At 68.9% G+C, this 115,343-nt stretch carries 72 protein-coding genes and 1 pseudogene (1 of these 73 running past the window's edge); 36 read left to right on the top strand and 37 right to left on the bottom strand.

Annotated features, from left to right (window positions below; genetic code table 11):
* Positions 1 to 421: the 5' end (the start) of a PAS domain-containing protein gene (locus D187_RS50520; RefSeq protein ID WP_002623705.1), read on the bottom strand. It extends 3,647 nt beyond the left edge of the window; 421 of the gene's 4,068 nt are visible here — the first part of the coding sequence; its start codon is at positions 419 to 421; its stop codon lies off the left edge, out of view.
* 87 nt (positions 422 to 508) lie between these two features.
* The gene (locus tag D187_RS28845) at positions 509 to 1,150 is read right to left on the bottom strand and encodes a TetR/AcrR family transcriptional regulator (protein ID WP_002623703.1); all 642 of its coding nucleotides are present in this window, start codon (positions 1,148 to 1,150) and stop codon (positions 509 to 511) included.
* A gap of 228 nt (positions 1,151 to 1,378) precedes the next feature.
* On the opposite strand from D187_RS28845, the gene D187_RS28840 reads away from it, so the two are divergent.
* Positions 1,379 to 2,812, top strand: a complete 1,434-nt coding sequence (locus tag D187_RS28840) for a carotenoid oxygenase family protein (RefSeq protein ID WP_002623700.1) — start codon at positions 1,379 to 1,381, stop codon at positions 2,810 to 2,812.
* 52 nt (positions 2,813 to 2,864) lie between these two features.
* Positions 2,865 to 4,052 (top strand): acyl-CoA dehydrogenase family protein, encoded by a 1,188-nt coding sequence (locus D187_RS28835; protein WP_002623699.1) that lies wholly within the window; start codon positions 2,865 to 2,867, stop codon positions 4,050 to 4,052.
* Between the two features lie 10 nt (positions 4,053 to 4,062).
* On the opposite strand, the gene D187_RS28830 is transcribed toward D187_RS28835, so the two are convergent.
* Positions 4,063 to 5,325: a type 2 periplasmic-binding domain-containing protein gene (locus D187_RS28830; RefSeq protein WP_002623697.1), complete on the bottom strand. Its 1,263-nt coding sequence runs from the start codon at positions 5,323 to 5,325 to the stop codon at positions 4,063 to 4,065.
* Positions 5,326 to 5,515: 190 nt separating this feature from the next.
* Positions 5,516 to 6,787: a hypothetical protein gene (locus D187_RS28825; RefSeq protein WP_002623696.1), complete on the bottom strand. Its 1,272-nt coding sequence runs from the start codon at positions 6,785 to 6,787 to the stop codon at positions 5,516 to 5,518.
* Between the two features lie 72 nt (positions 6,788 to 6,859).
* On the opposite strand from D187_RS28825, the gene D187_RS28820 reads away from it, so the two are divergent.
* Genes D187_RS28820 through D187_RS28810 form a run of 3 tightly spaced genes read left to right on the top strand, consistent with a single transcriptional unit; the run spans position 6,860 to position 12,686 of the window.
* Positions 6,860 to 7,927, top strand: coding sequence for a hypothetical protein (locus D187_RS28820; RefSeq protein ID WP_155893651.1), 1,068 nt, complete (start codon positions 6,860 to 6,862; stop codon positions 7,925 to 7,927).
* On the top strand, positions 7,914 to 11,528 hold the full coding sequence (locus tag D187_RS28815; RefSeq protein ID WP_002623694.1) for a P-loop domain-containing protein: 3,615 nt from the start codon (positions 7,914 to 7,916) through the stop codon (positions 11,526 to 11,528). Before D187_RS28820 ends, D187_RS28815 begins: the two co-directional genes overlap by 14 nt.
* A 33-nt stretch (positions 11,529 to 11,561) precedes the next feature.
* Positions 11,562 to 12,686: a trypsin-like peptidase domain-containing protein gene (locus D187_RS28810; RefSeq protein ID WP_043431820.1), complete on the top strand. Its 1,125-nt coding sequence runs from the start codon at positions 11,562 to 11,564 to the stop codon at positions 12,684 to 12,686.
* A gap of 55 nt (positions 12,687 to 12,741) precedes the next feature.
* Here D187_RS28810 and D187_RS28805 read toward each other — a convergent pair whose 3' ends face one another.
* The 3 genes from D187_RS28805 to D187_RS28795 form a co-directional block, all read right to left on the bottom strand.
* A complete protein-coding gene (locus D187_RS28805; protein WP_002623692.1) occupies positions 12,742 to 13,212 on the bottom strand; it encodes an FBP domain-containing protein in 471 nt (156 codons plus the stop codon).
* Positions 13,213 to 13,332: 120 nt separating this feature from the next.
* Positions 13,333 to 14,070: a 2OG-Fe dioxygenase family protein gene (locus tag D187_RS28800; protein WP_043431818.1), complete on the bottom strand. Its 738-nt coding sequence runs from the start codon at positions 14,068 to 14,070 to the stop codon at positions 13,333 to 13,335.
* A gap of 102 nt (positions 14,071 to 14,172) precedes the next feature.
* Positions 14,173 to 14,679, bottom strand: coding sequence for an Hsp20/alpha crystallin family protein (locus D187_RS28795; RefSeq protein ID WP_002623690.1), 507 nt, complete (start codon positions 14,677 to 14,679; stop codon positions 14,173 to 14,175).
* Between the two features lie 532 nt (positions 14,680 to 15,211).
* Between D187_RS28795 and D187_RS28790 the strand changes: the two genes are divergently transcribed.
* The 6 genes from D187_RS28790 (at position 15,212) to D187_RS28765 (ending at position 30,373) form a co-directional block, all read left to right on the top strand.
* Positions 15,212 to 18,703, top strand: a complete 3,492-nt coding sequence (locus D187_RS28790; RefSeq protein ID WP_002623688.1) for a squalene/phytoene synthase family protein — start codon at positions 15,212 to 15,214, stop codon at positions 18,701 to 18,703.
* 17 nt (positions 18,704 to 18,720) lie between these two features.
* Complete coding sequence (locus D187_RS28785; protein WP_002623687.1) at positions 18,721 to 20,682, top strand: terpene cyclase/mutase family protein; 1,962 nt, start codon at positions 18,721 to 18,723, stop codon at positions 20,680 to 20,682.
* 11 nt (positions 20,683 to 20,693) lie between these two features.
* Entirely contained in the window at positions 20,694 to 22,958 is a 2,265-nt protein-coding gene (locus D187_RS28780; protein ID WP_002623686.1) for an MMPL family transporter, read from the top strand.
* A gap of 8 nt (positions 22,959 to 22,966) precedes the next feature.
* Complete coding sequence (gene uvrA / locus D187_RS28775; protein WP_002623685.1) at positions 22,967 to 25,525, top strand: excinuclease ABC subunit UvrA; 2,559 nt, start codon at positions 22,967 to 22,969, stop codon at positions 25,523 to 25,525.
* A 232-nt stretch (positions 25,526 to 25,757) separates the two neighbouring features.
* Positions 25,758 to 27,596: an OmpA family protein gene (locus D187_RS28770; RefSeq protein ID WP_020918354.1), complete on the top strand. Its 1,839-nt coding sequence runs from the start codon at positions 25,758 to 25,760 to the stop codon at positions 27,594 to 27,596.
* Positions 27,597 to 27,604: 8 nt separating this feature from the next.
* The gene (locus D187_RS28765) at positions 27,605 to 30,373 is read left to right on the top strand and encodes a DUF4215 domain-containing protein (protein ID WP_002623682.1); all 2,769 of its coding nucleotides are present in this window, start codon (positions 27,605 to 27,607) and stop codon (positions 30,371 to 30,373) included.
* Here the strand turns inward: D187_RS28765 and D187_RS28760 are convergent.
* Complete coding sequence (locus D187_RS28760; protein ID WP_002623681.1) at positions 30,347 to 30,994, bottom strand: tetratricopeptide repeat protein; 648 nt, start codon at positions 30,992 to 30,994, stop codon at positions 30,347 to 30,349. The genes D187_RS28765 and D187_RS28760 overlap by 27 nt on opposite strands.
* Before the next feature lie 247 nt (positions 30,995 to 31,241).
* On the opposite strand from D187_RS28760, the gene D187_RS55550 reads away from it, so the two are divergent.
* Together D187_RS55550 and D187_RS28755 are read left to right on the top strand one after the other, a co-directional pair.
* Positions 31,242 to 31,505, top strand: a complete 264-nt coding sequence (locus D187_RS55550; RefSeq protein ID WP_155893647.1) for a hypothetical protein — start codon at positions 31,242 to 31,244, stop codon at positions 31,503 to 31,505.
* 57 nt (positions 31,506 to 31,562) lie between these two features.
* On the top strand, positions 31,563 to 32,768 hold the full coding sequence (locus tag D187_RS28755) for a hypothetical protein (RefSeq protein WP_002623679.1): 1,206 nt from the start codon (positions 31,563 to 31,565) through the stop codon (positions 32,766 to 32,768).
* Between the two features lie 138 nt (positions 32,769 to 32,906).
* Here D187_RS28755 and D187_RS28750 read toward each other — a convergent pair whose 3' ends face one another.
* The gene (locus tag D187_RS28750; protein ID WP_043431809.1) at positions 32,907 to 33,953 is read right to left on the bottom strand and encodes a hypothetical protein; all 1,047 of its coding nucleotides are present in this window, start codon (positions 33,951 to 33,953) and stop codon (positions 32,907 to 32,909) included.
* Positions 33,954 to 34,255: 302 nt separating this feature from the next.
* On the opposite strand from D187_RS28750, the gene D187_RS28745 reads away from it, so the two are divergent.
* The 4 genes from D187_RS28745 to D187_RS28730 all read left to right on the top strand — a co-directional run bounded on the left by D187_RS28745 (position 34,256) and on the right by D187_RS28730 (position 47,792).
* Positions 34,256 to 37,804: an AAA-like domain-containing protein gene (locus tag D187_RS28745; RefSeq protein WP_245591856.1), complete on the top strand. Its 3,549-nt coding sequence runs from the start codon at positions 34,256 to 34,258 to the stop codon at positions 37,802 to 37,804.
* Positions 37,805 to 37,943: 139 nt separating this feature from the next.
* Complete coding sequence (locus tag D187_RS28740; RefSeq protein ID WP_051256595.1) at positions 37,944 to 41,498, top strand: WD40 domain-containing protein; 3,555 nt, start codon at positions 37,944 to 37,946, stop codon at positions 41,496 to 41,498.
* Between the two features lie 48 nt (positions 41,499 to 41,546).
* Positions 41,547 to 43,088, top strand: coding sequence for an AAA-like domain-containing protein (locus D187_RS28735; RefSeq protein ID WP_002632718.1), 1,542 nt, complete (start codon positions 41,547 to 41,549; stop codon positions 43,086 to 43,088).
* A 3-nt stretch (positions 43,089 to 43,091) separates the two neighbouring features.
* Positions 43,092 to 47,792, top strand: a complete 4,701-nt coding sequence (locus tag D187_RS28730) for an nSTAND1 domain-containing NTPase (protein WP_020918350.1) — start codon at positions 43,092 to 43,094, stop codon at positions 47,790 to 47,792.
* 112 nt (positions 47,793 to 47,904) lie between these two features.
* Here D187_RS28730 and D187_RS59305 read toward each other — a convergent pair.
* The 3 genes and pseudogenes from D187_RS59305 to D187_RS50510 form a co-directional block, all read right to left on the bottom strand.
* A pseudogene (locus D187_RS59305) lies at positions 47,905 to 52,194 on the bottom strand (Kelch repeat-containing protein); the annotation flags it as partial.
* 52 nt (positions 52,195 to 52,246) lie between these two features.
* Positions 52,247 to 53,221: a hypothetical protein gene (locus D187_RS28725; RefSeq protein WP_002632732.1), complete on the bottom strand. Its 975-nt coding sequence runs from the start codon at positions 53,219 to 53,221 to the stop codon at positions 52,247 to 52,249.
* Positions 53,222 to 53,525: 304 nt separating this feature from the next.
* The gene (locus D187_RS50510; RefSeq protein WP_020918349.1) at positions 53,526 to 57,110 is read right to left on the bottom strand and encodes a Kelch repeat-containing protein; all 3,585 of its coding nucleotides are present in this window, start codon (positions 57,108 to 57,110) and stop codon (positions 53,526 to 53,528) included.
* A 230-nt stretch (positions 57,111 to 57,340) separates the two neighbouring features.
* Here D187_RS50510 and D187_RS28715 point away from each other — a divergent pair, with 230 nt between their 5' ends.
* Positions 57,341 to 58,081 carry a pentapeptide repeat-containing protein gene (locus D187_RS28715; protein ID WP_002632053.1) on the top strand — a complete coding sequence of 247 codons (741 nt, stop codon included), beginning with the start codon at positions 57,341 to 57,343 and terminating at the stop codon, positions 58,079 to 58,081.
* Positions 58,082 to 58,106: 25 nt separating this feature from the next.
* Here D187_RS28715 and D187_RS50505 read toward each other — a convergent pair whose 3' ends face one another.
* The gene (locus D187_RS50505; protein ID WP_002632054.1) at positions 58,107 to 59,924 is read right to left on the bottom strand and encodes a lipase family protein; all 1,818 of its coding nucleotides are present in this window, start codon (positions 59,922 to 59,924) and stop codon (positions 58,107 to 58,109) included.
* Between the two features lie 45 nt (positions 59,925 to 59,969).
* On the bottom strand, positions 59,970 to 60,848 hold the full coding sequence (locus D187_RS28705) for a L,D-transpeptidase family protein (RefSeq protein WP_002632055.1): 879 nt from the start codon (positions 60,846 to 60,848) through the stop codon (positions 59,970 to 59,972).
* A gap of 227 nt (positions 60,849 to 61,075) precedes the next feature.
* Here D187_RS28705 and D187_RS28700 point away from each other — a divergent pair, with 227 nt between their 5' ends.
* Positions 61,076 to 61,540: a PaaI family thioesterase gene (locus D187_RS28700; protein ID WP_002632056.1), complete on the top strand. Its 465-nt coding sequence runs from the start codon at positions 61,076 to 61,078 to the stop codon at positions 61,538 to 61,540.
* A gap of 3 nt (positions 61,541 to 61,543) precedes the next feature.
* Here D187_RS28700 and D187_RS28695 read toward each other — a convergent pair whose 3' ends face one another.
* Positions 61,544 to 66,820 (bottom strand): trifunctional serine/threonine-protein kinase/ATP-binding protein/sensor histidine kinase, encoded by a 5,277-nt coding sequence (locus D187_RS28695; protein ID WP_002632057.1) that lies wholly within the window; start codon positions 66,818 to 66,820, stop codon positions 61,544 to 61,546.
* 219 nt (positions 66,821 to 67,039) lie between these two features.
* On the opposite strand from D187_RS28695, the gene D187_RS28690 reads away from it, so the two are divergent.
* From D187_RS28690 to D187_RS28680, 3 genes are read left to right on the top strand one after another with little or no spacing between them, the layout of a single operon-like run.
* Entirely contained in the window at positions 67,040 to 67,888 is an 849-nt protein-coding gene (locus tag D187_RS28690) for an FAD binding domain-containing protein (protein WP_043431807.1), read from the top strand.
* Entirely contained in the window at positions 67,881 to 68,381 is a 501-nt protein-coding gene (locus D187_RS28685) for a (2Fe-2S)-binding protein (RefSeq protein ID WP_002632059.1), read from the top strand. The genes D187_RS28690 and D187_RS28685 overlap by 8 nt, the downstream gene beginning before the upstream one ends.
* On the top strand, positions 68,378 to 70,714 hold the full coding sequence (locus tag D187_RS28680) for a xanthine dehydrogenase family protein molybdopterin-binding subunit (protein WP_002632060.1): 2,337 nt from the start codon (positions 68,378 to 68,380) through the stop codon (positions 70,712 to 70,714). The genes D187_RS28685 and D187_RS28680 overlap by 4 nt, the downstream gene beginning before the upstream one ends.
* 266 nt (positions 70,715 to 70,980) lie before the next feature.
* On the opposite strand, the gene D187_RS28675 is transcribed toward D187_RS28680, so the two are convergent.
* Entirely contained in the window at positions 70,981 to 73,587 is a 2,607-nt protein-coding gene (locus tag D187_RS28675; protein WP_155893642.1) for a carboxypeptidase-like regulatory domain-containing protein, read from the bottom strand.
* Positions 73,588 to 73,631: 44 nt separating this feature from the next.
* Positions 73,632 to 75,155 carry an OmpA family protein gene (locus D187_RS28670; protein WP_002632062.1) on the bottom strand — a complete coding sequence of 508 codons (1,524 nt, stop codon included), beginning with the start codon at positions 75,153 to 75,155 and terminating at the stop codon, positions 73,632 to 73,634.
* A 563-nt stretch (positions 75,156 to 75,718) separates the two neighbouring features.
* Between D187_RS28670 and D187_RS28665 the strand changes: the two genes are divergently transcribed.
* Positions 75,719 to 79,054: a DUF4082 domain-containing protein gene (locus D187_RS28665; protein ID WP_002632064.1), complete on the top strand. Its 3,336-nt coding sequence runs from the start codon at positions 75,719 to 75,721 to the stop codon at positions 79,052 to 79,054.
* 81 nt (positions 79,055 to 79,135) lie between these two features.
* Here the strand turns inward: D187_RS28665 and D187_RS28660 are convergent, their stop codons facing one another.
* Positions 79,136 to 80,071 carry a LysR family transcriptional regulator gene (locus D187_RS28660; RefSeq protein ID WP_051256592.1) on the bottom strand — a complete coding sequence of 312 codons (936 nt, stop codon included), beginning with the start codon at positions 80,069 to 80,071 and terminating at the stop codon, positions 79,136 to 79,138.
* Positions 80,072 to 80,232: 161 nt separating this feature from the next.
* Here D187_RS28660 and D187_RS28655 point away from each other — a divergent pair, with 161 nt between their 5' ends.
* The gene (locus D187_RS28655) at positions 80,233 to 80,850 is read left to right on the top strand and encodes an FMN-dependent NADH-azoreductase (RefSeq protein WP_002632066.1); all 618 of its coding nucleotides are present in this window, start codon (positions 80,233 to 80,235) and stop codon (positions 80,848 to 80,850) included.
* A gap of 140 nt (positions 80,851 to 80,990) precedes the next feature.
* Here D187_RS28655 and D187_RS28650 read toward each other — a convergent pair whose 3' ends face one another.
* On the bottom strand, positions 80,991 to 81,890 hold the full coding sequence (locus D187_RS28650) for a dioxygenase family protein (protein WP_002632067.1): 900 nt from the start codon (positions 81,888 to 81,890) through the stop codon (positions 80,991 to 80,993).
* A gap of 14 nt (positions 81,891 to 81,904) precedes the next feature.
* Here D187_RS28650 and D187_RS28645 point away from each other — a divergent pair, with 14 nt between their 5' ends.
* Positions 81,905 to 82,882 (top strand): LysR family transcriptional regulator, encoded by a 978-nt coding sequence (locus D187_RS28645; RefSeq protein WP_306413579.1) that lies wholly within the window; start codon positions 81,905 to 81,907, stop codon positions 82,880 to 82,882.
* Here D187_RS28645 and D187_RS28640 read toward each other — a convergent pair.
* On the bottom strand, positions 82,873 to 83,712 hold the full coding sequence (locus D187_RS28640; RefSeq protein ID WP_020918348.1) for a helix-turn-helix domain-containing protein: 840 nt from the start codon (positions 83,710 to 83,712) through the stop codon (positions 82,873 to 82,875). The genes D187_RS28645 and D187_RS28640 overlap by 10 nt on opposite strands.
* A 74-nt stretch (positions 83,713 to 83,786) precedes the next feature.
* Between D187_RS28640 and D187_RS28635 the strand changes: the two genes are divergently transcribed.
* Positions 83,787 to 84,734 carry an aldo/keto reductase gene (locus D187_RS28635; protein WP_051256590.1) on the top strand — a complete coding sequence of 316 codons (948 nt, stop codon included), beginning with the start codon at positions 83,787 to 83,789 and terminating at the stop codon, positions 84,732 to 84,734.
* A gap of 190 nt (positions 84,735 to 84,924) precedes the next feature.
* Here D187_RS28635 and D187_RS28630 read toward each other — a convergent pair whose 3' ends face one another.
* The 8 genes from D187_RS28630 to D187_RS28595 all read right to left on the bottom strand — a co-directional run bounded on the left by D187_RS28630 (position 84,925) and on the right by D187_RS28595 (position 92,243).
* Positions 84,925 to 85,566 carry a hypothetical protein gene (locus tag D187_RS28630; RefSeq protein ID WP_245591855.1) on the bottom strand — a complete coding sequence of 214 codons (642 nt, stop codon included), beginning with the start codon at positions 85,564 to 85,566 and terminating at the stop codon, positions 84,925 to 84,927.
* A gap of 242 nt (positions 85,567 to 85,808) precedes the next feature.
* Positions 85,809 to 86,372 (bottom strand): hypothetical protein, encoded by a 564-nt coding sequence (locus tag D187_RS28625; RefSeq protein WP_002632072.1) that lies wholly within the window; start codon positions 86,370 to 86,372, stop codon positions 85,809 to 85,811.
* Positions 86,369 to 87,445 carry an AAA family ATPase gene (locus D187_RS28620; protein WP_002632073.1) on the bottom strand — a complete coding sequence of 359 codons (1,077 nt, stop codon included), beginning with the start codon at positions 87,443 to 87,445 and terminating at the stop codon, positions 86,369 to 86,371. The genes D187_RS28625 and D187_RS28620 overlap by 4 nt, the downstream gene beginning before the upstream one ends.
* Before the next feature lie 130 nt (positions 87,446 to 87,575).
* Positions 87,576 to 89,756 (bottom strand): D-alanine--D-alanine ligase family protein, encoded by a 2,181-nt coding sequence (locus tag D187_RS28615; RefSeq protein WP_002632074.1) that lies wholly within the window; start codon positions 89,754 to 89,756, stop codon positions 87,576 to 87,578.
* Entirely contained in the window at positions 89,741 to 90,373 is a 633-nt protein-coding gene (locus D187_RS28610) for an RDD family protein (RefSeq protein ID WP_002632075.1), read from the bottom strand. The genes D187_RS28615 and D187_RS28610 overlap by 16 nt, the downstream gene beginning before the upstream one ends.
* On the bottom strand, positions 90,370 to 90,912 hold the full coding sequence (gene sglS / locus D187_RS28605) for a type IV pili motility protein SglS (RefSeq protein ID WP_063725035.1): 543 nt from the start codon (positions 90,910 to 90,912) through the stop codon (positions 90,370 to 90,372). The genes D187_RS28610 and sglS overlap by 4 nt, the downstream gene beginning before the upstream one ends.
* A gap of 74 nt (positions 90,913 to 90,986) precedes the next feature.
* On the bottom strand, positions 90,987 to 91,958 hold the full coding sequence (gene hemB / locus D187_RS28600) for a porphobilinogen synthase (protein WP_043431805.1): 972 nt from the start codon (positions 91,956 to 91,958) through the stop codon (positions 90,987 to 90,989).
* A gap of 69 nt (positions 91,959 to 92,027) precedes the next feature.
* Positions 92,028 to 92,243, bottom strand: a complete 216-nt coding sequence (locus D187_RS28595; protein ID WP_002632078.1) for a hypothetical protein — start codon at positions 92,241 to 92,243, stop codon at positions 92,028 to 92,030.
* Positions 92,244 to 92,493: 250 nt separating this feature from the next.
* On the opposite strand from D187_RS28595, the gene D187_RS28590 reads away from it, so the two are divergent.
* The 5 genes from D187_RS28590 to D187_RS28570 all read left to right on the top strand — a co-directional run bounded on the left by D187_RS28590 (position 92,494) and on the right by D187_RS28570 (position 98,467).
* Complete coding sequence (locus D187_RS28590) at positions 92,494 to 93,402, top strand: ABC transporter ATP-binding protein (RefSeq protein WP_002632079.1); 909 nt, start codon at positions 92,494 to 92,496, stop codon at positions 93,400 to 93,402.
* On the top strand, positions 93,399 to 94,235 hold the full coding sequence (locus D187_RS28585; protein WP_002632080.1) for a hypothetical protein: 837 nt from the start codon (positions 93,399 to 93,401) through the stop codon (positions 94,233 to 94,235). Before D187_RS28590 ends, D187_RS28585 begins: the two co-directional genes overlap by 4 nt.
* Positions 94,235 to 95,395, top strand: coding sequence for a hypothetical protein (locus tag D187_RS28580; RefSeq protein WP_043431803.1), 1,161 nt, complete (start codon positions 94,235 to 94,237; stop codon positions 95,393 to 95,395). Before D187_RS28585 ends, D187_RS28580 begins: the two co-directional genes overlap by 1 nt.
* A gap of 513 nt (positions 95,396 to 95,908) precedes the next feature.
* Positions 95,909 to 96,346, top strand: a complete 438-nt coding sequence (locus D187_RS28575) for a hypothetical protein (protein WP_051256588.1) — start codon at positions 95,909 to 95,911, stop codon at positions 96,344 to 96,346.
* A gap of 63 nt (positions 96,347 to 96,409) precedes the next feature.
* Entirely contained in the window at positions 96,410 to 98,467 is a 2,058-nt protein-coding gene (locus D187_RS28570) for an ATP-binding protein (protein WP_162159702.1), read from the top strand.
* A gap of 10 nt (positions 98,468 to 98,477) precedes the next feature.
* Here D187_RS28570 and D187_RS28565 read toward each other — a convergent pair whose 3' ends face one another.
* Both D187_RS28565 and D187_RS28560 read right to left on the bottom strand, forming a co-directional pair.
* A complete protein-coding gene (locus D187_RS28565; RefSeq protein WP_002632084.1) occupies positions 98,478 to 100,346 on the bottom strand; it encodes a hypothetical protein in 1,869 nt (622 codons plus the stop codon).
* The gene (locus tag D187_RS28560; protein WP_245591854.1) at positions 100,343 to 101,365 is read right to left on the bottom strand and encodes a hypothetical protein; all 1,023 of its coding nucleotides are present in this window, start codon (positions 101,363 to 101,365) and stop codon (positions 100,343 to 100,345) included. The genes D187_RS28565 and D187_RS28560 overlap by 4 nt, the downstream gene beginning before the upstream one ends.
* A 117-nt stretch (positions 101,366 to 101,482) precedes the next feature.
* On the opposite strand from D187_RS28560, the gene D187_RS28555 reads away from it, so the two are divergent.
* The 3 genes from D187_RS28555 (at position 101,483) to D187_RS28545 (ending at position 105,655) form a co-directional block, all read left to right on the top strand.
* Positions 101,483 to 103,324, top strand: a complete 1,842-nt coding sequence (locus D187_RS28555) for a serine/threonine-protein kinase (protein WP_002632086.1) — start codon at positions 101,483 to 101,485, stop codon at positions 103,322 to 103,324.
* Positions 103,325 to 103,511: 187 nt separating this feature from the next.
* Positions 103,512 to 104,333, top strand: coding sequence for an aldo/keto reductase (locus D187_RS28550; RefSeq protein WP_002632087.1), 822 nt, complete (start codon positions 103,512 to 103,514; stop codon positions 104,331 to 104,333).
* A gap of 65 nt (positions 104,334 to 104,398) precedes the next feature.
* Positions 104,399 to 105,655, top strand: a complete 1,257-nt coding sequence (locus tag D187_RS28545) for a glycosyl hydrolase (protein ID WP_002632088.1) — start codon at positions 104,399 to 104,401, stop codon at positions 105,653 to 105,655.
* Positions 105,656 to 105,695: 40 nt separating this feature from the next.
* On the opposite strand, the gene D187_RS28540 is transcribed toward D187_RS28545, so the two are convergent.
* Positions 105,696 to 106,841: a DUF1015 family protein gene (locus tag D187_RS28540; protein WP_002632089.1), complete on the bottom strand. Its 1,146-nt coding sequence runs from the start codon at positions 106,839 to 106,841 to the stop codon at positions 105,696 to 105,698.
* A gap of 194 nt (positions 106,842 to 107,035) precedes the next feature.
* Between D187_RS28540 and D187_RS28535 the strand changes: the two genes are divergently transcribed.
* Positions 107,036 to 107,356 (top strand): polyhydroxyalkanoic acid system family protein, encoded by a 321-nt coding sequence (locus D187_RS28535; RefSeq protein ID WP_002632091.1) that lies wholly within the window; start codon positions 107,036 to 107,038, stop codon positions 107,354 to 107,356.
* Positions 107,357 to 107,366: 10 nt separating this feature from the next.
* Here the strand turns inward: D187_RS28535 and D187_RS28530 are convergent, their stop codons facing one another.
* From D187_RS28530 to D187_RS28505, 6 genes are all read right to left on the bottom strand, one after another.
* Positions 107,367 to 108,986, bottom strand: a complete 1,620-nt coding sequence (locus D187_RS28530) for a CheR family methyltransferase (RefSeq protein ID WP_043431801.1) — start codon at positions 108,984 to 108,986, stop codon at positions 107,367 to 107,369.
* On the bottom strand, positions 108,980 to 109,987 hold the full coding sequence (locus tag D187_RS28525) for a chemotaxis protein CheB (protein ID WP_002632093.1): 1,008 nt from the start codon (positions 109,985 to 109,987) through the stop codon (positions 108,980 to 108,982). The genes D187_RS28530 and D187_RS28525 overlap by 7 nt, the downstream gene beginning before the upstream one ends.
* Before the next feature lie 19 nt (positions 109,988 to 110,006).
* Positions 110,007 to 112,286, bottom strand: a complete 2,280-nt coding sequence (locus tag D187_RS28520) for a hybrid sensor histidine kinase/response regulator (protein ID WP_002632094.1) — start codon at positions 112,284 to 112,286, stop codon at positions 110,007 to 110,009.
* A 62-nt stretch (positions 112,287 to 112,348) separates the two neighbouring features.
* Positions 112,349 to 113,569, bottom strand: coding sequence for a methyl-accepting chemotaxis protein (locus tag D187_RS28515; protein WP_002632095.1), 1,221 nt, complete (start codon positions 113,567 to 113,569; stop codon positions 112,349 to 112,351).
* Positions 113,556 to 113,948, bottom strand: a complete 393-nt coding sequence (locus D187_RS28510) for a hypothetical protein (protein ID WP_002632096.1) — start codon at positions 113,946 to 113,948, stop codon at positions 113,556 to 113,558. Before D187_RS28510 ends, D187_RS28515 begins: the two co-directional genes overlap by 14 nt.
* Entirely contained in the window at positions 113,945 to 114,427 is a 483-nt protein-coding gene (locus D187_RS28505; RefSeq protein ID WP_002632097.1) for a chemotaxis protein CheW, read from the bottom strand. Before D187_RS28505 ends, D187_RS28510 begins: the two co-directional genes overlap by 4 nt.
* Positions 114,428 to 114,568: 141 nt before the next feature.
* Here D187_RS28505 and D187_RS58220 point away from each other — a divergent pair.
* A partial coding sequence (locus D187_RS58220) for a response regulator (protein WP_245591853.1) occupies positions 114,569 to 115,343 on the top strand: 775 nt, incomplete at its 3' end.

Below are 115,343 nucleotides of genomic sequence, written 5' to 3'. Positions count from 1 at the left end.
CGATGGGCGTGCCCCGCTCGTCCTTGAGCGGCATCATCTCGCCGCTCGCCCAGAACCGGGAGCCGTCCTCCCGCTGGTGCCAGCGCTCGTCGATGGCGCGGCCTCCCGCCAGCGCCTTGCCCATCTCCAACTCCGGGATGCCCCGCGACCGATCCTCCTCGGTGAAGAACACGGCGGCCGGCTCGCCGCGGATGCGCTCCAGCGGCCACCCGAGGATGCGCCGGGCGCCCTCGTTCCAGTGCGTGACCCGCCCCTCGAGGTCCAGGGCGATCACCGCGAAGTCGATCGCGCTCTCCACGATCCGCCGGTAGCTCGCCTCCTGGGAAGCGTTGGGGTCGATTCCCCCCCGATGCAGCAACCCGCGCAGGCGCTCGACTTCCGCACGCAGGAGCCGCAGCTCATCGGCCTGGGAAGAACTCATCGAAAGCTCGGAGCATGGGGGTGAATCCAAGAGACATGCCCATTTGTCGCCGCGCACGCAATGGAGAAATGGGCGGCGCGGGGCGCCTCACCCGGCCGGGGTGAGCGCCAGACCCCTCATCAACATCCGCGTCTGCTCCCAGGCCAGCGCCTCGACCCCCGTGCTCAACCCCGTGTGCTCCAACTGGCGATCCACCCACAGTGAGGCCAGGCCATGCACCAGGGACCAGCACGTGAGCGCGAGCGCATGGGGCTCGCCCGCGCGCACCTCTCCGGCCCGCTGGGCCTCGAGGATGGCGTCCACCAGCAACTGGAACGAGTTGCCCTCCTCCTGGGACTCGCTCGGCGTCAGGGGCCGGGTGAAGTGGGGGCCGAACATCACCCGGAAGTGCGCGGCGTTCTCCACGGCGAAGAGGACATAGGCCACCCCACAGGCCATCAGGCGCTCCATGGGTGTGGGCTCCCGGGCCATGTCCTGGCGCATGCGCGCCGTCATCGCGCGAAAGCCCTCCTCGGCCACCGCCGCCAGCAGCGCCTCCTTGTCCGCGAAGTGCCGGTAGGGCGCCGCGTGCGTCACCCCGGCCCGCCGGGCCACCTCCCGAAGGGACAGGGCGCCGAAGCCCTCCTTGGAGATGAGCTCCAGGGACGCGTCCAACAGCGCCCGGCGCAGGTCACCATGGTGATAGTGCTCCTTGTCCGCCACCTTCTTCCGAGCACCCCGCACCGCCATGCCTTCTCCTCTCCCCGTGGGCCCACCACGCTCGGGCGGCATGCCGGAGCACGGGGAAGGGGGCCCCGGCACCCTACATGTTGACACCGTCAGCACCAACGGAAGACTCCGCGCGGATGCCCTGGGGCCCGGGGGCACCTGCCTTCCCATCCCCCAGCCATGGGAAGGCCACGATCGCGACGGGGGGAGCGGTTATAAGAAGGGCTTCCCCTCTTGCCCGGAGACCCCATGACGAGCGCCGCCTCCGCCCTCCGTTCCGCCGAGTCCCCCTCCTGGCTCAAGGCCTACCGGGAGCTGTCTCGGACCCATGGCTTCGAGCCGATGCGCGTGGAGGGCCGACTGCCCGAGGAGTTGAATGGGACCCTGGTGCGCGTGGGGCCGGTGGCGTTCGGCGTGGGGGGGCAGCGCTACGGCCATTTGTTCGACGGGGATGGCGGCGTGCTGGCGGTGCGCTTCGCGGGCGGCCAGGCCCAGGGGGCGGCGCGCGCCATCGACACCCCGAGCATCCGCGCCGAGCGCGATGCGGGCCAGGTGCTCTACAGCAACTATGGCACCCGTGCGCCCTCGCTGTGGCGGCGGCTGTTCGGCGGGGTGAAGAACGCGGCCAACACCTCCCCCCTGGTGTGGAACGGACGGCTCTTCGCCCTGGTGGAGTCCACCCTGCCCACGGAGCTGTCCCTGGAGGACCTGAGCACCCTGGGGGAGACGGACCTCGGAGGCGTGGTGGGACCGACCTTCTCCGCCCACCCGCATGCCGTGGTGTCGCGGCGGGCGTCCTACAACTTCGGGCTGCGCTACGGGCGTGTCACCCAGTTGGATCTGTACGAACTGCCCGACGCCGGACGTGTGCGCCGCCTGGGCAGCGTGCCCCTGCCCGGCCCGACCCTGGTCCACGACTTCATCGCCACCGACCACCACCTGGTCTTCTTCGTGTCGCCGGTGCGCCTGAACCTCTTCCGGGTGCTGCTCGGCCAGGGCAGCGTGTCGGACAACCTCGAGTGGCGTCCGAAGCTGGGAACGGAAGTCCTCGTCGTCCCCATCGATGCGCCCGCCCAGGTGGCGCGCTTTCCGGCCGAGCCCTTCCATACGTGGCACTTCGGCAATGCGTTCGAGGATGGCAGACGCCTCCAGGTGGACTACGTGCGCTATCCGGACTTCGGCACCAACCAGTGGCTGGCCGAGCTGCCCCACGGCTGGACCCGCACGGACGCCCAGGGCCGGCTGCACCGGGCGACGTTGGACGTGCAGGCGGGCTGGTTGCTCTCCGAGCAGGTCTCGGACCGGAGCTGCGAGTTTCCCAGTGCCACGCCGCTGCGGGCCGGGGCGCGCCACCGCTACACGTACGCGGCGGCGCACTCGGGCCCCGACACCTGGCGAGGACCCCATGACGTGCTGGTGAAGGTGGACATGGAGACGGGCGCGGAGACGGTGGTGACGCTGGGCGCCGGGCACCATCCCTCCGAGCCCAGCTTCGTCCCGCGGGCCGGGGGCTCGAGCGAGGACGATGGCTGGCTGCTGGTGCAGACCTACGATGCCACGAGCGACCAGACGTACGTGGCGGTGCTGGACGCGAAGGCGCCCGAGGCGGGAGCGGTGGGCCGGGCCTGGTTGGATCACGCCTTCCCCTTCACCTTCCATGGCACCTGGGTGAAGGCGCGCTGAGGCCGGACCCCGTCGCTGGCTCCTTCCGGGCCGCGCCCCGTAGACTCCCGGGATGACGACCGCATCCCCGCCCGCCGTGAAGACCTCCTCCGAGCATCCCCTGCTGGCCGAAGCCCGGCGCCTCGCGCCCGAGCTGTCCGCCCGTTCCGAGGAGATCGAAGCCGCCCGCCGGCTGCCCGCGGCGCTCGCGCGGGAGCTGGCCGATGCCGGGTTCTTCCGCATGGTGCTGCCCGAGGCCTATGGCGGCCTGGAGCTGCACCCCGCGCGGATCATCGAGATCGTGGAGGAGCTGTCCCGGGCGGATGGCTCGGTGGGCTGGAACGTGATGATCGGCGCGTGTACCGCGATGGTCGCCGCCTGGGTGCCCGAGTCCGCGGCGCGCACCATCTTCAGTTCGCCGGACGTCATCATCGGAGGCGTGGCCGCGCCGACGGGACGCGCCGAGCTCGTCGAGGGGGGCTACCGCCTCACGGGCCGCTGGTCCTGGGCGAGCGGGAGCCAGAACTGCCGCTGGCTGACGGGTGGCGCGGTGGTGACGAAGGACGGAGCGCCCCGCATGGTGCGCGAGGGCATGCCCGAGATCCGCACGTTCTGCTTTCCCGCCTCGGACGCGACCCTGCACGACACCTGGAACGCCATGGGCCTGAGCGGCACGGGCAGCGGAGACATCTCGGTCCAGGACATCTTCGTGCCCGCCGAGCGCGCCTTCTCCCTCATCACCGAGCGCCCGCGCCTGGACCGACCCCTCTATGCCTTTCCGGCGCTGGGGCTGTTGGGGGTGGGCCTGCCGGCGGTGGGGCTGGGCATCGCCCGCCGGGCGCTCGACGAGCTGGCGGCGCTGGCGCAGACCAAGAAGCTCATGCCCACGGGGCGCCTGCTGGCCACGCGCGGCGTGGTGCAGCACTCCTTCGCCGAGGCCGAGGCCACGCTGCGCGCCGCGCGGGCCCTGCTGATGGAGACGGTGAACGCCACCTTCGAGGCGGGTGCACGTCGGGAGCTGACGGTGCGCCACCGGGCGGAGCTGCGGCTGTCCTATGCCCATGCCATGCGCAGCGCGGCGCGCGTGGTGGATGCCATGTACGAGGCGGGCGGAGGCGTGTCCGTCCACCACTCCTCCCCGCTGCAGCGCTGCATGCGCGACATCCACGTGGCCACGCAGCACGCCATGGTGAGCTCGGTGGTCCTCGAGTCCATTGGCGGCGTGCTGCTGGGGGTGGATCCGCTCGCGCCCCTGCTGTGAGCCGCGGCCGCTACTGGAGCGCGCCGAGGATGGCGTCGCGCATGGACTTGCGGATGTTCAGCAGGCCCGCGTTGGGAAAGGGCGCGCCGGTGGCGGTGGCGGCCCTGATGACGGGGTAGAAGGGATCGGCCTTCACGCCGGGCAGCTCATACACGTCCAGGTTGGCGGGCATGAGGTAGCGCGGCACCCGGCCCTCTGCGGGCGCGTCCTCGCCGAGGACGATCCACTGGTAGGTGCTCGTGCGGGTCATGTACGCGACGAAGGCCTGGGCGGCCTGCTCGCACGCACCGGTGCAGCGCTCGCCCAGGAAGAACGAGTCGGTGAAGAGCAGGGGTTGATTGCCCAGGCCCAGGGGCGCGGGGGAGATGCGCAGCGCGGCGCGGCTCTCCGCCGAGGGCAGCTTCTTGAGGATGCCGTGCAGCCGCTCGGAGAAGCCCAGGGTGGCGTCGGCGCGGCCCTCGGCGAGGAGCACATCGGGCACGTCGAGGTTCGCCTCGGCGTCGTACGTGCCGTCGATGCAGGGGTTGCCCTCGGCGGTGGCGCAGGCGCTGGCGAGCTTCTTCATGCCGGCGAGCACGTCCGTGTCGTAGTGCTCGGTGGTCACGGCGGACTGCACGTGGTCGGGGCCGTTGGTGTCCGCCCAGGCATCGAGGTAGAGCGAGGGCAGGTTCCAGCTCCCCAGGAGGTTGGCCGAGAGATCCATGGCGGGGGTGTTGAGCGCCGCGAGGGCCTGGACCAGCTCATCCACCGTATGCGCGCGGCTCACGGCCTCGTCGCGGGAGATGATGTAGTGGGAGCATTGCCAGTGCGGCACGCCGTAGAGCTTGCCCTCGAACGTGGAGGCGGACACGCCCGCGGAGTGCCAGCGAGGGCCCTCGGGGAGCGCGGACCAGGGCCGCACGGCGCCGGTGCCCACGAGCTCGCCGAGCAGGGATGTGTCCACCTCGACGACGTCATAGGGGCACTCCCCTTCTCCCCGGAGCGAGCGCGCGAGCTCGGAGGGCTCATAGAGGTCATCCTTGAAGCAGGAGGGATTGACGTCCAGGTCCACCTCCGGGTGCTCGGCCTCGAACTCGGCCTCGATGCGCGCGGACAGGGCCTGGAACTTGTCCCCCGCGGCGTCGGGAATCCACGAGTAGAGCGGGACGCGCAGCACGACCCGCTCCTGCTCCGGCGGAACGGGCGTGGCCGGTGGCTTCCCACCGCAGCCGGGCACGGAACCCGCGACCACGCCCCACAACACCCACCACTGCATGTTCTTCGTGACGTTCATGGAGTCTCTCCGACAGTCGATGCGACGGCCGTCGTTTACAACGAACCCCTGACGCCGTTGCGAGGCGCGCATGCGCATAGCGTATAGGTGAACGATGAACCCGCGGGTCCCCGCGGATGCCCAGCGCGGCGGGTCTGCCGTGCCTTGCCTCCGAGCATGGTCCTCTCCGTGTGCGCGGACGCGGACTTCATCAGTTCGCCGCCCCGTTCACGAGCGGCGCTTGCGAGACCTGCAGGACGCTGTCCGTGAGCTTGCGGTTGAAGATGCTCACGAGGTTGCTTCCCTCCTCTCGAGCGACGACGAGGGAGAGGGCTCCTGATGCCAGATCGACGTCCTTCTCGAGCTTCAACTCACCTGTCGAGACGGTGGAACCGAGAACGAGGCGGGTCTGAGCCAGCACGTGCGGTGCGTTCTTGCCTTCTCGCGAGACCTCGAGCACGTAGGTTCTGGGTGCGGCGAGGTTGGTCACCGCGAGGCCGAGCCGCAGCTTGCCATTCTCGAGGCTGTAGGTGACCTGCTCCGCGATGGAGGGGGCGGGGATTTCGAGCGCGGTGAGCTGCTCATCCTCCATCTTCCCATCGTGCGACCTCCAGCTCTTCATCGCCAGTGGGCGGACCTGGTCCCCGCGGTCCAGCGTGAGGTTGAGCTGGGCCTCACCCGAGGCTCCCGCGGCCGAGCGCCCGCGGGCCACCACCGCGTTCGGGTCATTCCGAGCGAAGATCTGGAGTTCGATCACCTCGAATGGATCGAGTCCCGACGCGTTCAAGGTGGCGGTCAGGCGATTCGAGTCATACGCGTAGCCGGCCTGGAGCCGCGGGTGCTTGCTCTCCTGGGTCATCAGGTTCAAGGCGGGGATGAGCCCCAACACGAGGATCGCTCCCGCGAAGAACAACGTGGCCAGCCAGAGCTGCGAGCCCTGCTTGCCGCGGCGCTCGACGACATGCGCCATGAGGGCCTTGAGGTTGTTCGGATTGATCTTCTTGGCGGTCAGGGTCGAGGCGCTCGCGGCGGCAAGCAGGCACGCGACCATCAAGACGATGGAGATCGTGAGGAGGACCTTGCCCGCGGGGGTGAAGGGGATGACGCTGTTGAAGAGAGCCAGGAGCGTGCTCAGGGTCCCCGCGCCGCCGAAGAGCCAGGACACGTACTTGTCGATCCGTTCTCCGGTCTCCTTGGGGGTCACGTAGGTCCGCAGCTGCGTGTACGTCTGGCTTTCTTCCTCATCCAGGATTCGGCCAAGAACCGTGTCGTTGGCGTCCTTCGCCGCGATCTCGAAGGCGTTGAGCCTGCCGCAGTTGGGCGTGTTGGTACATTTGAAGCTCACGCTCTGGAACTTCGGAGCGGGTGTCGGCTCGCTCGCGCCTGGCGTGAACCCCTCGAAGACCATGATGCCCTCCTCGGTCTGCTTCTCCGTCACGAGATGGGTGAGGTCGGTCCTGCAGCTTCCACAGACGTAGGGCATGGGTCGAGGCCTGGGTGATGGAGCGGGTAGCCCCATCCTCCCCCGACACGCTGGGGGTCCGCTAGCTCGCGCATGGCGGACGCGGTATGGTCGCACGAGGCCCAGATGCTCCTCTCCTCGGCTCAGACCAGCGCTCTGTTCTCGCGGCTCGACCAACTCCTCAGTGGCCAGCATGCCGCGGACACCATCGGAATCTGGCTGGGACTGACGGTGCGCAGCAGGATCGGCATCAAGAACTCGGTCCACGAATACATCCACGCGCTGCTTCGGTTCTTCGACGAGGAAGGTCTCGCACCGCGAGAGCCCGCCATCCTGCGGTTGTTGCGGCTGCCCGACTTCTCCGTCTACCCCGAGCTGCAACAGATCCGGGCCGAGCTGGAGGCCCGCAAGGCGGAGCAGACGGCGGACGATCCCTATGCCAGGTGCCAACTGCACGTCGGGCCCTTCCTTGATCGGGCACGGCTCCGCGTCGTGCTGCGCCAGTTCGTGGAGCGTGTGGCCGGGCCGAGGGTGTTGGTGGTGAACGGCCCCGCGCAGAGCGGCAAGTCCTACTCGAGCTGGTTCGTCAGCCACCTCAATGACACCATGCCCTCCTTCGTCACGTTCGCGTACGCGGCCGAGAAGGGGCTCGCGGAGACCTACACGCTGGGCGACGTGGCGCGGGATCTCGTCCAGCTCGCCAAGGGACAGTTGTCCACCATGCCGCCACAGCGGTCCCAGGAGAAGCGCTGGGCTCAGGAGCTGTGCATCTGGATCCTCTCCACGCTCAACCGCCCGGGACTGCCGTTCTGGCTGGTGCTCGACGGGTTCCGGGACGCACCTCCAGGCACTCAGGCCCTCATCCAGAATCTGGCGCACCACATCTCGCAGGCGCTCAACCAGACAGATGGCCGTCTCCTCCTGTTCGACTACGATCCACGGCTGCTGGCACCTTGTCCCGTGGTCACCGAGGAACTGCTCGCCATCGAGCCGCTGCACATCACGGAGTACTTCCAGCGACTCCTGCCCGGGCAGGACGCCGTCATCATCCAGCGCGCGGTGACGGAAGTGCTTCAGCGCGTGACGCTGCTGCCCACGGAGCCAGGCTGGCTGTCCCAGGTTTTCATCGCGGTCCGGGAGGTCTCCGATGCACTCCGCTGATCGCAAGCTCACCCTGGAGGAAGTGGAGCAGCGGCTCGCGAAGCTGAAGCCTCCCACCGCCCTGGTCCAGGCGGAGGAGGTGGAACCCCTGCGCTGGGAGTACCGCATGGCGGCCTGCGTCCTCTCGACGTTCGAGCCCACCACGCTCCGGCCACTCCGCGCCCAGGAGGTCCGGGAGGAGGCGCTGCGGCACCTCATGGCCGACTGCGAGGCGGTGACGACTCCCGGTGGCAGGACGCGGTGGACGCTGCGCCAGGGCGTTCGCCAGGTGGCCATCGCGCGTCTCGGCTCGCGCTCGGAGCTGTTGCGCGCACTCGCGGTGAATCCGCCCAGGGAGCCAGATCTCCTCCAGCGGATGATCTCGGACTGGCTGAAGGGCACGGCCCGGCCTCTCGAGCAGCAGGGACTGGAGGAACTGGGCTGCACGCTTCAAGTGGTGCACTGGTTCCGGGCGCTGGTGCCAGAGCTGCCCGGCCCCGAGCAGGTCCAGCGTCGCCTGGAGTGGCTCCAGTTCATGGCGCCATTCCAGTATCTCGCGGGGCAGCGATTTTGTGGCCGCGGTGCCGAGTTGCAGAAGCTCCGGGATTACGTGGGGGTCGTTGATGTCTCCGCGTCGGAAACAGTCCGGCGGTCCCTGCTGGAGGCGTTCGGCGCTTTTTCCCGCAAGCCGCTCCTCATCCATGGCCCGGGGGGAATGGGCAAATCCACCCTCCTGGCCCGCTTCATTCTCGAGCACGCTGAAGCCGAGGAGCCGATCCCATTCGTCTATCTCGATTTCGATGATCCGACGCTCTTGACCGATAATCCGGCCACGTTGCTCGTGGAAATCGCTCGGCAGCTGCGTCTCCAGCGTCCGGAGATGAAGGAGTTCGCGCGGTTTCGTCGTCTCTGTGAGGGCGTCACCTCGGGGCGGGCGTATCAATGGCGGCGCCTGGCGGAGGAGGAGCGCACGCCAACAGCCAGGTCGCTGTCCGCCCTGCTGGATCGTCTGGAGTCGCCGGGGGATGAAGCCCCCCCACTGCCCCACCCGGATGCGGTGCAACCCGGAACCACGCTCTGGCCACATTGGCAGGTCCTGACCGAGACCCTGAGCGTCATTCTGGCGACGATGCTTCGGAGCCAATCCCCCAGGAGATTGCCTCGCGTCCTGCTCGTGCTCGACACGTACGAGGAGGTGCAGTTCAAGGGCATCGGTCATGTCGAGACCTTGTCGCTCTTCCTGCTGTTGCTCCAGCAGAGCTGCCCCGAGCTGCGCACGGTGATCTGCGGCCGGGCTCCGACAGAAACCCTGCGAGTCGACGAACTGCCGTTGACGGAGCTCGATCCTCAAGCATCCCGGGAGCTGCTGCGCTTGAGTGGCGTGGAGGATGCGGAGGCAATCGACGATCTCGTGAAGCAGCTCGGTGGGAATCCGCTGACGCTCAAGTTGGCGGCGGATGTGGTGAAGCGGGAGGGCGCCGGCCGCGGTGGTATCGAGGGCCTCAAGACGCGCAGGCTCTTCTTCTTCAGCGCGCGAGAGGCAGTGATTCAAGGACAGCTCTACCAGCGCATCCTGGGGCACATCCATGATCCGAGGATACGGAAGCTCGCCCATCCTGGCCTGGTGGTACGGCGCGTCACCCCGGAGATCATCTCCAGGGTCCTCGCCGGCCCCTGCGAGCTACGCGTGGACGGGAGCGGAGATGCGGAGGGGCTCTTCGAGGAGTTCAAGCGGGAGGTGTCGCTCGTCTTCGTCGCGGCGGATCAATCACTGCACCACCGGACCGACGTCCGGCGGGTGATGCTGGAGGCGCTCAAGGCCGAGAAACCCGTTCAGGTCCAGCAAATCCACGAGGCGGCGGTTCGCTACTACGAAGGCAACACGGATCCGCTCAGCCGGGCGGAGGAAATCTACCACCGCCTCTCGATGGGAGCGCCGCCCCACGAGGTGGAGGAGCGCTGGATGCCAGGGGTCGAACCGTACCTGGGCAATGCGTTGGAGGAACTGCCGCCAACAGCCAGACCGTTCCTGGCCTCGCGTTTGGGGTTGGAGCTGCCGTCACGCATGTGGAAGGAGGCGGAGCTGGCGGATTGGGAGCGCAATGCGGCGTCGCGCGTGCGGGGGATGCTGGAACGCGGCGAGGCCCATCTGGCGCTCCGGGTGCTGGGAGCTCGCGAGGAGCGCACTTCCGGGAGTCCGCTCTACGAGCTGGAAGCCCAGGTGCTTCAACGGCTCGGGAAGGTGGCTGAGGCGCTCGAGGTGGTGGAGAAGGGATTGGCCGCCGCGACCCCGATGGCGGGAGCCTCTTCGCTACCGTTGCTCCTGCTCCGTGCCGAGCTGGCCACCACTCTGCGGCAGCACGAGTCCGCGAATGAAAGCCTGGATCATGCCGAGCAGATCGCGCGGAGGAGCGGGCGGGAGGAGCTCGTACTGCGGGCGCTCGTCGCGCGCGTGTGGAGCGGCGCGGTGAGCCCAGAACAGTGGCGCGAACGGGCAGGTGCCCTGCAAGCCTTCCTCACGAGTACATCACACGAACTCCTGGTCCGACACGATCGGCTCGCGAGGTTGGCCTTCGGTCTGGTGGCGGGCAGTCAACTCGAACTGCTGGTTCGAGGCCTCGAGGTCGTGGGATTCGGCGAGGTTCAGTCCTCGGCTCCCGATGTACGAGATGTGCTCAGCCTGCTGCGCCGTACAGGGTGGCCCTTGGCGCCGAGCGCGTTCGAGGCGGGTGCGGTCGAGGATTTCTTGGTGGAAGTCCTCCAGGCGAGGCACTGCCCTTCGGAGCTCGGAGCCTGGGTCGCACGGATCTTCGTGCTCGAGGGGCTTCCCGAGGATCCTGAACGCACTGCTCGCGCGAGGCGCTCGGCGAGGGTGATCGAGGAGACCTCGGAGCGGGATGAGGGGGTGCCCGGCTGGATTGCCCAAGCCTACGAACCCTTCCAAAAGACGAACGGTGAAGGGACGATCTTCCAGAGAGCACTCGAGGGCAGGTCTCCCGGACGCGTGGCGATGGAGGCGATCGAGGCGGCCCTGGGAGGAACGGGGGAGTCGGACGATGCCGGCATGAGAACCCCGATGCTTCTGATTCGCGCGGAACTGGCCAGCCGCATGGGCGACATCGGGCTCGCGGAGACGAGTCTTCTTCAGGTCGCTCGGCTCGCACAGCGCACGAGACAATTCGGCGGATGGCTGCAGGCGCTCACCCGCCGCGCCCAGCTCGATGCCACGACTCCGGAACAATGGTACGAGCGAAGGGACTCACTTGCCGCGCTGCTGGCCGCGAACCCTGACGAGGTCGCCTATCGGCATCCGCGGCTCGCGCGGCTGGGAATCGGGCTGGTGGCCTCGGCTCATCCCGAGTTGTTGAGGTGGGGGCTCAAGAACTTGGGGTTCGGAGATGACGGCTTCATGCTCTCGCGCATCGGCGATGACATCGCACGGCATCTCAGGCACGCGGGATGGCCCCACGTACAGGCCGTTTGGTACCGCCCGGCTGAAGCCGAACGATTCCTGGCCGAAATCTTGGAGTCCCAGGACTGCCCAGCCGATCTACCCGCGATGCTCACCTTGGCCTTCGTCGAGCGTGGGAGCCTCGAGCTGGGCACAGCCCCCTTTTCGTGAGACATCGTCGAAGTGAGCCTCTCTGGGGGACGCGTGGAATTCAGATACCTGAAGCAGGACGAGCTCCTCGAGCTCACGACCGTGGCCCTCCGGATGGGGCTCGGCAACCCGATGACCCAGATGACACTGCTGAGCAGCCTCAACCCCCAGTTCGCGGGGAGCATCCAGACACTAGGCCTTTCGCCTTCGACGATGCTGCTCAATACCCTCAACCGGCTCAATCACACCGAGCGCCTGACGGATGGCTCCGTGCCACTCGCGGCCTGGTTGAAGAGCGCGCTGGCCGTAGCGGGGCCGGTAGAGGACGCAAAGGTCTTCGCCCAAGCGCTCTCCGTCGTATCGCAGCGCTCATCGGGTGCTCCGCCCATCGAGCTGGAGAATGTCCCGGAGCGCAAGGAGCGGATCATCCACCAGGACGACATGGTGTCGTTCGGTTTCTTCACGGGAGCGGTTGCGGCTGGCGCGGCCGTGACCCTGGTGACGGTGCCCCGCTACGACGGAGGCGCCCGCCGCATGCTCGCCAGTGGAGGAGAGTACCTCTCCCAGGGGACCGCCTGGCTGCTCACTCCCGAGCTGGCCATCACCAACCACCACGTCATCAACGCGCGGCAGGAGGGGGAAGCCGCCGCGGCACGCGCTGACCTCGAGCTGCAGGCGGCGAACGCGAGACTTGGGTTCGACTTTGACTCCAAGACCCAGGTGCCGGAGTCGGTCGCGGTCGCGAAGCTGGAGAGCTGCGATCCAGGTCTCGATTACGCGGTGCTGAGGCTCGCGCGGAGGCAATCCCGCCGGCCGCTCGCGGTGAAGGCGGGCCTGGTGGCAGTGGGAACGCCGGTGAACATCATCCAACACCCGCTCGGGCAGGAGAAGAAGATCGCCTGTAGGAACAACCTCGTCACCGCGAACTCCCCCACCGAGCTTCGCTACTTCACGGACACGCAGCAGGGCTCCTCTGGCGCTCCCGTGCTCGACGACACGTGGCGGGTCGTGGCCCTGCATCGGTCATCGGTCAACGTGGAGAACGTCAACTTCCAGGGGAAGAGCACGGCCTGGGTCAATGTGGGCGTCCCTATCGGGCGCGTGCTCGAGCACATCCGGCAGAACGCGCCCGAGGCGCTGTGGCGGGAAATCCGTCAGACGCAAGCTGAACTCGGTTGAACCACCAGCCGCCGTCACGGGCTCGCCGCGGGAGTACGCTGCTGAAGTGCGGGGCTCACTGCTCCGGCACGGACTCGATGCGCAGCGCCTCGCGGGCGAAGCGCTGCATGCGCTCCATCAGCGGGGGCATGACGTCGCGGAAGTGACGGCCGGACAGGTCCGCCGCCGACTCCAGCTTCTCCTTGCAGCGCAGGTCCTGGCAGAGGTTGACGCCCACCCGGCGCTTGGAATTGACGTCCGTGGTGAGCAGCCCGATCTCGTTGGACGAGCCGTAGGAGTGGCACCAGTCGCACATCTGCGAGGGCGCGGGGCCTCCGTGCGAGTCGCGGCGGAAGGCGATACCCATGGGGCGCTTGCCCTGCGGCGAGGGGCACACCAGGAAGACCCGGGTCCCCGCGGGCTCCACCCACGCGAAGTAGTCCCGCACGAACAGCGGGAAGCGGAGGTCCTTGGGCAGCTCGACCTTCTCCCGGTCACGGGGGCGGAAGGCCTGCAACAAGTCTTTCTCGGTCTCGATGAGGAACATGGTCGATCTCCTCACGGGGGCCTGGGCGCACCCGTGCACCGCCTACATAAGAGCATGGGGGTTCAGCCGCTCGTTTCTCGCGGGACGCGAGCGCTCGCCCGGCGCCTCGCTTCGCGGGCGCTACGGCGCGGAGGGGCCCTGGAAGCCGTTGGCGCGGAAGGTCAGCACCAGCGTGTCGCGGTGCCCCTGCCCGGACAGCGGTTGGATGGGCGTGCTCTCGTGGATGACGCGCTCGTCATCCAGCAGGAGCACCGACCAGGGCTCGGTCAGCGTGAAGCGGATGCCGTGGGGGCCCTGGGCCTCGAACACCCGCGTCTCGCCGCCCTTGATGCCCTCGCGCCCGATGAGCATCACGGCGACGAAGTCCACGCCATCCCGATGCGCCCCCTCGGGCGTCGGCCGGCCAATGCCATCCGTCGTGTCGATGCGGAATTGGTGCGCCTCGATGAACCAGGGCCGCGCCCCCCGCAGCTCGGAGCAATACACGGCGAGCCGGCTCAACAGGCGAGGCCAGACGGGCTGCGCGACCACGGCCGGCGTCATCGGCTCGAACCAGCGCTCCAGCCCGCCGTGCAGCGCGTTGTATTCGACCGGCTGCCAGTGCGCGCGGTGGGGCACCTGGGTGACGGCCTCGCCCTCGACGACGAAGCACGAATGCCGGCGCGAGCGATAGCGCCCCCCGTCGCGCAGGTAGGCGTCGGGCGGCAGATCGTTCCAGGTCGGACGCAGGGCCTCGAGCACGGCGGCCGAAGTTCCCACGTGTTCACACAGGCCGGCCCGGTCGAGCACGGCATAGCCAAGCTCACGCAGGGCGGGGATAACGTGGGAAGGGGTGGTGACAGGCGGAGAGAGGCTCATGGAGGGGGCCCGGAGAGTGTCCGGGCTCTATCCACGAGCCAGGAAGAAGTCCAGCGGCGATACCGGGAGGCGGGAAGCGTGGACCCGCCTCCCCTCGCGGCTTCAGGCCTTCACGTGGCCCTTGTCCTTCGAACCGCTGCTCACCTCGATGCGCTTGGGCTGCACCTCGGGCACCTTGGGCAGCCGCAGGTTGAGCACGCCGTCCTTCAGGTCCGCGATGCAGTGCTCCGCGTCCACCCCTTCCGGCAGGGTGAACGAACGGCTGAAGGAGCCGAAGCTGCGCTCATAGGCGTAGAAACGGTCGGATTCCTCCTTCTTCTCGTTCTCTCGCTTGCCGCTGATGGTGAGCCGGTCTCCGGTGAGGGAGATCTCCAGGTCCTCATCCCTGATTCCGGGAAGATCCGCCTTGAAGATGTACGAGTCCTTCGTCTCCTTCACCTCGAAGGCTGGGTTGAAGCTCCACGACCGGTCGGTCCCCAGCAGGCGCTCCACCTGGTCGAACGGATCGAATCCCATCAATTCCTTCATCTGCTCGAAGGGATCGGCCGTCCGGGGCCATCGGCCGAGGGACGAAGTCCCACTGCCTCGACGCACGGGAAGATCAGACATGATGTTTCTCCTTTCCGAACAGGGTCGCGCGACGCTGCGCCACGGCCCTCCCAATTCAGGGTAGAGCGTCGAGAGGTGCTGGCAAGGCGCGCCCACGCGAGGCCCCCGCCCTCCTGCTCCGCCGGGAGGCACGCGGGCCCGCGGGGCTGACGCGGAAGTCAACGGACTGACCGCGAAGAGCCCGGGTGACAGGCGTGCATCACCCCTCGGGTCTCCTCGTTTCTCGGGAACTTGGACGGCTGTCGATGGCCTCGCGATCCACCACGCGGTTTGCTACAGGACGCGACCTGGAGTCCTTTCGCCCGTTCAGGAGCCTGTCCATGAGGCCAGTCATGAGTGCGAGTGCCGGTTCGGCCGGGTCGGCATTCGCCATGGCTCGGGTCTCGGCTCCTGGCCTCGCGAGTGGTGCCAGCGTCCTCCCGACACGTGAGCGCCCGACGCCTCGTGGGTCCGCCCCCCGGCTGAGCCGACTCGCCTCGGCTTCTCCCCTCTTGATGACGCCGCCACGCGCGGCATGGAACGGATTGCGACGATGAGATTCACACGAAAGCACTACGACGTGGCGGTCATCGGCGGAGGGCCCGCGGGGCTGGTCTCCGCCATCGCCTTCGCCCACCGGGGCGCGCGGGTGCTCGTGCTCGAGGCCAATCCGCAAGCGTGCCGACGCTTCGCGGGCGAGTTCATCCACCCCCCGGGGGTCGGCGTGCTCGACTCGCTGCGCATCCGCCGCTCGGACTGGGCCCACGCCCGCACGAGCTTCGGCTTCAAGATCTTCCCGGACGATGGCAGCGCGCCCATCGAGATGGCCTACCCCCAGGGCGTGGCGCTCACGTGTGCCCATGACACCCTGGTCGAGGGCCTGCGCGAGGAGGCCGCGGGCCTGGCGGGCGTGGAGCTGGTGCCGTACGCGCGGCTGGCGGGCCTGGAAGGGCACGTGCTGCGCGTGGATGACCGGGAGCGGGGCGCCCAGGTGGAGCTCACCGCGGCGCGCATCATCGGGGCGGACGGACGGGCGTCCGTGGTGCGCCGGCAGCTCGGCCTGGAGGAGAACAGCACGCTGCTCTCCTACATGGCCTCGGTGGAGCTGCGCGGACTGGAGCTGCCCTTCGAGGGCTTCGGGCACGTGCTGCTCGGCGGTCCCGGACCGGCGCTCCTCTACCGGATCGGCCCCGACCGGGTGCGGGGCTGCCTGGACGTGCCCCTGCGCTACGGCGCGGCCCAGCGCAACCCCACCTTCCTCTGGGATGCCTTCAGCCCGGTGTTGCCTCCCGCGCTGCTGCCCGCCTTCCGGCGCGCGCTCGCCGAGGGCCCCGTCACCTGGGCCGCCAACCGCTTCCGCCCGCGCTCGGAGTTCGGCCGGGGCCACGTCGCGCTCGTGGGCGACGCGCTCGGCCACGTGCACCCGATGACCGCCATCGGCCTGAGCATGGGCTTCCTCGACGCGCGCAGCGTGGCGGCGCACGAGGACCTCGAGCGCTACGCCGAGGAGCGCCGCGGCTATGTGCCGGAGTTGCTCGCCAGCGCGCTCTACCACTGCTTCCGGCGCGAGGATCCGAGCGCCACCGGCGTGCGCGAGGCCATGTTCGACGTGCTGCGCGAGAACGCCGAGGCGCGCGGCCAGACGATGCGCATCCTCTGCGGCCAGGAGGAGCGCACGTCGAGCTTCGGCGGCATCTTCATGCGCATCGCCGCGGAGGCCATGAACAGCACGGCGCGCTCGGCGCTGCGCCGGGGCGGGCTCAAGAGCGTGTCCGCCGAGCTGGCCGCGTATGGCGAGTGGATGCAGTGGCCCGCCGCCAGCCTCGTGCCGGGCGGGTTGCATCAGCGCTACCGCGGACGTGGCACCCCGACCCACCCCATTCCCCTGCTCAAGGAGTTCATCCCCGTGCGGGACGTGCCTCGGAGCGAGACGGAGGAGGGCGAGTCCTCCCGGCGCCGCCAGGCCACGCCTCCGCCGCTCGCACCGGTCATGGAGCAGGCGACGGACTTCCTCCTCCGGGAGCTGGAGTCGTTCGCCACGCAGCTCAAGCAGCGGCCGGATGACGTGCTGCGCACGGGGGCGATCCGCATCATGCGCGCCATCACCCGCACCGACATGCGCGCGGGCATCGCGGCGCGCATGAGCCTGTGGCGCCGCCACCTCGCGCACGAGGGCCTGCGACGCCTGCTCGAGCTCGAGGAGCACGAGGCTCCGGGCGCCCGGCCTCCCTCCCTCGCCACGGCGGACCTCGCCGGACTCTTCCACCTGCTGCTGGGCGGCTCCACCTGGGTGCAGGAGCCCATCGTGGGCATCTCCGAGGGCGTGGATGCGTTGCTCGGGTGCCAGACGGTGGCCGGTGGCTTCGCGGCCCGGGCCTTCGACAGGACGCGCGCGGGCGGCCGGGGTGTGGGGGATCTGCGCGCCACCGCCCTGGCCTGCGAGGCGTTGAAGATCATCCAGCGCCGCCAGCCCGGAATGTTCGACGCGCGCATCACTCCCGCGCTCGAGCGCGCGGCCCGCTGGCTGAGCGAGACGCAGTCGCCCGACGGCTCCTGGGCCCCCCTCGGGTCCGAGGGCCGCATCGCCGCCACGGCGTGGGCCATGGAGGCCCTGCTCGCCGCCAAGGGGCCCACCACCCACTCCCGGCTGCGCCGCGCGGCGCGCTGGCTCGTCGAGCGGCAGGCGGAGGACGGTGCCTTCACGGAAGGCATCCCCGTCCAGGGGGACGCCGAGCGCCGGTGGCTCACGGCGATCGCGCTCCAGGCCCTGATCTCCGTGCGCGCCCCCTACCCCGAGGCGATGGAGGCCGCGGAGGCCCTGCTGGCGACGGCGCTCGCCGAGGGCCTCCACGACGAGGCGCGCGGCCCGTCCCAGGTCGCGCCCTGGGAGGAGTGCGCGGAGAGCCTCGATGCGCTCGCGCTCCACGAAGTCCTGCGGCGCGAGCGGCCCGAGCCCCTGCGCCGCGCGGCCTCCGCTCCGTCGGTGCCCTCCGGCCGCTCCGAGGCGGATTGGATCTTCTGCAAGGAGAGCCTCGGCGAGGTGTCGCGCACCTTCGCGCGGCCCATCGCGCTGCTGCCCGGCAACCTCGAGGTGGCCATGACGCTGGGCTACCTGCTGTGCCGCGTCGCCGACACCATCGAGGACCACCCGTCCGTGCCGCTCGCCGCCAAGGAGCCGCTCTTCGCGTGCTTCCTGGACGTGCTGCGCGGCCACAAGGAGCCGGAGGCCTTCACCGAGGCGTTCAAGCCCATTCCAGGCCAGGACGCCGAGCTGGCCCTGTCGCGCGCCCTGCCCACCGTCATGCGCGTCTTCCACACGCTGCCGGAGAACATCCAGGCGAGCCTGGCGCGCTGGACGTCGGAGATGGCGCGCGGCATGGCCATCTACGCCCACCGGGAGCGCGGCGCCGACGGCCTCGTGGCGCTGCACACGGTGTCCGACCTGGAGCGCTACTGCTACTTCGTGGCGGGCACCGTGGGCCATCTGACGACGGAGCTGTTCCTGGAGGAGCTGGGCAGCGAGGTGACGCCGGAGCAGGCCCAGACGATGCGCCTGCACGCGGAGGCTTTCGGCACCGGGCTCCAGCTCGTCAACATCCTCAAGGACGTGACGGATGACCGCGAGGAGCGGGGCTGGTCCTTCATCCCCCGCGCCCTGTGCGCCGCGGGCGGCATGGGCGTGGCGGAGCTGACGGACCCCGCGCAGCGCACCCGGGCACATGCCACCGTCGCGCCGCTCTTCGAGCTCGCCCGGAGGAACCTCGACGACGGGCTGCGCTACGCGCTCGCCATCCCCGCCACCGCGCCCCAGCTGCGGCTCTTCTGCCTGCTGCCGCTGTGGATGGCGGCGCGCTCGCTCGTGCTCGCCCGGGGCAACGACGCCATGTTCGTCGCGGGCCAACCGGTGAAGATTCCCCGCGCGGAGGTGGAGACGCTCATCACCGATTGCATGAACCACCACGCCGATGACACCACGCTCCAGGCCCACTACGCGGAGCTCTGGCGCCAGGCACCGAACCACCACCAACGCCTCTCGGCCGGGTAACCCGAAGGAACACGCACATGCGCAACATGGCTCCTGAATCCAATGCCGGCGCGCGGCGCACGGTCGACTCCGCCCTCTCCGCCGCCATGACGCACCTCTCGGGGCTGCTCTCCCCGGAGGGCTCGCTCAAGGGCGACTACGGCGGCCCCCTCTTCATGTTGCCCATGTACGTGGGCACCGCGCACGCCGTGGGACTCGAGCTCGACGCCGCCACGCGCGAGGGCATGGTGCGCTACCTCAAGAGCGTGCAGAACAAGGACGGCGGCTTCGGCCTGCACGTGGAGGCGTCCAGCTACGTCTTCACCTCCACGCTCTGCTACGTGGCCCTGCGCCTGCTCGGCGTGAGCGCGGAGGACCCGGCCGCCACGTCCGCGCGTCAGTGGATCCTCGCGCACGGAGGCGCGCTCACCTCGGCGCCCTGGGGCAAGTTCTTCCTCTCGGTGCTCCGCCTGCACGAGTACGAGGGGTTGGATCCGCTCCTGCCCGAGCTGTGGCTGCTGCCCGAGGCGCTTCCCATGCACCCTTCGCGCTTCTGGTGCCACTGCCGCATGGTCTACCTGCCCATGAGCTGGCTCTACGGCAAGAAGGCGCGCATCCCCGACTCGCCCCTGCTCCAGCAGCTGCGCCGGGAGCTGTACCCGACACCCTATGAGCAGATCGACTGGCCGGCCCACCGCACGCGCGTGTCGCCCACCGACTCGCAGGTGCCGCGCTCGGCGCTCGTGCTCGCGGCCAACCATCTCATGGGCCTCTACGAGTCCCAGGCGTCCACGCGGCTGCGCGAGCGCGCCCTGTCCTTCGTGTTGGATCACATCCGTCAGGAGGACGAGAACACGCGCTACATCTGCATCGGCCCGGTGAACAAGCTCTTGCACGTGCTGGTGTGGCACTTCGAGCGTCCCGGCGGCGCCGAGCTGCGGGCCCACCTCGCCCAGCTCCCCGACTACCTGTGGAAGGGGCCGGACGGCGTGAAGATGAATGGCTACAACTCCTCGGAGCTCTGGGACACGGCGTTCGCCGCCCAGGCGGTGGTCGCCAGCGGCCGCATCCAGGAGAACCTGCCCTTCCTGCGCTCGGCCTTCGACTTCATCGACCGCAGCCAGGTGCGTGAGGACACGCCCAACGCCGAGCGCTACTACCGCCACCGCTCCAAGGGCGGCTGGCCCTTCTCCACGCGCGACCACGGCTGGCCCATCAGCGACTGCACCGCCGAGGGCCTCAAGGCGGCGCTCGCGCTCGAGCCCTTCGTCGACTCGCCCCTGTCCCAGGAGCGGCTCACGGACGCGGTGGACCTGCTCCTCTCCATGCAGAACGAGGACGGCGGCTGGGCCACGTACGAGCTCACGCGCGGTCCCAAGTGGCTCGAGCTGCTCAACCCGTCCGACTGCTTCTCGGACATCATGATCGATCCGTCCTACGTCGAGTGCACATCGTCCTGCATGCAGGCGCTGGCGCGCTTCCGGGAGCGCTTGCCGGGGGTGCGCGCGAAGGAGATCGACACGGCGATGAAGCGCGGGGCGCGCTACGTGGAGCGGGCCCAGCGGCCGGACGGCTCGTGGGAGGGAAGCTGGGGCATCTGCTTCACGTATGGGGCGTGGTTCGGCGTCTGGGGCCTCGTCGCCGCGGGGTACTCGCCGAGCCATCCGGCCCTCCAGCGCGCCTGCGACTTCCTGATCTCCAAGCAGAACGCGGACGGGAGCTGGGGCGAGACGCCCGAGAGCTGCCGGCAGCGGCGCTACGTGCAGGCCGAGCAGGGCCAGGCGGTGATGACGTCGTGGGCGGTGCTCGCGTTGAGCAAGGCGGGCCGGCGCGACTCGCCCGAGGTCCAGCGCGCCCTGGGCTTCCTCGTGCAGCGGCAGCGTCCGGACGGCAGCTACCCCGAGGAGCACATCGCGGGGATGTTCAATAAGACGAGCGGCATCCACTACGATCACTACCTCGACGTGTTTCCGCTCTGGGCCCTGTCGCCAGTGCGGTAGACAGCGCGTCCATGACGCCCTCGGAACCCTCCGTCTTCGCCTGGCTCGGCCGGGCGGTTCACCGCCACCGCGGCGTGGTCTTCCTCCTCACCGCGGGGGTGCTCATCCTCGCGGTGCTCGGCATCCTGCGCGGCGGACAGCTGAGCACCGGCACGATCCAGGGGACCGAAGCGGCACACGCGGCGGAGCTGTCACGGGGCATCTCCGCGGCGTCCAACGACACCACGCTCGCCGTCATCTTCCACTCGGACGAGTGGAAGACGGACGATGCGCGCTTCACCCAGGCGCTGGAGGAAGTGCTCGGCCCCGTGGGCAAGCTGCCCGAGGTGAGCGCCGTGGTGTCCCCCCAGGGCGCACCCGAGCAGCTCGCCAGCCGGCTCATCTCCTCCAGCGGCCATGACGTGCTGGCGCTCGTGCGGCTCAAGGGCGACGAGCGCGAGGCGGCGCGTGCCTTCCCCACCGTGCGCCGGGCGCTCACCAGCGACAAGCTCGGCGTGGTGGTAACGGGCAAGGTCGCCTTCGTGGAGGCGTTGGATCGGCTGCTCGAGCACGATCTGCTCAAGGCGGAGCTCATCTCCTTCCCCCTGGCGCTGATCGTGCTGCTGCGCGTGTTCCGCACCCTGGGCGCGGCGCTCCTGCCCATCGCCGTGGGCGGGCTCGCGGTGATGACGGGTGTGTCGGGCGTGATGCTGCTCGCGCACGTGACGGACATGGCGCAGTACACCATCAACGTCGTGACGCTCATCGGCCTGGGCGTGGCGATCGACTATTCGCTCTTCATCGTGAGCCGCTTCCGTGACGAGCTCGAGCACGGCGCCACGGTGGAGGCCGCGGTGGTGAAGACGGTGGACACGGCGGGCCGCGCGGTGGCGTTCTCCGGCCTCGCGGTGGCGGTGGGCCTGTCGGGGCTGCTCTTCTACCCAGGCTCGTACCTGAGCGCCATGGGCCTGGGCGGGGCCGTCGTGGTGGCGTTCGCGGTGCTCTACTCCCTCACGTTCCTTCCCGCGCTCCTGTCGGTGCTCGGCCCCCGGGTGGACTGGGGCCGCCTGCCCATTCCGCGCTTCGGCGAGAGCAAGGGACTGTGGCACCGGCTGGCCATGTGGGTGATGAAGCACCCCTGGCTCGTGCTGCTGCCCACGCTCACCGTCCTGGTGGCCATCGGCCTTCCCTTCCAGCGGCTCCAGCTCGCCGCCACGGACATCACCGCCCTGCCCGCCGAGACGGAGGCCCGGCGCGGCGCCGAGGCCCTCAAGCAGCTGTTCCCCTCGCAGGCCGCCACGCGCATCCTGGTGACGGTCCAGTTCCCCTCGGGCGAGGCCTTCACCCCGGAGCGCGCCCGCGCCCTGTACGCCACGAGCCGCCGCCTGGCCAAACTCCCCGGCGTCGAGGGCGTGGAGAGCATCGTCGACCTGGAGCCGGGCATCAGCGCCAACCGCTACGCGGCGCTGGCCGAGGAGCCCTCCGCCCGGCCGCCCGAGTTCGATCTCGCGCTCGAGGCCTTCACCAAGGGCAGCATCGCGGTGATGCAGGTGCTCACGCCCCATGCGGCCGCGAGCGCCGAGGCCCGTGAAGTCGTCCGCGCCATCCGCCAGGAGCGCGTGGTGGGAGACGGGCGGTTGCTCGTAGGGGGCCAGACGGCGGCGGACGTGGACGGAGCGGCCTTCATCGTCGGGCACTCGCCCCACGCGGTGCTCTTCGTCATGGGGCTCACCTACGTGGTGCTGTTCGTGCTGCTGCGCTCGGTGATCCTCCCGCTCAAGGCGCTCTTGATGAACCTGCTGTCCATCGCGGGCTCGTTCGGCGCGCTGGTGTGGATCTTCCAGGAGGGCCACCTGAGCGGCCTGCTCGCGTTCGAGCCGCGCGCCATCGAGCCCTCGCTGCCCATCCTCCTGTTCTGCGCGCTCTTCGGCCTGTCCATGGACTACGAGGTCCTCCTGCTCACGCGCATGCGCGAGGAGTGGCTGCGCACGCACGACAACGCGCACGCGGTGGCCGAGGGCCTGGAGCGCACGGGCGGCCTCATCACCAGCGCCGCCGCCATCATGGTCGCGGTGTTCGCGGCGTTCTCGCTCGCCCAGGCGGTGGTGGTGAAGGCCATGGGCGTGGGCATGGCCATCGCCGTGGCCCTGGACGCCACGCTCGTGCGGGTGCTCATCGTCCCCGCGATGATGCGGCTCATGGGTGAGTTCAACTGGTGGGCTCCCGCGCCGCTCGTGCGCCTGCTCGGCGGCGCCCATGCCCCCGAGGACTCGCGGCCCGAAGCCCCGAAACAGTGAGTGACAGCATGTCGGATGGCGGTGGAGTGAAGGGCGTCGTCCGGGTCCGTGGCGCCCGGGAGAACAACCTCAAGAGCGTCGACGTCGACATCCCGCGCGATGCGCTGGTCGTCTTCACGGGCGTGTCGGGCTCGGGCAAGTCGTCGCTCGCGTTCGGCACGCTCTACGCGGAGGCCCAGCGGCGCTACTTCGAGTCCGTGGCCCCCTATGCGCGGCGGCTGATGGATCAGGTGGGCGTGCCCGAGGTCGACTCCATCGAGGGCCTGCCCCCGGCGGTGGCGCTCCAGCAGCAGCGGGGCTCGTCCACGACGCGCTCGTCCGTGGGCAGTGTCACCACGCTGTCCAACTCGCTGCGCCTGCTCTACTCGCGCGCCGGACACTACCCGCCCCACCAGGAGCATCTCGCCGCGGAGGCGTTCTCGCCCAACACGCCGGCGGGGGCCTGTCCGCGCTGCCATGGGCTCGGGCGCATCTACGAGGCCACCGAGCGCTCCATGGTGCCGGATGACTCGCTCACCATCCGCGAGCGGGCGATCGCCGCGTGGCCCCCCGCCTGGCACGGCCAGAACCTGCGCGACATCCTGGTGTCGCTCGGCTACGACGTGGACCGGCCCTGGCGCGAACTGCCCCAGAAGGAGCGCGAGTGGATCCTCTTCACGGAGGAGCAGCCCACCGTCCCGGTGTACGCCGGCTTCACCCCGGCGGAGACGCGTCGGGCGCTCAAGCGCAAGGAGCCGCCCAGCTACATGGGCACGTTCACGAGCGCCCGCCGCTATGTGTTGCAGACCTTCGCCACCACGGAGAGCGCGTCCATCAAGAAGCGGGTGGCGCGCTACCTCTTGAGCACCGAGTGCCCCGAGTGCGAGGGCAAGCGGCTGCGGCGCGAGGCGCTCTCCGTCACCTTCGCGGGCCTGGACATCGGCGAACTGTCGCGGCTGCCGCTCACCCGTGTCGCCGAGGTGCTGCGTCCGACGGTGGAGGGCACGGCACCGGGGACGGCGAAGCTGCGGCGGGAACACCCGGAGAAGGCGCTCGTCGCCGAGCGGTTCGCCCGGGATCTCCTGGGGCGCATCCAGGTGCTGACCGAGCTCGGGCTCGGCTACCTGTCGCTCGATCGCAGCACCCCCACCCTCTCGCCTGGGGAACTCCAGCGGCTGCGGCTCGCCACGCAGATCCGCTCCCAGTTGTTCGGTGTGGTGTACGTGCTCGACGAGCCCTCCGCGGGCCTTCATCCGGCGGACACCCAGGCGCTGCTCAAGGCGCTCGGACAACTGAAGAGCGCCGGCAACTCCCTCTTCGTGGTCGAGCACGAGGTGGATGTGATTCGCGAGGCGGACTGGATCGTCGACGTCGGACCGGCGGCGGGCGAACAGGGCGGCCACGTGCTCTACAGCGGTCCGCCCGAGGGGCTCGAGCGTGTCGAGCAATCCCAGACGCGCCGCTATCTCCTCGGACATGACGAGACGCCGGGACGCGAACCCCGCTCGCCCCGGGGCTGGCTGCGCCTGGAAGGAGTCCGCCGCAACAACCTGCGCGGGCTCGACGTGGACTTCCCGCTGGGCGTGTTCACGACGGTGACGGGGATCTCCGGCTCGGGCAAGTCGAGCCTCGTGAGCCAGGTGCTGGTGGAGTTGGTCTCGGCGCAACTGGGCCACGCGCCGCCCCCGGAGGAGGAGGAAGGCGAGGAGCTGGAGCGGACCCCCGTCGAGCCGGTGGACGGCCGGATCTCCTCGGGAATGGAAGGCGTCACGCGCCTGGTGCGGGTGGATCAGAAGCCCATCGGCCGCACCCCGCGCTCCAACCTGGCGACGTACACGGGGCTCTTCGACACCATCCGCAAGCTCTTCGCCGCGACACCGGCCGCCCGCTCCCGCCGCTATGACGCGGGACGCTTCTCCTTCAACGTCCCCAAGGGCCGCTGCGAGACGTGCGAGGGCGAGGGCTTCGTCAGCGTGGAGCTGATCTTCCTGCCCGATGTGTTCGCCCCCTGCCCCACCTGCCACGGCGCCCGCTACAACGCGAAGACGCTGGAAATCAAATACAAGGACCAGAGCATCGCCGACGTGTTGGGCATGACGGTGGACGGAGCGCACGCGTTCTTCGCCGACGAGCCCCACGTGCAACGCGCCTTGAGTGTCCTGCGGGACGTGGGCCTCGGCTACCTGCGCCTGGGCCAGCCCGCGACCGAGCTGTCCGGGGGCGAGGCCCAGCGGATCAAACTCGCGACGGAGCTCCAACGGGTGCAGCGTGGCAACACGCTCTATGTCCTGGATGAGCCCACCACGGGACTGCACCCCGCGGACGTCGAGAAGCTGCTCACCCAGCTCAATGGGCTCGTCGAGCAGGGCAACACCGTCATCCTCGTGGAGCACGACATGCGCGTGGTGGCGCAGAGCGACTGGGTCATCGACATCGGCCCGGGCGCCGGTGACGAGGGAGGGCGGGTGGTCGTCGCCGGAACCCCCGCGCAGGTGGCGCGCATGGTGAAGAGCCGCACCGCGCCCTTCCTCGCGCGCGCCCTCGCCGGGCGCAAGCCCTCCGCCACGACGGGCAAGGGGCGCGCGTGATGCGCCATCGCGCGCCTTCCACCGAGTGATTGACATGGCCCTGACGTGTCAGGACCTTCCACCGACACGTCCGCGGCCCGTTTGAAGCGAGGCCTGGGCTCGGCAAGCCTCGATTCTCCAGCCGGCCCCGCTCCGTGAATCAGCCAACAGAGCTGGTATGGCGCGTGTATTGTACCCCCCTCTCGGGAGCACCAACTCCCGTGGTCCATTGAGAGTCGTGGAGGAGGGGGCCTTGTTCATTCGTGTGTTGCAACGCTGTATCACTGGCGTCGTCATGCTCGGGACCTGGAGCGCACTGGCCCAGGACTCGAGCATTCCTGGATTCGAGCTCGAGCGGCTCCAACTCAACCCTGGTGCGAGAGACAGCCTGGTGCTGTCCACGGGAGATCAGCTGCGGCAGGGCCGCTACCGCCTCGCGCTGACGGGACACTGGGAACTCAACCCCCTGGTGCTGGTGGAGAACGGCAAGCGCAGCGCCGTCATCGTCAGCGACCGTGTGACGGGGCACCTGAGCGGCGCGTATGCGCTCCATGACTGGCTCGAGCTCGGCGCGCAGGTGCCCGTCGTGGGCCAGTGGGCCGGCAACCCGGGCTCCGTGGGACTCTCGGCCCCCTCCTCGTTCGCGCTGGGCACCCCCTGGGTGCAGGGCCGCGCGCGGCTCCTGTCCGAGGCGAACGCGGACGCGCTGGACCTCGGCCTGCACCTGGGCGTCGCGCTCCCGCTGGGCAGCGCGGAGGCCCTGACGCGGGATGAAGGCTTCACCTTCACGCCCCGCGTGGGCCTGGGCAAGCAGTTGGGCGCGGGGTGGCGCGTGGGCGCCGACGTGGGCGCGCTGGTGCGCACGAAGACGTACGTGCTCACCTCCGGGACGAGCCAGCCCCGGGATGAGCTGGGCGTGGAGCTCAACGGCGGCGTCAACGTCACCGGCCCGCTGGTGAAGAAGGTGAAGGGCGAACTGCTCCTGCGGGGCACGGCGCCCCTGGCGCGCTCCCCCCTGTCGATGGAGGCCCTGCTCGGCGTGCGCGCCCCGGTGGGCCCCGTGGAGCTGTACGCCATGGGCGGCCCGGGCTTCGGCACCACGGTGGGCACGCCCGCCGTCCGCGTGCTCGCGGGGGTGGCCTTCGCGCCGGAGGACAAGCCCGTGTGCGTGGAGGGCCAGTCGTACCCGGTGGCGCTCTGCCCCGAGCTGGACGCGGATGGCGATGGCGTGAAGAACCGCGCGGACCAGTGCCCCCGGGACGCGGGCCTCGAGCAGCTGGGTGGCTGCCCGGACAAGGACGACGATGGCGATGGTCTGCTCAACCTGGTGGATCGCTGCCCGCGGCAGGCGGAGAACGTCAACGGCTTCGAGGACGGCGACGGCTGCCCGGATGAGCCGGACTCGGACGGTGACGGCATCACCGACTCGAAGGATCGCTGCCCCCAGCAGACCGAGGACAAGGACGGCTTCCAGGACGAGGACGGCTGCCCGGATCCCGACAACGACGGGGACGGCGTGGCCGACGCACGGGACGCCTGCCCGAACGAGGCCGGAGTGGCGGCGAACAAGGGCTGCCCGGACAAGGATCGCGATGGGGACAGCATCGTCGACCGGCTGGACAACTGCCCGGACGAGCCCGGCACCCAGAAGAACAACGGCTGCAAGCAGAAGCAGCGCGTGCGCCTGGAGACGGGACGCCTCGACATCCTCGAGTCCGTCTACTTCGAGGTGAACAAGGACGTCATCGACAGGCGCAGCTACAAGCTGCTGGATGACGTGGCCTCCATTCTCCGCGAGCACCCGGAGATCGAGCGGATGCGCGTGGAGGGCCACTCCGACAACCAGGGCAACGCGCAGTACAACACCGAGCTGTCGCGGCGTCGCGCCGAGTCCGTCGTGAAGTACCTCGAGGGCAAGGGCATCCCGCGCGAGCGGCTCCAGGCGAGGGGCTTCGGCCCGGCGAAGCCCCTCGCGGACAACACCACCAAGGATGGCCGCGCGAAGAACCGCCGCGTGGAGTTCCACATCGTCGGCGACGCCGAGGGCGTGGAAACCCAGCAGGGCACACCCAACTCCGACACCGCCAGGTGAAACCAACCATGAACATGCATCCCAAGACAGCATGGACGCGCCCGGCGCTTGTCGGGCTCACCCTCCTCTTCACCTCGGTGGGCTGCCAGACGCAGCAGGAGCCGCCCTCCGCCTCCCCTGCCCTGCTCACGCGGGTCAGCCAGGCCCTCGTCGCGGACGGCAAGCTGCAGCCCGGCGAGCAATGTGACGACGGCAACACCCAGGACGGTGACGGCTGTAGCGCCACCGGCACGCTGGAGGCCGGCTTCCTCTGTCACATCCCCGGCAAGCCGTGTTCCGTGGCGAGCCTGTGCGGCAACGGCGTGGTCAACTCGGGCGAGCTGTGCGACGACGGCAACACCGTGGACAACGGCAACGGCTGCTCCGCGACGTGCGACCTGTCCTCGTGCGGCAATGGCACGCTCGACAACCGCTCCTACCCGAACTACGCGCAGGAGATCTGCGACGACGGCAACCGCTTCGACGGCGACGGCTGCAACCGCCTGTGCGAGGTGGAGCCGGGCCAGGCGTGCGCGGGCTCTCCGAGCCGGTGCGTGCGCGCGGGCGTGACGCTGTTCAACACGGGCGTGGACGCGAACAACCGCCGCCTGGAGGGAACCGTGGCGGATCCGCACTGGTTCTACCGGGGCACCACCACGGGCGCCACCACGGGCGAGCGCACGGCGAGCGACTGGCCGCAGGAAGTCCAGACGGCGCGCTTCATGGCCCCTCTGGGAGCGAGCACCTGCGTGTACCAGGACTTCATCATCCCCTCGACCACCACGCTCTCGCGCTTCCGCATGCGCGTGGCGACCTTCAACGACAACGAGTTCGAGGCCGCGTCGGTGAACGGCGTGGGTTTCACCCCCACCGTCATCAGCCAACCGGCGGGCCAGCCCTGGCAGAAGAACACCATCCGCGAGCTGGGCACCACGGCGCCCTGGCGCACCGGCCTCAACCGGCTGGAGCTGTGCAACGAAAACGACAGCGGTCCGCCCAACGCCTTCCGCTACCTGTTCGTGGATGCGTACGACGACAGGTGTGGGGACGGAGTCATCTCTCCCCGCGAGGAGTGCGATGACGGCAACAGCACCTCCAACGACGGCTGCAGCGCCACCTGCGGCATCGAGCCGGCCTACGGCTGTACGGGCGAGCCCAGCCGGTGCGCGCGGACGTGTGGAAATGGCGCGCTCAACCCGGGCGAGCAGTGCGACGACGGCAACCAGACCACGGGCGATGGCTGTGATGCGCGCTGCCGGGTGGAGGCAGGGTACGCGTGCCCGACCGCGGGCAGCGCCTGTGTCCAGAAGTGCGGAGATGGCGTCATCAACCCGGGTGAGCTGTGCGATGACGGCAACACCTTCAACTCCGATGGCTGCTCCGCCGCGTGCCGTGTGGAGAATGGCTATGAGTGCCACGGGGCGCCGTCCGTGTGCGGCACCGTGTGTGGCAATGGCCGGATGGATCCGGGCGAGCTGTGCGACGACGGCAACGTCTCCCTGGGAGATGGGTGCTCGCCGGCCTGCACCCTCGAGCTGGGCTATGTGTGCCCCACCGCGGGAGCGCCGTGCGTGAAGAGCTGTGGCAATGGCACGCACGAGCCGGGCGAGCAGTGCGATGACGGCAACCTGAGCTCGGGGGATGGATGCGCCACCGAGTGCCGGGTGGAGCCGGGCTACGCCTGCTCCGTGCCCCAGAGCGCTCCGTCCGTGTGCGCCGAGACGTGTGGCAATGGCGTGCTGGAGGCGAACGAGACCTGCGACGATGGCAACAAGAGCGCGGGCGATGGCTGCTCGCCGGGCTGCCGCGTGGATCCGGGTTATTCCTGCAGCGGTACGCCGAGCACCTGTGCGACCCTCTGCGGTGACGGCATCGTGGCGGGCGCCGAGCAGTGCGATCACGGCAACACGAAGTCGGGCGATGGCTGCTCCAGCACGTGCCAGATCGAAGCGGGCTGGACCTGCCCCTCGCCGGGGACGGAGTGCACCCAGGTGTGCGGCAACGGCGTGCCGGACATCGGCGAGCAGTGCGATGACGACAACACCCAGGCGGGCGATGGCTGCGGTGCCACCTGCCAGCAGGAGACGGGCTACTACTGCAGCGGGGCACCCAGCGTGTGCGTCACCTCGTGCGGTGACGGCCAGGTGGCGGGCACCGAGGCGTGCGACGACGGCAACCTGGAGGACGGTGATGCATGTTCGCCCCGCTGCCGCCTGAGCCTGGGCCAGGCGTGCACCTCATCCAACGCCTGTGAGGGCGTGTGCAGCCCGGCCACCCACACCTGCGTGGTCGCCAATGTCTGCGGCAACGGCCTCACCGAGCAGGGCGAGGCGTGTGACGACGCGAACACGGCCTCGGGCGACGGCTGCGGCGCGGCGTGCGCCATCGAGCCGGGCTATCGCTGCCAGGGCCAGCCCTCCGTCTGTACCTCGGAGCCGCCCGACACCACGCTCGTCCGGGGCCCGCCCGCCATTGGCCCCAACCCCAACGCCGGGTTCGAGTTCTCCTCGAACGATCCGGATGCCCGCTTCGAGTGCAGCCTGGATGACGGGCCCTACCAGCCCTGTGAGGACACCTACGTCGTCACTCCGGGCCAGCACACGCTGCGCGCTCGCGCGGTGGACGCCGCGGGCAACGTGGATCCCACGCCCGTCGAGCACACCTGGCGGGTGCTGGATGACAACCGCTCGCTCGCGGGTGGAGGCTGCAGCGCCGTGCCCACGCCCTCGGTGCTGGGCCTGTTGGCGCTGCTGGCCCTGCGCCGGCGCGACTCAGCGCCCCGACAGCGCGGCCCGTAGCCACGACCACGCGTTGCCGAACCCGGGAGCGATGCACAGCTGCGTCCACCGCACCTGACGGAGCTGTGCGCCCGTCAGGTGCAGCATCGGCTCGATCAACGCCTGGGCCTCGGCCGGCTGCTTCTGCCGGGCGAGCAGCCGCGCCAGATCCAACCTCGGCGCGAAGAGCGAGGGATCCAGCTTCAAGGCTTCCCTCAACAGGATGATGGCCTGGGGGCGCTCGTGCTTGCGCTGGAGGGCGAAGCGGCCGCGCAGGAGCATCCGCACCGCGTCGGCCTGACGCCCCTTCTCCAGGTGCATCCGCGACACCTGCTGCCACAGGGCCACCTGGGCCGGGAACGTCTCGGCCGCCTGGGTATAGACGGCCAGCGCCTTGTCGGCGAAGCCCTTGTCCAGGTGGACCTGGGCCGCCTCCCGGAAGAGCTTGAGCGAGGCCTCGGTTTCATTCGTCCGGGCGAGCAGCGGCGCCAGCTTGCCGAGCACCGCGGGATCCTTCGGTTCCAACTCCAGCGCCTTGCGGTAACCACTAATGGCCCGCTTGAGTTTGCCTTTGGAGCGGGCGCGATCCGCCGCGACGATGAGCTCCGAGCGAGAAGGGGGGGTTTTCCGTCCGAAGAGCATGTGGCCGCATGCTAGCCCAGCAGGGTGGCGGATGTGTGGACCGAGTGCTTCGCCTCGGTGCCCCGTCGCGTGTCGCCACAAACTTCCACCCGCCTACAGCGACAGGCAGGGCGGCTGCGGAGTCCAAGACAAGACAACCCATACAGGCCGATGCCACCCCCTGGCTGGCTCGCTTCAGCGAGCAGGGCATGACGGCGGGCTTCTTCAATGTTGGACCCTCGTTTCTCGAGAGTCGGGAGAACACGCCATGTGCGTCAAGGAACGAGTAGCCCCGCCATCAGCCGCTCCAGAAAAATCTAGCGCCAGCCGATTGTTGGGATATGGCCAGATCCGTATAATTCGGTTCATGGCGAAAATCAGCACGCCACAAAGGCCGTTCGACCCCGGTGCGCACAGGTTGAACAATAACCTGGCCAAGGAGGTAAATCCCAATGAACCGAAACCCAATGTGACGGTCGACTCGCTGTTCGAGAAGGAGCTCAATACCAAGGTCAGGGATTCGTGGGTCTAGGATAATAAGCCGGGCCCTCTCAAGCAGCAGGTGATACCGGAAGGCGCACAACCGCCAATGTCGAAGCAGGATCTGGTCGCACGCCAGAAAAAGGTCGCCAGGAATTACAGCTATCAGACGGATTTGCGCAATCACCTCAACACCCAAAATGCGGCCACCACGAAGGGACCAAAACCCCCCGTCCCGGTGGTGGCGCAACCACTGGCTGCGACAGTCGATCCCTCTTCCAGCGAAGCCCGGATCATCCCCGATGCGAAGATCAAAGAGAAGTTGGAGCAGGCTGGTTTGATCGGCTCACCGTCGAACAAACCCCAATCCATCGCACAGGGCGCCTACATGAGTGGCGATCGCAATGCCATCTGCGCCTCTCTCCTCCTCAATGATCGGGCGACAGTCGATGTCCTGTACACCAAGGGTGATGCCAAGGAGTCGCGGGATGCCAATGAACTCAAGAAATTCTACGTTGACTCCCTCAAGGCCAATGGAGTCGATGAAGCCACTGCATCTGGCCGGGTGAAGTTGGAGGCGGTGGATAACTCGCATGAGACTTTCAAGAAAATGACAGAAGCGGGTGAAAAAGGGCCGAATAACGAGTTCGCGCTGGCCCAAATCACCAAAACAGCCGAGGATCTCGGTAAGAAGACATACCTCGTGGGCGACCCGATCGGCCAGGAGACCGCCGACAAGAATCAGCTCATGAGTTTCTGGGACAAGATGCCGGAGGGCCTCCAGGGTCGCACGCATCAGCTCTACGCCATGACGAAGCTGAGGGACAAGGGCTGTATCATGGTCGGAATGCGCAGCGGAGCACTCGAGCCGCAGCGGCCGCTGGAGACGCTCTCCGATCTCGGCGAGGGCGCCGGTCCCATGAGAGCGACCCGTGATGATCGCCGCCAACTCAAGGCACACATCAATAGCTCAATCGATCAAAAAAATTCGAGCGGGGAAATACCTGATAAAATAGAGCTCCAGCTCAAGACCGCGCTTGCAAACCATGACGAGCCGAGCGACGCCCTCAAGGAAGTGAACAGGGCGGACAATACGGGCGAGAAGGTGAATGGGAAGAAGGTGGTGAACAATATTTACAACCAGGAGACGAGGACCCTCGTAGGAAATACCGCCGAAGCGATCAAGGTCAGCAACGCGATGAAGAGCGAGATCGAACAGCGCCAGTTCCAGAAGGAGGAGCTGGACCACCTCCAGGGTAGCCTGAGGCAGTTCTTTGGGATGCCGCAGACGGTGCAGCCGCCTCGGTCGGAATAGCGCGTCGTGGCGCGGAGCGACCGGGCCGTCGACCTCGGCCCAGGCTCCGGTGACGAGGGGCGCCGGGTGAGCGCGTCCACCGCACCTGGCGGAGCTGACCACCCTTCAGGTGCGGTATCGGCTCGAGCAGCACCAGGGCTACGGCCAGAATCCCTGCCAGGTGGTGTAGAACGAAGCGCTCTCGATGACGCACGAGTGCGGAGACGTGCCGCAGTGATCGGCGGTGCTCGTGGTCGTCTTCCCATGGGCCCCGGCGTTCAACCGGCTGGCGTCCCAGTGGATGGTCGACGCCGTCACGAAGCTGTCCTTGCCATGAACCAGGCCCCGGTAGTTGCCGCCGCCCGCGGGAGTCGCCAGTCCGCTCGAAGCCAGCGTGTAGCTGGGAACCGTCTGCTCGGGAGTGCGGTCGGTCGGGCCGGCGAGCATGACGACCGTGTCCACCAGGTGATCCTTGCCGATGACGGCGGCATGCCCCGCGCCCTGGGAGTGTCCCGCGACGATGAGCTTGTTCCAGACAATGCCGCAGGGGATGGCCGTGTTCCGGGTGCCCGTGCAGTTGGAGGGCGTGAGGTAGGCCCCCCACCCGCCGGACGGGTCCTGACCATCGCGCAGGGTCACGAGCAGGCGGATGAGGCGGGCCTCGATGCCATCGTAGTAGCCCATGTCCGTCACGGCGGAGCCCGGCTGCACGACGCCGGTGATGAAGGTGCGGCGCGTGGGCAGGTGGCAGTCCACGTTGGTGCCGCACACCTCCCGGATGTTCGGGGAGTTGCGGTGCGTGATTCCAAGCACGCGATAGCCCTTGTTCACGGCGCTCGCGAAGAAGCTGGTCGTCGCGGTGGCGTAGGCGGTGCTGTGATAGAAGTTGCCGGCGCTCGAGCCCACTCCGTGCAGCATCACCACCAAGCTGCTCTTGCTCGGGCTGTTGGGCCGCAGGGCGTAGTGCGCGGCGTTCCAGGCCGTGGTCCTTCCGCCGAAGTTGGTGTCCGTGGGCAGCAACTTCCAGCACTGTGCCTCGGTGGGCGCCACGCAGGAGGAGATCGCTTCCTGCTCCTGGATGGCCAGCGCGTCACCGGGGAACGGACCCTCGTCCTCGAGGGGACCGCACGCCGCGAGGGACAGCAACGCACACAGTGACAAAGTGGGCTTCAAGGTGGGCTTCAAGGCAGGCTTCAGCCAATTCATCCGGTCGTCCTTCCGAGCAGAGCAGTGCATGCCATCACGCTCGCAGGACCTGTCGGCCACGAACCGGGAACTCCCGTCCGCCGTGAGGCTCGACAGTGGAGGATACACAGTTACCTTGGCCTTCAACATATTTTCTGGATTTACAAGTTTCGAAAGGGAAAGGACAGAAGTGCCCTGTCCTCCGGTGTGCCGTGCGATGACTTGGAGTGTGTCGATTCCGCCCGCCACGTTCGAGAGGCAGTCAGAGGAGCGCTCTGAAATAAAGAGGGACGCGTAGGTGGCGACTGCCTGATACTCGCGGCGTGAGCGACACGCACCTGTATACAGTGGGCGGGACGGTGCAGGCGGGCGGGGGGGTGTACCTGGCCCGGAGAGCGGACTCGGAGATGGTGGCACTGTGCCGGGCGGGCACCTTTGCCTTCGTCCTGACCGCGCGGCAGATGGGCAAGTCGAGCCTGATGGTGCGCACCGCCGAGCAGCTCTACGAGGAGGACATCCGCTCGGTCATCATCGACCTGACGCGCATTGGCAAGCAGGTGACGGCGGACCAGTGGTACGTGGGATTGCTCGTCGTCCTCCAGGAGCAGCTCGAGCTGAGCACGGACGCGGCCGAGTGGTGGAGCCGCCACCGCGAGCAGGGGCCCGTGCAGCGTCTGACGCGCTTCCTGGAGGAGGTGGTGCTCGCGGAGGTGCAACAGCGCGTGGTGGTGTTCGTGGACGAGATCGACACCACCCTGGGCATGGGCTTCACCGACGACTTCTACGCCGCCATCCGCTACCTCTACAACACGCGGGCGAGCAACCCGGAGCTGGCGCGGCTCTCCTTCGTGCTCGTGGGCGTGGCCACGCCGGGAGATCTCATCCAGGACGAGAAGCGCACCCCCTTCAACCTGGGGCAGCGGGTGGAGCTGACGGACTTCACCCTGGAAGAGGCGGCGCCGCTGGCCGAGGGCCTCGCGGAGTCGGCCGCGGACGGACAGCGGACCCTGGAGTGGGTGCTGGAGTGGACGGGAGGACACCCCTACCTGACGCAGCGGCTGTGCCAGGCCCTGGTGGACGAACAGCAGCGCACCGGCGGCGGCGCCTGGACACGCCAGGGCGTGTGGCAGGTGGTGGAGCGGACCTTCTTCGCGGAGAAGAGCTTCCAGGACAACAACCTGGTGTTCGTGCGCGACATGCTGACGCGGCGGGCGCCGGACCCGGAGCGGGTGCTGCGGACCTACCAGGACATCCGCCGCGGCCGGCGGGTGCTCGACGAGGAGCGGGCGCTGGTGAAGGCGCACCTCAAGCTCTCGGGGGTGGTGCGCCGCGAGGGCGAGGTGTTGCGGGTGCGCAACGCCATCTATGAGCGTGTCTTCACCGTGGCCTGGGCCCGAAGCCTGCTCCCGGTGGATTGGCAGGTGGTCCGGCGGGTCTCTCTGACCACCCTCGGGCTGGTAATCGTGGTCGTCAGCGTGCTCCTGCCTGCCTTCGTGCTTTTGTCCATAGAACTCCGGGAGACGCAAAGCGCCCGGCAGCAAGCGGAAAGCGCTCGCCTGGCGACCACCCAGGAATTGGACGAGGCGCGGAAGGTCGGAGAAGCGGCCAGGGCCGCCCTGCAACAGGCGGTGGAGAAGGCTCAGAAAATCCAAACCGAGGCTCAAAGACTCCAGCAAGAGACGAAAAGGCTCCAGGAAGACGCCAGCCACGCCAAGAGAGAGGCCGACCGATTCCGCAAGGACGCGCAGCGGCTGCAGGAGGAGGCGAGCCAGGCCCAGGAGAACAAAATTCTGGCGGAGCAGGAAACCACCCGCGCCAGGCTCCAGGTCGATCAGCAGCGGCGCGAGGCCGCCTCCTATGTGTTCCTCAACCAGGCGGATGCCACGCTGCGCGCCGCTTCCTCGGACCTGTCCCTCAGCACCGCTCTCTTCATGGAAGCCGCTCGGATCCATGCCTCCTCCGAGGCCATGGACTTGCTCGTGCGCGCGCTCGTTCAGCTCCGCGGGGCCCGGACACGTCTGGCGCATGGGGGCAATGTCCTGGCGGTGGCCTTCAGCCCCGATGGCAGATGGGTCCTCTCCGCCGGAGAGGACAAGACGGCGCGGCTCTGGGATGCCTCCACGGGGAGCCAGCGCCTGGTGTTGCGCCATGCCGACGCCGTCACCGCCGTGGCCTTCAGCCCGGATGGACAGAGCGTGGCCACCGCCAGTGATGATGGCACCGCGCGCCTGTGGAGCACGGCCACGGGCCAACCCCTGGGCAAGCCCCGCCCCCACGCGGGCTCCGTCAACGCCGTGGCCTTCAGCCCGGATGGCCAGAGCGTGGCCACCGCCAGTGATGATGGCACCGCGCGCCTGTGGAGCACGGCCACGGGCCAACCCCTGGCCAGGCCCCTGAAGCATCTGCGTCGCGTCACCGCCGTGGCCTTCAGCCCCGATGGCAAGCTCCTCGCCACCGCCAGCACGGACAACACCGTGCGCCTGTGGAACACGGCCACCGGAGAATCCCAGTCCGTGCCCCTGCTCCATCAACTCCCCGTCAACGCCGTGGCCTTCAGCCCGGATGGCAAGTTCATGGCGACCGCCTGCGACGACAAGACCACGCGTCTGTGGGAGGTGGCCACCCGCGAGCCCAGCGTGGTGCTGCTCCCCGGCCAGATCCTCACCCATGACAAGGCCGTCACGTCCGTGGCCTTCAGCCCGGATGGCAGGAGCGTGGCCACCGCCAGCGGCGACAAGACCGCGCGCCTGTGGGAAGTCGACACCGGACGGCAGCTGGTGCTCCTGCCCCATGGGCAATCCGTCAACGCCGTCGCGTTCAGCCCGGATGGCCAGAGTGTGGCCGCCGCCAGCGACGACAAGCACGCCTGGCTGTGGCGGGTCACCCCCTCCTCTCCGCCCGTGCTCCCGCCACGTGACAAGGCCGTGACCGCCCTGGCCTTCGGTCCCGATGGCCAGACCGTGGTCATGGCCAGTGAAGACAACGCCGCGCGCCTCTGGCGTGTGGACAAGGGCGAGCTGCTGCACGAGCCCCTCCGGCACGACGCCCGCCTCCGGGCGGTGGCCTTCAGCCCGGATGGCCAGGGCGTGGCCACCGCCAGTGAGGACAAGACCGCGCGGCTCTGGGAGACCGCCACGGGGCGCCAGCGCGCACGGTTGCTCCATGACGACGCCATCAACGCCGTGACCTTCAGCCCGGATGGCCAGAGCGTGGCCACCGCCAGCGACGACAGCACGGCCCGCCTGTGGAGCACGGCCACCGGCCAACTCCTGGCGGGACCCTTCCCCCACGAAGGACCTGTCACCGCTGTAGCCTTCAGCCCGGATGGGAAGCTCCTGGCCACCGCCAGTCATTACACCGTGCGACTGTGGAGCACGGCGACCGGCGAGCCCCTGGGCAGGCCCCTGCGGCACGACACCCTCGTCACCGCGCTGGCCTTCAGCCCGGACGGCCAGCGACTGGCCACCGCGAGCGACGACAATGCCGTGCGCGTATGGGACATGGCCACAGGAAGCCAGCGCTCACTGCTGAGCCATCCCAACACCGTCAACGCCGTGGCCTTCAGCCCGGATGGCAGGAGCGTGGCCACCGGCAGTGAAGACGACTCGGCACGGTTGTGGGATGTCGCGACCGGCCACCGGCTCTCCCGCCTGCCCCACGAGGGCCGCGTCCTGGCCGTGGCCTTCAGCCCGGATGGCCGGAGCCTGATCACCGCCAGTGAGGATGGCACCACGCGTTCGTGGCCCGTGCGGCTCGAGGACTGGTTCGTGCTCGCGTGCTCCTTGTTGCCCCGCAACGTGAAGCCCGAGGAGTGGCCCGTGGATGTCGGCGAGGTCGTTCCTTATCGCAAGACGTGCCCCGACCTGCCCTGATTGAACTGGCGACAGGAGACAACACGTCAAGGGGCAACCCGCCCACACCTCCGCCGAGCACGCGGGACACGAGGCAGGCGAAGGAGCGCTCTGAAATTAAAGAGGGACGCGTGGGTAGCGCCTGACTGATACTCGAGGCGTGAGCGACACACGCCTGTATACGGTGGGCGGGACGGTGCAGGCGGGCGGGGGGGTGTACCTGGCCCGGCGAGCGGACGCGGAGATGGTGGCACTGTGCCGGGCGGGCACCTTTGCCTTCGTCCTGACCGCGCGGCAGATGGGCAAGTCGAGCCTGATGGTGCGCACCGCCGAGCAGCTCTACGAGGAGGACATCCGCTCGGTCATCATCGACCTGACGCGCATTGGCAAGCAGGTGACGGCGGACCAGTGGTACGTGGGATTGCTCGTCGTCCTCCAGGAGCAGCTCGAGCTGAGCACGGACGCGGCCGAGTGGTGGAGCCGCCACCGCGAGCAGGGGCCCGTGCAGCGTCTGACGCGCTTCCTGGAGGAGGTGGTGCTCGCGGAGGTGCAACAGCGCGTGGTGGTGTTCGTGGACGAGATCGACACCACCCTGGGCATGGGCTTCACCGACGACTTCTACGCCGCCATCCGCTACCTCTACAACGCGCGGGCGAGCAACCCGGAGCTGGCGCGGCTCTCCTTCGTGCTCGTGGGCGTGGCCACGCCGGGAGATCTCATCCAGGACGAGAAGCGCACCCCCTTCAACCTGGGGCAGCGGGTGGAGCTGACGGACTTCACCCTGGAGGAGGCGGCGCCGCTGGCCGAGGGGCTCGCGGAGTCGGCCGCGGACGGACAGCGGACCCTGGAGTGGGTGCTGGAGTGGACGGGAGGACACCCCTACCTGACGCAGCGGTTGTGCCAGGCCCTGGTCGACGAACAGCCACGCACCGGCGGCGGCGCCTGGACACGCCAGGGCGTGTGGCAGGTGGTGGAGCGGACCTTCTTCGCGGAGAAGAGCTTCCAGGACAACAACCTGGTGTTCGTGCGCGACATGCTGACGCGGCGGGCGCCGGACCCGGAGCGGGTGCTGCGGACCTACCAGGACATCCGCCGCGGCCGGCGGGTGCTCGACGAGGAGCGGGCGCTGGTCAAGGCGCACCTCAAGCTCTCGGGGGTGGTGCGCCGCAAGGGCGAGGTGTTGCGGGTGCGCAACGCCATCTATGAGCGCGTCTTCACCGTGGCCTGGGCCCGAAGCCAGCTCCCGGTGGACTGGCGCGTGGTCCGGCTGGCCGCCCTGGGGCTGGTGATCGCGGGCTTCATCGTGCTCCTGCCCGCCTCCGTGCTGTTGTTCATGCGGCTCCGGGACGCGCAAAGCGCTCGCCTGGCGACCACCAGGGAGCTGGCCGAGGCGCAGAAAACCAATGCCGACGCCGAGGCCGCCAAGCGCCAGGCGATCGAGGAGGCCCAGAAGATCCAAACCGAAGCCCAACGGGAGGCGAAAAGGCTCCAGCAGGAGACGAAAAGGCTCCAGCAGGAGACGAGAAGGCTCCAGCAGGACGCCAGCCAGGCCAAGGACGAGGCCGACAGAGTCCGCGAGGACGCGCGGCGGCTGCGGGAGGAGGCGAGCCAGGCCCAGGAGAACAAGCTCCTGGCGGAGCAGGAAATCACCCGCGCCAGGCTCCAGGTCGATCAGCAGCGGCGCGAGGCCGCCTCCTATGTGTTCCTCAACCAGGCGGATGCCACGCTGCGCGCCGCCTCGTCGAACCTGACCCTCGGCACCGCGCTCTTCACGGAAGCCGCTCGGATCCATGACTCCCCCGAGGCCATGGACTCGCTCGTGCGCGCACTCGTTCAGCTCCGCCGGGCCCGGACACGTCTGGCGCATGGGGGCAATGTCCTGGCGGTGGCTTTCAGCCCCGATGGCAGATGGGTCGTCACCGCCGGAGAGGACAAGACGGCACGGCTCTGGGATGCCTCCACGGGGCGCCAGCTCCTGCCGCTGCGCCATGCCGACGCCGTCACCGCCGTGGCCTTCAGCCCGGATGGCCGGAGCGTGGCCACCGCCAGTGATGATGGCACCGCGCGCCTGTGGAGCACGGCCACGGGCCAATCCCTGGGCAAGCCCCTCTCCCATGAGGGCTCCGTCAACGCCGTGGCCTTCAGCCCGGATGGCCAGAGCGTGGCCACCGCCAGTGATGATGGCACCGCGCGCCTGTGGAGCGCGGCCACCGGCAAACCCCTGGCCAGTCCCCTGAAGCATCTGCGTCGCGTCACCGCCGTGGCCTTCAGCCCCGATGGCAAGCTCCTCGCCACCGCCAGCACGGACAACACCGCGCGCCTGTGGAACACGGCCACCGGAGAATCCCAGTCCGTGCCCCTGCTGCATCAACTCCCCGTCAACGCCGTGGCCTTCAGCCCGGATGGCAAGTTCATGGCGACCGCCTGCGACGACAAGACCACGCGTCTGTGGGAGGTGGCCACCCGCGAGCCCAGCGTGGTGCTGCTGCCCGGCCAGATCCTCACCCATGACAAGGCCGTCACGTCCGTGGCCTTCAGCCCGGATGGCAGGAGCGTGGCCACCACCAGCGGCGACAAGACCGCGCGCCTGTGGGAAGTCGACACCGGACGGCAGCTCGTGCTCCTGCCCCATGAGAACTCCGTCAACGCCGTGGCCTTCAGCCCGGATGGCAAGGCGCTGGTCACCGCCAGCGACGACAAGAGCGCCTGGCTGTGGCGGGTCGCTCCCTCCTCTCCGCTCGTGCTCCTGCGGCATGACAAGGCCGTGACCGCCCTGGCCTTCGGTCCCGATGGCCAGACCGTGATCACGGCCAGTGAAGACAACGCCGCGCGCCTCTGGCGTCTGGACAAGGGCGAGCTGCTGTACAAGCCCCTCCGGCATGACGCCCACATCCGGTCCGTGGCCTTCAGCCCGGATGGCACGCGCGTGGCCACCGCCAGTGAGGACAAGACCGCGCGGCTCTGGGATGCCGCCACGGGGCGCCAGCTCCTGCCGCTGCGCCATGCCGACGCCGTCAACGCCGTGGCCTTCAGCCCGGATGGCCGGAGCGTGGCCACCGCCAGTGAGGATGGCACCGCGCGCCTGTGGAGCGTGGCCACCGGCGAGCCCCTGGGCAAGCCCTTCTCCCATGAGCGGCCTGTCACCGCCGTGGCCTTCAGCCCGGAGGGCAAGAGCCTCGCCACCGCCAGCACGGACAACACCGCGCGCCTGTGGAACACGGCCACCGGAGAGCCCCTGGGCAGCCCCCTGCGGCACGATGCCCTCATCACCTCGCTGGCCTTCAGCCCCGACGGCCAGAGCCTGGCCACCGCCAGCGACGACGGCTCCGTGCGCTTGTGGGACGTGGCCACGGGCAGCGAGCGCTCGCGGCTGCACCATCCCAACGCCGTCACGTCCGTGGCCTTCAGCCCGGATGGCAAGAGCCTGGCCACCGGCAGTGAAGACGACTCGGCACGGTTGTGGGATGTCGCCACCGGCCACCGGCTCTCCCGCCTGCCCCACGAGGGCCGCGTCCTGGCCGTGGCCTTCAGCCCGGATGGCCGGAGCGTGGCCACCGCCAGCGAGGATGGCACCGCGCGCTCGTGGCCCGTACGGTCCGAGGACTGGATCTCGCTCGCGTGCTCCTTGTTGCCTCGCAACGTGAAGCCCGAGGAGTGGCCCCCGGATGAGAGCGGGGTCGCGCCCTATCGCAAGACGTGCCCCGAGCTGCCCTGATTCCCAAGACGAACCGGCTACGCTAGAGAGTCCACACGAAAGAGACCCATGGCCCGTGTCTTCATCAGCTACAAGCGCGATGTCACGCCGGATCAGGACCTCGCCCAGGCCCTCTACAAGGCGCTCAAGGCCACCCACGAGGTCTTCATCGACACCTCCATGCTGGTGGGCGAGAAGTGGGTGGAGCGCATCGATTCCAAGATCCGCCAATCGGACTACTTCATCGCGCTGCTCTCGCCCTTCTCCGTCAACAGCGAGATAGCCCAGACGGAGATCGAGCTGGCGCACCGGCTCCAGGGGCAGCGGGGCCTGCCGAAGCTGCTCCCCGTCCGGGTCGCGTACCACGAGCGCCTCCCCCCACCCCTCAATGGCTACCTCAGCCCCATCAACTGGGCGCTGTGGGAGGGACCGGAGGACACGCCGCGGCTGCTCGAACAGTTCGCCAAGGTCATGAGCGGCGCCCCGTTGGCCGCGACCGCCCCGGCGGCCTCGAGTTCCCCCCGCGCCAGTGCGCCGCCCGAAACCACCTCCTCCGGCTTCTCTCCTCCCCTGCCGTCGGCACCGCTCGAGCTGGATGAAACCCTCGAGGGGGCCATGGACACGCAGTCGGCCTTCTATGTGGTGCGTGACGCCGATGCCACGGTGTCACGGGCCGTCTCGCAGAAGCAGGGCGCCACCGTCACCATCAAGGGCGCGCGGCAGATGGGCAAGAGCTCGCTGCTCATGCGGGGCATGGCCGCCGCCCTCGAGGCAGGCAAGCGCGTGGCCTACCTGTCGTTCCAGGAGTTCGACACCCAGACCTTCTCCGACCCGGATCTCTTCTTCCAGCGCTTCTGCAACTCCCTGAGTGATCAGCTCGAGCTGGACAACCAGGTGGAGGCCTACTGGAAGAAGCCCATCGGCAGCAGCCAGCGCTGCGGGCAGTACATGAGCGGCCATGTCCTGCGGGGACTGGACGCGCCCCTGGTGCTGGGGCTCGACGAGGTGGAGACGCTCTTCGAGCTGCCCTTCGGCACGGACTTCTTCGGCATGCTGCGCAGCTGGCACAACAACCGCGCGCTGCCCACCACGCCCGTCTGGAAGAAGCTCAGCATCGTCCTGGTGACCTCGACCGAGCCCTTCCTCTTCATCAAGAACCTGACCCAGTCCCCCTTCAACGTGGGGCAGACCGTGGAGCTGGGCGACTTCACCCCGGAACAGGTGGCGGAGCTCAACCGGCGGCATGGCGCGCCCCTGGGACCCAAGCAGGAGCAGGAGCTGTTCGCCCTGCTCGGAGGCCACCCCTACCTGATCCGCAAGGCGCTGTACCTCGTGGCCAGCCGCGGCTTGCGCGTGGAGGACCTGTTCACCCAGGCGGCGGAGGACCGGGGACCGTTCGGAGACCACCTGCGCCACCTGCTCTTCCGCCTGGGCAGCCAGCCGCAGCTCAAGGCGGGACTGCGCGAGGTGCTCCAGCGCAACGCCTGCCCGGATGAGGGCGTGTTCATCCGCCTGCGGAGCGCGGGACTGGTGAAGCAGGAGGCGGCCTCCGTGCTGCCGCGCTGCGAGCTGTACCGGCGCTACTTCCGTGAGCGGCTGCACGTGAGCTGAGCCGTGATCGCCTACCCCGTGGCCACCAGCCCGCTGGAGCTCACGCTCCACCTCGTCTCCGGCGAGCGCGCGCGCGACGCCGACCGCTTCCTCTTCCAGCCGCGGGACTACCTGCGCCTGCGCGAGGAGGGCACCTCCGCGCGCGCCTCGTTTCCCTGGGAGCACGCCCTGGAGGACCTGGCCAGCCTGGGCACGAGCCGCCCGAGCCCCAACGCCGCCCAGCGGCTCGGGGAGCTGCTGCGCGCCTTCCTCGTGCCCCTGGGGTGGGCCGAGGACGAGCAACGGCTGCGGTGGGCGCTGGAGGCGGGCCAGCCGGTGCGGCTCACCCTGCGGCTGGAGCCCGCCGAGCTGTGCGTGCTCCCGTGGGAGCTGCTCACGCTGGAGTCCACCGGCCAGGCGCTGAGCGACCTCGAGGGCTGCACCCTGTGCTACGAGCGGCCCGGGACGCGCACCGCGCCCCCGCCCTCCTCTCCTCCGCCCGAGGGAGGCCGCATCCTCTTCGCCTGGGCCGGGGACGTGCCCGCCGCGGCGCACCAGCGCGCCCTCGCCGAGGCCTGTGCCCACGCCGGCTATGACTTCGACCCGCGCCGGGACGTGCTCCCCCAGGTGAGCCTCGCCTCGCTCGAGCGGGCCCTGCGCGAGCGGGAGGAGCCCCTCGCCGCGCTCCACCTGCTGTGCCACGGCGTGCCCTCCGAGCCCGGGGCGTATGGCCTCGCCTGGAACTCCTCGTGGCGGGAGGGAGAGTCACACGTGGTGGACGCCGCCGCGCTCCGGGCCGCGCTCGAGCCGCACGCCGGGCGCATCCGCATGGTGGTGCTGAGTGCCTGCCGGGGGGGCGACGCGGGGCTTCCGGGCAACCACCTGGGCAGCCCCGCCCGCGAGCTTCACCGCGCGGGCCTCGCCGCGGTGGTCGCCTCCCGGCTGCCGCTCTCCACCCCGGGCTCCGTCACCTTCACCCGCGCGCTCTATGGCTCGCTGCTCGGGCACCACGCCTCGCTGGAGCAGGCGCTGGCCGAGTCGCGCAAGGCGCTGCGGCTCGAGGGGGCCCGGATGGATGGGGTCTCGCTCCAGCTCTACGCCCGCGCGGGCGACGGGCCGGACCTGCGCCCCTTCGTCTTCCCCCCCTATTGCGGCCTGCGGCCCTTCGAGCCCAAGGATCACCGGCGCTTCTTCGGCCGCGAGCCGCTCCGCCAGACGCTGCTGCAGCGGATGGAGGCCGCCGCCGAAGGGCGGTTCCCCTCCTTCCAGGTGCTCGCCGGCGCCTCCGGGAGTGGCAAGTCCTCGCTGCTCCGGGCGGGGCTGCTGCCGGTGCTGTCCTCCAAGCACTGGGAGCTCACGTGGGTGCGCGCGGGCGAGGCCGGGGCGCTGGAGGGGGTGCGCTCGGCGCGGGCCTCCCCGGGCAAGCGGCGGCTGCTGGTGGTGGATCCGTTGGACGAGGCCTTCACCCGGCTGGGCGAGGGCGAGCGCCAGGAGCTGCTGAGCGCGCTGTGGGAGTCCTCGCGGGAGTCCGAGCGGGGCACGGTGGTGCTCGCCACGCTGCGGGTGGACTACCTGGGGCGCTGCGCGGAGGTGCGGCTGGGGGAGAGCGGGCCGCGACTGGACGCGGTGCTCTTCGAGGGCGAGCGGCTGCTGCTGGTGCCGGAGATGACGGCGGGAGAGCTGCGCGAGGCCATCGAGCACCCCGCGCGGCGGCAGGGCCTGCGGCTGGAGGAAGGACTGACGGAGCGGCTGCTGCAGGAGGTGGAGCGCCAGCCGGGCGCCCTGCCCCTGCTGGCCCACACGCTGGAGCGGCTGTGGCGGCTGCGCGAGGGCAGATGGCTCAAGCACGGCGCCTATCAGGCCCTGGGCGGAGTGGCCGGGGCGCTCGCGCAGGAGCTGGACCGGCTGTACCAGGGGCTGGACGAGGAGGAGCGGCAGCAGATGCGCCGGCTTCTGGTGGAGCTGGTGGACGTGCGGCAAGACGCGGCCCCTTTCACCTGCCAGCGCGTGGAGCGGGAGCAGGTGCGTCCTCTCGAGGAGCCGGCGCGCCGCGCCTTCGACACCGTGCTGGGGCGGCTCGTGGAGGGCCGGGTGCTGGTGCTGGGCGGTGGCGCGGAAGGGGGCGGAGTCTCCATCGAGGTGGCCCACGAGGCGCTGTTGCGCCACTGGCTGCCCCTGGCCGAGTGGATCCGGGATGGACAGGAGCGCCGGCGCAGGAAGCTCGAGCTGCGCGCGGCGGCGGAGTCCTGGCGTGCCCACGGGGAGTCGGCGCACGCGGAGGACTACCTCCTGCGCGGCCGGCGCCTGGAGGAGGCCCTGGAATTCCAGCAGGCCCACCCGGACGAGCTGGACGAGCGGATGCACCTGTTCCTCGGTGCGAGCTGGGAGCGGGCGGAGCGCCTGGCGTGGGAGGAGCGCGCGCACCAGGAGCGGCTGCGGGACTTCGCCCGGCTGATCGTGGCGGACAAGCTGCGCGGGGAGGATCCCACGGCGGCGCTGCTGGTGCTGCTGGAGGTGCGCGAGCCCGAGCAACACCTGGCGTGGACGCAGACGGCGTTGGAGGTGCTCCAGCAGCCGCTCGCCTCGGCGGTGCTGCGGGGCCACCGGGGGCCGGTGCGCGCGGCGGCGCTCACCGCGGATGGCCGGTGGGTGGTAACGGCCTCCCGGGACGGGACGGCACGGCTGTGGCGCGCGGATGGCACGGGCGTGCCGCGGGTGCTCGAGGGACACGGCGGCGAGGTGCTGACCGCGGCCTTCAGCCCGGATGGGCGGCGGGTGGTAACGGCCTCGGCGGATCGCACCGCCCGGGTGTGGTGGGTGGAGGGGGACGCGGGCCCGGAGCTGCTCGCGGGGCACATGGGCGAGGTGATGGCGGCGGCCTTCAGCCCGGACGGGCAGCGGGTGGTGACGGCCTCTGTGGATAAGACGGCGCGGGTGTGGCGAGCGGACGGAAGGGGGATGCCGGTGGTGCTCCGGGGCCACGAGCAGGCCGTGGTGAGCGCGGCCTTCAGTCCGGACGGCGAGCGGGTGGTGACGGCGTCACGGGACTGGACGGCGCGGGTGTGGCACGCGGATGGGAGGGGCGAGCTGGCCGTGCTCCCCCACCCCGGCGACGTGCGGGCCGCGGTGTTCAGCCCGGATGGGGAGCGGGTGGCCACGGCCTCGGTGGATGGAGCGGTGCGGGTGTGGCGCGCGGATGGGCGGGGGGAACCCAGCGAACAGCACAGTGACTCCGGCTTCGTGCACGCGGTGGCCTTCAGCCCGGATGGAGGGCTGGTGGCGAGCGCGCATGCGGACGGGTCGGTCCGCCTGTGGCGGGCGGACGGGAAAGGCGGGGGGATGAGGCTGGCGGGAGACACCGGGGAGTCGCTCTCGGTGGCCTTCAGCCCGGATGGCCGGTGGGTGGTGACGGCGTCGCGGGACGGCCGGGCGCGGGTGCGGCGCACGGACGGGACGGGCACGGCGGTGGAGCTGCTGGGGCACACGGACGAGGTGCTGTCCGCGAGCTTCAGCGCGGACGGGGAGCGGGTGGTGACGGCCTCCCGGGATGGCAGTGCGCGAGTGTGGCGCTGGCGAGCCCAGCCGCGTGCGCTCACGCTGCCTCGCCGTGCGGGCACGGTGCGGGCCCTGGCCTTCAGCCCTCGCGGAGAGTGGCTGGCAACCGCGCATGCGGATGGCACGGCGGGGGTGTGGCGGCTGGGCGGCGACCTGGAGCCGGTGCTGCTCAAGGGGCACGGGGCGGAGCTCCGGACGGTGGCCTTCAGCCCGGACGGGCAGCGGGTGGTGACGGCCTCTGAGGATAAGACGGCGCGGGTGTGGCGAGTGGACGGGAAGGGGGAGCCGGTGGTGCTGCGCGGCCATGAGGGAGGGGTGGTGTCGGCCGCCTTCAGCCCGGACGGGCAGCGGGTGGTGACGGCCTCTTGGGATAAGACGGCGCGGGTGTGGCGAGTGGACGGGAAGGGGGAGCCGGTGGTGCTCCACGGGCACACGAAGTACCTCCGGAGCGCGGCCTTCAGCCCGAGGGGGGAGCGCGTGGTGACGGCCTCGGATGACGGGACGGCCCGGGTGTGGCGCGCGGACGGGCACGGCGAGCCGGTGGTGCTCCACGGGCACACGGCCCGGGTGGTGGCGGCGGCCTTCAGCCCGGACGGAGCGCGGGTGGTGACGGCCTCGGATGATGGGACGGCGCGGCTCTGGCGCGCGGACGGGCACGGCGAGTCGGTGGTGCTCCGGGGGCATGACCAGGCGGTGGTGAGCGCGGAGTTCAGCCCGCACGGAGGGAGGGTGTTGACCGCCTCCCTGGACAAGACGGTGCGGGTGTGGTCCGCCGAGGCGTTGGAGGAGACGGTGGTGCTCCGAGGGCACACCGCCCGGTTCGATCCCCGAGGCACGCGGGTGGTGACGGCCTGGGGGGACGGAACGGTGCGGGTGTGGCCCGCGGATGGGAGCGGCGAGCCCCTGGTGCTCGCCGGTCACGGAGAGCAGGTAGCGGTGACGGCCTTCAGTCCTGGGGGGGACGTGTTGGCGATCGCCTTGAACGATGGCTCCGTGCGGGTGTGGGGGTTGGGGGTGGAGGCGCTGCGCGAGCGCCTGCGCCAGTTGACCAGCGCGAGCCTGGAGGTACGGCAGCGCCAGCGCTACCTGGGCGAGCGCCCCGAGGAAGCGCGAGAGGCGCATGCCCGTGACGAGCAGGAGCGGGGGCGCCCTGCCCCAGGGGAGACCTGAGACGGCGCCTGCTGAGAGAACAAGCCAGTGCCAGAAAGGCCCAGGTGGCGGGGGCGGCGGATGTGGTGGTGCAACCCCAGCCGTAATGACTTCTTTGGATGGAAAAGGAGTACTCGGCAGAGGGCGGGCTGGTGTTACCTGCCGCATCCGTCGCGGTGGCGGAAATGAGATGAGGACCGAACCCTAGTGCGGTGGCCGGCGTGAATCTCCAGACCCCCGCTGCGTCGGCCAGGACTGGCTCTTCTACCCCAATCCCATCCAGCCACACCGTCACCTTGCTGTTTGGCTCCGCGCTGCCGCCAATGACTGGCATTGAGGTGCTAGCGGAGGACCCAGGCGAGTTCACCTCGGGCGCACTCGGCGCTCTGGAGTCGATCGTGAAGACGCTGAAGTTGGACGTAGCGCTGACATTGCCCACGGAGTCCGTGGCGGTGGCGCTGACGGGGTTGAGCCCCTCGGGCAGAGCGGTGGCTGGGACGAAGCTCCAGGCGCCCGTGGTGTCTGCTGTGAAACGACCTACCTCTTTTTCGCCCAGAAGCACGATGACTGTACTGCCCGGCTCCGCCGTGCCGCGAATGACTGGCTGAGGGTTGTTGACGAGGGATCCACCCTCAGGCTCAATCACCCTGGGCGCATTCGGCGCCACGGAGTCGATCGTGAAAATACAAGACTCGGATTGAACGCTGACGATGCCCACCGCATTCGTGGCGGAGGTCTCGAGTCGGTGGTTGCCCTGAACCAGCGAAGTACTTGGGACGAATTCCCACGGTCCATGCTCCGCCTTGGTTGTACCCGCCACTGCCCCATCCAGCCACACCGTCACCATGTTACCGGCCTCCGCCGTGCCGCGAATCGTTGGCCGCGTGGTGTTGACGAGCGCACCAGCCCCAGGCGCGCTCACCTTGGGAGCTTCCAGCGGAGGCCCGTTCACGAGCACCAACTGCCCACCGTGTATGGCATTGGTCATCACAGAAAGGATGTAATAGCCGTCCCGCACGCTCGGCGTCCCCACGACCACTTCCGTATCGGAGACCGAGGCCAGGTGTGTTACACGTGTCAGGGCGCCTCCCTCCAGCGCCAACAAGCTGACCAGGGGAAGGTTCGTGGCGGAACTCTGGGCGTTACCACTGCTTGCCTCCGATAGACCTCGCAAGCGGCTCCCAGTAATGTGGAGTACTTTACCCCGTCGTTGCTCGGCTGGTGGGGTGATGACGGGGCGCCACTCCTGGCGAATGCCTGTATCTTCGTACATATCCACGCTGGGGCTATAGCCTCCTGTGATCAGCACCTTGCCCGAGGGCAACAGCGTCGCCGTGTGGCCCTCGCGGGCCTCAGTCATAGCCCCCGTGGAACTCCACGCCCCCGTGGCCGGGTCGTACTCCTCCGTGCTGGCAGTAGAGTTGCTTGCGCCATAGCCTCCAGTGACCAGCACTATGCCTGAGGGCAACAGCGTCGCCGTGTGGCCCTCGCGAGCCGTGGCCAGAGCCCCCGTGGAACTCCACGCCCCCGTGGCTGGGTCATACACCTCCGCGCTGGCGAGGGAAGCGTAGTCTGCCCCCCGGCCACCGGAGACCAGGACCTTGCCCGAGGGCAACAGCGTCGCCGTATGGCCCACGCGGGCCGTAACCAGAGCCCCCGTGGGACTCCACGCCCCCGTGGCCGGGTCGTACTCCTCCGCGCTGTCGAGAAAGCCATTTGATTCCCAGCCACCGGAAACCAGCACCTTGCCCGACGGCAACAGCGTCGCCGTGTGTCTGGAGCGGGCCGTAACCAGAACCCCCGTGGAACTCCACGCCCCCGTGGCCGGGTCATACACCTCCGCGCTGGCGAGGGAAGCGTAGTCTGCCCCCAGGCCACCGGAGACCAGGACCTTGCCCGAGGGCAACAGCGTCGCCGTATGGCCCCTGCGAGCCTCAGTCAGAGCCCCCGTGAAACTCCACTCCTCCGTGACCGGGTCATACACCTCCACACTGGCGAGGGGGACACTCAAGTTCCAGCCGCCGGTGACCAGCACCTTGCCCGACGGCAACAGCGTCGCCGTGTGGCCATTGCGGGCCGTGGCCAAAGCACCCGTGGGGCTCCACTCCCCCGTGGCCGGGTCGTACACCTCTACGCTGGCGATAGAGCCACTCCAGTGCAAACCTCCGGAGACCAGGACCTTGCCCGAGGGCAACAGCGTCGCCGTGAGGCCCATCCTGCGAGCCTCAGTCAGAGCACCCGTGGAACTCCACACCCCTAAGTCCAGGTCGTACACCTCCGCGGTGGCGAGAGAGCCACTTGGACTATCTCCTCCGGAGACCAGGACCTTGCCCGAGGGCAACAGCGTCGCCGTGTGATAGTAGCGGGGCATGGTCAGGGAGTCCGTGGAACTCCAGCGCTCCGTATCCGGGTCATACACTTCCACACTGGGGAGATAGCTAATTGAGCCCCTGCCTCCGGTGACCAACACCTTCCCCGAAGGAGACAGCGTGGCCGTGTGGCCCCTGCGCGCCATGGCCAGAACGCTCGTGAGGCGCCACGCTCCCGTGACCGGGTCATACACCTCCGCACTGGTGAGGGAGCCACGTGAACCATAACCTCCGGTGACCAGCACCTTGCCTGAGGGCAACAGCGTCGCCGTGTGGCTGGAGCGGGCCATGGCCAGAACTCCCGTGGGTCTCCACGCCCTCGTAGCCGGGTCGTACTCCTCCGTGCTGGCGAGAGAGCCGCTTGGGCCACGGCCTCCGGAGACCAGCACCTTGCCCGAGGGCAACAGCGTCGCCGTGTGGCCCCTTCGAGTCTCAGTCAGAGCACCCGTGGAACTCCACACCTCCGTGGCCGGGTCGTACTCCTCTGTGCTGGCGAGACGGCCATGTGGGCCATTACCTCCGGAGACCAGCACCTTGCCCGAGGGCAACAACGTCGCCGTGTGGCCTACTCGGGCCTCAGTCAGAGCGGCCGTGGGGCGCCACTTCCCCGTGGTCGGGTCGTACACCTCCGCGCTGGCGAGAGAACCACTTGGACTATCTCCTCCGGTGACCAGCACTATGCCCGAGGGCAACAGCGTCGCCGTGTGGTTATAGCGAGCCGTAGCCAGAGCACCCGTGGGGCGCCACTCCCCCGTGGCCGGGTCGTACTCCTCCGTGCTGGCGAGGTGACCTCTTGGGCCACAGCCGCCGGTGACCAGCACCTTGCCCGAGGGCAACAAAGTCGCCGTGTGGCCATAGCGGGCCGAGACCATCTCACCCGAGGAACTCCACCCCGCCCCTGGGTCATACATCTCCGCGCTGGCGAGAGGGCCACTCCAACCCTCGCCGCCGGTGACCAGCACCTTGCCCGAAAGCAACAGCGTCGCCATGTGTCCATAGCGGGCCGTGCCCAGAACCCCCGTGGAACTCCACACCCCCGTGGCCGGGTCGTACACCTCCACGCTGTCGAGGGAACCACTTGGGCCATAGCCACCGGTGACCAGCACTATGCCCGAGGGCAACAGCGTCGCCATGTGGCCCCTGCGAGCCTCAGTCAGAACCCCCGTGGAACTCCACTCCTCCGTGACCGGGTCATACACCTCCACACTGGCGAGGAGGACACTCAAGTTCCGGCCGCCGGAGACCAGCACCTTGCCGGAGGGCAACAGCGTCGCCGTGTGGCCCTCGCGAGCCGTGGCCAAAGCACCCGTGAAGCTCCACTCCTCCGTGACTGGGTCATACACCTCCGCGCTGGCGAGGGAGCCACTTGAGCCCCAGCCACCGGTGACCAGCACTATGCCCGAGGACAATAGCGTCGCCGTGTGGCCATAGCGGGCCTCAGTCAGATCACCCGTGGGGCGCCACTCCCCCGTGGCCGGGTCGTACATCTCCGCACTTGCGAGGGAGCCACTTGAGCCCCAGCCGCCGGTGACCAGCACCTTGCCCGAAGGCAACAGCGTCGCCGTATGGCCCACGCGGGCCATGGCCAGAGTGCCCGTGGAACTCCAGTCCTCAATGACCGGGTCACGCACCTCCACGCTGGCGAGAGGGCCACTCCACCCCTCGCCGCCGGTGACCAGCACCTTGCCCGAAGGCAACAGCGTCGCCGTGTGGCCCCATCGAGCAGTGGCCAGAACACCCGTGGGGCTCCATTCCCCCGTCCCCGGGTCGTACACCTCCGCGCTGTCGAGGGAGGCGTCTTCTGCGTCCTGCCCTCCGGTGACCAGCACCTTGCCCGAGGACAACAGCGTCGCCGTGTGGCCACTGCGAGCCGTGGCTAGAGCGCCCGAGGGGCTCCACTGCCCACCGGGCGTCGCCTGAAGACCCTTGGGCTCGAACTGCTCCCGGTGCAAAGCTCTGTCCCGCGACACCTCACCGCAAGCCAGCCACAGCAGCGCCGAGGCAAGAGCCAGCCGCGCAACAACCTCCACCCCTGTTCTTGGCGAAGATGGCATGAATGTTTCCTTCCGCTGTTATGTGTTTTCTCAGCTTGAGGCCTGCCAGGGCTCAGGGAAACAGGCCCACGCCCACCGAGACCAGCACCGACTGCGACGTGTACGGACTCCTCCCGGTGAAGAAGCGCTCGTAGGCCACATCCGCGAAGGCGAACATGCGGGAGTTCCACTGCACGTCCACGCCGAGGGCCCCTCGTCCACTCACTCCCCCCATGAAGTGGGGCACCTCTTGCTCATCCTTTTCTCCAAAGCACACCGTGGTGCCCACCCTCGCATAGGGCCGCACCCACCCCAGCGTGAGTGGGTGGAATTGCCCCTCGACCCTGAGCCCCGGCGAGTTCTGCACCAGCGCCGTCAGCACGCCTCCCAACTTCTCGCGGGTGTACCCCACGCTCACGGCGGGAGCGAAGGGATAGACGGAGGGGATGAGCTCGAGCCCAAGCAAATCCGCCTCGCCGCGCACGCCCACGCTCCATCCATACCGCCGCGGTGGGGGGCGAGGCACCACGGGCCCCCGAGGGCCAGAACTCTGCTCCAACTCCTTGGCCAGCAACTCCTTGTCCGCGGGCAGCCCCAGGGTGTTGCGGGCCTGCTCGAAGAGCTTGCGCAAGCGCCTGGAGCCCTGCACGGGCAGCTGTGCCTCCTTGTTCAGCGTCAGGGCCTCCTTGAAGGACTCCAGCGCATTGCCCTGGGCCAGTTCCGCCTGGAGCACGCCCTGCATGAGCTTGAGCCAGAGCACCTCCTGGGTCCCATTGGACTTCCACTCCAGGGCCTTCTCCAGCTTGGACTGGGCCTCCTCGTACTTCGCCTTCTTGTAGAGCTCGGCGATCGTGGAGATGTAGGGGTTCTTGGTGGGCGGAACCTGGATCGTCGAGGACTCCTGCGCGTGGGCGGCGGGGACCGCCAGGCACGTGAGCGCCCCTGTCACCAGGGACAAGGCACGCACTCGCGGCAGCGAGGGAGCCCCATGCCAGGACTTCAACACCGCCGCCCACAGCAACAATGCACTTCGGGAGAAAGAATTCATGGGGTCCATTCTCAAGACAGTGTTCAAACCAGACATCATCCGTTTCCATCGACTCCCGAGGGCGAGTGTGGATGGCCAGGGCCCCCGTGCTCCCGGGAAAGCCCTCTGGCTTCCCGTGAGAGACCAAGTTCCCACGTGAGCCAGATGAGCGCGGTGACGCGCTTCACACTCGGACGGTGAATCGCCGCACAGCGTCCACCCCGGCCACCTCGAGGGCAGGAGGCCCGCCTCCACCGTGTTCACAGGGAGGCCGCCGGCCCGGCGAACCGCCGCCGCACGGCTGGAAGCCTCCACGCACCGAGTCCTACGGCGCGGTGGGTCCACGCCTGCTCGGCTGCTGAGGAGACTTGAGCCGACGCCTGCCAAGAGACCAGGCGAGCACCAACAAGGTCCAGGAGGCAGGAGCGGCGGAGGAGGTGGTGCAACCCCAGCCATAATGACTCCTCTGGACGGCGAACCGGTGCTTGGACGGAGTGCTGGAATTGCCCACGGCATCCGTGGCGAGGGCGGAGACGGAGTGGTACCCAAGTTTTAGCGCCGTAGGGGGGCTGAAGCGCCATTTTCCCGCCGCGTCCACCGTGATCGTCGTGGCATTTTCCTCCTCATCATCCAGCCACACCTTCACCTTGCTCTCCACCTCCGCCGTGCCACTGATGATGGGCGTGGTCGTGTTGACGCTGTCTCCAGGAGTGGTCATGACGGGCGCCGCTGGCGGCACGGAATCGACCATGAAAATGCGCGTCTCCGAGTAAAGACTGACATTACCCACCTTGTCCGCGGCTGTGGCCTTGACCTGGCGGTTGCCTTGCTCCAACAGTGTCTCCGGGATGAACTTCCAGGTCCCCGCCTCACTGGCCACAGCGCGCCCTGCTTCTACCCCATCCAACCACACCGTCACCTCGCTATTCGCCTCCGCCGTGCCACTAATGATGGGTGTGGCCGTGTTGACGCTGTCCCCAGGGGTGAGCATGACGGGCGCTGCTGGCGGCACCGAGTCGACCATGAAGCCGCGTGTCTCGGAGGCAGGACTGACATTGCCTGCCTTGTCCGTGGCGGTGGCCTTGACCCGGCGGTAGCCTTGCTCCAACAGGGTCTCAGGCATGAAAGCCCAGACCCCTGCCCTGTTGGCCAAAGTGCTCCCTGCTTCTGTCCCATCCAGCCACACCGTCACCTTGCTCTCTACCTCCGCCTTTCCACTAATGAGGGGTGTGGCCGTGTTGACGCTATCCCCAGGGGAGGTCATGACGGGCGCATCTGGCCGCGCCGAGTCGACCATGAAGCCGCGTGTCTCGGAGGCAGGACTGACATTACCTATTTTGTCCGTAGCGGTGGTATGGAATTCGTGGGGTCCCTCAGCCAATGCAGTGGCCGGCTTGAAGAACCATTGTCCCTCCTTGTTTGTATCGACTGTCCCTTCCTTTTTACCATCCAGCCACAGCGCCACCGTGACCTCCGCACCCGCCGTGCCTTCGATGGTGGGCCGCGTGTTGTTGACGAACGATCCCTCCAGTGGTGCGGTCACAGCGGGTGCTGCCAGAGGAGGCCCCTCCACGAGCACCAACTGCCCACCATGGATGGCGTTAGTCATCACGGAAAGGATATAGTAGCCGTTCGGCACGCTCGGCATCCGCACGGCCACATCCGTATCGAAGACCGAGTCCAGGAGTGTTACACGTGTCAGCGCTCCTCCCTCCAATGCCAAGAGACTGACGAGGGGAAGATTCGTGGCGGAACTCTGCGTGTTGCCGCTGCTTGCCTCCGAGGGAGCTCGTAAACGGCTCCCGGTGATGTGGAACAGCTCACCCGGTTGTTGCTGGGCGGGCGAGGTAATGATGGGACGCCACTCCTCGCGAACTCCCGTGTCCTCGTACACCTCCGCGCTGGCGAGGTAGTAGCCTGGGCTATCCCCTCCGGAGACCAGCACCTTGCCGGAGGGCAACAGCGTCGCCGTGTGGCTGGAGCGAGCCGTGGCCAGGGCGCCCGTGGGGCTCCATTCCCCCGTCCCCGGGTCGTACACCTCCGCGCTGTCGAGACGGCCACTCGAGTCCTCCCCTCCGGAGACCAGCACCTTGCCGGAGGGCAACAGCGTCGCCGTGTGGTTGTCGCGGGCCGTGGCCAGGGCGCCCGTGGGGCTCCATTCCCCCGTCCCCGGGTCGTACACCTCCGCGCTGTCGAGACGGCCACTCCAGCCCACTCCTCCGGAGACCAGCACCTTGCCGGAGGGCAACAGCGTCGCCGTGTGGCCATAGCGAGCCGTGTCCAGGGCGCCCGTGGGGCTCCATTTTCCCGTCCCCGGGTCGTACACCTCCGCGCTGGAGAGGAGAGGGCTACTCCAGTCCCCCCCTCCGGAGACCAGCACCTTGCCGGAGGGCAACAGCGTCGCCGTGTGGTTTATGCGAGCCGTGTCCAGGGCGCCCGTGGGGCTCCATTCCCCCGTCCCCGGGTCGTACACCTCCGCGCTGGCGAGAGTGCCGTCATCTGAGTCCCCCCCCCCTCCGGAGACCAGCACCTTGCCGGAGGGCAACAGCGTCGCCGTGTGCCAACGGCGAGCCGTGGCCAGGACGCCCGTGGAGCTCCATTCCCCCGTCCCCGGGTCGTACACCTCCGCGCTGGCGAGATCGCCACTCCAGTCGTACCCGCCCCCTCCGGAGACCAGCACCTTGCCGGAGGGCAACAACGTCGCCGTGTGCGAACCGCGAGCCGTGGCCAGGGCGCCCGTGGGGCTCCATTTTCCCGTCCCCGGGTCGTACACCTCCGCGCTGGCGAGCAAGCCATTTGAACCCCGACCTCCGGAGACCAGCACCTTGCCGGAGGGCAACAGCGTCGCCGCGTGCGAACCGCGAGCAGTGGCCAGGGCGACCGTGGGGCTCCATTCCCCCGTCCCCGGGTCGTACACCTCCGCATTTGAACCCAGACCTCCGGAGACCAGCACCTTGCCGGAGGGCAACAGCGTCGCCGTGTGCCCACGGTGAGCCGTGGCCAGGGCGACCGTGGGGCTCCATTCCCCCGTCTCCGGGTCGTACACCTCCGCGCTGGCGAGAGGGCCACTCGAGTCCTCCCCTCCGGAGACCAGCACCTTGCCGGAGGGCAACAGCGTCGCCGTGTGCCAACGGCGAGCCTTGGCCAGGGCGCCCGTGGGGCTCCATTTTCCCGTCCCCGGGTCGTACACCTCCGCGCTGGAGAGGAAGCCGACGCCTGAGCCGAAGCTGATGAACTCTCTCCCTCCGGAGACCAGCACCTTGCCGGAGGGCAACAGCGTCGCCGTGTGGCCATAGCGAGCCGTGGCCAGGGCGCCCGTGGGGCTCCATTCCTTCGTCCCCGGGTCGTACACCTCCGCGCTGGAGAGGGAGTCACCATCCCAGCCCTCTCCTCCGGAGACCAGCACCTTGCCGGAGGGCAACAGCGTCGCCGTGTGGCTGTTGCGAGCCGTGTCCAGGGCGACCGTGGGGCTCCATTTTCCCGTCCCCGGGTCGTACACCTCCGCGCTGGAGAGGGAGACGTACCCTCCTTCCCCTCCGGAGACCAGCACCTTGCCGGAGGGCAACAGCGTCGCCGTGTGGCCCGTGCGATCCGTGTCCAGAGCGCCCGTGAGGCTCCATTCCCCCGTCCCCGGGTCATACACCTCCGCGCTGGCGAGACGGTCACTGGAGCCCCAGCCTCCGGAGACCAGCACCTTGCCGGAGGGCAACAGCGTCGCCGTGTGGCCCTCGCGAGCCGTGGCTAGAGATTTCGTAGGGCGCCACTGCCCACCGGGCGTCGCCTGAAGACCCAACTGCTCCCAGTGCAGTGCGCCGTCCCGCGACACCTCACCGCAAGCCAACCACAGCAACGCCGAGGCCAGGACCAACCGCGCAACCACGTCCACCCCAGGTCTTGGTGTGGATGCCATGACTGTCTCCTTTGAGTGGATGGCCAAGGGTCCCGTTCCCCGGGACTACCCGCTGGCTTTCCATGAGTGACCACGTTGCCACGTGAATCGCTTGGGCTCGGTGACGCGCTTCACACCTGGAAAGTGAGATGCATCACTGCATCCTCCCAGGCCGCCTCGGAGCTGATAGCGCGAGGTGGCCTGACAACGCTAACGGCCACTTCTTCCGTGTCAGGGTAGACTCCGGGGCCATGCTCCGCCACCCTGCCCCTGGCTCCGTCCTCCTCCTGCTCCTGCTGTCCAGCCCCGGGCTGTCGGGGTGTCTCAGCGAGCAGGAGAAGAACGTCCGGCGACTCCTGGAGACGCGGGAGTGCGAGGGCTGCACGCTCACGGGCGCCATGCTCGAGGGGGCGGACCTCGAAGGGGTGCGCCTCGCCAATGCCAGGTTGGAGGATGCGAAGCTGGCCCGGGCTCGCCTGCGCAACGCCGATCTGCGCGGCGCCATCCTGACGCGCGCCCAGGCCCAGGGGGCCGACCTGCGGGGCGCTCGGCTCGACGACATCTACCTGGAGAACGCGCAGCTCCAAGGGGCCAACCTGGAGGGCGCCGACCTGCGCACCGCGCGCGCGTTGGAGTCCGTCAACTTCGAGCGGGCCAACCTCCGGGGCCTCAACCTCGAGGAGCACAGCCTGCATGGCCCCCTGGGGCTCCACCGCCGCTCCGAGCGGTTCCACGCCTACGACGTCTCGAGCGGAGGCGCGCTCCTCATGGGCGCGGATCTCTCGGGGGCGAAGCTCCGAGCCACCACCCTCGTGCGCTGCAACCTCGAAGGGGCCATCCTCCGAGGCGCCGATCTGCGCGATGCCAACCTGGAAGGAGCCAACCTGCGGGGGGTGGATCTGACGGAGGCCAGGCTGTCGGGCGCCACCTGGGAGGATGGCGGCGAGTGTGGCCGCAACGCCGTGGGGAGTTGCCGCCCCGCGCCGCGTTGAGGCGGACCCCAGCCCGGCCAGGCACCTAGCGCTTCAGGGTATTGAACTGCGCCTCCAAGGCCTGCTGCACTTCCAGATACAGCGCCTGCCGGCTGGTGGAGTGCGCGACGACCGCCAGGTAGCCCAGGCTGCCCATGGGGGGTGGAGGCGGAGGCACGGGTGGCTTCGACTCGCCTGCCTTCGCGGCCGGAGTCTTCTGTTTGCACGTACAGTCGAGCTCGGCCTTCTGTTCGGGTTTGCTCGCCGTCTTGGCGGGTGCCACGGTCGGCACCTCCAGCTGCCCGCAGTCCCGCTCCTTGATGATGAGGGCGTAGTTCTCCAGCACCTGCACGAACTTCAAGAAGAGATCATTGGCCGCGGAGCCGCCTCCCAGCTTCTTGTTCAGCCAGTTCGTGTTCCGCAACAGGCCTTCATACCAGTCCACCAGCGAGGCCCATTCGGTCGCCTTGGCGCGCATGGGCTCCACGTGCGCCAGGAGCGTGAAGAGCAGGTCCCTCAGCTCGTACACGGAGTTCGTCTGTGCGTAGCGTGCCTCGATGCCTTCCAGCCGCTTGATGAACTTGTTGAACGCGACGTCCTTTCCCTTCGTGCTGTAGGGATCCTTGATGGAGATGTCCAGCGGGACGATGCGGGACGCGAACGGCGTGTTGCGCAGCTGGGCGTCCGGGACGGCGCTCGTGTTGTCGAACTTGAACATCTGCTCGCGGAGGAGCTGAACCACCAGGTTCCACAGGGGCCCCTGCAAGGTCTTGCGATCCACCGAGATGAATTTGACCAGCGGCTCGAGGAAGTCGACGACGTGCAGGTCGTCGAAGACCTTCATCAGGGGGAACTGGCCGCTGGCCAGGCGCGTCTTGAAGGCCGCCTCCATCTTCTTGAGTCCCCCCTGCAGCTTGTTCAGCTCGGCGCGGAACTGCGCGGCGAGCGGGGCACTCATCACCTGGCGATGGACCTTCCCCGACGGATCCAGCTCCTTGGGCACCGGGAAGTCGAGGCCCACGTTGAGCTTGTTGACGAGCTGCTGCAACGCGACGAACACCTCGTTGAGACGCCCCAGCAGGCGCAGGACCGCGCCGTAGAACCAGGTGCCCTTGTCCTTGTCGAGCATCAACGTGAGGTCGATCTTCCAACTGGGATCCATGTCCTTCACGCTCACCGACTTGATGAGCGACTCGAAGTGCTGACGATCGAACCCCAGGCCATTGGTCAGGCACTGAAGCTTGCAGGTGAGCTGATCGACACCCGCCAGCTTCAGCACGTTCGTCATCGGTTCCAGCGAGAAGTCGGCGATGACCCGTTGGGTGAGATCGTATCTGCAGAAGACATTGAGGATGCGGCAGTCCTTGTCGAAGGCGCCGGTGTCCACCGGATGCAGCTGCGTGAAGAAGGGCGTGGACAGGTAGGTGATGCTGCGAATCTTCCAGTGCTTCGGCCAGGCTTTGGAGTGCGCGGCTTCGCGCGTGAGCTCGTTGATGACGTTGCCGCCGTGCGAGTGACCGATGAGGTGGAAGGAGACCTCGCTGTTGAGCAGTGCCTTGTAGTAGGCCTTCTGGCCAGCGCCCCCGCACAGGCGGTTGGCGAGGTAGGCCCCGGCGACCTTCCGGTTGGCCGCCGCGTTGTCCCCGGTCCACCCGTGCGCGGTGAAGAGGTGCAGGTTGGTGTACTTCTTCTGGAGCAGCTTGAGCGCCTTGAGCAGCTCCGGGTTGTCCCGCCAGTACCAGTCCGGGTCCTTCTCGAGCGCGGTGTTCTGGTAGCTGGCGGAGCGTGACTGGAGAGCCGTATTGCCGGGATCCGTCGTGCCCCCCACCATGACCACGATATTGGGGACGTCCTTGTGGGCCATAAGGACAGTCTACCACCGAACACTCGTGGGATGGCCAGGGAGGGGCTACTTGCGCGAGGCCACCGCGCCGGAGAGGTCGGGCGGCGTGACGGGCGGCGGGGTTCCCAGGTTCGGATCGGTGATGCTGTCGACGACGGCCACCATGTCACCCACCTTCAGCGCGTCGGCGAGGACGATGATGTCGGCGTTGTCGTGGCGGACGCACCCATGCGAGACATCCTCCCCGAGGTCGGCGGGAGCGCTGGTGCCATGCAGCTCCTCGCCCGAGCGCGAGCCATCGGCCCACGACAGGTCGATGATGCGCGGCCCGAAGACGGGGCCGCCCCACAGCTTCTTGCCGAGCTCGCGCGACTGCGCCTCGTTGAGCTTGCCCGTCACCTTCTTCAGACCAGGGTCCGTGCGGGTGGTGCCCGTGCCCACGGCGTTGCCGAAGATGGACTGGAGCCGGCCCAGGACGTCGAAGAGGAAGGTGCGGTGCTCGTCCTTCACCACCACCACGCGCACGGGCGTGCCCTTGTACTGGGGCGGGGGCAGGCGCTGCGTCTGGCCGCGCTGACCCGGAGCCGGGGCGAGCGCATCGAGGGCGCGCAGGGTGGCGACGTCCACGGTGCCGGTGGGCTGCACCCCGGGAAAGGCCGAGCGGGCATGCACCTGGAAGTTGCGCACGGCCTTGGCCGACTGCGCGCCAAAGATGCCATCCGCGCCACCCCCGGGGACGCTGAAGCCCATGTCGAGGAGGGCCTGCTGCACGGCGCGCACACCCGCTCCCTTCGAGCCCTTGGCGAGCGGCGACTGGCCGGCGAGCACCCCCGCCAACTCCGGCACGGGGGCGAAGCGCGCGTTGAGCAAGGGGGGCTGACCGCCAGCACCGGCCGCGGGCGCGGCGGCGGGGGGCGTCGAGGAACCAGCGGAATCCGTGGGCATGGAGCACCTCGTTCAGAAGAGAGTGGACGCCCCCGAGCCTAGATCAGCTGAGCCCTCTTCTCCTCCTCGCGCGCTCCGGATAGCTGAAAGCTCCTGGGCGAAGCCGGACGGTAGAGCCCACGAGGAAGTGGGGCGGGACGTCGATTCCCTGGTACGGGTGACCCATTTCGTATTATGCTCGTAATCTCAAAAAAGAAGGGTCCGCCCAGACACGCCGAGGAGAAGTCATGACCAATCCCATCCCCTCCCCCAAGACCACGCGGCACCTCCAGGACATGGAGAAGATGCTCCGGGGAGAACTGCCCCCTCCTCCGATCGCTCGACTCCTGGGGCTGCTGCTCACCAGCGTCGAGCCGAGCCGTGTCGTCATGGAGCTGGACGCCTCGGCGCGCCATGCCAATCCCATGGGGACGCTGCACGGGGGAGTGATCTGCGACCTGGCCGATCTGGCGATGGGCGCGGCCATGTCCACGACGCTCGAGGACGAGGAGAGCTTCACCACGCTCGATCTCACGACGAAGTTCCTCAAGCCCATCTGGAACGCGCGCCTGCGCGCGACCGGACGTGTGGTCAAGCGGACGCGAACGCTCGGGCTGATCGAGTGCGAGGTCGAGGACGACAAGGGCAGCCTCGTGGCCAAGGTGTTCAGCTCGTGCATGGTCCTGCGTGGAGACGAGGCCCGCGGGCGCTGACGGCTACGAGCGCGCCGGGTCGAGCGGAAGCTCCAGCGTGGTCACGGCGCCCCGGCCGGGACCCTCGCTCTCGATCAACAGGCGGCCCTTGAGCAGTTGTGCCGCCAACGCGCTGGAGTGCAGACCGAAGCCGTGGCCGTCCTTGCGCGTGGTGAAGCCGTGGGAGAACAGCTTGTCCTTCACCTCGGGGGCAATGCCCACGCCATCATCCACCACCTGGATGCGGACCACCGGCCCCTCCGTCTTCATCCTCACCCACAGGTTGCGCTGGCCCTCGGGCATCGGCTCCAGCGCCTGTTTGGCGTTGCTGATGAGGTTGATGAGGATTTGCAGCACCTTGTGCTTGTCCGCCCTCACCCGCGGCACCGCCGACAGCTCCCGGTGCAGGGTGATTCCATGGCGCTGCAAGCCCTCCAGTTGGATGCGCAGCGCGTCGTCGATGAGCCGCGGCAGCTCGCACTCCTCCGTCATCAGCGACCGCTTCGCATACGTCTGTTGCACCTGGACGATGGCGCGGATGTGCTCGATGTGCCGGTTCATCGCATCCAGGTCCTCCATCAGGCGCGTCTGCTCCTTCACCAACTCCTCGCCCAGCGCCCCCAGGTAGTCCGGCAGGTGTCTGCCCTGGGGGCTGCTCGTCAGGAAGTCCACCAGGTTCTCTCGCTGCTCCAGCAGGAGCGCCGCCGCCTGCTTCACGCGGCCCACGCGCAGCGAGCCCACCGCCTTGCGCATCACCTCGAGGTTGACGACGGCGCTGGTGAGCACGTTGCCCACGTTGTGCAGCACGTTGGCGGCGACCTCCGCCATGCCCACCTCGCGCGCCGTGTCCACCAGCCGGGCCTGGGCCTGCTTGAGCTCGCGGGTGCGCGCCTCTACCCGCTGCTCCAGCTCTTCATTCGCCCGGTGCAGCTCCATCCTGGCGCGTTGGACATCCTCGTAGAGCCGGGCGTTCTCGATGGAGATGGCCGCCTGGGAGGCCAGGTGTCCCAGCAGCACCAGGCGCACCGGGCTGAAGGCATTGGTCGCCAGGTTGTTCTCCAGGTACAGCACTCCGCAGAACTGCTCCTGCCGCAACAGGGGCAGACACAGCACCGAGCGCGCGCCGCTGTGCGTCAGGTAGGTGTCCGAATAGAAGGGATGAGGCTTGGAGGCATCGCCGATGAGCACGTGCTCCCTCGTGCGCCGCACGTAGGAGAGCAGCGACCAGGGCAGCGCGGGGGCCGTCCCCTTCGCCGGAGCATCCGAGGTGGCCGCCACCGAGAGCGAGTCCCCTTCGGGCAGCAACAGGGCGCCGCGCTGGGCCCCCGCGTTCTCGATGGCCGCGTGCAGCAGCGTCTTCACCAGACGCTCCAGCTCGATCTCACTGGAGACGGCCTGCTGGGCCTTGACGAGCGTGAGCGCGTCGATCCGGGTCGACTCCGTGCTGCTGGTGGTCAGCGCCTCCTCGGTGTTCGCCAGGGCGGAGAGGTGGGGCCAGAGCGACTCCAGGTGCTGCACCTTGCCCTGGGCGCCCCACTGCCGGTAGGCCGCCCGGGCCTCGCGGGCGAAGGCATGGGAGACGATGGGGGCCCGCCGCGTGCGCCAGAAATTCGCGGCCAGCTCGCTGGCCAGTGCCACGTACTGGGTGGCCCCGTTCTCTCGCGCCGATTGGATGGCATCTTCGTAGGCGCATGTCGCCTCATCCGGCCGTCCCGCGAGACGGGCCAGCTCCGCGGACACCAGCCGCTCGAGCGCGTGGAAGTTCTCGGGGCAATTCTCCGCCCACTCCGCGAGCCGCCGGTGGTGGCCCTGGATGCTCTCGAGCAACCGCTGCTGCTCCTCGGGGGGGGCGCCCTCGCAGCACGCGGCCAGGGTCAGGGCGCGGTAGAGGTGGAACTCGCGGAAGTAGAGAATGCCGTTGTTGGCCCGCAGGAGCTCGGCCGCCTTGTCCGCGGCCCTGCGGGCTTCCGCGTAGTCGCCGCACATGAAGCGCGACTGGAGCCTGGTGATCCAGAAGACACGCGTGCTTCTCCTGGGAATGGTCGGCAGTTGGGCCTCGAAGGCCCGCTCATCGAAGTCCTCCCCGTTCAGCGTGCCGAACGAGAGGGTGATTCCGCGCAGTTGCTGCACGTAGCGCTGATTGAGAAGGAGCGACTCCTGGGGATCCAGGAAGCCCGTCTTGCGCAAGAACTCGCCGCGCACGAGCGACTCCTGGTGGACCTCCTCCAGGTTGTGCCCCATGGCCAGGCGGTTGAGGACGATATCCAGGCTGCAATAGGCGGCGGCGGAGACGTTCCCCACCTGAAGCGCGTGATGGAGGCCGCTGAGGGCGAGTTCCTGCGCCTTGGGAAGGGGCTGGTTCCAGTAGCTGATGAACTGCGAGCTGAGGAGGACATCCGGCCGAACGAAGGCCAGATTGTACCGCTCGACGAATTCTTGGGCGAGCCGCGCGAAGGCAAGGCCATCCCGGTAGCGATTGAAGAACGAACCGGTGATGACGCCAAACCAGCCGAATCCGAGCGCGGCGGCATCCACCACGCCGTGGCGGAGGGAGAGGCAGACCATCCGGCTCAAGAGGACGACGAGCAGGTGGGGGTTGGTGGAGAACGCGGAATTGAAGAGCTTGAAGAGGGCGCCGATGACCAGCTTCATGTCCGGATCGGTCATGGGGGGCAGCTCGACGAGGCTCGCGATGGGACGCTCCCCCAGCAGGACCCACACCTCCTCATGAGCGGCCACCGCCTCCTCCCAGGTGGGGTCCCGCGGCAACGGCATGCCCAGCAACGCCAGGCATTCCAACATGCAGGCGATGCCTTCCTGGCGCTCGACCGCGGCGAAGTGGACGTCGTGCTTCAAGCCGTAGCAGGCCTCGATGTCCGAACGGGTGCGTGCCCGGGGAAGGAGCTTCTCCACCAGACGGCGCGCCTCGAGGATGTTGCCGCTCATGTACTCACAGCGCGCCTGGGTCAGCTTCAGCTTGAAGGCCAGTGCGGGGTCCGTCTCCCAGGGGTCTCCCGGAATGAGCGGGAAGGCCGTCGCGAAATAGGTGATGGCGGGGCGGAGTGCGACCGCGGCCATGGCCCTGGCACCCGCCTCGGCGTTCAGCCGCGCGAGCTGGTGGCGCTCCGTGGCCTCCTCGATCAGGTTCACCCCGGCGTTGAGCTGGCTGACCACGTCGAAGAGCGACTCGCGCGTCTCGTCCTGGGGCAGGCGCTCGAGCAGCAGGCGGCCGATGCGCAGGTGGATGGCCTCGCGCTCCGCTTCGGAGAGGAGGCGATGGGCCGCCTGCTGGATGCGGTCGTGCAGGAAGCGGTACTTCTCCGGGCCCGCGCGCATCAACATGCCTTCCTGGAACGCGGGCTCGAGTCCTTGCTCCACGTCTCCCTGGTCGGCGAGAAAGCCCAGCATCCGGGGTGAGAAGACATTGCCCACGCACGCCGCCAGGCGCAGCAGGTGCTGCGTGTCCGGGGGGAACTGGCGCAGCTTGTCCACCATGAAGTCGACGATGTTCTCCGAGTAGTCGCGGGTCCGCACCTCCTCCGCGTCCCAATGCCAGCCCGCGCCGGGCACCCGTACCAGCAGGCCATCCTGGTGGAGCGACACCAGCAACTGGAGCAGGAAGAAGGGGTTGCCCCCCGTCTTCTCGTGCACCATCGCCGAGAGGGGGGCGACCACGTCCCTCCCCGCTCCCGGCAGCGTGTCGGCCACCAGGTGCTCCACCTGCGCCACGCTCAGTGGCTCCAGGCGGAGGTTCGTCATCCTCGCCCCCTCCTTGCGAATCCCCTCCAACGCCTGCATCAGCGGGTGCGAGGGGCTCACCTCGTTGTCCCGGTAGGCGCCCATCCACAGCACCGGGGGACTGTCCGGATGGGACAGCAATTGAGCAAGCAATTGCAGACTGGAGAGGTCCGCCCACTGCAGGTCATCCAGGAACACCACCAGGGGCTGCGCCCGGGAGGCGAACACGGCGAAGAACCGGCGGACCACCTGATAGAAGCGGCGCTGGGCCTCGCGCGGGGGCACCTGCTGGAGCGCGGGCTGGGGGCCCACCAGCACCTCCAGCTGGGGCACCAGCTCCACGAGCATCTGGCCGTGGCCCTCCCAGGTGTCGTTCACCTGCTGGCGCCACCGGGTGATGTCCTCCTCGCTCCCCGCGAGCAATTGCTGCACCAGCCCGCGAAGGATCTGCGCCAGGGTGGCGTAGGGAATGTCCCGCTGGAACTGGTCGAACTTGCCACTCAGGAAGAAGCCGCGGCACTGCACCACGGGTTTGTGCAACTCGTTCACCACGGAGGACTTGCCAATGCCCGAGTACCCGCTGACCAGGAACAGCTCCGGCCTTCCCGTGCGCGTCACCCGCTCGAAGCCCTCGAGCAAGGTGGCCACCTGGGCCTCGCGCCCGTAGAGCCGTTGTGGCAGTTGGAACCGGTCGGGCCGGTCCTGGGTGCCCAGCGCGAATACCTCCCGCGTGTCCTCGTTCAACGCCTCGCGGCAGCGCTCCAGGTCCGCCCGCAGGCCCTCGGTGCTCTGGTAGCGCTCCTCGGCCGTCTTCGCCAGCAGCTTGAGGACGAGGGCGGACAGGGCCGGGGGCACCTGGGGGTTGAGCTCGTGCGGAGGCGTGGGCCGCTGCGCCATATGGGCGTGAAACCACTCGAGCGCATCCTTGCCCTGGAAGGGACGACGCCCCGTGAGCAGCTCGTAGAAGGTGACGCCCAGGGAGTAGAAGTCGGTGCGGTAGTCCACCACCCGGTTCATCCGCCCCGTCTGCTCCGGCGACATGTACGCCAGCGTGCCTTCAATCAGGTGCGTCGGCGCCGCGTCCAGGTATTCCACCTTCTGCAGCGTGGCCACGCCGAAGTCGATGAGCCGCGCTTCTCCCGACGGCTCCAGGATGATGTTGGAGGGTTTGATGTCCTTGTGGATGACGTTGCGGCAGTGCACCTCCCCCAGGGTGGACACCAGCGACAGGGCCAGGTTCAAGAAGGAGGACAGCTCCAGGGGCTGTCCCTTCGACATGGCCTCGGACAGGGTCTGCCCCTGCACCCGCTCCAGCAGCAGCACGGGCCGCTCGCCGAGCCGCTCGCAGGCGTAGGGTCTGGCCACGCCCCGCACGTCCCGCAGCCGTTGCAGGATGCCGAACTCCCGCCGGTAACGCTCGCTCTCCATGCGACCTGGAGAGGCCGCCATGGGCGTCTTGAGGATGACGGGCAGGCCATCGGCCTCGCGCACCGCCTGGAACAGCGCGTTCGAGCCCATGGCCCGGAGGATGCCAAGAACCCTGTACCCTGGAATATCCAGCATGAATGCGCACACCCGTTGGCGAGGACCCGGTCCCCATGACGTCGTCGCGCCAGCAAGCCAACCCAACTTACAAGCCTTCGGGTGGAAACAGGGTGCTCGTCCCGCTTATTCGGCGCGCCTGGATTCCAAGCGCCCGAGGCGTTCATCCCACGCGACCAACGAGGGGCTTGTAGAATCGGCGTCCTCTGCCAGTGAAGCGCGGGAGCCCGAGGTGGTGAGATGAGATACGCGGAGCCAGAGACCGTGGAGGAAGGCGTCTCCCTGCTGACGGCCACGGAGGGGGCGCGCTGTCTGGCGGGAGGGGCCTCGTTGGTGGCGATGATGCACGCGGGCCAGCTCTCACCCGTGATGCTCGTGAGCCTGCACCGGATTCAAGAGCTGTCGGCCATCACGCGGACCGAGGACGGCCTCTGGCTGGGTGCCATGGTACGTCACCGGGCCGTGGCGGCCAACGCGCACCTGGATGGCGCCCTGGAGGTGGTGCGAAGCGCGGCGGAGCAGCTCGCGCATCCGGCCATCCGCAACATGGCCACCCTCGGGGGCTCGGTGGCGCTCGCCGATCCCTGCACGGATCTCCCCGGGGCCCTCGTCGCGGCCTCGGCCCGGGTCGAGATCGCCGGACCCGGTGGCCGGCGGCTCATTCCCGTCGAGCAGCTCTTCGTGGATCGCTTCCGGACCTCCCTGGCCCGCGGCGAGCTCGTCACGCGGCTCTTCCTTCCCCGGGGCACCCCAGGCGCCGTGGGGCACCATCTGCGCTTCAGCCGGGTCTCGGGCGACTACCCCACCGTGTCCATCTCGCTGGTCCTCGCCATGAGGGGCGACACGTGCCTGGAGGCGCGCGTGGCCGTGGGCTCGTGTGGGCCCGTTCCGCTCCACCTGGCCGAGGCCGATCAACGGCTCGTGGGGACCCGGCTCGGCGAGCGGGAGGTGGCCGAGGCGGGGCGGCTGTTGGCCCAGGCCGCCGCGCCCCTCGATGACGTCCGGGGTTCGGCCGAGTACCGGCGCCTGCTCATCCCCCGCCTGCTCGGCCGCGCCCTGTCCCTTGCCCGGGAGCACACCCATGGCTGACGAGCTTCCCCTCTTCCTCTCCATCAACGGGACGACCCGCGTGCTCTCCGTCGCCCCGGAGCGGACCCTGCTGGACGTGCTGCGCGAGGATCTTCGCGCGACCGGGACCCGGCGCGGCTGCGATCAGGGCAGCTGCGGGGCCTGCATGGTCCTGGTGGATGGCGAACCCGTGTTCTCCTGCCTGTCCCTGGCCGTGACACTTCGCGGCCGGGAGATCACCACGATCGAGGGGGTGGAGACCGGCGGCGAACTCCATCCGGTCCAGCGGGCCCTGGTCGAGCAGGGCGCGGTGCAGTGTGGCTTCTGCATGTCGGGCATCGTCCTCACCGCCAAGGCGCTGCTCGATCGCAACCCCCACCCCACCGTCGAGGAGATCCGCCACGCGCTCGGCAGCAACGTCTGCCGGTGCTCGGGATACGTCAAGGTCGTGGAGGCGATCGCCTCGCTGAGCAAGGGACCGGGCGAGAAGGCTTCCTCGGAGGGACGGTCATGAGCACTCAGGACAAGCCCGTGGGGGAGATCCTCGGCCGGTCCGTGCCAAGGCTGGAGGCGCGCGAGAAGGTCACCGGACGCGCCGTCTACACCGACGACATGACCCTGCCGGGCATGCTGCATGGCGCCCTGCTCGGCAGCCCTCATGCGCATGCCCGGATCCTCGCCTACGACACCTCGCGGGCCCGGGCGATGCCCGGGGTCAGGGCCGTGCTCACGGCCGAGGATCTGCCCGACCACCGCATCGGCGCCGTCATCAAGGATCAGCCGCTGCTCGCGCGCGGCAAGGTCCTCTACGCGGGCGAGCCCGTCGCCGCCGTCGCCGCGGTCGATCTCGAGACGGCGCGCAGGGCGCTGCGGGCGATCGACATCCAATACGAGCCCCTGCCCGAGGTGCTCGATCCCGAGGAGGCACTGAGGCCGGAGGCACCCGTGCTCCACGAGCGGCGTGAGGCGCTGGCGAGGACGCCCAATGCCGCGGCGCACATCCGGCTCATCGAGGGCGAGCCCGACAGCGTGTGGACGCAGTGCGAGGTGATCGTCGAGGACGTGTTCGAGACGCCCGCGCAGCAGCACATCTACCTGGAGCCCTGCTCCACCCTGGCCTCGGTGGATCGCGACAGCGGCAAGGTGACCGTCTACACCTCGACGCAGTCCGCCTTTCGCGCCCAGGCGATCATCGCCGAGGCGCTGGGCCTTCCCATGTCGAAGGTCCGGGTCATCGTGCCCCGGGTGGGTGGTGGCTTCGGCGGCAAGACCGAGTCGACCAACCAGCCCATCACCGTGGCGCTGGCGAAGGCCGCCGGCGCGCCGGTGAAGCTGACGTTCTCGCGCACCGACGACATGGTGATGATGAGATCTCGCCACGCGTGCCGCATCCACATGCGTACGGGTGCGACCCGGGACGGCCGCATCCTCGCCCGTCAGGTGAAGCTGCACTACGACACGGGCGCCTATGCCGATGACGGACCGTTCGTCGCGGGAGTGGGCGCCTGGTTCGCGCGCGGGCCGTACCGCATCCCCCACTTCGATATCGAGTGCTGGTGCGTGTACACCAACCGGCTCCGGGCCTCGGCGTTCCGCGGGTTCGGCAACCCGCAGATCCACTTCGCCAGCGAGGTGCAGATCGACCGGCTCGCCGAGAAGCTGGGCATGGATCCCATCGAGCTGCGGCTGCGCAACGCGCTCGAGACCGGAGAGAAGTGGATTGGAGGCGCGCCCGTCGAGAGCGGCACGCTCAAGGCCTGCCTGGAGCGGGCGCGCGAGGCGTCCGACTGGAGCCGGCGGCGGAGTGCTCGTGCGGCGACGCCCGGCAAGCGGCGGGGCATCGGGGTGGCGGCGGTCGGACATGTCTCGGCGCTGCTGGGCTCGAGCGCCACGGTCCGGCTCAATGAGGATGGGACCGCCACGGTGAGCACCGGCGCGGTGGACATCGGTCAGGGCTCGGATACGGCGCTCGCCCAGGTGGCGGCCGCGGCGCTGGGGCTGTCGCTCGAGCAGATCAACTTCACCGGTCCGGACACGGACGGCTCGCCGTATGACTGGTGCACGGGAGGCACGCGTACCACCTTCACCGTGGGCCGGGTCCTCACCCAGGCCTGTGCGCAAATCCAACAACAGCTCTTCGAGCAGGCCAGCGAGATGCTGGAGCGTCCGGAGCAGGAGCTGGAGCTGAGACCCGGTGGCATCGTCGGAGTGAAGGGCAGGCCCGAGGCCTCGGTCACGTTCGGAGCCATCGCCGCCCGCGCCCTCTACTTCAAGGGCGGCCCGATCATCGCGTCCTCCCGCTGGCTGTTCCCGGCGGTGCCCATCGATCCCCAACGCACCTCCGCCCAGGGACTGTCCTCGATGGGCAATGGCTATTTCGTCTTTGGCGCGCAGGTGGTGGAAGTCGAGGTGGACGAGCTGACCGGCCACGTCCAGGTGCTCGAGGCCTGGAGCGTCCATGACGTGGGCCGGGTGATCAACCCCGCCGCGGCGGAGGGACAGATCCACGGTGGGTTCGTGCAGGGGCTCGGCTTCGCGCTGACGGAAGAGCTGGTGTGGAAGGACGGCCACCTGACCAATCCCTCCATGAGTGGGTACAAGGTCCTCGGCGCGCCGGATGTCCCCGTGGCCATCCACCCCATCCTCCTCGAGCACCCGCATGGCGAGGGCCCTTTCGGGGCCAAGGGGGTCGCCGAGGCGAGCCTGGTGGGAGTGGCCGCCGCCGTCAGCAACGCGATCCGGCATGCGACTGGCGCGCATGTCACCCGGATCCCCGCCACGGCGGAGCGCGTGCTGCGCGCGTGGCTGGATACGGCTCCATCCAAAGACTCGCACCAGACACGTTGAAGACAGCCAGGCTTCGAAGAGAGTGAAGGTCGAGCCTCTCGAATCCTGGCACCGCGTCTGACCTGTCTGCCCATTCCTTTCGCGCCGACGTGTCACCGACAAGTCACTGACATGTCAGCCCCCACCCTCCACTCCGACGTGTCATTGACATGTCAGCCCCTGCCTTCTGACATGTCAGTCATGCGGCGGCATGAAAAAAGGCGGGAGGGGCCTGGTGCCCGCTCCCGCCTGGACTACGTCATGGGATGACCTTGCCGGACCGTCGCCTACGTGCGGCGGCGGCGAAGCACCGCGAGCCCACCCAGGACCAGCATCACCACCAGCGCCGACTGGGCGCCTCCGGCCGCGGTGCAGCCACTGCCCTGGAACCAGGCTTCATCGTCCTCGGCCGGCGGAGGGGGCTGTGCGGGCTGGTTGTTCGTGACGGTGATGTCCACATGGGAGGTCTGGTTCACCGCGGTGGTGACGGCGTTGGAGACCACCGTGCCGTTGGTAGGGGTGGTCATGCCACTGCCGCCCGCGGTCACGTTCATGAAGGCCGGGAGGTAGCTGTCGGTCCCGCTCATCTTGAGCGTGTAGTCCCCCGCCCAGACCGGGAATTCGAGGCTGCCGTCAGCCGCCGACACCGCGGAGGCTGGCTGGCCGTTCGCATCCAGGATGGGGTTGCCCGCGCCGTCGAGCAGGAACACCTTGGCCCCGGCGACGGGGCTGCCGTCGGACAGCGACACCACCTTGGCGGTCAGACGGGTGCCGCAGGTGTCGAAGCTGGCCGTGGCGACGTTGGTGCGCACGTCCTGGTTCGTATAGGGCGTGGTGGTACCGGTGTTGGTGAGCGAGCCCTTGGCGGTGACGGTGGCCTCCCGAGGGGGAGAGGCGGTGGTGCTGGCCAGCTTGGGTCCGATCGGACAGGCAGCGGAGGGCGGCGACGCGAGGTCCCAGCACAGCTGCGGGGGAGCGCCCGTGGTGACGCGGATCTCGCTGGCGGGCACCACGTTGGCGTTGGTGATGTCAGCGGAGATGTCGAAGCTCGGCGTGAGCCCCGTCTCGAGCGTCGAGAGCGAGGTCAAATCCACGACGGGATTGGCGCGATCGATCGGCAGCTTGCTCCACGCGGCCAGGGGCTGGCCGTTGGAGTCCCTCACCGTCAGGGTGGCCGTGGTGTACAGCGAGGGGTCGGGCGAGGTGAGCTTGAAGGACTTGTACTGGTAGACGCGCGACGCAGGGTCGCAGCTCAGCCGCGGCACGCTCACCGGCGTCTTGAAGGAGATGCGGGTCGAAGCGCCAGTGCAGCCCTGGTTGCCGGTCCTGACATCATAGTTCCTGATGACGCCGTTGTCCGTGTTGGTCCACAGGCATTCCGGCTGCTCGGGATCGAAGATGGTCGTGTAGAGGACCGGCACATTGATGGGAAACTTGTCCGCGCACTTGGCGTCGGTGGCCATGTCCCAGCACATCGCCCAGGTGCTCTTGGTGGTGGAGATGATGCTGTAGGGCCAGGCGACCTTGGTGCCGGAGCTGCTGCCACCGCCGTACTGGAAGATCGGGTTCGCATTTCCCATCACGGGATGCGCCTGGATCTCGGCGAGGAATCTCGGCGGCAGGCTGTGCGCGGCGCCTTCCAGCGTGAAGCAGACGTTGTTCGCGCAGATGTGCTGGATCTCACCGTTGGCACCCGGCAGGGCCCACACGGGACTGCCATTCACGAACTTGCCCGCCTGGTCCTTCACGGGCTGGGGCCAGGTCCCAGGGCACCGCGCCCAGGTGGTGCTGTCGTAGCAGTCCAGGTTCTTGCCGAAGCCGGGGACCACGTAGAGCTTGTTCCCCACCGCGGTGAGGCCGGATTCGTCGGCACTGCCGTTCTCTGGCAGCTCCACCCCGGGGCACTCGGTGCCGGTGGCCATGTCCAGGCAGGTGATGCGGGCCTTCCCGCCGCTGACGAAGCCGATCGTGTACATCTTCCGGCCGATCACCACCGGATCGGTGTGGTCGTTGTAGTTGTTCCTCTTGATGTCGGTGTTGTCGTTGGTCCTCTTGATGTTGGCCGAGGTGAACTCGGAGACGACCACCGGCCTGGCGCAGCGCGTGGCGTTGGTGAGGTCCACGCAGTCCCAAGCCAGCTTGGAGGGCTGGCCCTCCGCGGCGGGCAGGGTGACGGTGGGCTGCCAGAAGTTGTTGGACGCCGCGTCGATGCGGCCCGTGGAGCGGACGCTGGTCTGGGTGAGCTTCATGGGGAAGCCCGGGCACGTGGTGCCGGTCACCAGATCGCGGCACATGATCTCGTTGAGGTTGTTGTGGTGGTGGACGTTGAAGATCCGGGTGTAGCCGGGATCGAAGAAGACGTCCCAGCCGTCACCCACGACGCCGCCCGAGAACACGGGCCTCACCACCACTCGAGGCGCGGTGGACCTGGAGACGATCGCCTGCCGCTCGCCTTCCACACCCTCCACCTCGAGGCCTCCTCGGGCGATCACACCCGAGACCTCCGCCCATTCGCTGGCGGTGGTCGGCACCTTCGCCAGCTTCTCGCCCCCCGCGTAATACTCGATGCTCCAGCCCTGCGGGTAGACGGGGGGATAGTTGAGGCTTTGGAGGCTGGGATCCCAGCTCGCCTCCAGGGTCTGGGTGATGGAGGCCGTCACCTGGGCCGGCGGCAGTGTGGCGATGTACGAGGAGAAGGTGGGGCTCGTGGTGGTGGTGGTGGCGGTCAGGTCCGTCTGGACCGCCTTCTGCGCGGCGCTCCGCGGCGCGACCGGGCGCGCGTCAGCCGAGTCGGGCCTGGCGCTGTCGCCACAGGCGAGAGCCGAGAGGAGGACCCAGAGGCTGGCAACCCGCGCCGCGCCTGGGAGCGCGCGGCGTGGGACTTCGGTGTTCATGTGCATGGCTTTTCGGGGGTGCGAAGAGAAGAAAAGGAGTGGGGTTACTTCTTCTTGCTGTTGGAGATGAACTCGGTGCGGCGGTTCCTCTGGCGGCCCTCGGCGGTATCGTTGGTGGCGATGGGCTGGTCCGGTCCGTAGCCCTTCGCCTCGAGGCGCGTCGGCGCCACGCCACGATCAACGAGGTAGCGGCGCACCGCCTCCGCGCGATCCTGAGAGAGCTTGATGTTGAACTCGCGCGTGCCGCGGTTGTCGGTGTGGCCGCCGATCTGCAGCCGGACGAGCTCCGGGTGCTCCTTGAGGATCTTGGCCACCTCATCGAGGAGGGGGAAGGACTCGGGCAGGATGTCGGACTTGCCGGTGGCGAAGCGGACCTGATCCTTGATGGAGATGCGGGCCTCCTCGTACTCGGCGTACGGGGGCTTCGGCGGCTCGGGCGGCGGGCAGCCCTCGTGGGCGGGGACACCGGGCTTGAGCGGGCAGGCGTCGTCCACGTCGGGGATGCCGTCCTTGTCGGAGTCCGCGGGCGCGGGCGGGGCCGGAGGAGGAGGAGCCGGGCACGGGGTCGGCTCCGGCGCTGGCGTGGGGGCCGGGCAGACGGGGCAGGCGGGGCAGACGACGGGCGTGGGCTCGCGCGGCTCTTCCTTCGGCTTGGAGGGGAAGGGACGGAAGGCGAGGCCCGCGAAGGCGCGGAACGCCGGGTTGCCCGGCATCTTGCCGATGCCTGGACCCGCCAGCGCGAACACCTCCAGGTTCAGGGGCAGCGGGTAGCGGGCTCCGACGAGCACCTCTCCCGCGCTCATGGTCTGCGTGAGCGCCAGGAGCGCGCGGGCCGTCACCTCGCCGCGCAGCCCATCTCCCAGCGTGGAGACGGTGGCACCCAGGGTGGCGTAGCTGCCCACCTGGTCGATGATCCGATTGGCGTAGTTCGAGAGCCTCTCGCTCTGGCGGATCACCGCGCCCACCTCCACGCCCACCCGGAGGAGAGACCCGAAGTTGTGGCCGAACCCGATCCCGGGGTTGAAGGCGAGCCCAGCACCCGGGTCTTGCGTGAGCCCGGAGCTGCTCCCGATGGGCAGCGACAGGCCCAGGTTGAGGCCGATGTCGCCCAGGGCCGATGCGGACTGGCGTGCGAGCACGAAGCGGCCCTGCAGCACGGGCGCGCCGAGCACCGTGCCGGAGACCGGCGCGATGCCCAGGGCGGACAGATCATCGCCCCCCTGCGAGAGAATCACGGGCAGTTGCAGCGCCAGTTCCACGCTGTCGGTGAGGCCGTACGCGACGCCGAGGTGGGCGCTCCAGCGACGGCCGACGACCGAGCCCTGGATCTCGTCGTTGCGCACGAACACCAGGGGCTTGTGCTGGTACTGGCCGGCGAGCAGGAGGCGGAGTTGACCTTGCTCCAGGACGTCACCGGTGGTGAGCACGAGCGAGTGCTGACCTCCCGGGCTGAGCGTCACCTGCTCGAGGTCGAAGGTCTTGACGGGGGTCTGTGCGAGCGCCGGGGCTGTGACGAGCGCGCCGAACAGGAGGGCACTTCGAGGGTTCAGGGGAAACTTTGGGTTCATAAGGAGTACGCGGAGCGACGTTCAATCAAATGGACGGATCCAGTGAATGTTCCCACTTAGATCGGCCTACATACAACCCCAAGCCAGTTCAGCGGACAGGTGAGGCAACCCTAGCCTTGGACTCAAGGCCCTGGGACTGATGACCTCGAGACGTAGCAAACGACGGGCCACAACCCAGCTACAGGCCACGACAGGGGTGATGCCCGAGCGCGCCCCGAGAGGTGCTCGGCTCGCCCGGCCGCGGCTGGCGGCTTGGGCGGAAACAAGACACGCATCAGGCGGATGCTGCCTGGCGTGTGTTCGCCAGATGCACGCACGGATGAGGGATGTGATTGTCTGTCTTTCTTTGGATCGCGCGCGGCAACAGCTCGTGCGCGAGTAGCTTCCCTCTGAAAATGGGGCGTCCATTGTGTCGTTGTGGATGAAGCAACAAGCCAGGAAGATGGGGTCGCGCGGTTGCCTACCGCGTCGCGGCACGACTCCACCCCCATCAGGAACGTCCCCATGACACAACCTCCCCAACGGCCCCCCGGACCGTCCAGCACCTGCTCCGGTGCACGACCATGGCGCTCGCGTTGGCCCTCCTGGCCCTCCCCCCCGGGAGCGCGCACGCGCAGACGGCCTTCTCCCTCTTCGCGCCCAACAGCACGCCCGCCGTGCCCTCGGTGACGAATGACTCCACCGCGGTGGAGCTGGGCGTGAAGTTCAAGTCCGACGTGGCGGGCGACATCGTCGGCATCCGCTTCTACAAGGGCGGGGGCAACACCGGCCCCCACATGGGCCACCTGTGGAGCGCCACCGGGCAGTTGCTCGCCTCGGCCACCTTCGTCGACGAGACGGCCACCGGCTGGCAGCAGGTGACGTTCTCCACCCCGGTGCCCATCGCCGCCAACACGACGTACGTGGCCTCGTACCACGCGCCCAACGGGGCCTATGGCTTCACGGACTCGGGCCTCATCGCGGGTGTGGACAGCCCTCCCCTGCATGCGCTGCCGGGCAGCACCACCAGCGGCGGCAACGGCGTCTTCAAGTACGGCCCCTCCGGCACCTTCCCTACCGACAGCTTCCGCAACTCCAACTACTGGGTGGACGTGGTCTTCCAGCCCGCGGCGCCGGTGAGCATCTGGCCGTCCACCGCCACACCGGACATCGCCTCGGTGAGCAATGACTCCCGCCCCGTCGAAGTGGGCGTGAAGTTCCGGACCTCCGTGACGGGCAACGTGGTGGGCGTGCGCTTCTACAAGGGCGGGGGCAACACCGGCCCCCACGTGGGCCACCTGTGGAGCGCCACCGGGCAGTTGCTCGCCTCGGCCACCTTCGTCGACGAGACGGCCACCGGCTGGCAGCAGGTGACGTTCTCCACCCCGGTGCCCATCGCCGCCGACACGACGTACGTGGCCTCGTACCACGCGCCCACCGGCGCCTATGCCTTCGACGACGCGGGCCTCGTCAACGGCGTGAATGCCCCGCCCGTGTCCGCGCTTCCCGGCCCCACCAGCGGCGGCAACGGCGTCTACGCGTATGGGCCCTCGGGCACCTTCCCCACCGGCAGCTACCGTGACTCCAACTACTGGGTGGACGTCCTGTTCCAGGCCACGGGCGCGCCGCCGCCGGAGCCCCCCCCGCCGGGCAACACCTTCAGCCTCTTCCCCGTGAGCGCGACGCCCGCCACCCCCACGGCCCAAGACACGTCCTCCATCGAGGTGGGCGTGAAGTTCCGCTCGGACGTGGACGGCCGGGTGAAGGGCATCCGCTTCTACAAGGGTGGGGGCAACACCGGCACCCACGTGGGCCACCTCTGGAGCGCCTCCGGCCAGCTCCTGGCCAGCGCCACCTTCATGAACGAGACGGCCACGGGCTGGCAGCAGGTGACGTTCGCCTCGCCGGTGTCCATCACCGCCGGCACCACATACGTGGCCTCGTATTTCGCGCCGGTCGGCGGCTATTCCGCCGACCTGGGCGGGCTGGCCAACGGCGTGGACGCGCCGCCCCTGCACGCGCTGCCGGGCAGCACCACCAGCGGCGGCAACGGCGTGTATGCCTACGGAGCGGTATCCAGCTTCCCCACCAGCAGCTACCAGAACGCCAACTACTGGGTGGACGTCCTCTTCGAGTCGAACGGCCCGCCGCCGCGCCCGGGTGTCACCGGCTCCGGCCCGGTGCTGCTGGCCACCGATCCGGTCAACCCCTTCACCGACTATCTGAAGGAGATTCTCGAGGCCGAGGGCATCGCCTCGTTCGCCACCACCGACGCCGGCAACATCGGCGCGTCGGTGTCGCTCGAGGACTACCGGGTGCTCATCCTCGGCGAGACGACGCTGAGCGCCGCCCAGGTGACGCTCGTCACCCAGTGGGTGAACGCGGGCGGCAGCCTCATCGCCCTGCGACCCTCCGCCAACCTCGACGCGCTGCTCGGCATCAACCCGTCCACGGGCACGCTGTCGGAGGGCTACCTCCTGCTCGACACGACCCAGGCGCCGGGCGCGGGCCTCACCGCGGAGACGATGCAGTACCACGGCACCGCGGACCTGCACACGCTGGCCGCCGGCACACGCGCCATCGCCACGCTCTACTCGAGCGCCACCACGCCCACGTCCTACGCCGCGGTCAGCTTGCGTCCGGTGGGCAGCGGCACGGCCATCACCTTCGCATATGACCTGGCGAAGTCCGTCATCCTCACGCGCCAGGGCAACCCGGCGTGGCAGGGCCAGAACCGTGACGGCTCCAGCATCGGCCCGGGGGCGCGTTCCAACGACATGTTCTACGGCAACGCGTCCTTCGACCCGAAGCCGGACTGGGTGGACATGGGCAAGGTGCAGATTCCCCAGGCGGACGAGCAGCAGCGCCTGCTGGCGAACATGCTCCATCTGACCAGCGCCGTCCCGCTGCCGCGTCTCTGGTACTTCCCCAGCGCGAAGAAGGCCGTGGTGGTGATGACGGGTGACGGGCACCCGGGTGGCGCCACCGTGCAGCGCTGGCAGCAGTACCTCGACGCCAGCCCCGCCAGCTGCAACGTGGACAATTGGGAGTGCGTGCGCGGCACCGTCTATGACTTCATCGGCGGGCTGACGGCGACGCAGGCCGCGGCATACGAGGCGCAGGGCTTCGAGTACGCCCTCCACGTCAACACCGGCTGCGCGGACTACACGGCCGCTACGCTGGATCCGAACTTCTTCACGCCGCAGCTGGCGAATTTCGCCGCGTCGTACCCGGGCATCCCCGCGCCCACCACCAACCGCACGCACTGCATCGCCTTCAGCGATTGGGCCACGCAGCCGAAGGTGTCGCTGCGCCACGGCATCCGGCTGGACACGAACTACTACTACTGGCCGGACTACTGGGTGCAGGACCGTCCGGGCCTGTTCACCGGCTCGGGAATGGCCATGCGCTTCGCGGACGTGGACGGCACGCCTCTCGACGTCTACCAACTGGCCACGCAGATGACGGACGAGTCCGGCCAGTCGTACCCGCTGCACATCGACACGCTGCTGGCCAACGCGCTCGGCCCCAAGGGGTACTACGGCGCGTTCAACGCCAACATGCACGTGGACACGGATCCGTCGGCGGGATCCTCGGGCTCGGCGGCCATCATCGCCTCGGCCCGCCGGGAGGGCGTGTCCGTCATCACCGCGAAGCAGCTGCTCGCCTGGCTCAATGCGCGCGAGGCCACCCAGGTGTCCTCCGTGGCCTTCACCGGCACGGCGCTCTCCTTCACCGTGGCCACCCCGGCGCGCAACCTGTCGCTCATGATTCCCACGCGGACGGCGACGGGCCGCACGCTCGTGTCCGTGAGCGTCAACGGCACGCCGGTGACGACGGTGCCGCAGACCATCAAGGGCGTGGGCTTCGCGTTCATCAACGGCGCGCAGGCCGGCACCTACTCGGCCACGTACAACTGAGTCGCGGTCCACTCCGCTCCTCGGGGGCTGAGGGTGGCGCCGCCGCCCCCTCTCCTCTCGGGAGGGGGCGGCGTGAGGGGCTCATTTCATGCGCTTCGTGGGGGCCGGTGCGGAGGGCTCAGCGGATGACAGGCGGCGCCGCAACTCATCGAGCAACCACCGACCGGCGGCACCCAGCACGCGGTCACGCCTGTGGGCCGCATAGATGGTCAGCGTGCCGCCTGGGGTCGAATCCTCGTCGATCTGGAGCGGTATCAATTGTCCCGCGGCGATCGGTCCGGCGACGAGATGCTCGGGCATCCGACACCAGCCGAGGCCGGCCAGCAGGAAGTCGAGACGCCGCCCGAGATCGACGAAGCGCCAGAGCCTGGCGCTCAAGAGTCCGTAATTCGCGCCACCGGAGTCCACCGGTTCCGACAGCACCAGTTGGACGTGCGGCTCCAGGTCGCCCCGCGTCGCCGGCCGTCCGAGCGCGGCGAGCGGATGAGTGGGCGCCACCACGGCTTGCAATCCAATACGAAGCAGCGGGTAGGCGGCGATGTCGTCGGGGACGGTGGGCAGGAGCAGGCAGATCGCCAGCGCGGCCGACCCGTTGCGCAGGCGTCGCAGCGAGCCTCCGAGTCCCTCGGTCGAGAAGCTGACCGGAAGCGCGGGAAAGGTGTCGCCGAGCGCGCGAAGGCTGTCAATCAATGGCGCCGTCGGCACGAAGGGATCGATCGCGAGCGCGAGCTCGGGCTCCAGCCCCGCGCGCGTGCTCGCCGCCACCGCTTCGAACCGGGCCGCGCTCGCCAGAACCAGTCGCGCCTGCTCGACGAGCACGCGCCCGACCTCCGTCAACTGTGGCCGGTGACCGCTCCGGTCGAAGAGCACAACCCCCTGAAGGCCCTCGAGCGTCGCCACGGCCTGGCTGATCGCCGATTGCGCACGACTGAGTTTGCGACCGGCCGCGGAAAAGCTGCCCGTGTCGGCGATCGTCACGAGGACGCGCAGTTGATCCAGCGAGAGGTTACCCATCATGATCCATCGTCCCGGCCGATGGAGTTCATCATGATTTCATCACTCCCGCAAGGGAGAGGCGGCGCCTAGATTGGCGACATGCAACCGACCTGCTTCATCAGTCACGGCGGCGGGCCCTGCTTTTTCCTTTTCAAGCTGCCCCTTTTGCAAGGAGACCTCTGATGTCCAAGCTTCTCGTTGTCGAGACCAGTCCGCGCGGCACTCATTCAATCTCGCGCAACATGACCCGCCGCTTCATCGCCGACTGGCGAGCCGCGCATCCGGGAGGCGAAGTGGTCGAACGCGACCTCATGGAGACCCAGCTCCCGTTCGTCACCGCGCCCTGGCTTCATGCCTATTTCACGCCGCCCGAGCAGCACTCCCTCGCGATGAAGGAAGCGCTCCAACTGTCGGACGAGCTCGTCGCCGAGTTGCTCGCCGCCGACCACCTCGTCGTCGCCACGCCGGTCTACAATTACAACGTGCCGGCGGCCTTGAAGGCGTGGATTGATCACATCGTGCGCAAGGGGTTGACACTTGGCTACGACGGGCAAGGCCTCGTCATGGGCAAGAAGGCGACGGTGCTGCTCGCCTCGGGCGGCGTGTATACCGAAGGGTCGCCGATACGGGATCGTGATATCGCGACGCAGTATTTGCGCCTGATCCTGAACGTGATCGGCATCACCGACGTGACGATTGTCGCGGGCGGGGGCGCGAAGGTGGTCGATATGGGCAAGGAGACGATGGACGGGTTCCTGGCCAGAATCAACCCCGACATCGAGCGCGCCGCCTCGAGCTGAAGAGGCGGCGACGGCCGCGGCAACGCAGGGTGCGCGGCGGCATGCCGTTCACCCTCTCCGCGACCGCAGCCGGAGCATCGCGGAAGGCCAGCGCTCACCAGGCGATCCGCTTGTATGACCCGGCTCCGGACCCGCTCACCTCACTTCTTCGGGGGGAGGATCTCGGAGGGAAAGGTGTTCGGGTCCGCGGGATTGACGCCCGACTTGATCAACGCCTTGATCTGCTCGCTGTGGGCGTCGCACAAGGGCGTGCCCGCCGAGGAGCGGACGATGAAGGTCTTCCAAGCCAGCAGCGCCCCATCCGGCATCTTCCGGGTCTGGAGGAGGAAGTCTCCCTGTTTGTCGGGCGCCGCCACCTTGTCGGCGGAGTTGCGGGTGTCGCGCGCACCGCGTGTGTTGTAGAGCGGCTGGGTGCTCAGGATGTCGTCGTTGAGCGAGTCCTCGAAGTAGAGTTGCGACGTCACGCTCTCGGTCCCCGCGACCTTGATGGTGAAATGGATATGCACGGTCCGGCTCGGGTACCAGCCCGGAAAGCAGGTATTGAAATCCACCCGGCCCTCATCATTCGTCGTCTGCACGCCCCGAAACCAATGCGCGGCTCGCGCCTTCTCGTCATCGGCATTGCAGAGCGGGTGCTGGTCATCACCCGAATAGACGCCTTCGGGTCCAGCATGCCAGATGTCCACGCTCGCCCCTGGAACGGGCTTGCAGTTCTCATCCAGTACCCGGAACGCGAGCCGCACGGGCAGCCCCCCATGACCCTCGCTGATATCCTTGCGCACCTGCGTGCTTCCATGGCAAGGGCCGACGACCTGCTCACATGTCAGCCTGCACACCGCTCCCCCCTCGGAAGTGAAGGGATTGGGGTAGGCGCTGGCGCCGGTCATCGCGGCGGTGCCTCCCGTGGCCCACCCCTTGCTCACCTTCTTCGCGGAAGGCTTCGCCCACGCCAGGACGTGGGGAAGGGGAAGCGCCACCACCGCCAGACCCATCGCGCCGAGCAGACCCCGGCGCGTCATGCTGTTCGTCTTCGTGCTCATCGAGAGCCTCCTGGATGATTCAGGTACCGTGCCCCCCAATGATTAACAAGACAGAGAAAACGCAACCCAAGGTTGTCCTCCCGGCAACCTCTTCAGCGGACCTGCGTGACCTGCAGGCCTTTTGTCTGGTCGTGGATCACGGCTCACTCACCGCCGCGGCGCGACTGCTCGGCGAGACCAAGGGCTCGGTGAGCCGAAGACTCGCCCGCCTGGAATCACACCTCCAGGTGGCCCTGGTCCGTCGCAGCCCGCGGCTCGTGCAGCCCACGGAGGATGGCGTCCTCTACCGGAGGCGCGTCGGGCAGGCACTCGAGTTGCTCGACAACGCGACGAGCGCGCTCCACGAGGCACGAGGGCACCCGCGGGGGCGGATCCGCCTCACCGCGCCGCCTGACATCGCCAACACACTGCTCGCCCCGGCGTTCGCGCGCTTTGGCGAGACCCATCCGGAGGTGTCGCTGGAACTGCTGTTGACCGACCAGGAGCTGGATTTCGCTGCCCATCAACTGGACATCGCGCTGCGATTGAGCCCGGCGCCGCGCGACTCCTCGCTGATCGCCCACCGGCTGTTCGACGTGCGGCTGGGCTTTGTCGCCGCTCCGGCGTACCTCACCCGGGCGGGGAATCCGCGCCAGTTGACGGACCTCACGGCCCATCATGTCCTGATGATGCGTCACGACACCAGCGCGCTGGGCCTCCACCTCACGCCGAGCGTGGTGGCCGAGGATGGTGCGTTTCTCTGCTCCCTGGCGTTGGCGGGGGCGGGAATCGCCCTGCTGCCCCTCGCCATGGCCGATGCCGGACTTTCTCAGGGAAGTCTCGTCCGGGTCCTGCCCGACCAGGACGTGGACCTCGGGCTGTCCTTGTACCTGCTGCACCCGGCCACTCCGCTGGTCCCCAGCAGGATTCGCGCGTTTCGTGACTTCATGCTCAACACCTGCACTCGCCGCGACCTACCCGCGGCTCAAGGCGGCGTGGACGTCTACGGCTGAGGAGAAGGCCGAAGCACGCCGCGGAACCGCGGGTCACCCGGAGACTTCACGTACCGCGCGGGCGTCGTCCCCACGAGCCGCCGGAAGTGCCGCGTCAGCTGCGCCTGGTCGTAGAAGCCGACCAATGGCGCGAGCTCGGAGGGCCTCACGCCGCGGGTGAGCAACTCCTTCGCACGGGCGACGCGGAGATGCGTGAGGTACGCGTGCGGAGGCATCCCGACCTGCGCGCGGAAGGCTCGGCACAGATGGAACTTGTCGAGGTCCACGTGCGTCGCGAGTTCCTCCAGGGAGATCGACTCCTCGAGCCGCTCGCGGATGAACGCCAGCGCGCGTCGCACGGGGCGCGAGTGGTCCGACCGCACGCCACGGGTCGCCACCAGCGCCTGGAGGGCCTCCGCGAGCGCCACCTCCAGCGTGAAGCGGTCCTCGCCGGAACAGGCCGCGTCGAGCAGCCGATGGAAGGGCGCGGCCCGTGGGTCGCCGGGCTCGAACTGTGGCGTCACCACGGCCTCTCCCTCGCGAATGACCCGGACCACTTCGTCTGTCGGCAAGGTGACGGCGGTGAAGACCGTGGGCCCGCGATGCAACAGGTGGCGCACCACGTCGCCCGGCTGCTTCAGGAGGATGCACCCGGGCACCGAGCGCCGGACGCGCCCGCTGCCCCACCACTCGGTGTCGCCCTCGTCGATGCGCCCGATGCCCCAGTGTTCCTTGATGCCGGTGTGCAGCGAGGTGGTCGTGCCGCGCGCCACGCGCAGACATGGAAGCGCAACGGGAAGCTCGGTGAAGCTCTCCATCGGCTCAGTGTAGCGTGGCGAAGGCTCGAGCACTTGGCGTTTCTTGGCGCGGCGTCCGTGCCAAGAAACGCCAAGAACCGGGCGCCGCGCCCGCGTAGATACGAGCCATGAACGAAAAACAGAAAATCGCCTTGGGCTGTATGGGAATGTCTGGTGTGTACGGCAAGACGGACGACGCGAAGAGCATCGCCGTCATCCACGCCGCCATCGAGCACGGCATCACCTTCCTCGACACCGGTGACTTCTACGCCTCCGGACACAATGAGCTGCTCATTGGCAAGGCCATCGCGGGCCGCCGGGACAAGGTCCAGCTCTCCGTGAAGTTCGGCATGATGCGTGGGCCCGACGGCGCCGCCGTGGGTGTCGACACACGGCCCGTCGCGGTGAAGAACTTCCTGACCTACTCGCTGATGCGGCTCGGCACCGACCACGTCGACGTCTATCGCCCAGCGCGCCTGGACCCCGCGGTGCCCATCGAGGACACCGTCGGCGCCATCGCGGACCTGGTGAAGGCCGGCTACGTCCGGAAGATCGGCCTGTCCGAGGTAGGCCCGGAGACCATCCGCCGCGCGGCGAAGGTGCATCCGATCGCCGACCTGCAGATTGAGTACTCCATTGCCAGCCGCAACCCCGAGGACGCCATCTTCCCGGTCCTGCATGAACTGGGCATCGGCGCGACGCTCTACGGCGCGCTGTCACGCGGCCTGCTCTCGGCGAGCCCGATCAAACCGGGAGACGCGCGCGCCCACATGCCACGCTTCAGTGGGGACAACGCCGCGGCGAACGCCAGGCTGGTCGCGGGGCTGCAGGAGCTCGCGAAGAAGTGGGGCATGTCGCCCGGGCAACTGGCCATCGGGTACGTGCTCGGCAAGGAGCCGAAGTTCACGCCGACGCTGGGCATGCGGACCCTGGAGCAGCTCAATGAGGCGCTCGCCGCGAAGCCGTTGACCGCGGACCAGATTGCCCAGATCGAGAAGGTTGCACCGCGTGGCGCCATCGCGGGCACTCGGTACCCGGCCGCGCACATGGCCCACCTCGACAGCGAGAAGCCATAGCCAGGGCACGGCGCCCAGGACGGAGTGAGCCGGAGAGGGTATCAAAGGTTTCGAAACGGGGACTTGAGCGAGAACGAAACCCGGCGTGGACGGGTAACGTCATCGCGGGCCTCGCTGCGGTAATCCTCTATGTGGGCACCTCGCCTGGACTGTGAGGTCCGGCGCCTGCTGGAGCCCGCGGTGGTGTGAATCAGTTCTCTGGTTCGTCGGGCCCCACCTCGTAACCCTCGGACATGGAGAGCGGGTAGAGGGCTCGGTGGTTGATGTTGGGGTGATACACCGCGAGGTAGGGCTCACCCGCGATGGACACCCACGCCCATCTGGCGGGCTCGGGTTGCGCCTTCAGCCATGCCTCTGCTTCCTCGAGAGTGACGAAGGACGCGACGGCGGCAGGTGGTGCCCTCCGCTTCAGCCTGGCGAGGTGGTATTCGAGCATGCGAGAGCGTGGCAGGCGACGGAAGTTCGCTTCGCGGTCATACACCACGTCGTGATAGGTGTTCGCGATCAGCACATGGGCGAAATCAGGAGGATTGGGATGATGTCCCAACCACGCTTCCGCCTCCTCCTTCGTCGCGAACGAGGCAATGGCATACGGAGGCGCATCCGCCGCGAGGTGTTCGAGGTACTCACTGAGTGACAGGTGCTGCCCGGTCGAGGAGATGAACTGGAGGATGTCCACGACAACCTGGAGCACCTCCTTCTCCCTGGTGGAGTCGGCCTCGTCGCGGAGCTTCGTGAGGAACTCCCTCGTGCTGTTCAGTCGCTCCTCGAGATTCGCGAAGTCACTTCGACGTGGTTCGAAGGAGTCGGGTGGCGGGCGAGAGCCAGTCACGAGGCCCTTGCGGAACTCCTCGAAGTGATACAATCGGCCAGTCACGTAGACAAAGAGGAGCGCATCTCTCGCCAGACCCAAAAGCTGTCTATGTTCAGGAGCAGGATGCGCGCTCCATTGTTTCCCAATCGCTTCTTGTGTGTCGTACAGATCGTACCCAGAGCGCCGGGACGTCATGGCTTCACCTGCGCGAACTGGGGGACCAAAGGAGTCTCAAGTGAATGCGACGCGCCCGCTGATGTTCACGGATGGGGGAGATTGCTCACCTGCACCCCCGGAAGCCTGCTTACTTCTCGCACACTGGTCACGAGAACATTCGGTGTCAGCCAATGCAGTCGTTGCTTGAGAACGTTGAGCACCGTGGACAAGCGCGTCTTCCAGCGCTGCTCCTGCGTCCCGGGACCCATGGGGGGTGCGAAGTCTTCCTCGAGCCAGAGCACGACATACACATCATCGTTCGAGACCAACGCCTTGGCGTAGGGCTGCCAGTAGCCACCGTCCGCGTTGAGCCTCGCTGCCCCCAAGACACCCGCCAGGGTGTCACGCACCTTCAGGGCCACTTCCTGCTGTAACTCACCGGAGGCCACCCGCGGCTTGTTCTCGATTCGATGCCCCCGAAAATCCTTCACCTCGATGAGGACGCAGCGGCCTTTGGAACGGCAGAGGATATCGACCGCCTTCGTGTCTGGAAGGCTCCCGATTCCCTTGCGGTAGGCCAGAGAGTCATCCCACTTCACCGCGTCCTGCCACCGCGCATCGAACTCGAAGCGCAACCGGCCCTCTTCAATAGGGAGGGGCGGACTCATTCCGTCGGCTCCTCCGGCGTCATGACCTCCGCGGATTGGGCGAAAGCATTGGCCTCGGCGTCGTAGTGACGCGCGAACTCCTGGAGGATGGGATTGCGCTCCAACCCAGCGAGTGTCGGAGCACTCTCCACTTGCACGGCATTGCCCTCTCGGAAGAGGCTGAAGAACTTCATGGCAACCGCGTCCTGTTGACTCGGGTGCTCGGCCACGAGAGACAACTTCTGCGTCAGCAAGTAGTCATGGCTGGCGAGGAAGACCTGGACACCGCGACGCGCGAAGGCTTGGAGGAACTCCACCACTTGCGAGATGAGCCGCGGATTGAGGTTCGCCTCCGGTTCGTCCCACAGCAGAAGTCCGTTCTCCACCAGAGAGCCGTTGGCGATCAGATGCGCCACGCTCGCGATCTTGCGAAGTCCCTCCGCGACCAGATGCGCTTCGAATGTTCCATTCTCCTGGATGACATAGAAGCGATTGCCCATGAGCCGCACGCCTCCACCCAACGCGGCCAGGATGGGTCCGAGCAACTCGGCGGCGCGCGTCCCCCGGGGTCCCCGCAGCTGCGAGGCCGCGAGTGCCTTGCACGTGTCGTAGTAGGTCTCATCGAACGAGAGTTCACGGGCTTCGTAAGCCGCGACGAAACCCTCGTACATCGCCAGAACTTCTCGCGAGGGCAGGAAGACAGCGGGAGTGGCTGGAGCCCAGCTTCGCTCCTGCACGGTCAGCTTGCCGAGCGAACTCAACCCAAAGGAAAGCGTGCCCTCGTTCGTCTCAATGGCTACCTCCGCGCGTCCACGCCCGAGCCGCCGGTTCCGCAACCGGCCGATTGCACCCTCCTCCGGCTTGAAGACGCCCGCGAGTTTTTCCGCCAACTGGTGATTGAAAACCTCGTCGGTCAGAGGCGGCCTGGCAGCCACGGCACCTTCCGCCACCCGGTGGCCCGCGTACAGCAGCTTCATCAAGTGCGATTTGCCCGTGGAGTTGGCACCAATGATGACATTGATACCCGGGCAGAATTCGAACTCCGCCTTCTCGAAGACGCTGAACTCCGTGAGGCGCAAGCGCTGGATGGACATACCGCCCCTTTTGTCCCGCGCGGCGGAGGGACCGTCAAGCAATCGTCCTAGGTTGGGCCGCGCTCAAGGCGGGGGCAGCCTCTCTCTCTATTTTGGAGGCGGCGGGAATCGAACCCGCCGCCGGAGGCGCTCAGGCCTTCATCTCCATACGGGGCGAAGCCTCACTGGAGGAGCCCCCTCCCCCACCCCCATTGGACTTGTCCTCGGACGGAGAGGCCTTCTCCTGGGCGGCCTTCTCCATCGCCAGCTTCATCAGGGCGCTCTCGTCCGCGGCGCGCCGGGCCTCACGCTCCTTGTAGCGGCGGATGGCCGGGGCCATGATCTCCCCGATGAGCCCCCGGTAGTCCATGCCCGCTCCCTGGGCGATGAGCACCAGGTCGCTCCACCCCGGCGTCAGGCCCGGCAGCGGGTTGCACTCGATGAAGTACAGCCGGCCCTTGTCGTCCATGCGGAAGTCGATGCGCGCCACGTCCCGGCACCCCAGCGCCATGAACGAGCCGCGCGCCGCCGTGCGCAGCTTCTCCAGCAGCGCGGGCTCCAGCTTCGCCGGCGCGTCGTAGCGGATGCGATCGTTCCAATCCAGCTTGTGCTGGAAGCTGTAGATGGGGTTCTTCTCCGCCTTGTCCAGGAAGACGATCTCCATGGGCGGCAGCACGCGCGGGCGCCGCTCGCCGAGCAGGCCCACCGTGAACTCGCGTCCCCCGATGTACTCCTCGATGAGCGCGGGCTGCTGGTACTTGGTGACGATCTCCTTGACCACCTCGCGCAGCTCCGCCTCGTTGCCGCACACGCTCTTGCTCACCACGCCCTTGGAAGAGCCCTCGGCCACGGGCTTCACGATGAGCGGGAAGGAGGTGAACTCCTTGTTGAGCCGCTCCTTGCCCGTGTGCATGAGCTGGAAGATGGGGGTGTGGATGCCGGCCTGACGGACGATCTTCTTGGCCAGCGCCTTGTCCAACGCGATGGAGAGCGTGGCCGGATCGCTGCCCGTGTAGGGGATGTCCAACAGCTCCAGCATCGCGGGCACCTGGCTCTCGCGGTTGCGGCCCTTGAAGCCCTCGGCGATGTTGAACACGATGTCCAGCGGGGTGCTCGCGAGCACGCTGGGCAGCTCCGCCGTGGCCTCCAGGTCCACCACCTCGTGGCCCCACGAGGCAATCGCCTCGCGGATGGCCTGCAGCGTGGTGGGCGAGTCGTACTCGGCCTCGCTGTCCTCGGTGGCCACCGGGTCCGCCGTGGGCTTCACGCGCTTGACGTTGTAGGTGAAGCCAACGCGCAGGGGGCCCGTCTTGCGCGCGGGCTTGCCCTGGCGCCGGCCGTCCTTGATCTTGTAGCGCCGCGCCGCGCTCTGGATGATGGCGTTGACGACGCCGTCCAGGTGCACGCCCTCCAGCGCCGCGGAGGCGTAGATGCCCGCGCCCTGCTCCAGGCTCGGCAGCGCGTTGAGCTCCAGGAAGTAGGGCACGCCCGCGTCGCTCAACCGGAAGTCGATGCGCCCCAGGTCCCGGCAGTCGAGCACGGCGATGATCTTCTTGGACACCGCGCGCAGCTCCTCGACCATCTTCGCCGGGAGCTGGGCCGGGGCACGCACCTTGACGGCGCTCTCGCGCTTCGTCTTCAGCTCGTAGTCGTAGATGTCGTACTTGCGCCCGGCGATGGCGGCCGGATCGATGTCGTAGGACACCGGGCTGAGCACGCCGTCATGGTCGTTCTGCACCGCCGCGAGGTAGGGCACGGTGATGTCGGTGCCGCGGATGAACTCCTCCACCAGCACGCCATTGGGGTAGCGCGAGAGCGCGTGGGCCACCTTCGTCCGGGCCTCCTCGACGGTCTCGGCCACCGAGTCCTGGCTGATGCCCTTGGAGGAGCCCTCGAAGTTGGGCTTGATGATGACGGGGAAGCGCAGCTCCTCGACCTTGAGCTCGTTGAGGTGCTCGACGAACTGCCAGCCCGGGGTGCGGATGCCGTGCTTGCTGAGCACCAGCTTGGTGAGCTGCTTGTCCAGGGTGATGGCCAGCGCGTAGGCGTCCGAGCCCGTGTAGGCGAAGCCCAGCTCCTCGAAGAGCGCGGGATAGAAGGCCTCGCGGAAGCGGCCCCGGCGGCCCTCGGCGATGTTGAAGATGAGATCCGGGCTGTAGGCCTCCAGGCGGGCCACGGTGCGCGAGGCGGGTCCGCTCACCTCGAAGCGCTCCAGCCGGTGGCCGAGCCGCTCGATGGCCGCGGCCAGCGTGTTCACCGTCTCCAGGGAGTCGAACTCCGCCTCTTCTTCCGAGTCGGACAGCTTGAGGTTGTACGTCAGCGCGATGCGCACGGCTTTCCCCTTGTGGACTTCTGCAATGAGCGGCCCCGGCGCACCCGGGCCGCGGACAGGAAACGGCCCGGGACACGCGCGGGCGTCACGGGCGAACGAACGGCGGTGGTGGCCCCGGCGACGACCTTGCCGTCCACCACCTGGGTCTGGGCCCAGGTGTCTCCGAGCCTCCAGCCCAGGGGATCCCTCACCACGCGCAGGGCCTCCACGCCGCCGATGACGACGATCCCGGCGAGGAAGGCCACGCGGCCCAGGGGCTCGGGCATCATCCCGAGCAGGACGATGAGGGCCAGGGGGGCGTTGCGCAAGGTGCTGTCGCGGTGGCGCGCGGCCGAGCGCGTGGGCAGGTGCATGACCTTCACGCCGAAGATGCGCTTGCCCACGCTCTGGCCCTGGAGCATGCCGTCGGCCAGCAGCAGGAAGAGCAGCGCCAGCACGTTGCCCGCCCCGCCGCCCACGACGTGGAAGCCCCAGGCCACGAGCACGTCCACCAGGCGCGCGCCCAGCCGCAGCCACAGCGAGGCCTTGGGATAGGGCGAGTCGGCGGCCTCCTTCTCGTCCACCACGCGCAGGCCATGCCGGCGCGAGGCGGCGTACAACTCCGGGGCGGCACTCACTCGTCAGGCTCCAGGATGAGGCCCCGCTCGGGGCGCTCCGGCTCGTCCAGGCCCGCGAGCTGCGCGAGCCGCTCGTGCGCGCTCACCATGCCCGGGGGCCGCGAGTAGACATACTCGGAGGAGGACGCGGCGGCGTTGCCGGTGAAGTCCGGCGAGGCCAGCAGCCGCGCGGAGGGCGAGCCCGTCTCGGCCATCTCGCGCAGGCGGCCGCGCGCGGCCTCCGCGTCATGCACCGCCGGCTCCCCCTCGCGGGTGAAGAAGACGAACGCCATGGCGGGCCGCTTGGAGGACTCGCGCATGGCGAACTGCACACCATCCAGGTTCCAGCCCTGGACGCTCCACTCATTCACGGTGCGCTCCAGCGTGCCCTCGTCGACCGTGGACAGCTCGACGACCTTGTACTGCAGGGGACGCACGGGGGCGGGGGCAACGGCGGCACGCGCGGCCCCGGGACGTTTGCCCGCGCGCGAGGTGCGCCGGGGTGCCGGGGGGAGTGCCGCCTTGCGGGACGGGGGCCGTTTCTTCTTGCGGGGGGCCATGGCCAGTTCCGGATCTTTGCCCTCAGGGGGGGGGGTGAACGCAAGCCCCCTCGAGAGCGGTTCCGAGTGGGACGTCAGCCGAGCAACTTCGAGGCTTCGAGCGCGTGGTAGGTGATGATCTGCTCGGCGCCGGCGCGCTTGATGGAGGTGAGAATCTCCAGCATCAGCCGATCCCCGTCGACCCACCCGTTCTGGGCGGCGGCCTTCACCATGGCGTACTCGCCGGACACGTTGTAGGCCACCACGGGCACGTCCACCCGGTCGCGCACCACGCGGATGATGTCCAGGTAGGACAGCGCGGGCTTGACCATGACCATGTCCGCGCCCTCCTCCAGGTCCAGGTCCACCTCGCGCAGGGCCTCGCGCACGTTGCCGGGATCCATCTGGTAGCCGCGGCGATCGCCGAACTGGGGCGTGCTCTGGGCGGCCTCGCGGAAGGGCCCGTAGAAGCCCGAGGCGTACTTGGCGGCGTAGGCCATGATGGGCACGTCGGTGAGGCGCACCTCGTCGAGCGCCGAGCGGATGGCGGCCACGCGCCCATCCATCATGTCCGAGGGGGCGATGATGTCCGCGCCCGCCTGGGCGCACGTGACGGCCATCTGAGCGAGCAGGGGCAGCGTGTCGTCGTTGACGACATGGCCACCCTCGATGACGCCACAGTGGCCATGGTCCGTGTACTCGCACAAGCACACGTCCACGATGACGATCAGCTCCGGCAGGGCGCTCTTGAGCTCACGCACGGCGCGCTGGACGATGCCCTCGCGCGCGTAGGCCTGCGAGCCGCGGGCGTCCTTGTGGTCGGGGATGCCGAAGAGGATCACCGACTTCACGCCCAGCGCGTGGGCCTGGCGGGCCTCGGCGAGCGCATGCTCGAGCGACAGGTTGAAGATGCCCGGCATGGAAGCGATCGGCCGGCGCACGTCCCGCCCTTCCACGACGAAGAGCGGGTAGATGAAGTTGGAGGGCGCGAGCGTCGTCTCGCGCACCATCTCACGAAGGGCCGCGGTACGGCGCAGCCGCCGGGGGCGGTGGATCGGAAAGGCCATGGAGCGACGGTATAAACCGACGGCGGCCCGCGAAAAGAATTGTCCTTGGGGTTGCCCGGCTCGGGCTGGCTAGACAGCGGCCAGGCGCCAGCCGATCCCCGGTAGCCCGTGTTCCCGAGCCTGGCGCGCGGCGCGGCGCTCGGCGAGGTCCGCCTCGTGGAGCGCGCGGGCATAGCGCGTCCGGGCCGCCTCGGTGTTGGCCCGCAGCTCGCGCTCGGCCGAGGCCAGCTCGCGGCGGGCAGCGCACAGTTCCTGCTCCATCCAATCGCTCATGAACATGGTCATGGTTCCTCCTGGATGGCGGGACGCTGCACACTGCACGCCATACCGCTCCGGCGCGCAAGACCGCGAAAATACAGGGGGTGGTAGGACGGAGAGTCAGGGTCACCCCGAAATAAAGTGCGAACCGGAGTTTCCAGGGTACGCAATTCATGCACGTCCGGTCCCCTACACGCCGGACAGGGGCCCGGTAGCCCGCCCGCCCCGCGGGCGCCTCCGTGGAAATGCCTCGTGGACTCCGGCGTAGAGTTCCCTCGTGACGGCCATCGAAGTCGTGGGATTGCGGAAGACCTACCGGCGTGCGTTCCGCCCGGGTCATGAGGCGCTCCGGGGGGTGGATCTGCGCGTCCCCGAGGGCAGTGCGTTCGGGTTGATCGGACCGAATGGCGCGGGGAAGACGACCTTCATCAAGAGCATCCTGGGCATCGTGCAGCCCACGGCGGGCACGGTGCGGGTGTTGGGGGGCTCGCCGGAGGATCCCCGCATCCGCGCGCGCATCGGCTACCTGCCCGAGCGCCTGCACCTGCCCGGCTCATGGAAGCCACAGGCGTTTCTCGCCACCGTGGCGCGGCTCAAGGGGATGGCGCCGGAGCGGGCCGGAATCCCCCGGCTGCTCGAGCGCGTGGGACTCGGGGACGCGCTGGAGCGGCGCATCGGCGGCTACTCCAAGGGCATGCGCCAGCGGCTGGGGCTCGCGGCGGCGCTGATGGGCGAGCCGGAGCTGCTCATCCTGGACGAGCCCACCGACGGCATCGATCCGCTGGGCCGGGTGGAGGTGCGGCGGCTGCTCCAGGAGGAGGTGCGGCGCGGCACCACGCTCTTCCTCAACTCGCACCTGCTCGCGGAGACCGAGCGGGTGTGCGATCGGGTGGCGATCCTCGCCCGGGGCCAGGTGCTGCGCGAGGGACGGCTCGGGGAGCTGGCGTCGAGCCAGAGCCGGTGGATGGCGCGCTTCGAGCCGGGCGCGGACGCCGAGGCGCTCGCGCGCGCGGGCTTCACGGCGGCGGGGCTCGAGGGGCGCTACCTCGTGGAGGCGGCGGACGCGGCGGGGCTGAACGCGGCGTTGGACAAGGCGCGCGTCGCGGGGGCGCTACTGGTGGAGCTCAAACGCGACGCGCAGGATCTGGAGACGGTGTTGGCCTCGGCCATGGAGGTGGCGGCATGAGGGGCGTGGTGGGCATCGCGGGCTACGTGTTGCGCGAGGCGGCCTCGCGCAAGTTCATCCTCGCCTTCCTGCTGGGCGTCACCGGGGTGCTGGTGACCGTGGCGCTCAGCCTGCGCATCGAGGTGGTGGATGGGGCGCTGGCGGCCTCGCGGCTGTTCGGCAAGGTGATGTCCCGGGACATCGTCGCGGTGGACGTGGCCCTGCGGCCCGTGTTCATGGCGGCCGCGAGCCTCGTCTTCTACGGAGGCATCCTGTTTGGCATCGTGGCGTGCTCGGACTTCGCGCCGAGTCTGCTGTCGCCGGGCCGTGTCGAGCACCTGCTCGCCCTACCCCTGCGCCGCTGGCATCTGCTGGCGGGCACCTTCCTCGGGGTGATGACGCTCGCGCTGGCCGGCTCGGTGTACGGCTCGCTGGGGCTGGTGCTCATCTTCGGGGTGAAGACGGGTTACTGGACGGTGGGGCCGCTCATCGCCGCCCTGCTCGCGTGCGTGAGCTTCGCGGCGGTGTACGCGGTGATGCTGACGACGGCGACGCTGGTGCGCAGCCCGGCGCTGTGCGCGGCCATGGGCGGGCTCACGCTGGTACTCGGGGTGGTGGCGGGCTACCGCACCCACATCTCGCCCTTCATCGAGGAGGGGCCCATGCGCGCCGCCTTCCGGGGGGTGACGTTGGTGCTGCCGCGCCTGTCGGCGCTGGCCAGCGCGAGCATGGACCTGGCGGCCTCGGTGCCCCTGACGGTGGACTCGCTGGCGATGCTGCTCGCGGGGGTGTTCGTGTTCGGCCTGGGCGTGTTGTCCCTGGGCTTCTGGTGGTTCGAGGGGAAGGATTACTGATGAAGCGCCAACGTGGAATGTGGCTCGCCCTGGCCGGAGGGTTGTTCATCCTGGCCGCGTGGTTGATGTTGTCCGGGCAGGGAGAGGACGAGGCCCCCGCCCCGCCGAAGGTGGACTTCCCGCGCAGGCTGCGGCCCCAGGAGCGCGAGCGCGTGGAGCGCCGACGCACGTACGTGCTGCCCCAGGATGCCGGGGTGGCGCTGGCGCCGGGCACGCAGAGCGAGCCAAGGAAGCCGAGGGATCCGCTGCTGGCGGCGCTGCCCCGGGGGGCGGGAAAGACGGCGGTGGTCATCGAGGCCAATGCCCTGCGGTACTCGCCCATCGGGGAGCTGCTGCTGGAGTGTCTGATGAACCGCGGCGGCGAGGAACTGGAGCGCTTCAAACAGACAACGGGCGTGGATCCCTTGAAGGATCTGGATCGTCTGGTCATCACGGATGAGGGATTGATCGTCTCGGGGAACTTCGGCGATCCCCGCCTCAAGGAATTGCTCGCCCGCGATGGCTCGGCGGCCTACGGAGACGGCGCGAGCCTCTTCGAGCTCGGGCGCTCCCGCACACTCCCCGATGGCGGCGTGGCCCAGCGCCAGGGATTGTCGGTGGGAACCTGGAATGATCAGATGTTGATGTTTGGCTTCAAGCCGAATGGCATGAATGGCATCAAGGACATCATCGACCGGGTGGAGGGACGGGGGCCGGACGAGCCGCCGGTGCTCTCCGAGAACAGCACCTATGGCGAGATGTATGGGGTGATCTCCGTGGAGCAGCTGCGCAAGCTCTTCCCCCCGGAGCAGAAGGAGCTGGCGGACAGGCTCGCGGCGGCGGCGCAGAACGTGGAGCTGCACGTGGACGCCAGCGCGGGCTTCGCGATGACGGCGCAGGTGAAGGGCGCGGACGCGGCGCTGGTGACCGACCTGGGCAAGTCGCTCGGTGGAGCGCTGTCGCTCGCGCGGATGAAGGCCCAGGCGGAGGACGACACCGAGCTCGCGCAACTGCTGGACTTCGCCAAGGTGCGCCCCGACGGCAACTCGTTCGGCCTGGAGATGGCCGTTCCCCTGGACGTCATCCAGAAGCAGCTCGCGTTCTGCCGCGAGGCCCAGGAGCCGCCGCCCACCTCCGCGTCACCCGAAGCGGTCTCGGGCCCGTCCGAGGTCGCCCACTGAAGGGGCGCGTGGGGCGGTCGCCCCCAACGTGGCCGAAGTGCTCCAAATCGCACACTTTGTGTGCCTTTGCTGGACTTCGCGCGGTCGACGTCTGGCCTGGGTGAGCCCAGACACCCGGCCGGCCGCGCTCCGCCGTTCCCGCCGCCGCCGGGGGCCGCCCCCCCATCGTACGCCCGGTATGGCAATCCCAGACTCCCGTGCGCGATCCCGTCTCCGAGGAGCGTGCGTCCATGCGTCGCGCCCGCCGCCCACACTTCCGACGGGTCATCACCGACAAGGAGGGGTCATCCCCCACCCTTCCTGTTGGGATGTTTTTCGCGTCCATTCTCATCCAACAAATCAAGTCGGGATGGCATCCCGAAAGCTCCCTGTCTTTCCCGAAAAAAACGTTCTTCCGTGAGCCTTTTCATTGCCGTGATTCGAGACCTAGAATTACCAACAGGAACACGCGCTTACTGGGAGACTCCCGTGCCCTTCGTCGCCTTGGAGTGGGATCACAAAATAGGAAAGCCCATGATTAGCTGGATCGTCGTGGAGTGCAGCGGCGTGGTGGAGAAGTGTGGCGGTCCGTCCGCCCTGCCTCCGCGCCGCGACGTCGCCTACTTCGTGGAGGAGAAGACCGCCGAGCGGGACGCCAAGGCCTTCGCCGAGTACAAGAACGCCCAGCAAGAGGGACGCCTGGGCCAGATGATGCCTCCGGCCGAACTCCAGTGGCATGCGGCGTACCCGTGGGATCACCAACTTCACAGTCCGTTGCTGCGCTGGGGAGTCCTCGAGTGGAACGGCAAGCACGGCAAGCCCGGCCCCCGGCTGGACGTGGCCTACTTCCTGGACCCCGTGCTGGCCGAGAGCGACGCGAAGTGGTTCAGCTGGGAGAGGGATCGGTGGCTCGCCGAGCGCCCGAGCAAAACCGAGCCCCCTGCCGTGTCCCTCGCCCGTAAGGTAGGCTGAGGGTCGCCCCAGGCTCGACCTGAACAGTACCTGGAGGGCGTGGAGTTCTGGATGACGCATTCCATGCACGCAACCCTCCTGGGCCTCCCAGACTCGGTCAGTGACGAGCTGGAGCGGGCATTTCGAGCCGAGGGGTTCGCCCTCGAGTGCCGCCGACTAACACCTGGTAGACCGTCTCTCCCCCAGGTGTTCCCGCCGGGACTGGTGCTGCTCTGGGAGGACGAAGGGTCGCTGGAGCAGGCGGTCAGCACCTGCCGGCAGCTCGCCTCCGTCTGCGCGCTGTCCCGCTCCTGGCTCTTCGTGTTGACACGCCGCGACGTGAGTGAGCAGTCGGAGTTGATCCTCGCTGGTGCCAGCGAATGCATCTCTCCGACGGGAGAGCAGTGGGCCCCCAACCTGCTCACGCACGTGCGGCACCTGCGCATCCCCACGCGAGCGGGGACCGCGGTGGGCGAGCCGCCCCATTCGCGCGTCCCCTCCGAGCGGGCCCTGCGGACGCTGCTGTCGGCCACCACGGCCGACCTCGGCCACGACTTCTTCCGCACCCTGGTGAAGCAGCTCGCCGAGGCATTCCGCGTCACCTGCGCCATGGTGGGCGAGATGCTGCCGGAGCAGGACTCCATCCGCACGCTCGCCTTCTGGAGCCGCGGGGCCTTCCAGAACACGGTGACCTATCCGCTCAGCGGCACGCCCTGTCACAACGCCGTCCTGCACTCCATCTGCCACTACGCGGACGACGTGAGCCGGCACTTCCCCGAGGATCTGATGCTCACGGACCTCGGCCTGCGCGGCTACCTGGGCGCGGCCCTGCGCAGCTCCCGGGGCGAGGTCATCGGGGTGCTCGCCATCCTGCATGATCAACTGCTCGACGCGGGCGAGCTGGACTTCTCCCTGCTGGGCGCGTTCGCGACCCGCGCGGGCGCGGAGCTGGAGCGCATCCGGGCCCAGGCCGAGCTGGAGCGCACGCGCGACTTCCTGCGCAACACGCTCGAGGCCGTGCCGGATCCCATCTTCGTCAAGGATCGCAACCACCGCGTGCTGGTGGTCAACAGCGCCCTGTGCCGGCTGGTGGGCCGCCCGGCGTCGGAGTTGTTGGGCCAGCGCAGCATCGACGTCATGCCCGAGTACCAGGAGCAGAGCGCCTGGGAGCAGGACGAGCAGAGCTTCGCCTCGGGCCAGCCCGGCGAGAGCGAGCAGAGCTTCATCGACAGCACGGGGATGAGCCGCACCATCCTCACCCGGCGGGCGGTCTTCCCCGGCGCCGACGGTCAGCCCTCCCTGGTGTCCGTGCTCCGGGATCTCACCGAGCGCAAGCGCCTGGAGACGCAGCTGCGCCTGGCGGATCGGATGACGTCCATGGGGACGCTGGCGGCCAGCGTGGCGCATGAAATCAACAACCCGCTGTCCTCTGTCTGCGCCAACCTCTCCTATCTGGGCGAGCAGCTCTCCGGGGACACGTTCTCCCCCGAGCTGCTGCCCGAGCTGCGCGAGGTGCTGGTGGAAACCGAGGAGGGCGCCTCCCGCGTGCGCTCCATCGTCCAGGACCTGAAGTCCTTCGCGCGCGGGGACGAGGAGCACCAGGGGCCCATCGACGTGCACCGGGTCATCGAGAGTTCGCTGCGCCTGGTGCGCAACGAGCTGCAGCGCTACAACGCCCAGTTGGAGCGGGTGCTCGAGCCAGTGCCCCCGGTGCTGGGCAACGCATCACGCCTGGGGCAGGTGCTGGTGAACCTGCTGGTCAACGCGATGCAGGCGTTCCCCGAGGCGCGTTCGGAGAACAACCGCATCCGCGTCATCACCCGGATGGAAGCGCCGCGGCGCGTGGTGGTGGAGGTGGAGGACAACGGCAAGGGGATGAGCCAGGAGGTGATCGAACGCATCTTCGATCCCTTCTTCACCACCAAGCCGGTGGGCGTGGGCACGGGGCTGGGCCTGGCCATCTGCCACACCATCGTCCAGTCCATGGGCGGGGAGATCGACGTGCGCAGCATGCCCGGACGCGGCACCACCTTCATGCTGGTGCTGATGAGCACCGAGGAGGAGGACACGGGCGAGCGCGAGAGCGACGAGCCCTCCCTGGCCGAGCAGTCCGCGCCCCCGCGCACCTACGCCACCGGCTAGACGGCGCTGCTCAGGGCTCGAACTGCACGACGAAGGACGTCCACCGCGCCTGGCCCTCGAAGGAGTCGCGGATGATCCGCAGGCGGTTGGGCGAGTCGAACTCGAACCCCGCCAGCGACTCGCTGATGAGATCATCTCCCGAATAGGACGACTCGCCTCCGGCCTGGCCGTTCATGCCCTGCCCGCTGGCGAACACCACCGAGCGGGACTCATCCACCGGGGAGATGGTGGGGTAGGCATCGTATTTACCCCGGACCATGGTGACCGGGACCGTCTGCACGCTGGCGCGCCGCCCGAAGTCGATCCGCTCCCAGGAAATGTCCTGGATGACCGCCGTCGTGCAGCCCGCGCTGTTGCCCGCGCCGCGCGAGAAGGAGATCTCCGTGGGCGAGGTGAGCGTGCCCCGCAGGACCCGGTCACAGAGGTTCGCCGTGCCCGCGTTGGTCACCCGGTAGGTGAAGAGCAGCACGCTGGTGGTGGGGTCCACCGCGGGCAGGCCACTGACGGTGGCCTCGGTCTGGACTCCGGTCATCGTCACGCCCGTGCCCCGGGTGACCTGGAGCCCCTCGGCCTCCACGACCTGGAGCGAGCCCTTCCAGCCCGTGGCACAGGGGACGGGCCACTGGAGGTCCACCTTGGTGTACGACTCGGACAGCTTCGCGGTGAAGTAGTCATCCTCGCCGAGGATCTTCCCGCTCTGTTCGCCGGTCACCAGCAGGAAGGTGTTCTCCGGCACCACGCGCTGGATCGGAACCTGGAGGAGGCTCTGCACCTGGCAGCTCGGCTGCAGGTGCTGCACCTTCAGCCCGGCGCCCAACTCCACCGTATGCCACACGATGTAGACGATGGCCGTCCCCCTCTCGTTGCGGCCACAGGTGAGGGCATCCCGGGCCGTGAGCATGCAGCGCACGCCCGAGGCGTCGGGATTGGTGCCCGCGGGGCTGATCGAGATGAACAGCATCGTCTTCGACAGATCGAGCTGCGCGGGCGAGATGAGACACGTCACCGAGTTGCGATCGGCGGGCATTTCACAGACGCCCTTGCGCACCGCCGGCAGGATGATCTGATCCTCCTCCGCCAGGAGACCTGAAACCGAGGCGGTCAGGGGGAACGTGCCGCTGCTCTTGCCCTTGAAGTAGAAGGAGGCACGGGTCGCGCCCTCGGCGAACACCGCCGCGGACAGGGGGCTGAGGCAGCCCGGATCGGAGAAGAACGAGAACCCCGTGCCCGAGAGCGCCACGTCTCTCGGGCCGGCGAAGGCCAGGGGCTGGCCGTGATCATCGCGCGCCTCGAGCTCCACCAGGGCCGAGCAGCCGCCCGCGGACAGGGTCTGGGTGCTGGTGATGAAGAACAGGTCCGTCGGCTCGACGACGACGTTCTCGTCCTGGAACACGGGCTCGAGCCCGCTGGCGGCCGCGCTGATGCGCAGGCTCTGCGCCACCGTGCTCCGGAAATAGAAGGTGACGCTGCTGCTCCCGGCCTCCACCGTCACCGCCTCCGTGGCGTCCGAGCAGGCCGCGTCACGGAACAACCCCACGCCCGTGGCGGGCTGGGTGCTCAGCACGACAGTGGTGGCGGCCCCCACGGGGGAGGCGCTTCCCGCCGCCGTCCGCGTCTCGAGCACCACGGCCTGCGAGCACTGCCCCACTCCCACGCTCCGCGCGGGGCTGGCGAAGTCCAACCGCGTGGGCGGACCACCCGGCGCCTCGGACTGGCACAGGCCCGCGCGGCAGACGTAGCCCGTGGCGCACTCGTCGCTCTGGGTGCAGGGATAGCGCCGCGTGTCGGCGCCGGTGGAGCCGGATGAACACCCGTGCAGCACGGCCAGCAGCGACAGGGGGAGCCAAGAAGACACTCCAGGCCAGGACAGCCGCTTCATGGAAAGGCACCTCCGACCACCACCCCGGCCGGAGTGGCTGAAACGTTCACGGGTGCGCCAAGCACCCAGAGGGTTCCTCCCGCGATGGCCGCGGCGCCCGCGACCCCGAAGAGGATGTTGGCCCACCGCGCCTGGGAGCGCGCCCGGGCATCGAGCGCGAAGGCCTCGCGCTGGGTGAGGCCGACGGTCAAGCCCGCCTCGTCCACCGGAGCGCCCACCACCCGGGCCCGGTCCTGGTTCGACCGCACCCCGAGAAAACCACCCGTCGCGCCCGCTCCCACCGCCAGTCCCAGACTCACGTAGGCCACGGTGCGCAGCGGCAAGCCCGGTGCCCGCGCCACCTGGGGCTGCTTGCCGGGCAGGGGCGACACGGGCGCGGGCGCGGGCAGGGGCGCGGGCGTGGCCGAGATCGCGCCAGGAGCCAGGGCCCCCAGGGGCGAGGTGTCGCTGCCCAGCGAGGTGAGCACCGCCCGGCGCTCGTCGAGCAGCTCCGCCCACCACTCCACGCGCGTTGCCTTCCTCGCCACGGAGGCCTTGCCCTCGGTGAGCGGCTGCTCCTGCTCGCTCCACCCGGCTCCGGCCTCGCGCTGGTGGAAGCGCACGCTCCGGCCCAGGTTCAGCACGTCCGGTTTCACCTGGACCGTTAGCAGGTTGTCCGCTCCGCTCGTGGGCAGGGCCTCCAGCCGCAGCGCCGCTCCCTTGTCACCCACCCAGCCCTTGGCCTCGAAGAAGGGAGTGACCACCCTCGGGGCATAGTCCCCCTTGAGCCGGTAATCCGGCGCGAGCACCAGCAGCGTCTGGAAGGCCGTGCGTGCCTTGGCCGGTTGCTGAAGCATGCCGGCCACCACTCCCTGGAGTTCGAGGATCTCCAACAATGTGTCTCGAGCGTTGCCCGGCTGCGCGCGGGCCTGATCCAACGCGCGGGCCGCCTCCGCGTAGCGCAGCTCCTCGAGGAGCAGGCGAGCACGTGGCAGATAGGGGTTGGATGTCTCACCCCATGCCAGCGACGTCAGCAACAAGGTGGTAGTGAGTACGACGAATCGATGGAGGGCAACCACGGTCCATTGATATTAATCGGGATGGCAGGAAAACGGTGAATTGACAGATACCCGTTAGGATGAAGAAAGTGGACCCCCGTGCGTGATCTCCAGCCCACCTCCCCGGAGAGTGACACCGACCGCTTCATCATCTGGCAGCCGGGGCTGACCGTGGGTCGTTACAACCTGCTGACGCGACTCGCCGTGGGAGGCATGGCGGAGATCTGGCTCGCGCGACAGGGAGGCCCCCAGGGCTTCGAGAAGTTCATCGCCATCAAGCGCATCCTCGATTCGCTGAGCTCGGACGCGGACTTCGTGGGGATGTTCCTCGACGAGGCCCGGCTCGCCGCGCAGCTCAACCACCCGCACATCGTCCAGATCTTCGACCTGGGAGAGGAAGAGGGGGCCTACTACATCGCGATGGAGTACCTGCCAGGAGAGAACCTGGCCTCCGTCGCCCGGGCCTGCACGCGTCAGAACAAGGTGCTGCCCCTGCCGCTCGCGGTGCGCATCATCGCGCATGCCGCCGAGGGCCTGGCCTACGCCCACGCGAAGCTGGGACCGGATGGGGCCCTGCTCGGCATCGTCCACCGCGACGTGTCCCCGCAGAACATCCTGGTCACCTATGAAGGCCTGGTGAAGGTGCTGGACTTCGGGATCGCCAAGGCGGCCACCCGTGAGAGCCAGACCATGGCGGGCCAGGTGCGCGGCAAGGCGGCGTACATGTCGCCCGAGCAGGCGCGAGGCCAGCTCCTCGACGCGCGCAGCGACATCTTCTCGCTGGGCATCGTCCTCTTCGAGCTGGTGACGGGCACGCGGCTGTTCCCCTCCATGGAGCCGCTCGCCGCGATGAATACCCTGGCCGGGGAGACGCCGCTGCCCGTGGCCCACGAGCGCAACCCCCGCGTTCCCGAGTCCCTCAGCCGCATCATCTCCCGGGCCCTCGCGCGCCAGCCTGGCCAGCGCTTCATCAGCGCCCGCCACTTCCAGGCCGCCCTCGAGGAATGGCTGCGCGCCCAGCCCGAGGTGCCGGACTGCTCCGAGCTGTCCAGCTACATGACGGACCTCTTCGCGGATCGCATCCAGGAGCGCGCCCGGCTGCTGGAGGCGGCGCGCTCCGGGGATCTCACGCCCTCGAGCGCCCGCCGGGTGGTGGGACGGCTCCAGTCCTCGGCGTCGATGCCAGGACGTGTGCTCGGAACCCGGGAGCTCACCGTCGAGCAGCCCGCGCCCAGTCGGCGGCCGCGCTGGCCGTGGATCGCCGGTGCCGCCGTGCTGTCGCTGCTCGCCCTCTCCGGGGGGTTGTTCTTCGCCTTGCGCGGCTCGCCGGCCGAGTCCCCCGCCGTCAAGGCGCCTCCGGTCGCCGCGCGCCCGCCCACGCCCACGGGGCCGCCCGTGCTCACCATCGAGACGGAGCCCCCCGGTGCCCAGCTCCGGGTGGACGGCCAGGAGGTGGGGGTGTCGCCCCTGTCGCTCGAGACGCTCGCCCTGGGCGAGCACCGGGTGGTGGCCTCGCTCGAGGGCCGGGCTCCCGAGGAACGCCTGGTGAAGCTGTCCCACCCGGGCGAGCGGACCCTGGTGAGGCTCGAGTTGCCCGCCCTGGGCCAGGCCCCGCCTCCCGCCTCCGCGGTCGTCCCAGAGCGCCCCGCGCCCGAGGCCCCCAAGGCCGCGGCTCCCTCCCAGGCGCTCGCGGCGGAGCCCCATGCCTCCAGCGTGGCGCGCGCGACGAAGCGCGCCATGGGCCGGCTGACCCTGGACACCAAGCCCTGGACCTACGTCTATCTGCGCGGGCGCAAGCTCGGGGACACCCCGCTCATCGAGGTCCCCCTCCCGGCGGGACGGCACCAACTCAAGCTCGTCAACGAGGGCAAGAACATCTCCACCGTCATCGAAGTGGAGATCCGCGCCGGACAGACCACGGGCAAGAAGCTGCAACTGTGAGCCGCCCCCCTGCCCCGCCGCCCCCGTGCCCTCACGGGGGAGCCGGAGCCTCGGGGGCCTCGGGTGGCAGCACGTAGGGGCCAAGCGCTTCCGGGTACCCGCGGCACTCGCGTGGCCGCCCCCGGGGTGAGCTGGCTGCCGCGCCTTGGTGGTTCATCCCGGCCGGTGCCCGCCGTAGGTTCCACCCATGCGAACCCGTCCCATCCCCAAGAGTGGTGAGCAGGTGCCCGTCGTCGGGCTCGGCACCTGGCAGACGTTCGACGTGGGCCCCTCGCCCACCGAGCGAGCCTCCCAGAAGCAGGTGCTCCAGCGCTTCCTCGCGGCGGGCGCCCGGGTCATCGACTCCTCGCCCATGTACGGTCGCGCCGAGACGGTGACGGGAGACTTGTTGCGCGAGCTCGGCCAGGAGCGCACCCCCTTCCTGGCCACCAAGGTGTGGACCTCCGGCCGCGAGGAGGGCGTCGCGCAGATGCGCGACTCGCTGCGCAAGATGGGCCACGGCCAGTTGGACCTGATGCAGGTGCACAACCTGGTGGACTGGCGCACCCACCTGCCCGTGCTGCGCGAGTGGAAGAAGGAGGGACGCATCCGCTACCTCGGCGTGACGCACTACCAGCTCGGCGCCTTCGACGAGCTGGAGAAGCTCATCCGCCACGAGGCGCTGGACTTCGTGCAACTGCCCTACTCCATCGCCGTGCGCGACGCGGAGAAGCGGCTGCTCCCCGCCGCCGCCGAGCACGGCACCGCGGTGCTGGTGATGCGGCCCTTCGAGAGCGGCGCGCTCTTCCGCCAGGTCAAGGGCAAACCTCTGCCTGCCTGGGCAGCCGAGTTCGACTGCACGAGCTGGGCGGAATTCTTCCTCAAATACATTCTCGGCCACCCGGCGGTGACCTGCCCCATCCCCGCCACGAGCAACCCCCGTCACCTGGAAGACAATCTGCGCGCGGGCAGCGGACGGCTCCCCGACGAGAAGACCCGGGCGCGCATGGTGGAGTACCTCGGACGGTGAGTTCCCTACCTCCCGCTTAATCCGTTTTGGCGGACTAAAAATAGAAGTCATGGTAGGGTCAGGCCATGACTCGATTCACTCCCCTTCGCTCCCTCATGCCCCTGCTGGGGTTGCTGTGTCTGGCCGCTGTCTCCGCCCAGGCGCAGACCAAGAGCACCAAGCGCGGTGTGGCCTATGGCTATCACTCCGCCGAGGACATGAAGGCCCTCTCCAAGGGAATCAGCTGGTGGTACAACTGGGCCTCCACGCCCGAGGCGGGCGCCGCCAGCGTGGCCTCCTCGGTGGGCGTCTCGTTCGTGCCCATGGTCTGGGGCGGCACGCCGAACGCGGATCAACTGGCCGCCTCCATCCCCGCGGGCACCCAGTACCTGCTGGGCTTCAACGAGCCCAACTTCAAGAGCCAGGCGAGGAAGACGCCCAGCGAGGCCGCGGCGCTCTGGCCCATCCTCGAGGACGTGGCCCGCCGCAAGAACCTCAAGCTGGCATCCCCCGCCGTCAACTACTGCGGAGATTGTGTCTCCGAAGGCGGCGTGACCTTCACGGATCCCGTGGTCTATCTGGATGCCTTCTTCGCCAAGTGCACCAACTGCCAGGTGGATTACGTCGCCGTGCACTGGTACGCGTGCGACCTGAGCGCGCTCAAGTGGTACATCGGCCTGTTCAAGAAGTACAACAAGCCCATCTGGCTGACCGAGTTCGCCTGCGGAGACCGGCCGCACGATCAGATCACCCTGGACGTGCAGAAGAAATACATGACCGACGCCGTCACCTACCTCGAGAGCGAGCCGGCCGTCTTCCGCTACTCGTGGTTCTCCGCCCGCAACAACGAGATTCCCAACATCAACCTGCTCGGCGCGTCGGGGCAGCTCACGGAGCTGGGCAACCTGTACGTCTCCCTGCCCGCGGGCGGCGGCACCACCCCGCCCCCCTCGGGCAACAAGCTGACGCCGGTGGCGGCCACGGCCTCCTCCAGCGAGAGCGGCGGCACCGCCGCGGCCAATGCCATCGATGGCAACTTGAGCACCCGCTGGAGCAGCGCCTTCGCGGATCCGCAGTACCTCCAGCTCGACCTGGGCACCGCGAAGAAGATCTCCGGCGTGCGGCTCACCTGGGAGGCGGCCTACGGCAAGGACTACCAGGTGCAGGTGTCCAACGACGCCGCGGCCTGGACGACCGTGGCCACGGTGGTGGGCGGAGATGGCGGCGTGGATGACCACACCGGCCTGTCCGCCACCGCCCGCTACGTGCGCATCTACGGAACGAAGCGCGCCACCGGCTACGGCTACTCCCTCTTCGAGGTGGAGCTCTTCGGCACGCCGTAGCCCAAGCCGCGGCTCCAAGCCGTGGCCCGGCAGGGCCCGCTCAGGCCTCGGGATCGAGGAAGAGCAGGCCCGCGGGCGGCGCGGGCTCCACCCGCAGCGTCTTCGACGGGAGCGTCTGCGCGGCCTCCATCACCGCGCGTACCTCCCAGAGCGGCGGCGGGTTGAGGGCGAAGCCCGCCTGGAACTTCCCCTCCTCCACGCCCCGCACCAGCGACTCGAGGCCCTGCACCGCGAACACGTTCGGGTGCCCGGGCGCCTCGGGATCCTTGATGCCCAGCACCGTGCGCAGCACCAGCGCGTTGAGCAGCGCCAGGTCAAGGCTGCGCAGCGTGGGATTGCGCGGGGCCGCCTTCAGGTGCGCCAGATCCAACCCCTGCCGGAAGCGGAGGATCTTCCCCCGCCCCTCGGGCAGCACCAGCAGCACCGCGTGCTGTCCGCGCACCAGCGTGGCCAGCCGCTCGCGCGCGTTGCCCACGCCCCGCGCGCTCGTCAGCGGCTCGTCGAGATCGTAGACCCGCGCGTAGGCCGCCACGAGCCTGAGGAAGGTGTCCTCGTGGAAGGTGTCCAGGCCGTGGAGGCCGCGGTGCACGGGCTCGAAGTGCAGCCCCGGATCCGACAGGGGCACGATGGCCGCGAGGCTCGGCCGGCGCTCGTCCAGCTCCGCCAGGGGACGCAGCGGCGCCTCGTCGAGCACCGCCTGGATGCGTTTGGCCACCGGGGAGGGCTCGATGCGGCGCAGGGACAGCGGGGCCCCCTGGAACGTCCCCTGCCACACCACGCTGCTCCGCTCGGCGGCCTCCGCCAGCAGGCCCCGGAGCACCCCGTGATCATCGGCCGCCAGGGTGATGGCGGGCTCCACCTGGGCGGAGCGGGGCCGGTAGGGATCGCTCTCCAGGGGATCGGCCGCGTCGGGCGCGAGCGCGCACAAGAGGAAGCGCACCGGAGGCGCGCCCAGCGGGCCGTCCTGGGCGGGCACCTCGGCCAGGTACAGGGCGGGCCGGCTGTCGCGCAGCACGGAGCCCGCGGCCCGCCAGCGGCCCAGTTCCGCCGTGGGATCCACCCGATCCAACAGCGGACGCACCGACGCGGACCGGGGCGGCGCGTTGAAGGAGCCGCCTCCGTCATCGGCCGACAGATGGGACTCGAGCGAGGGAATCAGAGCGGAGAAGGGAAGGACGCGCGCCATGCACCCAAGGTGGAGATGCCCTCTCCTTCCGTCCAGGAAGGGGGCCCGGCCCGGGTGGCGACCAGGGAGCCAGGCGCCACGAGCCCCGGCCGCAATGTTGACTTCCAGGCCCCTGCCGGAGACACCCGGGTTCACATCCCGTCCCGCCCTCACTAGACCCGAGGCAGGACATCACCCACCCGAAGGAGCGCCAGATGGGCACGATGAAGTTCGAGATTCCCCACACCCTCAACAAGGACGATGCGAGGAAGCGCGTCGAGCAGCTCCTCCAGTACTGGAAGAGCAAGTACGGCGTGCAGTCGAACTGGTCGGGCGACGGGGCGAAGGTGACCGGCAAGGTGATGGGCATCAGCCTGGACGCCAACTTCACCATCACCGATGGCGTCATCCAGGGCGAGGGCACGGACCCGGGCATGCTGCTGCGCAGCAAGGCCAAGTCCTACATCCAGGACAAGTTCGCCAGCGTGCTGGATGCGTCCAAGAGCACCGACGACGTGAACAAGGGCCTGGCCTGACGAGGTGCCCCTAGCGCGGGGGCCCCTCCTCCAGCGCGGCGAGCGCGTAGCGGGCCGCGCGGGAGATGGCATCGGCCGAGTCCGGCAGCTCCGGGTAGTGGCCGGCCAGGGGCCGCTGGGGGAAGCGCAGCTGCGAGATGGCGTTGCGGTAGCTGCGCCGCGCCGCCTCGTGATCGCTCAAGCGCTCGTGAATCTGCGCCATGAGGTAGTGGCCGATGGCGAGCGAGGGCTCCAGGAAGAGCGCCTTGCCGAGCTCGGAACGCGCCTCGGGCAGCTCCCCGGCCTGGAGCGCCGCGAGCCCGCCGAACACCCGCGCCTCCACGCACAACGGCTCGCGGTGGAGCGCCTGGTTGAAGGCCTCGCGCGCGTCGGCGATCCGCCCCGTGAGCGAGTAGAGGTTGCCGATGGTGAGCAGCGCATCCAGGTGGTTGGGCTCGTCCACCAGGAGCTGCTCCACGGTGGCCACCGCGGACACGAAGTCCCCGCGCTCGATCATCCGCACGGCCGCGTTGAGCCGCTCGCCGGGCGAGAGCATCAGGCTCCAGGCGGGCATCTCGTTGGTGGGGCGCGCGCGCGCGGCCTGGATGAACTCGGCGCTCAGCGCGGGCGTGCGGCGCGTGGGCGTCTTCACGTCGGAGACATCCAACGTCTGCTGCAGGGCCTCGGTGGACGGGAGCACCGCGGGCGTGCGGATGGTCGGCCGGGGCTTGGGAGGGGTCTGCGTCGAGGGCCGGGGCGGCGTCGCGGGAGGCAGCGCCCCCAGGGGCATGGGCTTGGGGCCCACGCCGGGAGCGCGCGGCTCCAGGGGTTTGACGGGCCGGCGGTAGATGAACGAGCCCTCCATCTCCACCATCTCGAAGCGGTCGTAGACCTTGAAGAGGCTCTCCGAGTAGCCCAGCAGCAGCAGCGCCCCGGGCCGCAGCGCCGCGAGGAAGCGATCCATCAGCGCGCGGATGGTGGGCAGGTCGAAGTAGATGATGACGTTGCGGCAGAGGATGAGATCCAGCGACTCGGGCTTGACCTTCTCGAAGACGGGGACGGCGAGGTTCTGCCCGTCGAAGCGCACGTAGTCCTTGAGCGAGGAGACGATCTCATGCCCCCCGGGCACCGGCCGGAAGAAGCGCGTGCGGCGATCGGAGGGGATGCTGGCCACGCGGCGCGAGGCGAAGCGGCCCTGCTTGGCGGCCTCCACGGCGGCGAGGTTGAGATCCGTGGCCCACAGGTCCACCTCGATGGGCAGCGCGCCCAGCTCGGCGAGCACCATGGCCAGGCTGTAGGGCTCCTCGCCGGTGGCGCAGCCCGCGGACCAGATGGACACCCGGCGCGTCTCGCGCCGCGCGCGCGCCAGGGCCTCGGGGAGGATGCGGTTCTCCAGCGCGCTGAACTGCTTGGGATCGCGGAAGAACTCCGTATGGCCCACGGTGACGAGCGGCAGCAGCTTGCGCAGCTCGTCCTCCTGCGTGCGCAGGCGATTGACGTACTCCTCCGAGTCCTCGAGCCCCGACAAGGGCATGCGCGTGGACAGCGCCAGGCGCAGGCTGTGGTAGCCGTCCGGAGTGATTTTGAGTCCCGCGCGCTCGAGCAACAGGGCGGCCAGTTGCTGCAGGGCCCGGGAGGTCACTGTCAGCATGTGCGCACCCACTGGGTGAGGGTTGGTCCGATGCGATCGAGTGGAAGGACTTCCTCGGCTGCACCCAGCCGCACGGCTTCCTTGGGCATTCCGTACACGGCGCACGTCGCCTTGTCCTGGGCGATGGTGCGGCCGCCGCGCTCGCGGATCTCCTTGAGCCCCCGGGCACCATCGCGGCCCATGCCGGTGAGGATGACGCCCAGCACGCGCGTGCCGAAGGTCTCCGCCGCCGACGTGAGCAGCACGTCACACGAAGGCCGGAAGCCGCGCACCGGCGGCCCCGGATCCAACGACAGCATCCCCCCAGAGCGCACCAACAGGTGCGAGCCCGAGGGGGCGATATAGACGGAGCCGGGCACCATGGCGTCTCCTTCGGAGGCCTCCACCACGCGCAACGACGAGCTGGCGCCCAGCCACTGCGCGAGCCCCTCGGTGAAGCCCTGGCTGATGTGCTGGCAGATGCACACGGGGGCGGGAAAATCCTGCGGCAGGGTCTTGAGCAGCACGGAGAGCGCCTTGGGCCCGCCGAGCGACGAGGCGATGGCCACCAGGGGGTACGGCGCCTCGGAGGCCGCGGGGCGCACGGGCTTGGACTGACCCTGCACGGGGCGCGACACACGCACCTCGGCGAGCAGCATCAACTTGCGGCTCACCGCGTGCCAGAAATCGGTGCCGGGCTCGGCCGGCCGGGGCACCACCTCCACGGCCCCCGAGGCGAGTGCCTGGAAGGCCTCGGCGTCGGAGAGCAGCCCCGGGTGCAGCGCGAGCACGGGCACGGGCCGCTCCACCATGACGCGGGCGATGGCCTGGAGCGACTCCGGCGCGGACAGGTCCACCACGACCACGTCCGGGTGCAGCCGCTGCACGCCCTCGAGCGCCTCGGAAAAGCCACAGACGTTGCCCGATGGGGCGAGCACGCTCCCATCGAACAGTCCTCGCGAGGCGCCCCGGAACACCTCGCCCACGAGCAACACCCGGTATGCGGACGCACCAACGTCCAAGTGATTCCCTTGCCTTCTCTCAGGTGAGCCGATCAATGGTCTGGGCGAGGCTTTCCACGCCCAGTTCGCCCTTGACGAGGTATGCATCCGCGCCCGCCTCGGCCCCACGTCGTCTGTCCTCGGGAGATGCGAGCGAGGACAGGACGATGACCGGCGTGCGCGCCAACCCCGCGGTGGACTTGAGCTTGCGCGTCAATGAGAAGCCATCCAGCCGGGGCATCTGCACGTCGGTGAGGATGAGATCGTACGTCTGGGACTGGGCGCGCAGGTAGCCCTCCTCGCCGTCCTGGGCCTCGTCCACGGTGTGGCCGAGCGCCTTGACGAGCGCGGATTCGGTGGCGCGCGCGATGGGCGAGTCGTCCACCAGCAGCACCTTGAGCCGCTTGGCGGTGGTGCCCTGGGTGACGGGCCGCGCCATGCGGCGCACCTCGGCCATGATGTCCGGCACGTGCAGCAGCACGGCGATGCGGCCATCCTCCAGCGCGGCGGTGCCGGCGATGAAGGCGGCGCCCTTGAGGAACTCGCCGCCGCAGGGCTTCACCGCCACCTCGCGCTCGTCCACGAAGCCATCCACCACCAGGGCGGCATGGTCATCTCCGTGACGCACCACCACGGCGGGCGGCTTGTCGAAGCGGTTGCCGCCGTTGACGCCGAGCAGCGGCCCCAGGCCCACCAGGGCGATGGGCTTGCCGCGGTGCTTGACCGCGAGCGTGCCGAACACCTCCATGCGATCATCCGGCTTCACGCGCATCACCGCCACCACGTCGGCGGCGGGGATGCCGTAGACGTCGTCGCCCAGGCGCACGAGCAGCACCTTCATGAGCGCGAGCGACTGCGGCAGACGCAGGGTGAAGGTGGAGCCACGGCCCAGACGGCTGGAGATGCCCACCGAGCCGCCCAGCGACTCCACCTTCTTCTTCACCACGTCCATGCCCACGCCGCGGCCGGAAATGTCGGTGACTTCCTCGCGGGTGGAGAAGCCGGGGCGGAAGATGAGCTCGATGGCCTCGCGCTCGGAGAGCGAGGCGGCCTGGTTCTCCGTGAGCAGGTGCTTGCGCACGGCCACCTGGCGCAGCTTCTGCGGATCCATGCCGCGGCCGTCGTCGTCCACCTCGATGCTGAGCATGTCGCCGTCGGCGCGCACGCGGATGCGCAGGCGTCCCGCGGCGGGCTTGCCGAGCATGCGGCGCTCGTCGGGGCTCTCCAGGCCGTGGTCCACGCCGTTGCGCAACAGGTGCACGAGCGCGTCGCGCACGTCGGCCAGCATCGAGCGGTCCACGCCCAGGTCGGCGTTCTCGATGACGAGCTCCACCTCCTTGGCCTGGGAGCGCGACAGGTCGCGCACCGCGCGCGGGAAGGCGTCGAAGACGGTGGACAGGGGCACCAGCCGGGCGTCGGCCACGTGGTCCGCCATCATCGCCAGGTTGCCGTGCAGCGTCTCGATGCCATCGCCGTTGCTGCGCACGAAGCGGAACGCGTCATCGCGCAGCATGTGCAGGTCGCCCTCGATGCGCTCCACGTCGTTGCGCAGCGTGTTGGGCACCTCGAGCTGCTCGGTGAGCCGCAGGAAGCGGTCGCCCAGGCGCGAGAAGCGCTGGAGCAGCGATTCGATCTGCGAGGCGCGCAGGCGGCCGCGCGCGCTCTCCACCAGCAGATCTCCCGCGAGCAGGCCGAGCGAGTCGAGCACCTCGACGTTCACGCGGATGCTGCGATCGGCCAGCTTGTTGTGGTGCGGCTCCTCGTGCTCGGCCTTGGCGGCCCGGGGCGCGGGAGCGGCGGCGGGCGCGGGAGGAGGCGCGTAGGCGGGCTCCACCGCATCGGCCATGACCTCCAGCACGGTCTCGGCGTGAGCGGGGCGCACGACCGGCACGCTCGTGGACGAGGGCGCCTTGGAGCCGCCGATGGGGGGAATGGGATGGCCGGACGCCGCGGAGAGCGCCTCGCACATCTCCTGGGAGGCCAGGGTGCCCACCTGGGCGCCCTCGTGGTCCTCCAGCAGGTCCGCGATGGTGTCGCATGCGCGCAGCAGCAGGTCCGTCGCCACCTCGGTGGCGGCCTTGCCTTCACGCTCGGCGCGCAGCACGTCCTCGGCCGCGTGCGCGAGCTGGCCGATGGCGGCCAGACCGAGCATGCGTGCCTCGCCCTTCATCGTGTGCAGCTCGCGCGCGACCTCGTCCGCCGCCTGATCCGCGGTGGGCTTCTCCAGGTCGAGCACGCCCAGCTGGATCTTCTGCAGGCGATCCGCGCTGACTTCCTGGAACTTCTGCAGGAGGGATCTCTTGAGTGACTCGGTATCCATGCGTGTGGGGCACCCGGGCGGCGGTCAGCCGACCCGGGTGGACTCCTCCCGCTCCTGTCTCGTCAGTCAGCCTTGAAGCGCTTGATGAGTTCCGCCAGCCGTCCGGCGAGCTGGTTGAGCTCGGCGGCGGCACCCGTGGCCTGCTTGGAGGCCGAGGTGGTCTGGCGCGTCACGTCCTCGATCTCCGCCATGGAGGCCACCACCTGCTCGGTGGCGGTGCGCTGCTGCTGGGTGGCGAGGTTGATGACGCGGGCCGCGTCGCTCGTCTCCTGCACGCCCGCGAGGATGCCCTCGACGGCCTGCGCCGCCACGGCGCCGAGCTTCTCACCCGACTCGGTGGCTTCCTTGGAGGCCTCGGCCGCGGCGCCCGCGGCGGCCGTGGCCTCGCGGATCTCGGTGATCAGGTTCTTGATCTCCTTGGTGGACTCCATGACGTTCTCGGCGAGGCGGCGCATTTCGGCGGCCACGATGGAGAAGCCCTTGCCCGCCTCACCGGCGCGGCTGCCCTCGAGCGCCGCGTTGAGCGCGAGCAGGTCCGAGCGGTCGGCGATCTCGTCGATCACCTCGACCACGGTGCCGATGCGCTCCACGCGCTTGGACAGCTTGGTGATGGAGTCGGCCACGGCGACGCCGTCGCTGCGGATCTGCTGCATGGCCTGGATGAACTCGCCGATGGCGCCCCGGCCCGCGCGAGCCGCGCCCAGGGTCTCCTCGGCCACGCGCGCCACGCTGCCGGCGTTCTCGGCGATCTGCGCCGAAGCGTGCTTGAGTTCCTCCATCGTCGCCGTGGTCTCGTGGATGGCGGCGGCCTGCTCGGTGGAGGACGTCTCGTGCTGGGTGGAGGCGGAGAGCACCTGGTTGGAGGACGAGGACAGGCGCAGCGCCGCCTCGTTGATCTCCCGCACGAAGGTGCGCAGGGTCTCGATCACCTTGCCGAAGCCCTCGAGCAGGGGCGCGAGCTGGGCGTCCTCGGTGGTGGTGTTCCACCGGGCGAGATCGCCATCACGGCCCAGCGAGATGAGCGCGTCGACGGCCTGATCGATCTCCTGCGCCGCCACCTGCTTGCGGTGCTCGGAGACGGCGAAGCGCTCGAGGAGCTGGTTGAAGAGGTTGGCCAGGTCCGCGGCGTCCTCGTCCAGCGCGTTCTTGTGCACGCGTGCCTCGAGGTTGCCCGCGAGGACGGCGATCACCGTGTCGGTGATGGGCTTGAGGGAGCCCGCCTTCTTCGAGCGGGAAGCCCCGTCCGCGGCGGAAAAATCGGTCTTCGAATCAGCGAGCGACATTGCCTTCAGTGCCTTCCTTGAACATCAAGGTTTCGAGAAGATCGATGAGCATCACGGGACGCGCGTCATCGAGGAAAACCCCCACCGCGTAGGGCGCCGCGCCAACCACCGGGGGTAGCCGGCGCAGGTGCTGGATGGGGACGGGACGCACCCCGCGGATGGCATCCACCTTGAGGTGGCCCTCTCCCTCGGGTGCGTCGAACACGAGCGCGCGATGGCCGCGCTTCAGGGGGCCGAGTTCCGGCAGGGAGATGTCCTCCGCGAGCGAGCGATCGATGCGCAGCACCTGCGAGGCGTCCGTGCCGTAGACGATGTCGCCCACCTCGAAGAAGAGGATGTCCACCTCTTCCGCGGCGGGAGCGAAGACGTCGGAGATCATCGCAGCACCGCGCGCTGCCTCGCGCTCTGCAGCAGCTTGGTGAAGTGCAGCAGGGCGACGGTCTCGTTGGGCACCAGGCCCTCGGCCACGCCGATGAGGTGCTCGGCCGCCGCGTCTCCACCGAGGGGAGGCGGCAGGATGTCGGCCACGGGGATGCGCCGCAGTCCGAGCACCGCGTCGGCCACCACGCCGACCCGGTAGTTGCCGCTGGTGCCGATGAACAACCGGGTCCTCGGTCCGACCCGGGCCTCGCCCTTGCCGAGGAAGCGCAGCAGATCCATCACGGGCATGACCTCGCCGCGATGGCCCGTGACACCCAGGAGGAAGGAGGGAGTCCGGGGCAAGGGGGTGAGCAGCCCGGTACGGATGACCTCGAGCACGTTCTCACTGGGAACGGCGAGGCGGAGGTCAGCCACCCGGAAACAGAAAAATTCCTGTTCGGGCCGGGCTTGAGCCGCGATGGCCCGGTCGGGAGCCATCCGAAGCGCACGTTGGAGGGGAGTGTTGGTCAAGGCGACAAAGTATCCGGAGGCAAGCGAAGTGGGTCAAGCCTGGACCGAATCACATGGTCCGGACCGGCTCAACGGTGTAGGGTGACTGCCGTATTCCAGGGGAGGAAGATGTCTCGCGTACTGGTCATCGATGATAGCCCAATGCTGGTGGAACTCACGGTCAGGGCGCTGTCGGCCGCGGGCTACCACGCCACCGGGGCGACCGACCTGGCGAGCCTGGAGGTGAAGCTCTCCGAGGGGCCGTTCGCGCTCATCCTCATGGACGTGAACATGCCGGAGATGTTCGGCGACGACGTCGTCGAGTACCTCCGCACCCAGAAGAGGGTGACGTCCAAGCTGGTGCTCTACTCGGACATCTCCGAGGAGGAACTGGCGGCGAAGACCCGCCAGTCGGGCGCGGATGCCTACATCCTCAAGGGAGGTGGGCTCGAGGCGGTCATCGGCGGGATCATGCGCATCCTGGGTCCGCCCCCACCGCCCGTCGCCGCCCCGCGTCCCGCTGGCATGGCGCCCGGCGTGGCGGCCCCCCGGCCGGTTGCTTCCTCCACCGCCGCACGTCCAGCCCCGGGGACTCCGGTGGCTCGGCCGCCCGGTGCCGTCGCGGCGCGGCCCGTCGCTCCGCCCGGAGCGGCTCCCGGGGGAGTCGCGGCGCCTCCACGCGCCGTGGCCGCGCCTCCGGGACAGGTCGCGGCGCCCCGTGCACCCGTGGCGGGTCCGCCTGGAGCGCCCCGTCCGGCGGCGCCGGTGCCTGGAACGGGTGCGCCCGCGGCGCCTCGTGCACCCCTGCCAGGGCAGGCGGCGGCTCCCCGCCCCGGAGTCCCGGCGGCGGGCGGCCCGAGCCTGACGCCCGCCGCGCCGCGCCCCCCCGTCGCGGGACAGGTGA

The sequence above is a fragment of the Cystobacter fuscus DSM 2262 genome, from assembly GCF_000335475.2.
In the GTDB taxonomy this organism is placed as follows: Bacteria; Myxococcota; Myxococcia; order Myxococcales; family Myxococcaceae; genus Cystobacter; species Cystobacter fuscus.
The sequence above is the reverse complement of the archived record's forward strand: the minus strand, read 5'-3'. Positions and strand labels throughout refer to the sequence as shown.

What these genes read in the sequence shown, in the direction of transcription:
- D187_RS28735 (WP_002632718.1), top strand. Translation starts at nt 41,547, where the DNA reads ATGGCCCGTGTCTTCATCAGCTACAAGCGCGATGTCACGCCGGATCAG.
- D187_RS28645 (WP_306413579.1), top strand. Translation starts at nt 81,905, where the DNA reads ATGATTCAGGTACCGTGCCCCCCAATGATTAACAAGACAGAGAAAACG.
- D187_RS55550 (WP_155893647.1), top strand. Translation starts at nt 31,242, where the DNA reads ATGTGCGTCAAGGAACGAGTAGCCCCGCCATCAGCCGCTCCAGAAAAA.
- D187_RS28680 (WP_002632060.1), top strand. Translation starts at nt 68,378, where the DNA reads ATGAGCACTCAGGACAAGCCCGTGGGGGAGATCCTCGGCCGGTCCGTG.
- D187_RS28705 (WP_002632055.1), bottom strand. Translation starts at nt 60,848, where the DNA reads ATGCCCACGGATTCCGCTGGTTCCTCGACGCCCCCCGCCGCCGCGCCC.
- D187_RS28575 (WP_051256588.1), top strand. Translation starts at nt 95,909, where the DNA reads ATGATTAGCTGGATCGTCGTGGAGTGCAGCGGCGTGGTGGAGAAGTGT.
- D187_RS28755 (WP_002623679.1), top strand. Translation starts at nt 31,563, where the DNA reads ATGTCGAAGCAGGATCTGGTCGCACGCCAGAAAAAGGTCGCCAGGAAT.
- D187_RS28825 (WP_002623696.1), bottom strand. Translation starts at nt 6,787, where the DNA reads ATGCCCTACGTCTGTGGAAGCTGCAGGACCGACCTCACCCATCTCGTG.
- D187_RS28515 (WP_002632095.1), bottom strand. Translation starts at nt 113,569, where the DNA reads ATGTCGCTCGCTGATTCGAAGACCGATTTTTCCGCCGCGGACGGGGCT.
- D187_RS28665 (WP_002632064.1), top strand. Translation starts at nt 75,719, where the DNA reads ATGGCGCTCGCGTTGGCCCTCCTGGCCCTCCCCCCCGGGAGCGCGCAC.
- D187_RS28570 (WP_162159702.1), top strand. Translation starts at nt 96,410, where the DNA reads ATGCACGCAACCCTCCTGGGCCTCCCAGACTCGGTCAGTGACGAGCTG.
- D187_RS28530 (WP_043431801.1), bottom strand. Translation starts at nt 108,986, where the DNA reads ATGCTGACAGTGACCTCCCGGGCCCTGCAGCAACTGGCCGCCCTGTTG.
- D187_RS28620 (WP_002632073.1), bottom strand. Translation starts at nt 87,445, where the DNA reads ATGTCCATCCAGCGCTTGCGCCTCACGGAGTTCAGCGTCTTCGAGAAG.
- D187_RS28655 (WP_002632066.1), top strand. Translation starts at nt 80,233, where the DNA reads ATGTCCAAGCTTCTCGTTGTCGAGACCAGTCCGCGCGGCACTCATTCA.
- D187_RS28540 (WP_002632089.1), bottom strand. Translation starts at nt 106,841, where the DNA reads ATGGCGCGCGTCCTTCCCTTCTCCGCTCTGATTCCCTCGCTCGAGTCC.
- D187_RS28685 (WP_002632059.1), top strand. Translation starts at nt 67,881, where the DNA reads ATGGCTGACGAGCTTCCCCTCTTCCTCTCCATCAACGGGACGACCCGC.
- D187_RS28795 (WP_002623690.1), bottom strand. Translation starts at nt 14,679, where the DNA reads ATGTCTGATCTTCCCGTGCGTCGAGGCAGTGGGACTTCGTCCCTCGGC.
- D187_RS28545 (WP_002632088.1), top strand. Translation starts at nt 104,399, where the DNA reads ATGACTCGATTCACTCCCCTTCGCTCCCTCATGCCCCTGCTGGGGTTG.
- D187_RS28750 (WP_043431809.1), bottom strand. Translation starts at nt 33,953, where the DNA reads ATGAATTGGCTGAAGCCTGCCTTGAAGCCCACCTTGAAGCCCACTTTG.
- D187_RS28585 (WP_002632080.1), top strand. Translation starts at nt 93,399, where the DNA reads ATGAGGGGCGTGGTGGGCATCGCGGGCTACGTGTTGCGCGAGGCGGCC.
- D187_RS28505 (WP_002632097.1), bottom strand. Translation starts at nt 114,427, where the DNA reads ATGGCTCCCGACCGGGCCATCGCGGCTCAAGCCCGGCCCGAACAGGAA.
- D187_RS28765 (WP_002623682.1), top strand. Translation starts at nt 27,605, where the DNA reads ATGAACATGCATCCCAAGACAGCATGGACGCGCCCGGCGCTTGTCGGG.
- D187_RS28595 (WP_002632078.1), bottom strand. Translation starts at nt 92,243, where the DNA reads ATGACCATGTTCATGAGCGATTGGATGGAGCAGGAACTGTGCGCTGCC.
- D187_RS28785 (WP_002623687.1), top strand. Translation starts at nt 18,721, where the DNA reads ATGCGCAACATGGCTCCTGAATCCAATGCCGGCGCGCGGCGCACGGTC.
- D187_RS28690 (WP_043431807.1), top strand. Translation starts at nt 67,040, where the DNA reads ATGAGATACGCGGAGCCAGAGACCGTGGAGGAAGGCGTCTCCCTGCTG.
- D187_RS28565 (WP_002632084.1), bottom strand. Translation starts at nt 100,346, where the DNA reads ATGAAGCGGCTGTCCTGGCCTGGAGTGTCTTCTTGGCTCCCCCTGTCG.
- D187_RS50505 (WP_002632054.1), bottom strand. Translation starts at nt 59,924, where the DNA reads ATGGCCCACAAGGACGTCCCCAATATCGTGGTCATGGTGGGGGGCACG.
- hemB (WP_043431805.1), bottom strand. Translation starts at nt 91,958, where the DNA reads ATGGCCTTTCCGATCCACCGCCCCCGGCGGCTGCGCCGTACCGCGGCC.
- D187_RS28660 (WP_051256592.1), bottom strand. Translation starts at nt 80,071, where the DNA reads ATGATGGGTAACCTCTCGCTGGATCAACTGCGCGTCCTCGTGACGATC.
- D187_RS28675 (WP_155893642.1), bottom strand. Translation starts at nt 73,587, where the DNA reads ATGAACACCGAAGTCCCACGCCGCGCGCTCCCAGGCGCGGCGCGGGTT.
- D187_RS28725 (WP_002632732.1), bottom strand. Translation starts at nt 53,221, where the DNA reads ATGAATTCTTTCTCCCGAAGTGCATTGTTGCTGTGGGCGGCGGTGTTG.
- D187_RS28800 (WP_043431818.1), bottom strand. Translation starts at nt 14,070, where the DNA reads ATGAGCCTCTCTCCGCCTGTCACCACCCCTTCCCACGTTATCCCCGCC.
- D187_RS28580 (WP_043431803.1), top strand. Translation starts at nt 94,235, where the DNA reads ATGAAGCGCCAACGTGGAATGTGGCTCGCCCTGGCCGGAGGGTTGTTC.
- D187_RS28840 (WP_002623700.1), top strand. Translation starts at nt 1,379, where the DNA reads ATGACGAGCGCCGCCTCCGCCCTCCGTTCCGCCGAGTCCCCCTCCTGG.
- D187_RS28670 (WP_002632062.1), bottom strand. Translation starts at nt 75,155, where the DNA reads ATGAACCCAAAGTTTCCCCTGAACCCTCGAAGTGCCCTCCTGTTCGGC.
- D187_RS28635 (WP_051256590.1), top strand. Translation starts at nt 83,787, where the DNA reads ATGAACGAAAAACAGAAAATCGCCTTGGGCTGTATGGGAATGTCTGGT.
- D187_RS28520 (WP_002632094.1), bottom strand. Translation starts at nt 112,286, where the DNA reads ATGGATACCGAGTCACTCAAGAGATCCCTCCTGCAGAAGTTCCAGGAA.
- D187_RS28780 (WP_002623686.1), top strand. Translation starts at nt 20,694, where the DNA reads ATGACGCCCTCGGAACCCTCCGTCTTCGCCTGGCTCGGCCGGGCGGTT.
- D187_RS28550 (WP_002632087.1), top strand. Translation starts at nt 103,512, where the DNA reads ATGCGAACCCGTCCCATCCCCAAGAGTGGTGAGCAGGTGCCCGTCGTC.
- D187_RS28820 (WP_155893651.1), top strand. Translation starts at nt 6,860, where the DNA reads ATGGCGGACGCGGTATGGTCGCACGAGGCCCAGATGCTCCTCTCCTCG.
- D187_RS28845 (WP_002623703.1), bottom strand. Translation starts at nt 1,150, where the DNA reads ATGGCGGTGCGGGGTGCTCGGAAGAAGGTGGCGGACAAGGAGCACTAT.
- D187_RS28760 (WP_002623681.1), bottom strand. Translation starts at nt 30,994, where the DNA reads ATGCTCTTCGGACGGAAAACCCCCCCTTCTCGCTCGGAGCTCATCGTC.
- D187_RS28835 (WP_002623699.1), top strand. Translation starts at nt 2,865, where the DNA reads ATGACGACCGCATCCCCGCCCGCCGTGAAGACCTCCTCCGAGCATCCC.
- D187_RS28510 (WP_002632096.1), bottom strand. Translation starts at nt 113,948, where the DNA reads ATGATCTCCGACGTCTTCGCTCCCGCCGCGGAAGAGGTGGACATCCTC.
- uvrA (WP_002623685.1), top strand. Translation starts at nt 22,967, where the DNA reads ATGTCGGATGGCGGTGGAGTGAAGGGCGTCGTCCGGGTCCGTGGCGCC.
- D187_RS28625 (WP_002632072.1), bottom strand. Translation starts at nt 86,372, where the DNA reads ATGAGTCCGCCCCTCCCTATTGAAGAGGGCCGGTTGCGCTTCGAGTTC.
- D187_RS28805 (WP_002623692.1), bottom strand. Translation starts at nt 13,212, where the DNA reads ATGTTCCTCATCGAGACCGAGAAAGACTTGTTGCAGGCCTTCCGCCCC.
- sglS (WP_063725035.1), bottom strand. Translation starts at nt 90,912, where the DNA reads ATGGCCCCCCGCAAGAAGAAACGGCCCCCGTCCCGCAAGGCGGCACTC.
- D187_RS28715 (WP_002632053.1), top strand. Translation starts at nt 57,341, where the DNA reads ATGCTCCGCCACCCTGCCCCTGGCTCCGTCCTCCTCCTGCTCCTGCTG.
- D187_RS28695 (WP_002632057.1), bottom strand. Translation starts at nt 66,820, where the DNA reads ATGCTGGATATTCCAGGGTACAGGGTTCTTGGCATCCTCCGGGCCATG.
- D187_RS28700 (WP_002632056.1), top strand. Translation starts at nt 61,076, where the DNA reads ATGACCAATCCCATCCCCTCCCCCAAGACCACGCGGCACCTCCAGGAC.
- D187_RS28815 (WP_002623694.1), top strand. Translation starts at nt 7,914, where the DNA reads ATGCACTCCGCTGATCGCAAGCTCACCCTGGAGGAAGTGGAGCAGCGG.
- D187_RS28830 (WP_002623697.1), bottom strand. Translation starts at nt 5,325, where the DNA reads ATGAACGTCACGAAGAACATGCAGTGGTGGGTGTTGTGGGGCGTGGTC.
- D187_RS28790 (WP_002623688.1), top strand. Translation starts at nt 15,212, where the DNA reads ATGAGATTCACACGAAAGCACTACGACGTGGCGGTCATCGGCGGAGGG.
- D187_RS50510 (WP_020918349.1), bottom strand. Translation starts at nt 57,110, where the DNA reads ATGGCATCCACACCAAGACCTGGGGTGGACGTGGTTGCGCGGTTGGTC.
- D187_RS28535 (WP_002632091.1), top strand. Translation starts at nt 107,036, where the DNA reads ATGGGCACGATGAAGTTCGAGATTCCCCACACCCTCAACAAGGACGAT.
- D187_RS28650 (WP_002632067.1), bottom strand. Translation starts at nt 81,890, where the DNA reads ATGAGCACGAAGACGAACAGCATGACGCGCCGGGGTCTGCTCGGCGCG.